The sequence below is a fragment of the Stenotrophomonas sp. CFBP8994 genome, assembly GCF_034044835.1.
Lineage (GTDB): Bacteria > Pseudomonadota > Gammaproteobacteria > Xanthomonadales > Xanthomonadaceae > Stenotrophomonas > Stenotrophomonas rhizophila_A.
The window spans coordinates 168,887-282,794 of record NZ_JAXCWT010000002.1 but is presented as its reverse complement, the minus strand read 5'-3'; the positions used below and the strand labels follow the sequence as shown (position 1 = coordinate 282,794).

Sequence of the window (113,908 nt, the reverse complement as noted above, 5' to 3'; positions counted from 1 at the left end):
GTACAGCACCAGCGCCCAGCGGATCCCGTAGAACGCGAAGCGCTCCCAGAACTCGGTCATGAACAGCATCCACAGCGGGCGCGGGTGGCCCAGCGTGGTCTTGAACTCCGGCAACGCCGGTTCGGGAACGGATTTCGCGGCGGCGTCTACGCTCATGCGGGATTCCTGGGTTCGGTGGAAGACACGCACGTCCGATGTGCGAAACAGCGCGGGAGAATCCCAGAACAACGGCGTTCACGTCAAATACACACCGATGTGTACAGCTGGCCACATGGTCGCTGAACTTGCATCTGCAACTACCGCCCCGCAGCCGCCAGCGCAGCAACGGCGGGGCTTCCCGCACCGTACGGTGGATGCCACGGGAATACATGAATAGGCCCGGGAACCGGCCCGCCGGCTCAGGCGTCCGGCGGCATCGGGTCGTCGTTGCGGATCGTGGTGCGCACCTGGAACAGTTCCGGGAAGAAGGTCAGCTCCAGCGCCTGGCGCAGGAACCCCACCCCGCTGGAACCACCGGTGCCGCGCTTGAACCCGATCACCCGCATCACGGTGCGCATGTGGCGGAAGCGCCAGAGCTGGAAGGCGGTTTCCAGGTCCACCAGGTCTTCGCACAGCGCGTACTCGCGCCAGTAGCGGTCGGTGTTCTGGTAGATCCGCTCGAACACCGGGTGCAGCGCATCGTCGGCCACGTGCGGCTGCCGCCAGTCGCGATCCAGGTAGCCGGCCGGAATGGCGTGGCCGAAGCGGGCCAGATAGCGCAGGAATTCCTCGTACAGGCTGGGCGCGTCCAGCACCTGCTGCAGCTGCGCCTGGCCTTCCGGGTCGTGCGAGAACACCTGCAGCATCTGCGCGTTCTTGTTTCCCAGAAGGAACTCGATGTAGCGGTACTGCAGCGACTGGAACCCCGACGAAGGCCCCAGCACATCGCGGAAGCCCATGTATTCCGACGGGGTCAGCGTTTCCAGCACCGACCACTGTTCGGTCAGCTGGCGCAGCACCAGCTTGCTGCGCGCCAGCACCTTCTGGCACTGCCAGACCTGGTCGCGCTGCAGGAAGCCGATCGCCGCACGCAGCTCATGCCCCAGCAGCTTCAGCCACAGCTCCGAGGTCTGGTGCTGGATGATGAAGAGCATCTCGTCGTGGTGGGGCGGATTGGACAGCGGCTGCTGCGCCGAGAGCAGCTGGTCCAGCCGCAGGTAGCCGCCGTAGGTCAGGCGCCCCTCCAGGTCGGTGTGGATACCGGCTTCAAGGTCGCGTTGGTTCTTGTCGACAGACATGGCGGGGGCCGCTGGAGGGGGCCAAAAGGGTAGCGCACCGCCTGCACCTGCGGGGGGTGTCCGCCATGCGCAGGCGTGTGGTGGGCGGGCGGGGACCCGATTCTGCGCGGCGGGCCGGTGAGGCCCTGCCCCCGACCACCCTCCGGCACGGTCCGCTCATGCCCCGTTGATACAACTGAATACGTTGAAGCCATTGGCCTTCCGGGCCCCTGATGGGGTATACCGGGCTGATGTCCCCCGGGACAGTTGCTGCGCCGCAGGACGGCTTTTTCGTACGCCTTCCTTAACATGGCAATTCATATCATTTGTAACTTCCTGTCGAAGGTGCAGTACGCAATGACGGTTGCCGCTGAGTTCAAGATCGAATACCTGCAGTACCTGGACACGGACGGCACGCTCGTCCGCGATGACCTGCCCGAAGCCCTGCGCGACCCGCGCGCGCTGCTGCCGATGTTCAAGCAGATGCTGTTCGTGCGCGTGTTCGACGGCAAGTCGATCGCGTTGCAGCGCACCGGCAAGCTGGGTACCTACGCCGCCTGCCTGGGCCACGAAGCCGCGCATGTCGGCATCGGCGCTTCCATGCAGAAGGACGACGTGTTTGCCCCGTCCTACCGCGAGTACGGCGCGATGTTCATGCGCGGCGTGCGCCCGCGCGACGTTCTGATGTACTGGGGCGGCGACGAGCGTGGCAACGACTACGGCGGCAACGCGGCCAAGGACTTCCCGTTCTGCGTGCCGATTTCCACCCAGTGCCTGCACGCCGCCGGCGCGGCGCTGAAGTTCAAGCTCAACCAGGAAAAGCAGATCGCCGTGGCGGTCTGCGGTGATGGTGGCAGCTCCAAGACCGACTTCTATGCCGCACTGAACTCGGCCGGTGCCTACAAGCTCCCGCTGATCCTGTGCATCGTCAACAACGGCTGGGCCATCTCGGTTCCGCGTTCGGCCCAGACCGGTGCCGAAACGCTGGCGCAGAAGGGCCTGGCCGGTGGCCTGCACTGCCTGCAGGTGGACGGCAACGACCTGATCGCGGTGATGGCCGCCATGCTGCAGGCGCGCGAGCGCGCGCTGGCCGGCGACGGCGGCACGGTGCTGGAACTGATGACCTACCGCCTGTCCGACCACACCACCGCCGATGACGCGCGCCGCTACCGCGACGATGCCGAGGTCAAGGATGCCTGGCAGCGCGAGCCGATGCTGCGCCTGCGCAAGTACCTGATCGGTGCCGGCGTGTGGAGCGAGGAAGAGGAACAGGCCTGGACCGTGGAGTGCGGCAAGCGCGTGGATGAAGAGGTGAACCTGTACCTCAACACCCCGGTGCAGCCGGTCGAGGCGATGTTCGACTTCCTGTATGCCGATCCGCCGCAGGACCTGCTGGCCCAGCGCGCACAGGCGATTGCTTTGGAGCAGCGCCATGGATGAGATCAAGAACGGCGCGCCCGGCGCGCAGACCAACGCCGCCGACAGCGCTGCCATCGCGCGCGGAGAAGAGAGCATGACCACCACGCCCATCACCCTCATCGAAGCCATCACCCAGGCGCTGGCGTGGGAGCTGGAACACGACAAATCGGTGCTGGTGCTGGGTGAGGATGTCGGCGTCAACGGCGGCGTGTTCCGCGCCACCGCCGGCCTGCAGCAGCGCTTCGGCGCCGACCGCATCCTGGACACCCCGCTGGACGAAACCACCATCGCCGGCCTGACCATCGGCCTGGCCGCGCAGGGCATGAAGCCGGTGGCCGAAGCCCAGTTCGATGGCTTCATGTACCCGATGGTGGACCACATCATCTGCCACGCCGCGCGCCTGCGTTACCGCACCCGTGGCCGCCTGCACTGCCCGATGGTGCTGCGCGTGCCGTGGGGCGGCGGCATCCGTGCGCCGGAACACCACAGCGAAGCCAACGAGGCGATCTTCACCAACGTGCCGGGCCTGCGCGTGGTGCTGCCGTCCTCGCCGCAGCGCGCCTATGGCCTGCTGCTGGCCGCGATCCGCGAACCGGATCCGGTGATCTACATGGAACCCAAGCGCATCTACCGCCAGTACAAGGAAGTGGTGGTCAACGATGGCGAAGCGCTGCCGCTGGACGTCTGCTTCGTGCTGCGCGACGGCACCGACGTGACCCTGGTGACCTGGGGCGCGCAGGTGAAGGAAGCGCTGGAAGCGGCCGACAAGCTGGCCGGCGAAGGCATCAGTGCCGAAGTGATCGACGTGGCCACGCTGCGCCCGCTCGACTTCGCCACCATCGCCGAATCGGTGGCCAAGACCGGCCGCTGCGTGATCGTGCAGGAGGCCCCCAAGACCGCGGGCTTCGGCGCTGAGATCGCCGCGCGCCTGGCCGAGGAATCGCTGTACGACCTGCTGGCACCGGTCGAACGTGTCACCGGCTACGACACCCACATTCCGCTGTTCCGCCTGGAAATGAAGTACCTGCCCAGCGTGGACCGGATCGTGAGCGCGGCCAAACGCGCGGTGGCGGCGGGCTGACATGCGGGCCAGACTTCTGGGCCCGTACCGCAGCCAGTACCCCAACCCGCTCCGGTTCCGCACCGGCCAGATCGTCGAACTGGGTGTTCGTGACGAGGAATGGCCGGCGTTTGCCTGGGTACGCACCGATGACGGGCGTGCCGGCTGGGCACCGGTGGCGTGGTTGCAGCTGCTGGACGATGGCCGCGCAGAGGCCCTGCGCGACTACGACGCCCGCGAACTGGACGTGGACAGCGGTGAAATGGTCAAGCTGCATCATGAACACGGCGGCTGGTGGTGGTCCGAACGCGCGAACGGCGCGACGGGCTGGCTGCCGGCCCGCGATCTCGAACTGCTGGAAGAGAACTGCACATGAGTGAGAACAAGAATTTCCACCTGCCCGACCTCGGCGAAGGCCTGCCCGACGCCACCATCGTCGAGTGGTTCGTCAAGGAAGGCGACGTGATCACGCTGGACGAGCCACTGGTTTCGATGGAGACCGCCAAGGCCGTGGTTGAAGTGCCCTCGCCGTTCTCCGGCAAGGTGCTGAAGCTGGCCGGCGGCGCCGGCGACATCATTCCCACCGGCAGCGTGCTGGCCCAGTTCGAACTGGACCCGAACCTGCCGCAGCGCGCCGATGGCCAGGACACCGGCCACAGCCATGGCCATGCTGCCCCGGCGGCCACGCCGAGCACCGGCCAGCCCGCCCCGGTCCAGCCGGACAAAGTGGTGGCGTCCGATGACGGTGGCGAGATCGCCAAGCCGGGCGCCGAGCGCGATGACGCCGGTACCGTGGTCGGCGCGATGCAGAGCTCCAATGCCGTGCACGCCGAACAGGCGGTGGCGGTCGGCGGGGTCAAGGCCGTGCCGGCCGTGCGTGCCACCGCGCGCAAGCTGGGCGTGGACCTGGGCCGCGTGCGCGCCACCGGTGCCGATGGAGCGGTGACCATGGCCGACGTCAAGCAGGCCGCCGCCGATGGCAGCGCCAAGGTCGGCGCCGCGCCGGCGGCACCGGCGGCTGCACCTGCCGCAGCCGCTGCCCCGGTGGCCGCTGCCGCACCGGTCTCCCGCGCTGCCGATGTCCGCGCCCCGTTGTCGGCTGCGGGCAAGCCGATGCGCACCCAGCCGCCGGGCGTGGTGGCCAAGGGCCAGCCGGAACCGCTGAAGGGCGTGCGCCGCAACATGGCGCGGGTGATGGCCGACGCGCACAGCAAGGTCGTGCCGACCACGCTGAACGACGATGCCGACATCCACGCCTGGGTGCCGGGTAACGACGTCACCGCCCGCCTGGTGCGCGCCATCGTGGTGGGCTGCCAGAAGGTGCCGGCGCTCAATGCCTGGTTCGATGGCGATGCGCTGACCCGCACCCTGCACGCGCACGTGGACGTGGGCATCGCGGTGGACACCGACGATGGCCTGTTCGTGCCCGCCCTGCGCAATGCCGACGTGCTGGATGCGCGCGGCATCCGCGAAGGCGTGAACCGCCTGCGCGAGCAGGTGGAAGCGCGTTCGATCGCGGCCTCCGAGCTGAGCGGTTACACCATCTCGCTGTCCAACTTCGGCATGTTCGCCGGCCGCTACGCGACCCCGGTCGTGGTGCCGCCGTGCGTGGCCATCGTCGGTGCCGGGCGCGCCCGCCACCAGATGACCCCGGTGATGGGCGGCGTGGAAGCGCACAAGGTAATCCCGCTGTCGGTCACGTTCGACCACCGCGCTGCCACCGGCGGCGAAGCGGCGCGCTTCCTGCGCGCGATGCTGGACGACCTGGCCCTGGCGAACTGATCCATCCGCCCGGATGTGTCTGATGCGATGACGGCCACCCCAGGGTGGCCGTCATCGTTTTCGCGCATGGCGGATCACGCCAATGGCGGATCACGCCAGTTGGGCGGATCCGATCACATGGACGCCAGGCCGTGGTTGCAGTGCCGCTTCGACCATCGCAGCGGCGATGCGCTCGGCGGGATTGATCCGCCATGCGCGGGGCAGCACCGGCCCCAGCGCGCCCAGTACCAGGCTGGCCAGGTGCTCGCCGCTGCGGCGTTCGCTGCGCTCGCCGCCGATCAGCCCCGGTCGCACCAGGGTCAGCGACGGGTAGCCGAGACCGCGCAGGTCCTGCTCCAGCCTTCCCTTCACCTGGTTGTAGAAGATCCGCGACCCAGCGTCGGCACCTTTCGCCGAGTTCAGCACGAACGCGTGCGCGCCACGTGCCCGCGCCTGCGTCGCCACCTGGAGCGGGTAGTCATGGTCGATCCGGGCAAACACCTCGCGGCTGCCGGCCTGCCGGATCGTGCTGCCCAGGGCGCAGATCACCGCGTCCACCGTCCACCAGTCCGCCTCCAGCGGCAGCTGCTCGAAGTCCACCACCGGGTTGAGCAGCGCGGGGTTGGACGTTCCCAGCGCACGCCGTGTCGGCGCCACCACCGCGTCGCAACGCGCGTCGTCCAGGAGGTGTTGCAGCACCTGCCCGCCGACCAGCCCGGTCGCGCCCACCAGCATCACCTTCATCGCATACTCCTGCCGTCCGATTCCCTACCATCGTGGCACAGCGCCGGGTTCAAGCCCGCGACACCGCCGCCGATACTGTTCCAACGTCTCCCCCCGTCCGGCGCCCGCAGCCGGTGACCCACCAGGACCCGTCGCATGAAGGACCCGCAGGACGCTCTTCCCAGCCCCAGCCCCGGCACCGCCGTGGGTCGGCTGCTGTTGCGCCGGCAGGCGAAAGACAGCGCGGCCGGCGCGGCAGCGGACGCCCCCGCGCTCAAGGGCGGCAGCAGCGCGATGCTGCAGCGCCTGTTCGCCGGGGCCGACCAGCCCGAACCGCTGCTGGCCGCGTTCGCCCACGGCATGTCCACTCTGCCCGGCGAGCTGGGCGACATGGGCCTGCGCCTGCAGTCGGCGCAGCGCAGTGCCGACTGGGTCAGCTATGGCCGCGCCATGCGCCAGCTGATCGACAAGTACATCCGCACCATCGAACAGGACAGCCCCGACGGCCAGCCCGACAGCCTGCGCCTGCGCGAGCTGCTGCGCCTGACCCTGGGCGTGACCGTAGCCAGCCTGCTGCAGAACATGCCCGAGCTGAAGGATGAGCCGGTGCAGCTGGCCGCCGACCTGCGCCAATGGCATCCCGGCCAGCCACTGCAGCCGCTGGAGCTGCGGCTGCGCGAACTGACCCACCAGATCGGCGTGCGCAGTGATGGCTGGCAGGAACAGCAGGAACTGCTGCTGAGCCTGTTCGACCTGCTGCTGGACAACATCGGCGAGCTGCTCGACGACAGCAGCTGGCTGCACGGCCAGGTGCATGCGGTGCGCGCGCTGATCAGCGGGCCACTGGACCGCGACTCGGTCGAACAGGCGCGCGCCAACCTGCGCGAGGTGATCTACAAGCAGGGCCTGCTCAAGCAGGGCATCGTCGAATCCAAGGCGGCCATGAAGAGCTTGATGGGCGGCTTCATCGAACGCCTGGACGGCATGGCGGTCAGCACCGGCGAGTACCACGACCGGATCAGCAGCTATGCGCTCGCGCTGAAGGAGGCGCGCAGCATCGCCGATCTCAACCAGCTGCTGCAGGACGTGCTGCAGGACACCGGGCGTGTGCAGGAGCAGGCCTTGCAGGCGCGCGACCATCTGGGCAACGCGCGCCGCGAGGTCGAGCAGGCCGAGGCACGCATTGCCGAACTCGAACAGGAACTGCGCGATGTGTCCGGGCTGGTGCGCACCGATCCGCTGACCGGCGCGCTCAACCGGCGCGGCTTTGACGAGCTGCTGGAACGTGAGCTGGCCCGCGCGGAGCGGCACTCACATCCGCTGGCGCTGGCGCTGCTGGACCTGGACGATTTCCACCATACCAACAGCAGCTACGGGCATCCCGGTGGCGACGCGATCCTGCGCCACCTGGTCTCGGTCTGCCAGCTGCTGCTGCGCAGTACCGACACCATTGCGCGTATCGGTGGTGACGAATTCGTGCTGCTGATGCCGGAAACCCCGGGCGCCGACAGCATGTCCACCGTGCTGCGCCTGCAGCGCTCGCTGGCGCAGCGGCCGGTGGAGCTGGACGGGCACCGGGTGCTGGTGCACTTCAGCGCGGGCCTGAGCCAGTGGCAGCCCGGCGAAACCGGCGAGGCCCTGTTCAAGCGCGCGGATGCGGCGCTGTATGCGGCCAAACGCGTAGGCAAGAACCGCGTCCAGGCTGGGTGAATACCACCACGCAACTCGATGGTGACCGGTGACCGTGGACCGATGGTACCGTTGGGTTGTCATTGTGTTGCGTGGTCAATGCGCCGGCGTCTTCCCACGCATCTTCTGGAACGCGGTCACCGCCGCCAGCACGATCGCACCGGCCACCACACCCACCACCAGGTTCGCGCCCGCTTCCACCAGCCAGCCCCACGGCGCGACCTTGCCGGCGATGCCCAGTACGAAGTGATGCACCGCCGGCACGTTGTGCACCAGGATGCCACCGCCGACCAGGAACATGGCCAGGGTGCCGGCCACCGACAGGAACTTCATCAGCCAGGGCGCCGACGCCACCAGGCCACGGCCGAATGCCGCCATCGCCCCACCCTTCTTCGACAGGTACAGGCCCGCGTCGTCCAGCTTCACGATGCCCGCCACCAGCCCGTAGACGAACACCGTCATGCCCAGCGCGATCACCACCAGCGCGGTGACCTGGTTGAGGAACGGAGCGGCCGATACCACGCCCAGCGACAACACGATGATTTCGGCCGACAGGATGAAGTCGGTGCGGATCGCGCCCTTCACCTTGTCCTTCTCCCACGCCACCATGTCGACCTTCTCGTCGGCCAGCGCCTTGAGCCGCGCCGCCTTCTGCTGCTCGTCTTCCTCCGGCGAATGCAGGAAACGGTGCGCCAGCTTTTCCACGCCTTCGTAGCAGAGGAACGCGCCGCCGATCATCATCAGCGGCACCACGATCGGGATCGGGAAGCCCTTGCCCTTGAGCCAGGCTTCCAGTGCGCTGATCGCCAGCGCCGCCGGCACCAGGATCGCCTTGTTCACCAGCGAGCCCTTGGCCACCGCCCACACCACCGGCAGTTCCCGGTTGGCATGGACCCCGGTCACCTGCTGCGCGTTCAGCGCCAGGTCGTCGCCCAGCACGCCGGCGGTCTTCTTGGCCGCCACCTTGGTCAATATCGAAACGTCGTCCAGCAGAGCGGCAATATCGTCGAGCAACGCAAACAGGCTGGCACCGGCCATGGCAATCCAGAAATCAGAGGGTGGCGCCGATTCTGACCGATCCGGGCACGTTCGTGGAATATCGGCCGGATTCACCGCCCCACCACCGCCCTGCGGCGACACTGCCAATCTGTCCTGCCCCGGAGCCCTGCTTGAATACCACGCCCGTTGTTCCCGGCTCGCCGTCGCTGGTCAAAGGCATGAACCGCCGCAGCCAGATCCTGCGCCTGCTGCTGCGCTACCGCCATTCCGGGGTGTTTTCCGGGATGAACCTGGATTCGCGCGCGGTCCACGACCTGCCGCCGGAGGGCAACCCCGAGCAGTTCGTCACCGACCTGGAATCGCTCGGCCCGACCTTCGTCAAGCTCGGCCAGATGCTCTCCACCCGCCCGGACATGGTGCCGGTGGAATTCGCCACCGCGCTGGAGCGGATGCAGGAGAAGGTCGCGCCGATCCCGGTCGAGCGCATCTACACCATCATTGAACAGGAGCTGGGCGCGCCGGTGTCCAAGCTGTTTTCCAGCTTCGATCCGGTGCCGCTGGGCTGCGCGTCCATCGCGCAGGTGCACCGCGCGCAGCTGCATGATGGCCGCGAAGTGGCGGTAAAGGTACAGAAGCCGGAAGTGGCAGCGCAGCTGCGCTCGGACCTGGAGGTACTGCGCAGCTTCGCATTGGCCGCCGATCACCTCACCCAGGTGGGACGCCGGGTACGCCTGCGCGACTGGCTGAACGAGTTCGCCAAGACGCTCATGCAGGAACTGGACTACCAGGCCGAAGCCGAGAACCTGCAGCGCTTCGGCCAGCACCTGCGCCCGTTCAAGCCGCTGTGGGTGCCGCAGCCGATCTGGGACTACTGCAGCCACCGCGTGCTGACCATGGAGCTGGCGCAGGGCGTGCGCGTGGACATGATTCCCGACGTGCGCCGCACCGAAGAGCCGATGGCACCGCTGGCGGCGGCGCTGATCCGTGGCTACATCGACCAGATCTTCGTGCATGGTGAGATCCATGCCGATCCCCATCCGGGCAACCTGCGGGTCACACCCGAAGGCCGGTTGGCAATCTTCGACCTGGGCATGGTGGCGCACATGCCGCCGCGCCTGCGCGAGCGGCTGTTGAAACTGCTGTTTGCCGCCGTGGACGGGCGCGGCGAAGAAGTGGCCGACGAGATCATCGGCATCAGCACGCGACTGGAAGCCTTCGACGAAGAGCGCTACCTGCGCGAAACCGGCCAGGTCATCGCGCGCTATGCCGCCAGCGGCACCTTCTCGGAAGGCCGCGTGGTGCTGGACCTGGTACGCATCGCCACTGCCAGCGGGCTGCGCACGCCGCCGGAGCTGAGCCTGCTGGGCAAGGCGCTGCTGAATCTGGAGACGGTGTGCCGGCTGCTGTCGCCGGACCTGGATACGCGCCGCATCGTCGAGCGTCAACTGCAGCACGTCATGCGTGCGCGCCTGAAGAAGTCGCTGTCGGCGGCCAACCTGGCCAGTGAAGCGATGGAAGTGCAGCAGCTGCTGCGCGAGGGTCCGCGCAAGATGTCGGACATCCTGGCATTGCTGGCCGAGAACCGCCTGCAGATGAAAGTCACCGGGCTGGAAGAATCCCGGCTGATGGAAAACCTGCAGAAGATCGCCAACCGCGTGTCGGCGGGCATTGTCACTGCAGCCTTGATTCTTGCTGCAGCGATGATGATGAAGGTCGATACCGGGTGGCACCTGTTCGGGTATCCGGCCATCGCATTCACGTTGATGCTGATCGGTGTATTCCTTGGCCTGGGCATCATCCTCAGTGCATTGCTGTTTGATCGGCGCGCACGTTCAAGGGAAGAACGCGGGCATCGGTAGACGCCAGCGCCCATGCCAGGTGATGAGGACGGCACGCGAAAGCGTGCCGTCTTCACGTGCGTTTTACCCTTTCCACTGCAATGCGGTGTAAGCGCTAACAGCGTGTTTCCAACAAACATTTCAGTCAGGTTCGTGCAGGCATGATCGGGTCATCGGCCTGTCATGTGGGTGTGTTGAGGCAGCCGATCGCACCTGTCTCCGCTGCCGATGATGCCCATGCTCTGGATCCTGCTGCTGTCGCTGTTGCTGCTCACCTGGTTGCTGCTCGCTTCAGGTCGCTGGGCATGGTGGAAGGCAAGCCTGATGTCGCTGCTGCTGTTGACGCTCAGTGCGGGGTGGTTGATCAACAAACTCTCCGGCGATGGCCTGAATGCGGCAACGCTGTACCACCTGGGCGCCGACATGGAAGGCGCCGGCGTCGCGGACTTCAAGGGCTACATCGCTGGCTTCATCGTCCTGGCCCTGCTCTCGCTGCTGCCGCTGCTGACCCCGCGCATCAAACGCTGGCACCGAAGCGCGCATGGTCGCGGCGTGTTCGCCGGCTTCCTCGCGGTGTGGGTGCTGGCGATCGGCGTGAGCCCGCTGTACCGCGACGGCCAGCGCCTGTACCAGCAGATGCGGCCGGTCGACTACAGCATGGTGGCGCCCGAATACCGCGTGCCGCAGCAGGCGCTGCGCAAGCCACGCAACATCGTGTGGATCTACGGCGAAAGCCTGGAACGCACCTATCTGGATGAAGCCACCTTCCCCGGCCTGATGCCGAACCTCAACCGCCTTGCCGGCCAGGCGCTGGATGTGCGCGGACTGGTCTCGGCCGAAGGCGGTGGCTGGACCATCGCCGGGCTGGTGTCGTCGATGTGCGGCGTACCGCTGACCACCGCGCAGGGCGATGAGAACAGCATGGACCGCATGGGCACCTTCCTCCCGGAAGCGGTGTGCCTGGGTGATTACCTCAAGCAGCAGGGCTACACCAACCACTACCTGGGCGGTGCCAATGGCCTGTTCGCCGGCAAGGGCCAGTTCCTGGCCACGCACGGTTTCGACGCAGTGGACGACCTGGCCTGGTTCAAGCAGCAGAAGATCGCCCGGTCGCACTTTTCCACCTGGGGCGTGCATGACGATGTGCTGCTGGACAAGGCATATGACCGCTTCATGCAGCTGTCCAAGGCTGGGCAGCCGTTCATGCTGACCACGCTGACGATGGATACCCACCACCCTGCCGGGCATCTGCCGGTGGCGTGCAAGCGGACCCGCTACACCAGCGACTACGGGGATATCGGCCTGCTCAATGCGCTCAAGTGCACCGATGGGCTGATTTCCAAGCTGGTCGACCGCATCCAGGCCAGCCCGTATGGCGACGACACCTTGATCGTGATCGCGTCCGACCACCTGGCCATGCCCAACGACCTGAGCCACATCCTGGCCAAGCAGAAACGCGAAAACATGCTGCTGTTCCTGGGCAAGGATATCGCCCCGCGCCAGCTGGACGCGCAGCACGGCTCCACGCTGGATTCGGGCGCCACGCTGCTCAGCCTGATCGAGCCGGAGATCGGCGAAATCGGGTTTGGCCGCTCGCTGCTGCAGCCCGAGCGTGCCGCCAGCGCCAGCGCGGCGGTGTTCCGCGATGACGGCAGGGACTTCCCGCGCTACCTGGCCTTCTCGCGCTCGCTGTGGCTGGGCGACAAGACCCGCCAGCTGCGTATCGACGAAGAGAACCAGGTGGTGATCGGCCTGCAGCATGTGCAGCCGCCGGTGCTGCTCGAATACGACAAGCAGTGGGACCTGAAATCGGTTTACCTGGAAAACACCTCCAAGCAGTTCGACCTGGCCGATCCGGACAATACGCTGGCCTATGTGGACCGCTGTACTGCGTTCGAAGACGGTTCGGCCGACGGTGACTGGTGCGCGATGCTGGTCAACCGCGACAAAGGCATCAAGCTCTACCGCGACGACCAGCTGCGCGAGGGCTTCGCCGTCGATGCGCCGCTGGACCCGTTCAACGGCCCGCGCCCGAGCATCCGCCAGGCACACATGATCACGCAGAAGGGCCGTCGTACCCGTGCCGGCCAGTACATGCTGCAGTTCGTCGCCAAACAGTCGCCTGATCGCGGCTTCTGGATCGAAGCGGTGTCGTCCAAGCGCAAGGTGGTGGTCGCCCAGCAGTGGGTGCAGCCCGATGCGGAAGGGCGTATCAGCGTTCCGTTCGGCCTGGACCATGAAGTGGATGATCTGGAGATCCGCGCGTGGTTGAACCACGCGGAGAAGCTGGCCGTGGACAACTTCGCGCTGATCCCGTCACGTCGCGGCAACCGCGGCTGATCGCGGCAGCGCGGACCTCGCGGCTGCCTGATTCTGCGATGCCACGCACACCCCGGGTCCAGTCAGGTCGGCACAATCGTGCGCCGGCCGATGTCGATCCGGGGAGGCTCTCATTCTGCTGCCATTGCAGGCCGCAGGTCGCCTGGCGACCGCGTCCTTCGCTGCCGCCGGCGCACCGGACGCAACGCAGCACCGCTGCGTTCCCGTCCAGCTGTACAACACGACATCGCACCCTGCGACGGATCGCTGCCGACCGGATGCCCCGCTGCCGCACACGTTGACGCGGCTCCTGCGCCGATGCCCACTGCTGCCGTCGGAGCTCGCCCTGCTGGAAGCCCGTCTGCTGGCCCTGCTGGTCGACGCAACACCGGATGAGCTTGCTGCGCACCTTGCGCAGGCCGTACGGGACACACCCGTGGCAGCGCGCCGGTCTGCGCTGTTGCAGGCCATGGCCGGTTGGCAAGCGGCACCCTCGCCTGCGCAGGATACGTGGCACCGGGAGTGCACGCAGGTGGTCGCTGCCATCGTCAGCGGCCTGGGCCGCCTGCAGTGCCGGCGTGCTGCGGGCATCGCCCTGCACGGCATCGCCAACCTGGCACTCGGGCCGCAGGGCGCCCAGCTGCTGGCCTGGACCCAGCAGGCCAGTGCGCTGCCCCGCCTCCTCCAGGAGGGCACCGCGCTGCCCTGGCTGTGCTGGCTCAGCCAGCTTCCGCTGCCGACGTTGCGCGGCGGTGCCTGGGTGGAGGCATTGATCGCGGCGTTTCCCACCTGGCTGGAGGCACTGCTGCAGCAGGCTGGTGCCGCGCACGCGTCCCTCCACGCTCGGCTGCAGTTGCCCGCCTCGCCCCTGCGCCTGGCGCTGCTCGCTACCGCGTGGGCACTGTGGTTCCAGCAGCGCCCGGGCGACCGGCCCGGCACGCGCACCGGGCAACGGATTGCCACGCTGCCAGCCGTGCTGGAACAGCTCGACCTGCTCGGCACCGGCGCACGTCGTCTCTGTACGCCCGTGGCGGACGCCACGGCGCTGGCGCCAGCGGCGGCGGCGATACAGCCCGAGCGCGCTGCCGCGTCGCGGGCGGACACCACGCGCCTGCTGGCACCGACCCTGCCGGTTGCGGTCGCTGCGGCGGCGGTGCTTCCTGCCCTCGCCGCTGCGCACCCGCAGCGACGCACGGTGGCCGTCTTCGGTACGCTGGCGGCGGCGGCCCTGGGGGGTGGCCTGGTGGCATGGTCGCGGAACCCGTCGCCTGCCGTAGCGACGGCGGACACGACGCCACGCGCGGTTGCGCACTCCCGCCCCGCGTCGAGCGGCTCGGACAACGGGCCACACGACGACGCAGGCCTGCAGGACCAGGCAATGCTGCTGGAGGCGTTATGGACGCTGCGCGATGCCGCCTCGGCGGCCGGGACCGCGAGCCTCCCGGAGCACGCGTTCGCACCCGTCGAGGGCTCGCCGTTTGCGTTGGCCGTGCGCGCGGTCCGCCAGCAGTTGATGTGGCTTTACCGGCAGGACGATTTCCTGCAGACCCTGTATGACGAACGCACGCCTCCTTCTTCGCTCGTGGTCGCCAATGGCAGCCTGAGCGGAACGCGTGCCACCTCCGGCATGCGGGTCGTGCTGCATGGGCAGCCGGATGCGCCAGAGCGCATCCTCTGGTCCCCTCCCACCAATACGATGTTGAACGACCTGCAGCGCACCGTGCGCGAGGCGGGCGGCTGCTTCGACAACGCCGTCAGCGCGCGCCTGGCCTGTGCACTGGGCTTCTATCTCGACCAGGACATGCACGAAGCCGAGTACGCGCCCGCCCTGCTCGACCCGCTCATCCAGCGCCTTGAGCACCGCCTGCAGCAGCAGCCGGACGGACACATCCGCGCGACCAACGAAACCAGCACGCTGTTGCGGTTGAAGCAGCAGGTCCACGCGCTGAAGGCGATCCCGATCCGCGGCATGGAACCCACATGGTCCAGCTGGCGACCGGATCCCCGCTCACACCTGGGCCACAACGCCGCGCTGGCACGCAGCGTGCTGCTGCAGCTGTCGCAGCGCCCGGAGGTGATCGCGTTGTGCTGGCATCACCATGTCGATCCCACCCAGCTGGAGTATCCCGCGCACGGCCCGGTGCGCGCCCGTGCCCTCCAGGGCACGCGCATGGCAACGTTGTTCGAGGCCGGCCAGCCACCGGCAGTGCTGGCCCCGCTCGACACGATGCTGCGCGGCATCGCTACGCTGCTGCACGCGCCGGTGCGCTCGGACGGTCGGCTTCGGGTGCCGGAAATGCTGGCCTACTACGCCGCGCCGCTGCCTGCGGTGCCGATGGACGATGCGCAGTTCGACGAGTGCCTGGCCGCGCTCGACCGGCAGCTCGCACCCATGCGTCCAGGCATCCCCGCAACCGCGCGGCTGGAGGTCGAATGGGACGACCGCAGCGACTCCCCGCCACAGCAGGATCACCAGCGCCTGCTGGATCGGTTGTGGGAGCGCTTTGACAGCGCACCGGCCACGTGGGACGACGCGCTCGCGCACCAGGGCCTGGTACCGGCCGACGGGTCGCCACTGCATGCCGCATGGCATGCCGGGCAGCAGCGGCTGCAGCAGGTGTTCGAGCAACCCGGGGTGTGGCTGGCGATGCGACAGGCCAATGCGACCTTCCATTCCCTGCGCGTTGGCGCCGACGGCATCACCGCACGCGTGCGCGGCTCGGGGCGCAGCGTGGTGATCGCCGACGGCCTGACCGACCCGCTACCCGGGCTGCTGCTGGACCAGCTCGACGCCTTGTACCGGATCACGGATCGCCTGGGGCGCTTCTCTCCCGGCACTGCCGTGCCCCTGATCAACGCGCTGCAGTTCCATGGCGCGCTTCCTGCCCCTGCCCAGCGGCCATGCCCAGCCCCGATAGCGTGCACCCAGGCGCAGCTGCTGGAGGCCATCGCCCGTGTCCACGCGAGCTGGCAGCGCCGCGCCGGCCCGCTGCCGCCGTGGCGGCAGGCCAGCAACGAACTCCAGGACCTGGGCCGCTTGCTTGCGCGGCGCGCCGATGCGGCCACGGTCGTCCATCGCCCCGCGCTGGGCACCGCCACGGCAACCACGCTGCAGGCGGCGCTGCCGGCATTCGCGCGCCTCATCGCGGACCCGGCGATGCTCGAACTGCTCCAGCGCGAGCACCTCCCTCCACGGTGGATGTCGGTGGATGCGGACGGATCGCTGCGGGTGCAGGACGCGGCAGGTACGCTGCACCTGTTCAACCAGACCCGGTTACTGGACGCGCTGCCCCTCGCACCCTGGGGCGCACTGCGCGAGGTGGCCGGCCAGCTGGGCGGCGTGGTCCGTTCCGATGGCCGGGCCAACGCCTCTGACATACTTGCCGTACATGGTGGCTGTGGGCCGCGCGAGGCCGGCCACCTTGATGGCCCTGCGCGATGCGTGGAACGCCTGCTCGGCGAACTGAGGCTGGGCATGCGCGCCGACCTGCTGCACGCGGCGGACACGTTGGACGCAGCCGACCTGGACCAGGTAAGGCAGACCACCACCGGGTTCCTCGCCCAGCGCGCGCCTGGCGAACAGACGCTGCTGGAGTACCTGGCCCGGCCCCTGCTGCAGCAGGGCGAGATGGCCCTGGACCAGGTGCACCGCGCCAGCCACTACGTGGCCGCCATGGCCCGCACCCCGCGTGCGCTCGCCCTCCAGGCGGCGTTGCTGCGGGACCTGGGCTGGTACACGGGAAGCGATGGGGCACCGACCTCGCCGACGCTGCTGGCCAGCCTGACGCGGGTGGCGATCGTGCTCGACCTGGGCCCGCCGTCGGATCGCGATGCGCGCGTGCTGCTGGGCTACCGCCTGCACAAGTATCCCAACTGGGGGCGCACCTTTGCCCAGATACGGCTCGATTTCCACGACTACCTGCGGAGCATGGGCCGCATTCCTGCCTCGCTTCTGGACATGGCATGCACGCTGGCCCTGCAGGACCACGCGCCGGAGCTGCTGGCCGACGACGTGCCCGCCAACCTGGTGTATGGAAACACCATCGCCTCGATCAACTTCGTCAGTGGCGTGCACCTGGCCGAGCGCCTGCGGCGCGGCCTCTCGCAGCAGATGCGGTTCAGTGAGCTGCTCACCCTCTCGGCCGAGCTTGCCGGGGACGGCGCGACACCCGACCTGGTCAGGCAGCTGACCCTCGACGCACGCCGCCTGCCCACGCTGGACTGGTATGTGTACCGGCAACTGGAAGAGAACGCCGCGCTTGCCTCGCCGCTGTCGCCGAGCGCACGCATCGAGGCCGCGCTGCGTGCGTTCGACCAGCGGGTGAGCGACATCGAACAGGCCATAGGTGATGTACTGGCGCCGCTGCCCTACCGCATGCCGCTGGTGGAAGCCGAAATCCGCCGGGTATTTCCACGCTTCCCTGGGGTGCTCGCCGACCAGCCGTGGAACTCCACGGAATTCCGCCTGTGCAATGACGACAACCATTTCGGACGCAGCTTCCCGTTCCATGAAATCGTCGCGGCCGGTGTACTGCGCGGCGGGGCCGCGGCGTGGCGGCCCTGTCGCACCTTCGTTCCCGACTCCCCGCTCAACCAGGCCCAGGGCAACCCCCGCTACGAAGCGGCGCTGCAGACCGCTTACGCGCGGATGAAACCGGGCCTGGCCCGGCTGGCTGATATCAACGCGCGTTACCAGAAGCGCTTCGATGCTTACTTCCGCAAGGCCCGACGCGGCTACGGGGTGCTGATCGAGGAGGCGTTGTACCAGCGCCCCGAGGAAGAACGCGCGGCCCTCCTGCGCGGAGATGTGCAGGTGTTCACCCTGCGCACGCACGAACCGGAGCTGGAGGCGGGGCAGGAAACCCGCAACGACACCGATCCCTACCGGGGCCGTTTCGGCGTGGTGTACACGCTGACGCTGGCGGGGCAGCCGCGCCACTACCAGCTGTTCCCGCTGCAGAGCCGGATCCTTCCCCTGCAGCTGGAAGGCGCGCTGCCGCTCGGCGGTGCGCTGCAGAACCGCAAGGTGCGGCTGCGCAGCGGCAACGTCGCCACGGTGCAGGTGCGCCGTGGCACGCCGTTGCCGGTGGACTGGGAGGCCTACGCCTCGGACAGGGCACCGGCAGCGGGGCGCTCCTCGGACGTGATCGTCGAGCCGCTGCTGGCGCCGCCGCTGGGCGGCGGCAGCGCGCCGCGCTCGCCGTTCCATGCCCTGGTCCACCCGGTGCAGGAGGGGTTTTTCTGGCTGGACGCTGCTGCCTTCCGTCGCGAAGGCTGGGCACCCACCAGTTTCGAGGACCACCTGGAAGACGCGCCGCTGTGGCTGAAGACAGTGGACTTCGTCGTGCCGTTCGTCGAAAACGTGCGCCGCATCTCCTCGAAGAACCGCAACGAATTCGCGATGGCCGCCTTCGGGTTGTACCTGGAATCGATCATCGTGGTCGGACCGGTGATCGGCGGCGTGGCCAAGGTACTGATGCGGCCCGGCCTGAAGATGACGATGCCGCGCTTCGCCGAGCTGTCGCGGGTGCTGGGCCGGGGCACGCTGGATGCGCTCAATCCTGCCGCAGGCAGCGTGGCACTGGTGCGGGTAGGCGTCAGCGTCGTGCAACGCACTGCGCGCGGCAACCTGCGCTTCCTGTGGTCGTTCCTGGACCCCAACCGCCCCGCGGCGCGCGCCGCGGGCGTGCGCTGGGCCATGCGCGAGGGCATGGCCATTGCCAAGGAAGGCAGCTCGCTGGCATCGCCGCTGTACGAGATCAAGGTACGCACGGTGGACGGCATTCCCGGCGCCATGGTGTCTCCGCCGCCGGTGGCCAGCGGCAGCCGCACCCTGCACCTGGTCGACCCGGCCACGCTCACCCTGTATGGCCCGGCGCTGCAGGAGCGGCTGGGCGAAGGCGGCGGTGCCGCCGGCATGCTGATCAAGGTCGGCGGCAGTCCGCGTACGCCGCATGTCTCACCCGGCAAGGCGCTCAAACCGATCAAACAGGGACCCAAAGCGTCCGACGAAGACAACGGGGACGAGCTGGCACCGCTGCAGCCTCCCGTGGTCCTGCTGCCCGATCAGGGCCCCCTGGGCGTGCCCGCGGCCCGTCCATGAGGCGGGCCGCGGCGTGGCATCACGGCGCCTGGGGCGGGGCCGGATCGCGCACCAGGTGGATGTCGGTCGGCGACGACAGCGCGATACCGGCGGCGGCAAACTTCTGCAGCATCGTGAAGTACAGGTCGCTGCGTACGCCATACACCGCGCGCGGGCCGGAGGTATAGGCGAAGCTGTTGATCGCCACCTGGCCGTTGGCGATGGAATCGATGAACACCGACGGCGCCGGGTCGGCCAGTACGCCCACATGGTCGGTGTATGCATCCAGCAGGGTCTGCCGCACCATCGCCACATCGGTACTGAGCGGCACGGTGAACTGGATCTGGATGCGCCCCTGCGCATTGCCCATCGTCATGTTGCGGATGGTCTTGGTGATCAGTTCGGAATTGGGCACGATCAGCGTGGATTTGTCGCCCACCTGGATCTCGGTGGAACGAACGTTGATGCGCTTGATGTCGCCTTCCTGGTCACCGAGCTTCACCCAGTCACCAATCTTCACCGGTCGCTCGGCCAGCAGGATCAGCCCGGAGACGAAGTTCTGGGTGATCGCCTGCAGGCCGAAACCAATGCCCACCGACAGGGCGCTCACGACCAGCGCCAGTTTTTCGAAGCCGATGCCGAGTGCGGTCAGGCTCCACAGCACCGCTGCGATGATGCCCAGGTAGCGGGTCACGGTGCTGATCGAATTGCGCGCGCCCGCATCCAGCTCGGTCTTGGGCAGGTAGGTGTCGGTGAGCCAGCGCTGGAACGCCTGCATCACCGCCCACACCAGCAGGAAGGCCAGCACTGCGTACAGCACGCTGCTGGGCTTGAGCACCAGGTTGTCGCCCAGGTTGATGCCCTTGGACACTGCGTCCAGGCCGCCATACAACGCGCTGAGATTGCCCAGCGGCGCCGTCAGTGCCATCACCGCAAGCAGGATCACGCAGATGCGCAGCCCGGCCGAGAGCAGCACACCGGCCTGCACCACCCGCGATTCGCTCAGCCCGGTGGTCAGCAGCACGGTGCGGCCGACGCTGCTGGTCGGGCACAGCAGCCACGTGGCCAGATCGTCGGCGAATTTCATCAGCAGCGACGCCGCCAGCAGCACGACCGCGCCCCAGACCAGCTGCTGGGCCACGAACAGCGCCAGGTTGAGGTAGCCCAGCAGCGTGGCGATCACCGCAGCGGCCACCACGATGTGCCCGGCCAGCCGTGCGACCACGATCCAGCCGCTGCGACGCGGCGGGCCCTTGGCCTTGCCGTCCGATTGCGCCTGTGCTTCGAGTTTTGCCTCCGCCTCGTCGGTCTGGCGCCGGTGCAGGCGCGCCAGCGAGACCAGGATGGCGATGATGAGCGCCATGTAGGTGATGGCGATCAGCCCGTCCACCGCCACCGTGGTGATTGCACTGGTGCGCGCGGCGCGGTTGAGCGCCATCAGCACGATGCTGATCCAGGTCAGCGCGGCGGCGCCCCACGCATACTTGCGCAGGCGCCACGCGGCGGCGTCATCCAGGTTGAGCAGGCGCCACGACGGGCGCTTGGGCACCAGCAGCGCCGCACTCAGCGCGGTGATGAAGGCCGCGATATAGGTGGCCACCTGGATGCTGAACACCACTTTTTCCAGCCGCGGTGGAATCGCTCCGATGGCATCCAGCGCGCCGAAGAACACCACGCAGGCCAGGCCGGGCAGCATCGTGCCCACCACCAGCAGCCACACCGCCAGGCCGGAGCGGCGCAGGCGACCGTCCGGGGCCCGTTCGGACTGCGCATAGCGGCGCCCGGCCGCACGCAGCCACAGGCGCAGCGGGAAGAACAGCAGCAGCGCCACTGCCAGGCCGGTCAGCGGCGCGGTCCAGCCATGCTGCGCGATCGCCTTGCGGGCCGTGGTTTCGGCCTGCCGGTAAATCTGCCCCAGCTCCTGCAGGTCGGCCGGCACGTCACGGGCGAATTTGCGCCACAGCGAGGGCGACAGCGGTGAGTTGACCTTGCGGGCCAGGTCCTCGCTGAGCTGGGTGACGCGCATTTTCTCGATATCCGCGCCCAGCTGCTTGGCATCCACCGCGAGCAGCTTGGCCCGCGCAACGGCAGCGGCAATATCGGCACGCTGCTGGGTCAGCGACCTGCGCTGCTGGGCCACTTCGCGCGCTTCCACGGTGCCTTCCGGCACCGTGCCCAACTGGGTCAGGCGGGTATCGAGCTGGTCCAGCTCCGGCTGCAGGGCGGCCTGCGCATCGTCGGCATCGCGCTGCACGGCCATGGCCCGTTCGAACAACGGCGTGAGCGTCTCGCGGGTCTCCGCATCCGGCAATGCGGTACGGATCGCCTTGAGTTCTTTGTCGGCCTGGTTGAGCTGGGTCTTGGCCTCGGCTGCCGGATCGTCAGGCGCCTGCGCCCAGGCCCCGGGGGCCATGCACAGCCAGGTGAACAACAACAGACCGGCCAGCGGCCGCAGCAGGGGGAAACGATGACGGAAGGACAAAACCAGCACCCAGGGTTCACGCGGACATGCCGGGGACTATAAACCGGGCCTCGTTCACACCGGGTATGCAACTCAGTACTTCAGGCGCAGCTCCTCGACCTGCGGCTGCAGGGCCGCGTACCAGTCCTGGAATTCCTCCTCGCTGATCTCCTCCGGCGCATACACCGCGATCTCGTCCCACGCATGATCGGTCGGCAGCGGTTGGCGCGGGCCGGCCCGCAGCGAGTACGTCACGCCCTCGTGGTCCACCACATCGTCCACCGTTTCCCACTGCGCGCGGGCGAAGCCGCTGTCGCTCTTGAGCAGGATCACCTGGTACATCCGCACCTCCATTGAACGGGTCCGGGCCAGCATAGCGCCGCGTCATCGCGCCCGGCATGACGCCGCCACAACGTACCGTTCCAGCGCGCGTCGCGGCTTCACTCCGCCATGGCGGCGGCCCGGGCATGTTGGCCACCACCTCTTCGACGATGCCCACATGACCAGCCACCCCGACCTGAAGACCGTTGCCGACCTCAAGCTGCCGCGCTACCTGGGCACCTGGTACGAAATCGCCCGCCTGCCCATGAGCCACGAGCCGGTCGACTGTACCGATGTAACGGCGAACTACACCCTCATCGACGATGGCCACGTCGCCGTGGTCAACAAATGCCGCGTGGACGGTGAGATCGAAGAAGCCCACGGCGAGGCCTGCCCGGTAGACAAGGATCCTGCCCGGCTGCAGGTCACCTTCCTGCCCAAGGGGCTGCGCTGGCTTCCGTTCACCAAGGGCGACTACTGGATCATCCAGGTCGCCCCGGACTACAGCGTGGCGCTGGTCGGCAGCCCGGACCGCAAGTACCTGTGGCTGCTGGCGCGCGAGCCGCACCTGGATGCCACCACCCAGGAGCACTACCTGGCGCAGGCGCGCCAGCAGGGCTTCGACCTGACCCCGCTGATCCACACCCCGCAGACCGGCCACCCGACTGCCTGATCCCCAATGGACCTCAAAAGCGGGTATCCCTTCTGGGCGGTCAGCAACGGGCTGATGCACGCCTTCCCACCGCTGCGCGAGGACCGGAGCTGCGACGTGCTGGTGGTGGGCGGCGGCATCAGCGGCGCGCTGATCGCCAACGAGCTGTGCGCGCACGGCCATGACGTGGTGCTGGTCGAGCAGCGCGACATCGGCTGGGGCAGTACCTCCGCCAGTACCGCACTGCTGCAGTACGAAATCGATACGCACATGGTCGACCTGGCCAGGCAGTACGGAGAGCGCGATGCGGTGCTGGCCTACCGCGCCTGCGCCGAGGCGATCCCGGCGCTGCGCGAGGTGGCCGCCGGTTTCCGCGGCGTGGATTGCCAGCCCATGCAGAGCCTGTACTACGCCAGCAAGCGCCGCCACCGTTCGCCCCTGCAGGACGAGTACGCGCTGCGGCACAAACATGGTTTCGACGTGCGCTGGCTGGATGCCGACGCCGTCCGTGCCGAATATGGCATCGCCGCGCCGGGAGCGATCCTCAGCGCGCTGGCGGCGCGCGTGGACCCGTACCAGCTCACCTACCGGCTGCTCATGCGGCTGGCCAAGGCCGGCTGCGCGGTGCACGACCGCACCGTATTGCACACGCTGCAGCCCACCGCGCGCGGGGTGACCGCCACCACACCCGAGGGCCTGCGCATCCGTGCGCGCCACGTGGTGCTGGCCACCGGCTACGCCGGCCAGCGCTGGCTGAAGCAGAAGGTGGCCCGCAACCGCAGCAGCTACGCCTTCATCACCGACCCGATCGATGCGGCGGCACTCGGCCCACTGGTGGACACCATGGTGTGGGAGTCCGCGCGGCCCTACCTGTACATGCGCAGCACCGGCGACCACCGGCTGCTGGTCGGCGGTGAGGACGACGCAGTGGATATCCCGGCGCGGCGCGACAGCCGGGTGGCCGGCAAGACCGGCACCCTGCTCAAGCAGGTGGCCAGGCTATTCCCGCACCTGCCGCTGCAGCCGGCGTTCTCCTGGGGCGGCACCTTTGCCGAAACCGAAGACGGACTTCCGTTCTTCGGCCCGCACCCGCAATGGGGGCCCCGGGTGCTGTTCGCGATGGCCTACGGCGGCAACGGCATCACCTACTCGATGATCGGCGCGGGCCTGCTGCGGGCCCGGATCGAGCGCCGAAAGCACCCGCTGGCGGGCCTGTTCGGGTTTGAACGGCTGGGTTGAGTGTGGCGACCCATCGTTCCCACGATGGTTCCCCTTGCATGCAGGGCCACGACAGGCATCATTCAAGCAACGGCTGCTAGCGTCAGCGCTGTCGGCCGCCTTGCCTGCCCCGGAGCTTCCCATGATCCGCCCGCTTTCCCTGCTGCTGTGCCTGTTGGCCCCTGGTGTCGCGCTGGCGCAGTCCGCTGCCGGTGCCACCGGCCCGCAGTCGGCGACCGATCTGGACCTGTCGGTGCCGCAGAAGCCAATGCAGTACCTCAACGATCCCACCCTGCGCGGTGACCCGCCCGGCACCTTCTATGGCGACAAGAGCGGCCGCCGCGCGCTCCCGCGCGATGGCGCGGGCAACGGCATCGCCGAGATCGCCGACGACAAGCTGCGGGTCAACGGCAGCATCACCACCGGCATCGGCTACGCCAAGGGCTTTGGCAACACGCACTACAACGCGGCCGAGTTGAACCTCAACAAGAATTACACCAACGACGACGGCAAGACCCGCAACATGAACCTCAACATCCAGATCAGCGAGGGCAAGGGCCCTGGCTTCTATGGACCGTATGGGGGCGGTTACGGGTACGGCCGCGGCTACTGGGACGCCGCCGGTCCCGGTCCGGTGGGCTGGTAACCGGCTGCATATTGCGTCCTGCAGGCGAGGCTCAGTCGAACCAGCCGTCGCGGCGGCTGCTCAGCACCCGGCCATCGTGACCGCTCATGCGCACGTCCACGCGCTGGTTGCGGGCGTTGCGTGCTTCCAGCGTCCAGGTGGCGCCGTCACGCTCCACCGATTCGATGTGGGTCAGCCCGGCCTTGCCGGCCAGGGTGAGGATCTTCCCGGCATCGAGCAGGGCACGGCCATCGCGCGGGTCGAAGATCTCGCCCGTAGCCGGGTCGATGATCACATCGTCGACACTGCCGTCGGCACGGGTGACATCGGCTTCCCACACGCCGTCGTCGCGCTCCAGTTCGTGCACCTGGGTGTAACCGGCAGTGCGCAGCTTGGCCTGCACGTCGGCAGCGGACAGATCGGCAGCGAAGGCCGGGGCGGTGGTGAAGGCGGTCGCCAGGGCGGCGGCAAGGATCAGCTTGTTCATGGGGGAGTTCCTGAAAGAGGCACCGGACCATCCCGGCGCCGCCAGTCTGGCAAGCGCGCTTAAGCGAAGCATGAGCCCACCTGTCAGGAAACGTTTAAGCGCCCCGCGTATACCGTAGGCAGCCTTTTTCCTGACCGGCTTGCCATGACCGCCCTGTCGTTGCTGCTTCCCCTGCTGTTGACCGCCACCACGCAGGACCCCATGCGGGTCCTCGATGGCGGCGCGCGCCAGCAGCAGGCCGTGCGCCAGGCGGTCGAGCAGGGTCGCTACGTGCCCCTGAAGTCCGTGGTCCAGGACGCCCTGCGCCGCTATCCCGGCCAGCTGCTGGAGGTGGAGCTGGATGACGGCAGGTACGAGATCGAGATCCTCGGTGCCAATGGCGTGGTGATGGAGCTGGACTATGATGCGACCAGCGGCCGCCTGATCAAGATGGAAGAGGACTGATGCGACTCCTGCTTGCCGAGGACGATGCCCTGCTCGCCAGCCAGCTGCAACTGCTGCTCGAGGATGCCGGCTACGTGGTGGTCCACAGCAGCGAGGGCATCGATGCGGAGTACCAGGGCCAGGTGGAGGACATCGCCGCGGCGATCGTCGACCTTGGCCTGCCCGGCCTGGACGGCCTGAGCGTGATCGAGCGCTGGCGCGAGGCTGGGCGCGATTTCCCGGTGCTGGTGTTGACCGCACGCACGCGCTGGCACGACAAGCTGGCCGGCTTCGACGCGGGCGCCGATGACTTCCTGACCAAACCGTTCCAGCCCGAAGAACTGCTGCTGCGGCTGCGCGCGTTGATCCGCCGCAGCGCCGGCCACGCCAGCCCGCGCCTGCAATGCGGACCGCTGCGCCTGGACGTCAACGCCGGCCGCTTCGAACTGGACGGCGTGCTGCTGCCGTTGAGCCCGCAGGAACATCGCATCCTGAGCTACTTCATGCACCACCCGGACGTGGTGATCAGCCGCTCGCGCCTGGGTGAGCACGTGTACGAGGCGGGGTTCGACCCGGATTCCAACACGCTGGATGTGTTGATCGGGCGCATCCGCCGCAAACTCGGCAGTACCCTCATCCATACCCATCGCGGCCAGGGCTTCCGGCTGTCGGCGCAGCCATGAACACCCGCTCGCTGCGCAGCCGCCTGCTGCTGGCCGGTGGCCTGGGCATGGTGCTGGTTTCGGCATTGGCCACGTGGTGGCTGGGCGCCATGTACGAGCGTTCAGCGCGTACTGCGATGGACCAGCAGCTGGGCAACGACCTGATCGCGGTGCTTGCGCTGGTGGAAACCGATGCGCACGGTGGCGTGCAGGTGCGCGGCGAGCTGGGCGACGAACACTATCGGCGGGTGTTCTCCGGCGCGTACTGGCAGTTGCAGGACGCGCAGGGCCACCCGCTTGGGCAATCGCGCTCGCTGTGGGATGAGACGCTCGCGGTGCCGGCCACGCTGCGCACCGGGCCGGCCCAGGCGTTCGACATCACCGGCCCGCTGCAGCAGCCGCTGCGTGCGCTGGCCCAGCAGGTCACCCTGCCCCGCGCAGGCACCCCGTTGCAGGTGGTGGTGGCCACCGACCGCAGCCAGCTCGACGCGCAGGTGACGGCGTTCCGCCAACGCACCGCGCTGGCGTTGATCGTGCTGATCGCGCTGTGGTTCGCGGTGCTGGTCACCCAGGTGCATTACGGGCTGCGTCCTCTCGCGGAACTGGGGCGCATCGCCGAGCAGGTGCGTAATGGCGAGAACGTGCGGTTTCCGCAGCAGGGACTGGTGAAGGAAGTCGCGCCGTTGGCCGGCGAGCTCAACGCGCTGCTGGACCACCATGGCCGCATGGTGCTGCGTGCACGGCGCAGTGCTGAAGACCTGGCGCATGCGTTGAAGACCCCCCTCACGGTGCTGACCACCGAGGCGGCGGGCGACGGCGCAGACTGGCGCAGCACGCTGCGCAGCGAAACCGCACGGATGCAGACCAGCATCGACCGCTATCTTGCCGTGGGTGTCGCCGCCGATCACCAGCAGCGCACCCTGGTGGCACCGGTCATCTCGGCACTGTGTTCGCTGATGCAGCGTGTGCATGCCGAGCGCGAAGTGGTGTTCGCCTGCGACGCGGAAGCGGTCGGCGTGTTCGCCGGTGCACGCGAGGATCTGGAAGAGATGCTGGGCAACCTGCTCGACAACGCAGGCAAGTGGGCCGCGAAGCGGGTGGAGGTTACGGTGGCCCACGCTGGAAACCGCCTGCGCATCGAGGTCAGCGACGATGGCAGTGGCCTGCCGGACGCCGATCTGGAGCGCGTGCTCGGCCGTGGCGTACGACTGGACCAGCGCGCGCCCGGCAGCGGCCTGGGCCTGGCGATCGTGGCGGACATTGCCGAGAGTTACGGCGGCAGCCTGGTGCTGCTAAATGGCGCGCCGGGGTTGCAGGCGATGTTGACGTTGCCAGCGGGTTGACGACCCGACGGGCGATGTTGATGTCGCAAGCGGGTTGGCGGCCCGACGGGTGATGTTGACGTCGCAAGCGGGTTGGCGGCCCGACGGGTAGTGCCGACTGTTAGTCGGCTGCCTTTGGCGACAGACAACCAACGCCCGGATCCCGCGCTTCGCGCGGCGGCCGACTAACAGTCGGCACTACCGGGCTGAGCGTTACCGGGCTGAGCGCTACCGGGCTGAGTGCATCCACCAGCAGTCGATGGCATCCAGCACGATGTGGATGATCAACCCGATTCCAAACAACCGCGTCTTCTTCGGTACACACAGTCCCGCATACACCGCGATGGCCGGGGCGGTATGCAACGGATGGAAACCGATGCTGCAGCGGTTCGGCGCATAGATCGGATCTGCCAGCAGATGGTCCAGGTCGATGATCCAGCCCAGCAGCAGCAGCGCCCAGGCCGACAGGAACCGCTTGCGCCAGAACATCCACGCCAGCAGGGCCGGCACGGCCGCGTGCAGGAACAGATGGAAAAGAGCGCGGCTGCTCATCGAACAGCCGCGCCATGCGCCTTGAAGCGGCGCTCGCCGATCAGAGCAGCGGCTCGTCGGACAGGTAGGTGTAACCGGTCAGGCCCGCTTCCAGCGCCTCGGACAGCTCCTGCGCGCGTTCCGGCGAAAGTCTGGCCGCCGCCACCCGCTCCGCATAGCTGGCGCGGAGGTCGGCCAGGCTGTAGCCCACGTAGTCCAGCATCACATCGGTGGTGTCGCCGCGCCGCTGCTGGGTGATCGCGTACCCATCGGCGTCGGCCCGCACTTCCACCGCGTCGGTATCGCCGAACAGGTTGTGGATGTCGCCCAGGATTTCCTGGTAGGCACCGACCATGAAGAAGCCGATACGGTAGCTTTCGCCCGGCCGTACCGCATGCAGCGGCAGCGAGGTATCCAGGCTCTCGTTCTCGACATAGGTCTTGACCATGCCGTCCGAATCGCAGGTCATGTCGGCGATGATGCCGCGGCGCTGCGGCTGCTCGTCCAGGCGCTCGATCGGTACGATCGGGAACACCTGGTCGATCGCCCACGCATCGGGAATCGACTCGAACACGCTGAAGTTGACGAAGTACTTGTCCACCAGCCGCTCGTTCAACTCATCCAGTGCCGGGCGGTGGCTCTTCTCGTCATAGCTCAGGCGTGCACGCACGGCATGGGCGATGGCGTAGAACAGGTCATCGATGCGTGCCCGCTGCGGCAGGTCGATCTGGCCCAGCGCATAGCTGGACAGGCCTTCGGCATGGAAGTGCTGCGCTTCCTGGAACAGTTCCACCGCCGGGCGCTGGTCCAGGTCGTCATGGATTTCGCGCAGGTGGCGGATCGCGGCCGGCTCGTCGTCGTGCTGGTCGGGCACGCGGCCTTCCTGCGCTTCTTCGACTTCGGACACGTTGGCGATCAGCACCGCGTGGTGCGCGGTCATCGCGCGGCCGCACTCGGTGACGATCCGCGGCGGGGTCAGGCCGTGCTCTTCGCAGGCATTGGCCAGCGGCTGCACGATGTTGCCGGCATACGAATCCAGCCCGTAGTTGATCGAGCAGAAGCTGCGCGAACGGGTGCCTTCGTAATCCACGCCCAGCCCGCCGCCCACGTCCACGTGGGTGATCTTCGCGCCCAGGCGCGACAGCTCCACGAAGTAGCGGGTGGCTTCGCGCATGCCGTTGGCGATGTCGCGCACGTTGGAGATCTGCGAGCCCATGTGGAAGTGCAGCAGGCTCAGGCAGTCGGCGTACTCGGTGTCGCGCAGCGACTTCCACAGGTCCAGCAGCTGGCGCGGGGAAAGGCCGAACTTGGCCTTGTCGCCGCCGCTGTTCTGCCACTTGCCCGCGCCCAGCGAGGCCAGGCGCATGCGCACGCCCAGGCCCGGCTTCACGTCCAGGGCCTTGGCCTCCTCCAGCACCAGCTTCAGCTCGGAGGGCTTTTCGATGACGATGAAGGTCTGCAGGCCCAGCTTGCGGCCGATCAGGGCCAGGCGGATGTACTCGCGGTCCTTGTAGCCGTTGCAGACGATCAGCCCGCCCGGACGCGACAGCGCCAGCACCGCCATCAGCTCCGGCTTGCTGCCCGCTTCCAGGCCAAAGCCTTCACCGTGGTGGCTGGCCAGGGTGCCGGCCACGCCACGGTGCTGGTTGACCTTGATCGGGTACACCGCCGTATAGCCGCCGGCGTAGTCCCAGTCGGCCTGGGCCTGCCCGAAGGCCGCCTGCAGCTTGCCCAGGCGCTGGCCCAGGATGTCGGGGAAGCGCACCAGCAGCGGCAGCTTGGCCCCGGCCGCGCGCGCGGCGTCCACCACCTTGGGCAGGGACACCACCGGGCCGTCCTGGCCAGTCGGTCTCACCACCATGTGTCCTGCCTGATCCACGTCGAAGTAGCCATCCGCCCAATGCGGAATCGAGTAGGTCTTGCGGGCTTGGTCGAGGGACCAATCGGTCATTGCAGTCGGCCTGGTTGGTAAAAAAGGGGGTGCATGATAACGCCTATATGGCGACAGCTCCGTTATCATGCGCGCCCGCGCCCGTGCCCAGGTTGAAACCTGAACGGGCCTGCCCGGCTCCATCCCCCTCCGAACAGGACCGTTATCCCATGACTGACAACAACAACTGGTACATCGAGCATTTCGAGCGCACCGGCTCGGCCATCGGCTACCGCCTGAAGGGCAAGCTGGATGAAGTGCAGTCGCCGTTCCAGAAGATCGAGATCTTCGCCACCACCGACTGGGGCAACCTGATGACCATCGATGGCGCCATCATGTTGACCAGCAAGGACAACTTCTTCTATCACGAGATGATCAGCCACCCGGTGCTGTTCACCCACGCCGCCCCCAAGCGCGTGGTGATCATCGGCGGCGGCGACTGCGGCACCCTGCGCGAGGTGCTCAAGCACCCGGGCGTGGAGAGCGTGACCCAGTGCGACATCGACGAGCAGGTCACCCGCATGGCCGAGAAGCACTTCCCGGAACTGTGCGATTCCAACGACGACCCGCGCGCCGAACTGATGTTCGACGACGGCGTGGCCTACATGGCCAACTGCCCGGCCGGCAGCGTGGACGTGGTGATCGTGGACTCGACCGACCCGGTCGGCCCGGGCGAAGGCCTGTTCAACAAGGCCTTCTACGAGAGCTGCTTCAAGGCGCTGAAGGAAGACGGCATCCTGGTGCAGCAGTCCGAATCGCCGCTGATGCAGCTGGACCTGATCAACGAAATGCGCACCGAGATGGGCAAGGCCGGCTTCCAGTCGTTCAAGACCCTGCCGTTCCCGCAGCCGTGCTACCCCACCGGCTGGTGGAGCGTGACCCTGGCGCGCAAGGGCCAGAGCAGCTTCGACTTCCGCCAGTCCGATTCGGCCTCGAAGAGCTTCGACACCCTGTACTACACCGCCGCGCTGCACACCGGCGTGCTGGTGACCCCGCCGTTCGTGCAGGCTGCTCTGAAGGGCTGATCGAACCGCAGGAAAAGAAAAAACCCGCGCTGTCGCCAGCGCGGGTTTTTCATTCCGGTAGGTATCGACCGTTGGTCGATACAGGCCTCAAAGCGCCCAGATTCCCGCAATCACCAGCAGCACCAACCCCCACTTGATCGCGTGGTAGGCGAACGCGCTCTTTGCGCGCAGCGCCTTGGCCTTCAGCCGCACCTTGTACAGGCCACCGAAGGCCTTGTTGACTCCGCCGGTCGGGTCGCCGGGGAAGTTCGGCGAGGCGCCGCCGGCCAGCAGCGTCGACGCCACCGCGCGGTTGAACAGGCCCGGCAGGCCGAAGCGCAGCGGGCGGGCGATGTCGCAGAACAGGATCACCCGGTCCGCATCGGTCTCGTTGTGCGCGTGGTGGATGTAGGTTTCGTCGAACATCATCCACTCGCCATCGCGCCAGCTCTTGCGGATGCCGTCCACCTCGATGTAGCAGCGGTCATCGTTCGGCGTGGCCAGGCCCAGGTGCAGGCGCAGCGAACCGGCGAACGGGTCGCGGTGCGGGCGCAGCTCGCTGCCCGGCGGCAGTTGGGCGAACATCGCCGCGCGCACGTCCGGGATCGACTCCAGCAACGCCGTGGTCTTCGGGCACAGCTGCTTCGCCGACGGGTGCGACGGGCCGTACCACTTCAGGTAGAAGCGCTTCCAGCCGCGGCGGAAGAACGAATTGAACCCCGCATCGTTGTAACTGCTCGACGCGGCGATCTTTTCCGCATCGCGCAGCGCCAGCGCCTCGTCGCGGATCATCTGCCAGTTGTCGCGCAGCGGCTGCAGCTGCGGGAACGACTGGCCCGGATCCAGGAACGGCGTGGTCGGCACCTTCGAGAAAAAGTACATGACCACGTTGATCGGGGCCATGAAGCTGGAATGGTCGAGCAGCTGGCGCGACCAGCGCGCGCGCACCTTGCCGCGGTAGTGCACGTACAGCACGCATGCCACGAACAGGGCCACCACAATAATCTTGATCATCAAGCATCCACCGGCCGCTGCCGGACGCCCATACGGGCCAAAAGAGGGGGAGAGCCGGGCGCGACGGAGACGTGCCGTCAGGTGCGGTGCTGCCGCGCAGGCCGTGTTCAACACCGCTATGGTCCGCACCCTTCCTGTCCCGGTCAAGCCGGTCGGACGGGACGTTCATGCCCACCCATCGAAGCGCCTCAGGACGGCCGTGGGAACGAGGCATCGTCTCAGGCAGCGGGCATCCATATGCAAGTCATTGATTTTGAATGTTTATCCATGGAACCAGGCGCTGCGCGCCGCGTGAACGCGACAAACTGTTCCACCCCCGGTTATGACATTTTTCCGACAAAGGGTGGTTTGGTGTACTCGCGAGTACTAAAATTAACGAAATCATCACCCACCGCCATTCAGCAGCACCGGTACGCCTGACGCTTTGCGCCGACCGCCGGGTCGCCCCAGAACGTCATGAATACAATCGTTGCTTCGTGTGTCGACGACACCGCCCCCGCCGAGCTGCTCAAGCGCGGCGAACGCCTGCTTGAACCCGATGTCTACCGCACCTGCCTCAACGGGCAGCCGGCCGTGGTCAAGGACTACACCCGCTATCGCGGCACCCCGCTGTCGCCCATTGCGCGCCTGCTGGTCCGTCGCGAAGCGCGCATCCTGCAGCGCCTGGCCGGCTGGAAACACGCCCCGGCCCTGCTCGGCACCATCGGTGGCCTCGCACTGGGCATGGAGTTCATTCCCGGGCAGACCCTGAGCGCGGCCCAGTCGGTGGGCATCGAAGTGTTCGAGCAGCTGCAGTTCGCGCTCGAGCGCCTGCACGCGGCCGGCATCACCCATAACGACCTGCACGGCACCAACGTGATGGTGAACGGCAACGTGCCGGTGCTGGTGGATTTCACCTCGGCCTGGCGCAGCCCGCGCTGGCTGCCGGTGCACCCGGTATCGCGGCAGCTGCGTCGCAGCGACCGCAAGAACCTGCTGAAGATGCGCCAGCGCCTGACCGGCACCCGCCCCAGCGCCGCCGAAGCGGCCCAGGTGGCCGACCCGCGCTGGGTGGCCAGCGTGCGGGTGGCCTGGAAGCGTTTCTACCGGTGGTTCAAGGGTTAAAGCGCGTCGGCGTCCAGTTCGCCGGTGCGGATCCGCACCACGCTGCCCAGGTCGTAGACGAACACCTTGCCGTCGCCGATCTTGCCGGTGCCGGCGGCCTTGACGATGGCTTCCACCACCTCGTCGACCTGGCCGTCGGTGACTGCCACCTCGATCTTCACCTTCGGCAGGAAATCCACCACGTACTCGGCGCCCCGGTACAGCTCGGTGTGCCCCTTCTGCCGCCCGAAACCCTTGACCTCGGTCACCGTGATCCCGGTGACACCCCGTTCGGCCAGCGCTTCGCGCACGTCATCCAGTTTGAACGGCTTGAGCACCGCCATGACCATCTTCATCTGTTGGCTCCTGTCTTCGCGGCAGAGGATAACGCCTGTCCCCCGGTGAACGCGATGCACCCGCTTCGCACCGCTCCCTGCAGTGCGGATTATCCTTACCCGTGAAGCCTGGCCCGCCTGATGGTGGTTGCGGCCTGCCACGCCGAGAATTTCCCCACACGCGGAGACCCCATGATTGACCTCAACCAACTCGATGATCTGGCGCGCCGCCTGAGCGACATGGTCCCACCGGGGCTGCGCCAGTCGCGCGAAGAACTGCAGGCCACCTTCAAGAGCGCGCTCCAGGCCGGCCTGGGCAAGCTGGACCTGGTGACCCGCGAAGAATTCGACGTACAGCGCGCCGTGCTGCTGCGCACCCGCGAGAAGCTGGAAGCGCTGGAGAAGACCGTGGCCGCGCTGGAAGCCGCCGCCCAACCGCCGGCCGAGCGCCCGGCCCCGTAAAAGGAAACCCGATGAGCCTGGCGCTGGTGCACAGCCGTGCCCGCGCCGGCGTCCACGCGCCCGCGGTCCGGATCGAAGTCCTCCTCTCCGGCGGTTTGCCGCATACCCAGATCGTCGGCCTGCCCGAAGCGGCGGTACGCGAGTCGCGCGACCGGGTGCGCGCCGCGCTGGTCTGTGCCCAGTTCGAATACCCGCAGCGGCGCATCCTGATCAACCTGGCCCCGGCCGACCTGCCCAAGGAAGGCGGCCGCTTCGACCTCGCCATCGCGCTGGGCATTCTTGCGGCCAGCGACCAGATCGACCGACAGCTGCTGGCCAACTACGAATTCCTGGGCGAGCTCGCCCTGACCGGCGAGCTGCGTGGCGTGGACGGTGCATTGCCCGCGGCCATCGCGGCAGCGGAGCTGGGCCGGACGCTGATTGTCGCCAGCGCCAACGGCGCCGAGGCGGCGCTCGCCCAGCATGCGGATGTCCGGGTAGCCCGGACCTTGTTGGAGGTGTGCGCCTCGCTGGAAAGCCGCTCGCTGCCACGGGCCGTGCCGGCGCCGGTGGTGCCGCTGGCGGTGCCCGACCTGCGCGACGTACGTGGGCAGCAGCAGGCGCGCCGCGCACTGGAGGTGGCCGCTGCTGGCGGGCACCACCTGTTGTTGCTCGGTACACCAGGCTGCGGAAAGACCCTGCTGGCCTCGCGCCTGCCCGGCATCCTGCCCGATGCCAGCGAAGCCGAAGCGCTGGAAACGGCCACCATCGCCTCGTGCAGTGGGGCTGGCATCGACACCGCCCGCTGGCGTCACCGCCCGTACCGCGCGCCCCACCACACCGCCAGCGCCGTGTCGCTGGTCGGCGGTGGCTCGTATCCCCGGCCCGGTGAAATCTCGCTGGCGCACAACGGCGTGCTGTTTCTGGATGAGCTTCCCGAGTGGAGCCGGCACACCCTCGAAGTACTACGCGAACCGCTGGAATCGGGAACGGTAATGGTCGCCCGCGCCGCACGCACCCACGCCTTCCCCTCACGCTTCCAACTGGTGGCGGCGATGAACCCCTGCCCGTGCGGCTGGGCCGGCGACCGCAGCGGTCGCTGCCGCTGCAGCGGCGATGCCATCCAGCGCTACCGCGGGCGAATCTCCGGGCCGTTGCTGGACCGCATCGACCTGCATGTGGTGGTGCCAAGGCTGGAGCCGGGTGAGCTGCGCAGCGATGCACCGTGCGGCGAAGACAGCGCCACGGTACGCAATCGCGTGGTCATGGCGCGCAACGTCCAGCTCGAGCGCAGCGGCAAGGCCAACGCACAACTCCTGCCTTCCGAGCTGGATGCGCACTGCCGCCTGGAGGACAACGACCAGCACCTGCTGGAAACAGCCGTGGAACAGCTGCAGCTCTCGGCCCGCTCGATGCACCGCATCCTGCGCGTGGCGCGCACGGTGGCGGACCTGGCCAGTTGCGACAAGATCACCACCGCCCATCTGGCCGAGGCCATCGGGTACCGCCAGGTCGACCGGGGCGGAGCGGGCTGATTCGCCATCAGCAGCATGACGGGGCCCACCGCGCGAACGCCGGGCTGTCCCGACCTCAATCCTTGATGACGAACCCTTCATTGAGACCCGGCACCTTGCGGAAGCGCCTGCGGAGCCGACGGTACAGTGCTGCCACGCACCACCTTGGCTGCCATGGCTGCTTCGCAGCCTTCGCGGTGCGTGCCTGCGCGGTCATCGCCCGTCTTTCCCGTTCCACTCCCGGTCCCATGCCTGGAACATCAGCACCGGCCAGAGGTGGGTGTGGTACTTCCGGTTGCCGCCTAGGAACGATTTCCAGAGTGCCGACACAACCCGCTCATCGAGGATGCCGCGGTTGCGCATGGCAACCGGGTCCAGCAGTTCCTCGGCCCAGTCCCGCAGTGGCCCGTTGAGCCACCGTGCCACCGGGGCACCAAAGCCTTTCTTCGGGCGCCGGGTGTGGTGCTCGGGAAGGAAGCGCTCAAGCGCGCGCTTCAGCACGGCCTTGGTCTCGCCACGGTGCAGCTTGTGCTCGAACGGAGTGCCCCATGCCGCGCACAGCACCCCATGGTCGAGGAAGGGGCTTCTCGCCTGTACACCGAATGCGCCGAACGCACGGTCCGACTTGGTCATCAGCCCCTCGCTCAGCTCGTTGGTCTGATCCAGGTAGAGCAGCAGCTCACCCGGGTGGCCGGCGGGATGCAGGGTAGTGTCCAGGAACGGATGCGGCGGTTCAGTCGCCGCCTTCAGCGCACGCGACGGATCGCGCCAGCGCGAGACACGCGCCAGATAGGTTTCGGCAAGCGATCCCGACGTGGCTTCCGCGATAAGCGCCGCAATGCCGCCCAGCCGTGCTCGTTCCGGCGCACGCGAGGCATAGGCCCTGCACACGCTGCGTAGTGGCCCCGGGAGATGCCGGACCAGCCCATGGTTGCGCATCGCCTTCACGTACGACCCGTGGCCAAAGAAGAGCTCATCGCCGCCATCGCCAGTGAGGATCGTGCTGCACGATGCGCCGGCCGCCTCCGCCGCAAGCAGTGTTGGAATGGCGGACGAGTCGGCATACGGCTCGCAGAAGACGCGGGGCATCGTCTCGACCAGACGGATCGCGTTCGCGTTGTCCATGAGCAGGCGTGTGTGTCGGGTGCCGAGCAACCTGGCGACGTCGGCGGCCCACTCCGATTCGTCATGGCCCGACACATCGAAGCCGACGGAAATCGTCTCCACGGCGTGTGCACTGCGCCGCTGCAGCAACGCTGCAATCAGGCTCGAATCGACGCCACCGGACAGCAAGGTTGCCGTAGCGCCGGCACGTGACGCGCAGACGGCACGTTCCAGGCTGGCGACCACCCTGTCCACCGAACCGCTCAGCGTTGGCCGCCCGCGCGAGGCGATCTGCGCTTCTGCTTCCTGACGGAGGGCCCAGTAAGGTTCGAATGAGCCTGCCGCATCGCAGGCTGCATCGTGTTCGGGCACGTCGGGGAGGTGGAACACCCGGAGGGCGCCGGCGGGCAGTTTGTAGATGCCACGATAGGCTGTCAGCGGTGCCGGGATGTATCCATGGCGGAACAGCTGGGAGATCGCGCACGGAGCAACCTCCAAGCACCCGTTGCTTTCCTGCCGGAGCGTCTTCAGCTCGGAGGAGAAGGCCAGGCCGGAGCGGCTGCGCATGAAGTACAGATCGGATTGGCCCATGCGATCCCGGGCCAGGGTCAGCGTTCGCGCGCGCTCGTCCCAGATGGCTACGCTCACCGGCTCCTGCATGCGGCGCAGGGCATCAACGATGCCCAGCGACGGGAGCAGGTTGGCAATGGACTGCGACGCAGAGGTGGGACCTGCTGCCACGCCGGATCCGCCGGTGGCCACGAGGTATCGGCCATCCGGGCTGGAGGCCAGGCAGCGTGCTTCATCGAGCGCCGATACGGCGGCCAGTGCAAGCCCCGCCCCGGGTCGCTCCACCACCTCCGAATGCCGGCCACGGTGCGCGAGTGAATGGGCCAGGCGCCGTGCCTTGGTACTCAACGCGTTGCCGCACACCTCTCTGTGGGCTGTCCAACTTCCTGCAATTGCCGACACGTACTGCTCCACCCGATCAACGCTGCTACTGCCGCATCAGAGCAGGGTGTAGGGCGCGTCCCGCCCGGGCCATGCAAGTACTTTCAAAGCAGCCTTTGGAATGGTGGTGGCGTTCAGGTGGTGGAGGCTTCTGCTCCGTTGCTGGTCATGCGTTACCGGGGGTTGCGCCGTTGTCGGCGGTTGTTTGGGAACCAACCCTACCGTCAGTAGCGCGCGGGGCGTGTGCCGTCGCGATGCCTTGGCGGCAGGGTTGGATCCGGTCCTGCTTACTGGAAGTCCAGCGACAGCTCGACGAACATCGAACGGCCGAAGGCGTTGTAGACGCCCTGGTCGTAATACGGCCAGTTGCCGTTGGTGCTGTCCACCGGCGGACGCTCGTTGGTGAGGTTGTTGGCGGTCAGCAGCACGCTGGCCAGCTTGTTGATGCGGTAGTTGAGCGTGGCGTTCCAGGTCGTCCACGGGCCGATGTTGCGTTCCTCGCCGGTGGCATTCCAGGTCCGGGCATTGCGCACGCCGTACACGTTGGTGCTGAAGGCACCGATGTTCCAGTTCACCCCCAGCGTTGCGCGGTACTGCAGCTCGTTGGAATAGCCACAGCAGAGCATGTCGTAGACCGGGTCGCCTTCCTGCTGCTGCAGTTCGTGCTTCAGCGGCCGGTAGTAGCCTGCGGTCACCCCGAAATCACCTGTCCGCCCGGCGCTCCAGCGGTAGTCGCCCGATGCCTGGATGCCGGTCTGGCGCTGCTTGGCCAGGTTGATCGGATAGGAGAAGACCTTGGATACGCCGTTGGGATTGAGCGGGTCGGTGGCCGGCAGGCGCTGCACCTGGGCCAGGACCTGGCGACAGGTTGGCGAGTTGATGTCGAATGCCACATCGCCATTCTCGGACGTCCCCAGGCGGCAGTTGGCCTCGGTGGCGAGGATGCTGTCGGTGCCCAGGATGGACACTTCGTTCTCGATCTTCACCGAGTTGTAGTCCAGCGACAGGTTCAGGGCATTGTCCAGCGCCGACCAGACCACGCCATAGGTGAAGGTTTCCGCCGTGATGTCCTTGAGGTCGCGGTTGCCGGTGCTGGAGGACAGCACCGACAGCGATGCCTGCGGGCACTCGTCGAAGTTTTCGGAGGTGTAGCCTGCGCTGCGGCACAGGAAGGTGTCCACGTTGGTGGTGTAGCCGCTGCTCTCGCGCGAATACAGGTAGAACATGTCCGGCGAGCGGAAGGCGGTGGCATAGCTGCCGCGCAGCAGCAGGGAATCGATCGGGCGATATTCCAGGCCGAGCTTCCAGGTCGCCTTGCCGTTGCCACCGCCGCCCTGCAGGGAGTACTTGTCGTAGCGTCCCGACAGGTTGGCGCTGAACGTGTCGAAGATCGGCACCTGCAGTTCGGCGCCCACCGCATACAGGTCACGCTGGCCTTCGGCCGAGGTTCCTGCAGTCTGGCCACGGAACAGCACGGCGGCATTGGGGTCGGCCGACTGGTTGAAGAACTTTTCGCGGGTGCCCTGCAGGATCATCGCGAAGCCGACATCGCCGGCCGGCAGGCCGAACAACGACGTATTGGTCACCAGCGCGGTCACGCCGGTCCGCGACGCCGAAGACGCGGCGCGGTTGGTGCCGCTGAACTGGTCGTACTGCGCGCGGGTGAGGGGCTGGTACAGCACGTCCAGGATCGGCGCGTAGGCTTCGTAGCCGTTGACCGTGCCCAGCTGCGGGCCAAGGTAGTAATCGTCAATACCGCCCCTGGCCAGGAAGTCGGTGGACTTGCGGGTGACGTCGGTGCTGGAGCGGTTCACGTATACGTCGTAGTCGAAGCCGGTGTCGCCCAGCCCGCCGCGTGCACCGGCGGTGATGTTCCACGAGCGGGTATAGACGCGCTGGTCCTTCGCGTCCATGCCGACTTCTTCGGGCGCGTAGATGCGCTGCCACTGCTCGTAGTTGCCGGTGGTCTGGTTGTAGAAGGTCTTGTTCCAGAACGGGCTGCCCCCGGAATAGGTGGGCCGGCCGAAGCTGAAGAGGATGTCCGAGTACAGCTCGGTGGTTTCGCTGAGGTGGTAGCGCAGGAAGGTGGTGGCGTTGACGTCCTCGCTCTTGTTGTAGAGCGTGGCGGTGCCGACGTTGTCGGGGCTGCCGCAGTAGTAGCCGGTGCCGGCCGCGTTGCGATGCGCGTAGGTGGTGCTGCCACCGAACAGGTAGGACAGGGGGGCGCAGGTGGCCTGGCCGGGGTCGATGTAGCCGTTGGGGGACATCTGCATGCGCAGGAAGGTGCGCGAGGGGTCCTGCGGCCCGGTCGGGCTGTCGTTGACGCTGTCGATGTAGCTGCGGTCGGAGGCGAAGATGGGCTTCTGCTTGGTGTATTCCAGCCCGTAGCTGAGGTCCAGGTTGCCGAAGGAATGGCCGCTGCTGAAGATGAAGCGCTGGCTGGAGCCGCCGCCATCGCTGTAGCCGCCAGCGCGGTAGCGGAAGTGGGTGCCCTCCACCTTGTCCTTCAGCACGATGTTGATCACGCCCGCCACGGCCGACGAGCCGTACACCGACGACTGCCCACCGGTGAGCACGTCGATGCGTTCCACCATGCCCAGCGGAATGTTGGCGATGTCCACGATGCTGGTGTTGCCGTTGTAGGCAAGCGGATAGCTGTTGAGCGGCCGCCCGTTGAGCAGGGTGAGCGTGTAGCTCGGGTCCAGTCCGAACAGGCTGACGGTCTTTGCGCCCGGGGTGTAGAAGCCGGTGCCCTGCGAGTCCTGCACCGAGCCGTTGGCCATCGGCAGCGAGCGCAGCGCATCGAACACCGTGGTGAAGCCCTGTGCCTCGATTTCCTCGGCCGTGATGGTGGTCACCGGCGAAGGCCCTTCGATCTGCGCGCGGGGAATCAGCGAGCCGGTCACGTTCACCGTATCCAGCTGACGGGTGGCCGGCGTGGCGCCTTCTTCGTCGGAGGGGGACGCCTGGGCCTGTGCGGCCAGGGGGTGGAGCAGTACGGATGACACCAGCAACGACAGCAACGTGCGCTTCATCTTGCAGATCTCCAGTACAAGGTCTCCCGGCACCGCATCGGCGCAGGAGAGTTGGGGGTGCAGGGCTTCCGTGGGGCGTGGGGTGCAGCTTTTCTAGATCGATCTAAATGAATTGTCAACAATTTGAAATGAAACCATTTCCAAGCGCTTAGATCGAACGAAATGGCACTTGCGGGCAGCCGTGGCCGTGTTGCAGGATCAGCGCGGTTGCCCATCACGTCCTGGAGTGCCGCGTATGCGTCTGCGCCGTTGCCTGATCGTCCCTGTCGTTGCTGCAACCCTCGCGTTTCCCGCCGCACACGCCGCGGAAATCCAACAGACGCGCGATGGCGTCACCCTGACCTACCAGGACCAGAGCGGATCAACGGTTGCTGCCGTGCGCGACCGCATCATCGCCACCTTCTTCGCCACGTATCCGCGCGAACGCCGCGATTACCATCCCGCTGCGCCGTCCAGCGTGCGTATCGTCATGGACCCGTCGTACGACGGGGTTGCGTATGTAGGGGAGAAGGAGAAGTCGGCCACCATCACCATCAACCCGCGCTGGTTGGAGAAACATCCCAACGACACCGACCTGGTCACCCATGAGGCCATGCACATCGTGCAGGGCTACCCGGGCTACGCCAGCGAGCAGGCGCCGTCATGGCTGGTAGAAGGCATTGCCGACTATGCCCGCGACCATTACGGCGTGGACAACGCTGCTGGCGGCTGGGCGCTGCCTTCGCAGGTCAAGCCGGAGCACAAGGTGGACACCGGCTACCGCGTTACCGGTGCGTTCCTGAAGTGGAGCGAAGCCGGGCACCCGGGGCTGGTGAAGGCGCTGGATGCGGCGCTGCGCAAGGGCACTTATACGCCGGCGTTGTGGAAGGCGCACACCGGCGAAGACCTGGCTGCGCTGTGGGAGGCTTATGTTGCGCAGCAGGGTAAGGGCGCGCGCGGCGCTTGATCCGGTAGCACGAAACGCTCGATGGCCAGGGCCACGCCGTCTTTGGAATCCAGCTCCGGGGCTGGCCTTGCGCGGTCAGCTCAGTGATGCCTCACAACATCGGGGGGAGTATGGCTTGCCATGTCAAGGACCAGCGCCCACCGCCATTGCGACTACTTTCTCTTCTCGAATATCGAAGCAGATGCTAGTGCCATCGAGGTAGCCGCAGATGCGCTCGACATCAAACCGGCCGAGTCTCTCTTTGGATCTGTGTGTCTGGCCGTAGCGACGAGCAGCGCTCTCTGCGGACGATGCAGGATCGCCTATTCCAACCCCTTTCAGCTTCAGTCCCTTCAAGCTCTCGGTAGTGCTGGGTGCCTGCTTTCCTGTAAGGACCGGTGACACCCGAATCTCATCAATAGTTCGGTATTTCGGCCCAATGTCAGGGTTGGATACGATCACTATCTCCCACTCGGTGGATGGATCCCAGTATCTGCGGCGCAGCAAGCCCGCATTGTCCGTGGTCAAGTCTCCTTCGCCGTAACGGCGAAGAATGTCAGATTCAAGATAGACATGGGGGGTGTACTCGCCATCACGGAACACCTTTGACACGAGGTCAACCTTGGCGTCCTTGGCCTCTACCTGTGCCGTTGCGGAAAGTAATGCGATCGCCACGATGACTGATCTCAATGTTCCTACATGCACAATTGATCCTCAGAATGAAGGGAATGATGTCGGCGGCCGTTAGGGCGCCCTGCGTACTTCGACCAATTCACCCAGAGCACGAGCCGACGGCAAGCTCGTGCCGACTTCGATCTTCATCGATTCGCGGTTTGATTCATCATTGACATTGAAGGACCGCCACTGTTCTAGTCACCCAGCACGAAACGCTCGATGGCCAAGGCCACACCGTCTTCGGAATTGGTGGTGGTCTGATGCAGCGCGGTCGACTTGACGATGTCCACCGCGTTGCCCATCGCCACGCTGGTGCCGGCGTACTGAAGCATGGTCAGGTCGTTTTCCTGGTCGCCGATGGCCATCACCTGCATGCGGTCGATGCCCAGGTGCTCGGCCAGCTTCTGCAGGCTTGGGCCCTTGCCAGCGCGGTGGTCGAACACTTCGAGGAAGAACGCCGCGCTCTTGAGCACGGCGAAGCGTTCGGTCAGCGCCGATGGCAGGCGCGGGATGACAGCGTCCAGGATCTGCGGTTCGTCGACCATCATCAGTTTGATGAAGGACATCGCCGGGTCCATTTCTTCCACGCTGCGATAGGACAACGGCACGCGTGACAGGTGCGAATCGGCCACGGTGTAGATGCTGATGTCGCGGTTGGGCGTGTACAGCCGTTCGCCATCCAGTGCCTGGAAGTGCACACCCAGCTCGCGCGCCACCTGCTCGCAGAACAGGAAATCATCGAAGCTGAGCGGGTATTCCACCACCACCTCGCCACTGGCAACGCGGGTGACCAGCCCGCCATTGCAGGCGATGCAGTAGTCGTCCGCGCCATCGATGTCCAGTTCCTCCAGGAACGGGGCAAGGCCGGACACCGGGCGCCCGCTGGTCAATACGATCCGCACGCCCTGCGCCCGTGCGCGGGCGATGGCCTGCTTCACGCGCGGGGTGAGCTTGTGCGCCGGGTCCAGCAGCGTGCCATCCATATCGATGGCCACCAGTTCAATGGCCGGCTGGCGGCGTCCCATCTCCATCTCGATCAACCTCGTTCACTGCCAGAAACGCTGCGATGCAGCCGCGGGGTAGTTTAAGCCAGGGGCGCACCGGCAAAGAAAAGGCCAGCCGGGTTGCCCCGGCTGGCCTCCATACCACACACGCTGTTGCGCAGATCGACGGCGGGCTCAGCGGCCCATCGCCACCTTCTGCTGCTCTTCCTGCACCTGTTGCTGCTGGCTGGCGTTGTTGCTCTGCAGCTGGGCGTTGGTGTGCTCCAGCGACGGCGCCTCGCTCAGGTCCACCGCGGTGCGGTAGCCCGGGGTGGTGCCCATCACGAACGCCTTGCCATCCTGCACGGTCACGCTCTGCAGCTTCTCCGGCGAATCAATGCCGGCCTGCTTGGCCTGCAGGGTGACGTTGGCCGCCGCTTCGTTGGAGATGGCGGCCGGCAGCTGGCAACGGATCGCGTTGTGCAGCGGCGTGTCCGCGTGGCCCTTCTCGCCCAGCTGCGGACCAGTGGCGGTGCGGGTTTCCGCGCCCTGCGCCTGGGTGGCGGCCAGCTTGCCGAAGGTCTCCCGGCCCACGATGCCGTCGTCCTTCAGGCCCTGCTGCTTCTGGAAGGCCTGCACCGCTTCGCGGGTGTTGTCGCCGAACTTGCCGTCTTCGGAAAGGCGGTTGCCGTTGGCATCGCGCACGCCCAGGCGGTTCAGCTCTTCCTGCAGCTTCGTCACCTCGTCGCTGCGGTCGCCCTTGCGCAGGGTGCCGGCCGGCGCGTGGTCATGGTCGTGCGCATGCCCGTGCTTGCCCGCTTCCTGCTGGATGCCCTTGTTCCAGTAGGTCTCCGGGTTGATCAGCTTCCCGGCCGGATCCTTCATCTGGTAGTGCACGTGCTGGGCGTACTGGTTGGCGCCCTGCGGGCCGCGGCCGCCCATGGTGCCGATCGGGTCGCCCGGCTCCACGTGCTGCCCGACCTTCACCTTGGTGTCCTGCATGTGCAGGATCTGGTGCGAGTTGCCCTGCGCGTCCTGGATCATCACCGTGCCGTACTTGCCGCCCACCGAGGTCACGGTGCCGGCGATCGGCGCGTGGATGGTCGGGTGCTGCAGGTTGCGGCCGGTCTGGCCACCGACGTAGTTGAAGTCGCTGCCGCCATGGCTCTTCTCGCCACGGTGCTCACCGAAGTGGCCGGTGATGTGCGGCTTGACGCCGTTCTGCGGCGGCAGCATCACCTGCATGGTGTGCTCGTAGGAGCGCGCCTGGGTGGCGGCGGCGCCAACAGCGGCAGCGCCGGCCACGGCAGCGGCGGCGCCCGCAACGGCATGCTGCTGGGCCGGTGCCTGCGCCTGGGTCTGGCTCAGGCGCTGGTTGACGAACTGTTCGTACTCATCCAGGTGCGGCGCGACCTTGCGCTGCGACAGGCCGAGGCCGCCGTAGTCCTTGGTCGGGCCATCGTGGTGGTACTTGTAGATGTAGTCTTCGCCCTGGCCACGGTCGCGTGCCAGGTTGCGGTTGTCGACGAAGTGCGCCACCAGCGCGTCGGACTGCGCGTCGACGTCGAAGCGGTTGGCATTGTTCAGGCCGTAGTGCTTGCCGGTGCGGTCGATGAACTGGCCCAGGCCGGAGGCCGAGGTGGTGCCAGCAGCGGCATCCGGGTTGAAGCCGGATTCGACGCGGGCGATCGCCAGCACATACGCGGTTTCGCGCGGGGTCAGGCCGGCTTCGCGCGAGGACTCGATCAGCGAGTCGATCACACGCGACTGTACTTCGGGGGAGGCATCGCCCCAGCGGCGCGATTGGCCGTGCAGCGCGCGGCTTTCGTCGATCGGTTCGCGGTAGTGGCTCCACGATTCGATCTGGTTGCTGCGGTATGCCGCGCCAGGCGGCTGCACCATGTTGGTGTAGATGTCATCAGGCATGTCTGTGCTATCCATTCTATGAGAAAGGGGCTTTCCTTAAAGGGGTGTATCGACCAACGGTCGATACCTACCGGACATCGTGTCCGGGCAACGCGCATCGACGTCTTGTCGATGTACTGCTCAGTCTTCGATGTAGTCCACCTCCGGGTGAGTGATGCCGAGCTTGGCGATCAGCTGCGAATACTCGTCGTTGTTGGGCGACTGCGCATCGGCTTCGCCGCGCAGGGGCGGGGTGTTGTGGGTCAGCTGCCTGCCATCGGCGTCGTACAGCGTGAACCATTCGCAGAACGCGCAGCCGAACGGCAGTTCGCCGTACTGCACCACGAAATACGAAGCGCCCTGCTTGTCTTCAGCGCAGGCCAGGCCAACAGCGGTGTAATCACCCAGCTCTGCCGGGGTCTCGATGGTACGGCGCTGGCCGTCCTTCTCGATCTCCAGGCGGGTGCGGGTGGTGTCGCCGTCCTTGGTCGGCAACGCGGTCAGGTGCAGCGTGGCACCTGGGCATTCCTTGTGCATGCCTTTCTCTTCCTGCGGTGTGGGTGAAGGGGTAGTCGCCGCTGCGACCGCAGGCGCGGCGGCGGTTTCCGGAGTGGCGGCGGTGCCGCCCTCCCCGGTGGGTGCATTGCACGCGGCCATCAACAGCACCAGTGCGGCAGTCGGAACGAAACGCAGTGTGGACATCACCCGCTCCCTGGATCAGATCGACTCATCGGCCATGCGCACCAGCTGCCAGCACGGGCGCTGGGCGAAGTAGTACGACTGCTGGTTGCTGGTATCGGGCGTGCGGATCAGCACCTTCATGCTGCCATCGGCCTCTTTGGTTACCTGCATCTCGCGGCCCACGGCCTTCAGGCCCGAGGGATTGGGCATGACCGGCCAGGTGACCTCGCTGAGCGGGACCTTCTCGGTGATCAGGGTGGGCTCGCCCTGCCCTTCGGTGTCGTAGCGTTCGCTCAACAGCGGGTCGGCTACCGACTTCTCCTGCAGGGCGATCTTCCTGCCGAACTCCGGCAGGAACGCATCGAAGTCGGCCAGTTCGCAGGTGGCGGAGGCATCGGCGGCAGTGGCCGCTGCGGTGGGCTCGGCAGTGGCGGGTGCTGCGGCCGGGGCGGCAGCAGGTGCTGCGGCGACGGGTGCCGCGGCATCCGCCGGAGCGGTCGGGGCGGCGTCGGGCTTGCACGCGGCCAGCAGGATGCTCAGCGACAGGGCGAGCAGCGTCATGGGACGATGATGGGACAACGGATCCTCCTGATTCGTGTCGTGGCGCGCATCACACTACGCCGGGGGGCGTAGGATAGCTGCGCGCCAATGCCATGGCGTTCACATCCCGCCCACGGACCCGGGCGGTGACGACATGCGTGATGAAACGCACGTAGTTAACGTGAAGCTCATCACATTGTAAGGGCCAAGGATCCATTCTCCCAACCGGCGATGTCAGCCTTTTGACATCACCTCCTCCTTTCGGTGCCTGGTTCCATGCGCATCCATACGCTCCAGCTTCCCGTTTCCGACGTTGCACAGGTGGGCGCCTACTTCGCAGAAGTGCTGCAGCTGCCGGTGCAGGACGACGTAGTGCGGATCGGCTGGACCGGGGTGCAACTGCGCCCGGCAGGCAGCGACCCGATCGGCGGCGTGCACCTGGCCTTCAACGTGCCGGCCGATCGTTTCGAGGCCGCCACCGCCTGGCTGCTGGCGCGCACGCCGCTGCAGCGCAATGCCAAGGGCGAGGCGCACTTCACCTTCGGCGGTCGCTGGGAGTCGGAATCCATCTACTTCGATGGCCCCGATGGGCTGATCCTGGAACTGATCGGGCGGCGCCGGCTGCCTGCGTCCGGGCGGGTCGGGGCGTTCCACGGCAGCGAGCTGACCTGCGTGAGCGAGGTCGGGCTGCCGACGGCCGACGTGGCCGCGCTAGGTGCACGCGCCGAAGCGGCATTCGGGCTGGGCTACCTCAGCCCACCCGTGCCGCACTTCGCTGCGCTGGGCGATGACGAGGGCCTGCTGATCGTGGTGGATGCCACCCGCCGCTGGTTTCCGGAGGAGAAGGTGCTGCCCAACGCACGGGGCATCGTGGTGACGCTGGGCGATGTGGCGGCGGGCGCGCTGGACGACCCCGCGCAGGGCTGGCGCCTGCGCGCGCATGCGCCAGCCTGATCGCCCCATTCACCTGCGCCCAGTACATTTGCTGCCTTCCGGCAGGTAGAAGCGCGGTTGCCGGGGCAGCCCACGGCCAACACAGTGGGAGCGTGCTCAAGCCAGGGTACCGCCGTGGAAAAGGTCACGTCCCCCTCCTGCCCCGACCCAACCCAGGCGGACCCTGCGCTTGCGCCTTTACTGGAAGTGGATGCGCGGCTGGCCAAGCTTGGCAACAGGATCCGCGTGCTGTCCGGGCTTGCGTGGCCGATCGAGATGGAGACCCGCTTCCTGGCCTCCTGGCGCGCCGGAGCGCCGGAGATGCCGGCCCCGCCGACCCAGCCGGTTGACCACACCGACACCATTGCGGCGCTGGACGACATCCTGCAGCACCTGGACCGGGGCCATCCCGTGGGCGACTGGCTGTACCGCACCGCGTGGAGCTACCGCGTGGCCGCCAGCATGCTGGCCAACATCGGCAACCCGCGCTTCACCACGTGCTCCACGCTGCTGTACGGCCAGCCCAGCACCCGGTACCGCTCGCAGACCACCACCACCGCGCAGTCGGCCGCGCAGATGCTGGCCATCACCGACCAGCTGATCGGCTCGCAGTACGTGCCGCGCATCCAGTACGACATTCCAGCGCCGGACTTCTCCGTGCTGCTGCGCCAGCGCATCGAGCCGTTCTTCACTGACGACGAAGTGAAAGTGGTGCTGGATACCGAGCTGGCCTCCAAGGCGGCCGCCGGCAGCAAGGTGATCCGCCTGCGCGCCGATGCGTTGTTCTCGCAGCTGGATCTGGACCAGCTGGTCGAGCATGAGGCCTTCATCCACTCGGCCACCCTGCTCAACGGCAAGCACCAGCCGTGGCTGCGCTGCCTCGGCGCGGGTGCGCCCCGCACCACGCGCACGCAGGAGGGGCTGGCCACGTTCTCGGAGATCATTACCGGGGCGATGGACATCAACCGCCTGCGCCGGCTGGCATTGCGGGTGGTGCGGTTGCAGGAAGCCCTGGAGGGCGCGGACTTCATCGAGGTGTTCCGCGCGTTCCTCGCTGCCGGGCAATCGGAGGTGGACAGCTACCGCAGTGCGGCCCGCATCTTCCGGGGCGGCGATCTACGCGGGCGGGTGTGCTTCACCAAGGATGGCGCCTACCTGGAAGGGCTGCTGCTGGTGACCGCCTTCATCAAGCGCGCCCTGCATGAAAACCGGGGCGATACGCTGCGGCTGCTGTTCTGCGGGCGGGTGGACCTGGGCGACCTGGTGACCTTGGCGCCCTACCGCGAGAGTGGGCTGATTGCAGCGCCACGTTATGTACCGCCGTGGGCACAGCACCCCGAGCGCGTGCTGGCGACGCTGGCGTTCTCCACGGCCGCGCAGGCGATGCGGCTGGATACGTTCGATCTGCAGCGGTTCTCAGCGGCGGAGGATGAGCTGATGGCCGGCGCTGCACTCGCTGACGCGCAATAGAAAGGCCCCGCCGAAGCGGGGCCCTCATGGTTCGGCAGTACAGCCAGCCGTCACTCTTCCTCGTCCTTCCAGCCCTGCTGCTGATTCTGGTTGCGCTGCTGCTGCTCCTGCTGCTGTTGCTGCTGCTGGTCGCGTCCGCGCTCCTGCTGCTCACCACGCTGGTTCTGGGAACTCTGATTGCGCTGCTGGGCCATGACGGGTCTCCGGATGCCGCGAGCGGTATGCCGCGGTCGAGGCAATCGTGTGCAGCGGCTCGTTAAAACCATGTGGCAATTTGCAGACAGAATTGTCAATCCGTGGGCGTCGACTTCGGCAATCCGCTTGTATTTCAGTGCTTTCTCCGGGCACGACATCGCTTATGCCAAGACGGAATCCTGATATTCCGGACGTGGATCAGAGCGCAGTCAGCACGATGAATGTGGGCCGTTGCGACGACCCCAGACGCGATGATTTGCGCAACCTGTTTTTCGCGATTGATCCGGCCTACCCATATGCGTGGAATCAAACGCTGTGCCTCTCGAAGTTTGCGGTGCAGGTATCACTTTCCGGGGGTCCCGCTGCACCATTCCGAATGGTGCAAAACGCACATTTGACGTGCGAATTCCTGCCGCGCATGGTTCGCCACATGAACAATCATCGTCGCAGTGCGAAGCTCTCGGACATCGCCAGCATCCGCCAGGGACATCCGTTCCGGGGTGCAATCACCGCCTTCCCGGATGGGCCGGTCCGCGTGATCCAGTTGAAGAACCTGAGCGCATCGGGCGTGCACGATCCGTGCGATCTGCTGCGTACGCGGCTGCACCCGCGCAAGGCGCCGGACTGGGTCCAGGAGGGCGACGTCCTGCTAGCCGCACGCGGCGCCCATCCACTCGCGGTGCTGCTGTGCAACCCACCCGTCGACACGGTCTGCAGCCCTCACCTGTATGTCATCCGGGTGGGCGACCACGAACGGATCATGCCCGCCTTCCTCGCGTGGCAGCTCAACCAGGAAGGCGCACAGGAGTACCTGCGCCGGCAATCCGCGGGATCACGTCAGCAGAGCCTCCGCAAGGCAGCCATCGAGGAGTTGCGCGTGCAGCTGCCGCCCCTGCTCCTCCAGCAACGCATCGTTTCCATCGCGCGGGCAGCGCAGCTCGAGAAGCTTCACTGCGAGCAGATGATCGCCGCAAGGCATCAGGAGGTTGCCCGCTATGCGGCGCACATTCTGGACGAGCGGCCACGATGACCGCGTGCGTAAGGGCTTCCGCTGATTATCTGAATTTTGGATATCCGAACCGTGGACATACTGTTGGTGTCCGCTCTCAATCTGTACGCGGCCATGACCCACACGATCCACAGTTCTGACCTTCCTGCTCCTCGAACCAATGTCACGGTCCGGCTGCGGCCAGATGTTCCCGCCACGCTCGCCGCCCTCGTCCACGCCCGCGACGCGCTCGATGGGGGAAAACGTCCCGACGCCGATACCTTCCTGGTCCTCTCGTTGCTGTTGCTGAAAGTGGCGAGCGACGCCACGTACTACGGCAACCCGGACATTCCGTACTCGCCGGGCGAGCCGCCGCGCTGCGTGCCTTACAGCGTTCCGCTCCAGGCCCGCTTCGACACGCTGTTCCGGCAGCGTCATGCGGAGGGCAATGGCCTGAGGGTGATGAACGCGCTGCGGGTGTTCACCCTGGCCAATCCGCGCAAGCTGGGTGGCCTGTTCCCGACGTTGAAGCTGGAAGATGCGCTGCCCGACGACCCGGTCGTGCGCGATGCCGTGCTGCTGCAGGTGCTGGAGAGGCTTGCACTGCCGGCATTGGACTTCCGCCAGCAGCGCGGGGTACCCCGTCCGGACGTTGGCGACGCGGTGGACGCCCTGCTTCCCGCGCAGGTGCCCGCAGGGGTGAGTTGGCTGATGGCTGCGCTCACCCACCCCTGCGCGGATGAGGCGGTCTACGATCCCAGCTGCCGGCAGGGGGCCGTCCTGCGGGCAGCGGCCAGCTGGATGCGCGATGCGGAAAGTGCGATTGGCCCGGCAGGCCCGGCCCGCTACCCACTGTATGGCCAGGAGCCGGATGCCATGCAGTGCGCGGTCGCTCGGCTGCGCCTGCTGCTGCAGGGCACGGACACCCCGCGCCTCTTTGTCCGCGACCCGCTGGAGGAACCGCTGCTGCAGGACGGCGAGCTGCAGCGCTTCCATGTGGCACTGGCGTGCCCGCCACTTTCGCTGAAGTGGGCGCCAGCGCAGGCCAGCCACGATCCCTACTTCCGCTTCCTGCAGGGCGTTCCGTCCCGGCAGTGGGCGCATACCGCGCTGATCCAGCACATGCTGGCTACCTTGGAGCCGGTGCGTGGGCGCATGGCGATCGTGGTGCCGCATGGCGTGCTGTTCCGCGATGGCGAGGAAGCGCGCATCCGGCAGTGCTGGTTGGACGCGAACCTGGTGGACATGGTGATCGGCCTGCCTGACCGGCTTTTCGCCGGTGCGTCGGTTGCGACCGCGTTGCTGGTGTTGCGCAAGGTGCGCCGGCATGACGCCGTGTTGTTTGTCGATGCGCGCGGCCTTGCGACGCGTGGGAAGCGCGGTCCGCGCCTCGGTGATCAGGCGGCGCGCACCCTGCACCGCCTCTGCAGCGAGCGCAGAACCGTACCCGGCGTGGCGTATCTGGCCAGTTCCGAGGAGCTGGCCCGCAATGGCGGCAACCTGAGTGTTGCTCGCTATGTGCAGCCGGTGGCCCGCTGCCCCGCTGCGGATCTTGCGACATTGCGCGCGCAGCGTGCGGAGCTGTCCGCGCGGTTCGTGGCCCTCCAGGCGGCGTTGAATGCCGAGCTGGATGCGCTGGAGCGGGAACTGTCGGATCTGACCTGAAGCCGCCGCTTTAACCTCTCATCAATTGACCGAAGCTATCTCGATTGGAATATGCATCGAGAATGCGTTACGCGCTGCGCTCGCCGAACGCATGAAACGGAATGATGCACACAGCAACGGCAGCATTCGTTCGTCCAGACTGGTGCCATGAACATCATTCGCCAGAAATTCGACGCTCTCTGCGTGCTTGTCTTCGGGTCACAACATGGAGGGCGCGCATGAACACCCCCCACAGCAGGTTCGGTGTGCGCGATTCCGTACTGGGTTGGCTGCGGCGGCTGGGCTGGAACCCTCTGGATGAGGGTGCGGTGGCGGCGTTACGCGGCGAACATCACAGCGCATTGCTGGAGAAGCGGCTGCTGCCGTGGCTGCGTCGCTATCGGTACGAGTGGGAAGGCGAGCGCGTGGCGCTTTCGCCCACTTCATTCGACCGGATCATTGCCGAGGCCGAAACGTGCTGCCACAGCCTGGATTGGGTAGCGTCGAGCAGCGCTGTGCACCGGCTGCTGGTCCACGGCGTTCATACCGAACTGGAATTGCCCAACGGGCGCCGGATCTCGGTCCCGGTTCCGTTGATCGATTGGGAGCATGTGCAGCGCAACCATTGGGATGTGGCTGACGCGATGCGTACCGACCTGCGCTTGGCAGCTCCCGGAGATCCGTCCGACGGCCACGTTCGCGAGCTGGTCGGTTACGTCAACGGCATTCCCCTGGTGGTGCTGGCCTGCGTGGAGCGCGATGCGTACAAGCGTTGGGGAACCGTGGAGGATGGCATCCGGCATCTGTTGCGCGGCCTGGGCAGCATGCCGGTCAACCCGCCGGTGCAGCACGCGCAGCTGCTGCTGAGCCTGGACCGTCGTGGCGGCCGCCATGCCGCTGTCGGCACCCCTTCACATGCGTGGGTGAAATGGCGGGAGCATGGCTGGAGCCCGGCCGCGCAGACGCAGCTGCGCGATACCGCGTTGCCCTTCTCCGATGTCCCGCTCGACCCACCATGGGCCACGCATGCCGAACTGCTGCATGGCGTGCTGTCGCCGCCCCGGTTCCTGCAGCTGATACGGCATTTCCTGCGAGAGGGCCGCAGCGGCCGACGCTGCCTGGTCCGGTCCCACCAGTTCTTTGCGGTGCAGTGTGCGCTGCAGGCACTGGGCACCCGCGACGCCAGCGGCCGTCGTACCGGAGGCCAGCTGTGCCTGGCAACCGGCAGCGGGCTGCAGCGGACGCGGCAGTGGCTGTTGCAGGCCATGCGGGCCGATGCGGCGTTCAGGCCGATTCGCGTGCTGCAGCCACTGACCCGGCTCACACCGCCCCCCGAGGACCGGCGCCAGCGGCCTGGTCCACTGCCTGCTGACCAGCTCACCGAGTTCCTGGCCGGCAGGGGTCCCTCGCTGCATGAGGTGCCGCTGCGCATCCTGCGTGGTTGGGCGCGCAGGACCAGGCTGCCCGGCGCCGATGATGAAATGGCCGCCACCGACGACGACATCGTGCTGCTGGTGGATGCCGATTTCTGGGACAGCGATCCCGTCCTTCTGCGTCGTCTGCGCCGTTGCCTGCCGCAGGCGACCTGGCTGACGCTGGTGGCCGCACCGGTTACCGCACCGGTGCCCGGTCTGGATCCTGGCCCGAGGCTGTACGAGTATCCGCCCGAGCATGCCGTCGCCGATGGCGTGGTGGTGCAGGCATGGCGCGACGTCGGCCCGAAGCCCGAGGGGGATTCGCCCTCCCGACGCGTGGCCCAGGTCGCCACCGCCATCAGCCAGCATTTCCACGATCTGGTCCGGCTGGCGGAACGCGGCCTGCGCGGCGCGCTTCTGGTGAGAACGGTCCACCAGGCGTTGGACTACCAGCGCGCGCTCGCGGTGGATGGGCGGTTGAAGACCCATGTGGCGGGCTTCGACAACCGCGGCCTGCCCATGGACCGCGGCTCGGAGCGCATCCCGCCGGAGGTGGAACTGGTGATCGTGCATGGCGAGCTGCCGGCAACCCAGGATGCGCGATGGGCCGTGCTGTATGTGGATCGCGCCCTCACTGCACCGGAGCGGCTGCGCGCGGTGGGCATGATCAACGCGCCGCATCCCGACAAGCGCACCGCCATGCTGGTGGATTTCCACACCGACGACCGCCCGGCGGCAGCGCCACCCGAGTGGCTGCCGTTGCCGGTGCAGGACAATCATCCGGCACTGGGCATACAGCGCCAACGCCTGCACAGCCTGCTGCCGGCCGATGCCGCCGAGGACTTCCACGCCTGTCGTGATTACCTCGTGCCGGACTGGGACATCGGCCCGCATGGTGATGACATCGACCTGCACCGGCACCGGCGCGACCTGCTGCATGGCCGGGTCACTGAGTTCGGGCAGCGGCTGCAGGTGGCCATCTCGGCCGAGACCGCGCTGACCGGCAAGCCATCGCTGCTGGGCGGACAGTACCGCGCCTTGCTGCACCGGTTCTCACTTCTGCGCGATGCGGTGAGCCGGCTGGCACTGGAGGACGACCGCTTCAACGCCGAAGACCGAAGGGTGCGCCACTGGGCGCGCGAGCAGGCGGCGCAGGTGTGTGAGCAGCCGATCGATTACCAGCTGCTGGGTCCGCTCGAGCCGGTCGAACCAACGGCGGCGCAGAGCGCCAACCAGCTGTACACCCGCCTGCGCCAGCGCTTGGAGGCAGGCGGGCTGGACGCTGATGCCGTGGAACGTGGCCGCACCACGTTGCGCCAGGTGCTGGTGGATTTCGACACCGCACAGGCGCGGTTTGCCGCGTTGCAGGCGCTGGAGCCTGCGCTGGAGGACCCACCGCAGGCCAGTGACACGAAGGCGCCGTCCTCGCGCGGCCTGTTGGTGCTGCGCAGCCTGTTCGACACCACGCTGAACACAGAAATGTACGAGCAGCTGGGTCGCCGCATCGACGCGTTGGTCGCCATCGGGCAGCAACAACCGCTGCACCAGTTCGATGCGTACGTTCGGGACCGGCTTGAGCAGATGCTGCGCGGCCACCTGCGGGACCCGCAGCTGGCGGCCGTGGTGCACGCGGTGGTGCTGTGCGGACCGCATTGGCCGTGTCACGGCATGACAGGGGGCACGTAGGTCAGGGTCATGCCAAGCAGCCACAGCAGGCCCAGCACCAGCGGGATGTGGACCAGTAACTGGATGAAGGTGAAGCCGACAATATCCCGCGCCTTCAGTCCCAGCACGCCCAACAGCGGCAGCATCCAGAACGGGTTGATCAGGTTGGGCAGGGCCTCGGCGGCGTTGTAGACCTGCACCGCCCATCCCAGGTGCGCATGCAGTTCATTGGCCGCCTGCATCACGTAGGGCGCTTCGATGATCCACTTGCCGCCACCGGAGGGCACGAAGAAGCCCAGCACCGCCGAATAGATGCCCATCACCAGCGCGAAGGTGTCGGTGGTGGCGATGTGCACGAACACGGTGGAGAGCCGATGCGCCAGCGTTTCTCCGCCACTGCCAACGGCATGGGTGAGGATCATCGCGATGCCGCCGTACAGCGGGAACTGGATCAGCACACCGGTGGTGCTGGGCACGGCCTTGGCTACCGCGTTGAGGAAGCTGCGCGGCCGCCAGTGCAGCAGCAGGCCCAGCGAAATGAACAGGAAGTTGTAGGTGTTGAGGTTGGCGATGGCGGTCACCACCGGCTTGCTGGCGAATTCACTGAGCAACCAGCCGAAGGCCAGCAGCGACAGCAGCACGGTCAACAGCGGGCTGTACTCCAGCCATTCGCCGGCGCGCGTGCGCGGCTGCAGCGGTTCCGGTTCGGCCTGCGCGGCCCCGGCGAAATCGCTGGCGGTGCGTGCGGTTGCTGGACCGGGGGCGGTCAGCCACGCGATCAGCAGCGAGACCAGGATCAACGCGGCGGTAAGCGCGATGGACTGCCACAGGAAGATGGTTTCGGTGAAAGGCAGCACGCCGGTGATTTCCACCAGGCCGGGCGGCATGCTGGCCGGGTTGGCCTGCAGCTGGGCGGCCGAGGAGCTCAGGCCCATCGCCCACACCGCGCCCAGGCCCAGGTAGGCCGAGGCGCCGGCGGCGCGGTAATCCATCTGCAGTTCCTGGCGGCGCGCCAGTGCACGTACCAGCAGCCCGCCGAACACCAGCGAAAAGCCCCAGCTCAGCAGCGAGGCCAGCATGCTGATCAAGCCGACGTACACCACCGCGCCCCGGCCGGTGCGCGGCACCCGCGCCAGCAGTTCGATGAAGCGCGCCACCACCGGGGCCGTGGCCACGGCATATCCGCCGATGACCACGAAGGCCATCTGCATGGTGAAGGGAATCAGGCTCCAGAAGCCGTCGCCGAACGCTTTGGCGGTGGCCTGCGGGGTGGCGCCGAAGCCCATGGCGGCCACTGCCACGATCACCACGCCGAGCACCGCGAACACATATGCGTCGGGAAACCATTTTTCCGCCCAGGCCGCCGACCGCAGCGCTGCGCGTGCCATCCAGCCGTCCCGTGCCGGCGCTGATGTGGTGCTGGCCATGCCCTACCCTCCCAGGTTCATTGGGGGGCAGTGTGCAGGAGGGGGACAAGGCTGTCAGTCACCTATTGGTAGCAACCCGATGTCACGAACGCGGCCGGACCGCGGCGTCACGACCAACGGTCGTGACCTACCGGCCAGGCGCCAGCGCGCACGGATCGGGTGGCGCCCGACCGTTGGTCGGGCGACCCGGCAGCTCAACCCAGCGCCAGTGCCGCCGCAATACCCGCAAACAACGCCGCGCCCACCCAGTTGTTGTGCAGGAACGCCTTGAAGCAGGGGTCGCGCTCACGCTTTCGCGCGATCCAGAATTCGTAAGCAATCAGCCCGGCAGCAACCGCCACGCCCAACCAGTAGTAAAGACCCAGCCCGCCGCGCACGCCCACCAGCGCCATCGTGCCGAGGAACAGCGTGTACAGGATTCCCTGGATCACCAGGTCCAGATCCCCGAACAGGATGGCGGTGGAATGCGAGCCCATCTTCAGGTCGTCGTCGCGATCGACCATGGCGTACCAGGTGTCGTACGCGGTGGACCAGAGGATGTTGGCGCCATACAGCAGCCAGCCGATCACCGGCACTTCGCCCTGGATGGCGGCGAACGCCATCGGAATGCCCCAGCCGAAGGCCATGCCCAGGTACACCTGCGGCAGGTGGGTGTAGCGCTTGAGGTAGGGGTAGCTGGCGGCCAGGAAGATGCCGATGAAGCTCATGCCGATGGTCAGCGCGTTCAGGGTCAGCACCAGCGCGAAGGCGACCAGCATCAGCCCGGCGAACAGCACCAGCGCCTCGCGGCCGGACACCCGGCCACTCGCCAGCGGGCGGTCCTTGGTGCGCTTCACGTGCGGGTCCAGCCAGCGGTCGGCGTAGTCGTTGATCACACAGCCGGCCGAACGCGTCAGCCATACCCCGGCGGTGAACACGAACAGGATCCACAGCGGCGGCAGCCCGCCGGCGGCCAGCCACAGCGCCCACCAGGTAGGCCACAGCAGCAGCAGGGTGCCGATCGGGCGATCAGCGCGCATCAGTTTCCAGTACTGGCCCCAGCGCGAGGGCGGTGCGCCCGCGGGGGCGTCAAAACGTTCGTAAGCCATGCGCAAAGGATACCGCCAAGGCCCCTTCCCCGGCGCCGGAGGCGCTGTTTCGCCCAAGGGGGCAGACCTGCGCCGCGTTTACGGATAGAATGCCCGTCCCGCACCGCCTCATGGCGCTGCGATGCCCGCCCCGGCCCGCCGGTGGTGCGGCGGTTCTAAAAGATGCGCCCGTAGCTCAGCCGGATAGAGTAGTGGCTTCCGAAGCCATTGGTCGGGGGTTCGAATCCCTCCGGGCGCACCATCTTCTTTGCTTTCCCGTCAGTAGGTCCCGTCGAACGCGAAGATCGGCTTGCGCTGCTTCCACAGGCCGGCGGTGAAGTCCGGGAACTCCAGGGTCTGGAAGCTGTTGGCGATGGACTGCTCCGACAGCGGGGTGATCGCGCTCCAGGTGATGGCGTCGTAGATGTCGATCGGCATCGGCGCCTTGGCCTTCAGGGCTTCGACGAAGGCGTGGATCACGAACCAGTCCATGCCGCCGTGGCCCGCGCTGGCGGCGGTGTCGGCGTGCTGCTTCCACAGCGGGTGTTCGTACTGGTCCTGGTAGGCCTTGAACGGTTCCCACTTGTGCGGCGGGCTGCGGCCTTCGATGTGGATGGACTGGTTCACGTCCATCCACAAGCCCTTGGTGCCCTGCACGCGGAAGCCCATCGAGTACGGGCGCGGCAGCGAGGTGTCGTGCTGCAGCAGGATGGTTTCGCCGTTCTCGCAGGCCAGCGTGGTGGTGACGATGTCGCCGAGCTTGAAGTTCACCTTGGTGCTGGGGTGGGTGGTGCCGCCACTCTTGGCCACGGTGTACTCATGCAGGCCGCGCGCCTTGCTGGCGAACGCGTTGATATGGGTGAAACGGTTGCCGCGGTTGATGCCGGTGTACATGGCGCACGGGCCGATGCCATGGCTGGGGTACAGCTCGCCGTTGCGGTCCACCGAATGCTGGGTGCGCCAGCGCGCTTCGGACCACGCATGCGGGCCGAATTCCACGCCGCTGTCGTACGGCTGGGCGGGATCGCCGGAGTTGAACTTCACCCCGCGCAGGTCGTGCTGGTAGCCGGCCTGCAGGTGCACCAGTTCACCGAACAGGCCGTTGCGCACCATCTGCAGGGTCGCCATCACGTCGCGGCGGTAGCAGACGTTCTCCAGCAGCATGTACGGGGTGCCCGTGGAAAGCTGGGTCTTGAGTACGTCCCAGTGGTCCTGCAGGGTGATGCCGGCGACCACTTCACAACCCACCGCGATTTTGGCCTGCATGGCGGCAATCGCCATCGGGGCGTGATACTCCCACGGCGTGGCGATGATCACGCCATCCAGGCCGCGCTGTTCGAGCAGGCGCTTCCACGCATTGCGGTCGCCGTCCTGGCCGTAGGCGGTAGGCGCCTTCCTGCCGGCCTTGGCCACCATGTCCATGCCGCGCTTGAGCATGATCGGTTCAATGTCGCACAGCGCGACCACTTCAACGTCGTCGCGGCGGACCAGCTCCTTCAGCAGCACCTGCCCGCGCATGCCGGTGCCGATCAGGCCCAGGCGCAGCGTGCGCCCGCGTGCCCAGGCCGGCGTTTCCGGCAGCAGGCTGGTGGCGGCCAGGGCCGCACCGGCGGCAATGAATTCCCTACGCTTCATGGAACGTTACTCCCTTTGGAAGCGCGCCGGCCGGGACCGGCGCGCTGGAACAATCAGAACTTGTAGCCGACCTGCAGACTGTAGCTGCGGCCGAAGATGCTGGCATAGTCACTGGAGTCACCCAGGAAACTGTTCGGGTCGTAGAACGGCAGGCGGTTGAACAGGTTCTTGACCGTGAAGCCCAGGCTCCAGTGGTCATCCGGGCGCCAGCCCACGCTCAGGTTGGCGGTCCACCACGACGGCACGCCATCGCACTGGGCCGGGTTCACCGGCAGCGAGCCGGCGGTGCAGGTGTCCGGGTTGTTTTCTTCGGCATCGACGCGGTCCCACGCCCACTTGGTGCCGCCCACATAGTTGACGAAGAAGCTGGTGGTGACCTGCTTGTAGGACCAGTCCGCGTTGAACGTGGCACGCATGCGCGGGTTGCCGTAGTAGCCGATGGTGTTGCCGTAGTACCAGCGATCGGTGTCGTCGATGTAGGCCTCCTTGCGGCGCGCGATGGTGGCGGCCACGCCGATGTTCAGCGCGCCCCACTCACCGAGCATGAAGCGACCGCGCGCGTCGATGTCGAAACCGTCCACCAGGGTGCGGCCTTGGTTCTTGTACTGGCCCACCACGGCGGCCACGTTGCCCACGCTGTAGCCGGGCAACGCGCCCGGGCAGCTCACGCCGCTTGCCGGGTCGGCGCACATCTGCGCAAGCGCAGCCTCGGCCGCCCGATCGGAGTCGCTGATCGGGTTGCGGGTCATCGACAGGATGTCCTGTTCCTTGCTGTAGTCCGGCGCGGCGATCTCGTTGCGGCGGTAGATGAACCAGTAGTCGGCCGAGATCGACATCCAGCTCGCCGGCTCATACACAAAACCGAGCGTGGATATCTTGGCCTTCTCCGGCTTCAGGTCCGGATTGGGCTGGGTCATGCGCGCCACGGTACGGCTGCAGTCGGCGTTGAGCAGCGAGTTGCCCAGGTCCACGTCGCCCGGCCGGTTGGACTGGCGCAGCAGGTTGGCGATGGCATTGGTCTCATCGCAGCGGATGTCGTCCTCGAAGCCACCGAGCTGGGCGAACACGCCGCCGGTGCCCGCTTCGGCCAGGCTCGGCGCACGGAAGCCTTCGGAATAGGTGCCGCGCAGCAACAGCTGCGGCAGCACCTGGTACTTCAGGCCGATCTTCGGGGCCAGGTTGGCGCTGAAGTTCGGGTACTTGTCCACGCGCAGCGCGGCATCCAGTTCCAGCTTGTCGGTGAGCGGGGCCACGGCTTCGGCGAACAGCGCGTAGGTGTTGCGCTTGCCATCGAACCACGAGCCGCCCTGCTGGGTGATCAGGCCATTGGCGGCGTCTTCGTTGCCCGGGGTGTAGAACGTTTCGCGGGTGGCATTGAAGCCGAACGCGGCGCGCACGTCGCCGGCCGGCATGCTGAAGAGCGGGCCTTCGATCTTGCCGTCCAACGTATGCAGGCGCGTCCACGACTGGATGTCGAAGGTGGGGTATGCCTCGCGGATCAGCTTGGCGTTGACGTCACTGATGACGCCGAACTGGTAGGCCGGATTGTCGGAGATGATCACCCGCCCGGTGCCCGGGTCGATGGTGTAGGGTCCAAACGCGCGCTCGAAGCCTTCCAGGTTCACGTTGACGGTCTGGTAGGTGACCGAATGGCTTCCGGCGGTGGCGAACGCGGTTTCCCAGTTCCAGTCGTCGCCCAGGGCACCGCGCAGGCCGGCCAGCACCCGGTAGCTCTGGTCGGTGTTGCGCTGGCCGAAGTGGCCATCGCCTACATCCTGCATCAGGTAGTTCAGGCCCACCACGCCGCCCATGAGCGCCTTCAGTTCCGGGCTGGCCAGGTTGTAGACGTTGTTCGGTCCCAGATACGGCGTGAGGAACTGATTGACCGTGTTGCCGGTGTTGCGCGAGTACCAGCTCGAGGGATTGCCGGTCGTGGTGTTGTAGGCGGAAGGGGTGCCGCCGTTCGCGGTCAGGTCGATGTCGGTGTAGGTGACTTCAGCGAAGGCTTCGGTGGTGTCGCCGATCAAGAAGTGCGAGCTGATGTAAGCGGTCGCGCGCTCGGTCTTGGCACCGGCGTCGATCTCGCGGTTCATCCACGTTTCCCAGATGCAGCGCGTGCCTGCAGCTTCGACCAGCACGTTGTTGCAACCCGGTGCGGCTTCACGTACCAGCGCGTTGGTGGTGGGATCGAACGCGAAGAAGCTGCCCGGATTGAACTCGCCCGGCTTGCTGCCGGTGCCCAGGCGCAGGCCAGGGATGTAGTTGGGGTTGTTGACGTAGTACTGGGGCGGCCGTTTGTCGTAGAAATCACTGAGCGGAATCGCATTGCGGCGATACAGGTTCACCGAGGCATAAACGTTGTAGCGGTCTTCGTCGAGGTCGCCGAAGCCGGCAGTGATGCTGCCCTGCTGCTCGCCGTAGGAATCGATGCGCGAGGACTTGTCGGCGGTGATGTTGATCTCCGCGCCCTGGTAGGAGCGTTTGGTGATCACGTTGATCACGCCGGCCACCGCGTCGGTGCCGTACACGGCCGAGGCGCCGTCGGTCAGCACTTCCATGCGTTCGATGGCAGCGGCCGGAATGGCGTCGATGTTGACGAACTGGGTCTGGAACCCGGCCGGCGCACCGTAGTACGACAGCCGCCGGCCGTTGAGCAGCACCAGCGTGCCCTGCGCGCCGAGGCCGCGCAGGTTCGCCTGCGAAGCGCCGTCGGAACCGGTGAACAGCGAGCGCGAATCCTGCTGGCCCGGGCGTGCGGCGGGCAGGTTGTCGAGCACCTGCAGCAGCGTGCGCGCGCCCATGTTCTCGATGTCCTGCTTGCTGATCACCTGCACCGGCGAGGAGGTTTCCACATCGCTGCGGCGGATGTTGGACCCGGTGACCTGCACGCGCGCCAGTTCGGTGGCGTTGGCTTTTGCCTTTGCATCAACGGCCGTGTCGTCGTCCTGGGCAAACGCCGGACCGGTTACGGCCAGGGCAAGCCCCAGCGCGACGGACAAGGGTGTAGCGGGGATGCGGCGATGGCGATGGCGTTCGTTCAACATCTTTGGCTCCTTGTGCATTCCGCAGCGTGGGGCTGCCTGGGTGGGTTTTTTCGGGCAACAGTCACCCGCACCACGGCCGGCGGGCCGTAGTCGGGAAACGGTGGGGAATTCTGTTTTTCGGTACGTCCCTGGGTTACGGCGACACGATGGTGGCGGTATCGCCCTCCTGTCCGATCAGTGCGGCGTTGGCCCAGTTGCCACACACCTGTGCGGGCTGCGTGCCTTGTGTGCCCAGCGTGCGCAGGCTCAGGCGCTGCAGGCCGCGGATATCCAGTTCGGGCTTGACCACGCCCGGTGCCTTCACCAGGCCGCTGTCGTAGAGCAGGCGGTCATCGCCCCAGACCTGGAACTGCATGCCGCCGGCGCTGCGGCACGCATCGTCGATGCCCAGGTCCGCGCGCAGCAGGCGCCACTGGCCCTGCAGCTGCAGGTCGATGCGGCTGGCTGGGCCCACGCCCAGGCCACGGCGGAACAGCAGGCCGTTCATGCGCATGGGTTGCCCGCCCTGGAAGGCGAGGTCGGCGCGCACCTGTGCGTTGGCCGCGGCCGGCAAGGTCAGTTCGGACAGGTGGCGCTGCTGCGCCGGGCGCTCTGCAACCTGGTGTTCCAGGATCTGGAACGTGGACAGGGTGATCGGGCCGACATCACGCGGTTGCAGTGCATCCACCGCACGGGCCACGTTGCCCTGCGCCGCAGTGACCATCGGGTCGCTGCCAGCGGCCCCATCACCGTCCGGGTTCTGCACGCTGAGCACGCGGAAGCGCAGCAGGCGGCCGGCGCGGGCGGGGAAGTCGATCTGCTGCAGGTCCTGCTTCAGCGCCAGGCGGCCGCGCTTGATCGGCTCGCCCCATTCGCCATTGGTGTCGGCCAGGTAGATCTCGTAGTCGCGGATCTGCCCGCTCTTCCAGTGCTGGTCATTGCGGGGTGCCAGTGCGATGCCGTCGATCAGGCGGCGCTCGCCAAAGCCGATCACCCATTCGTGGGCGCCGGTGCGCACGGCCTGGTTGCGCACGGTGCGGAACCAGGTGGCCGGGTCGTCATCGAATGCCTTTTCCAGTTCGTAGCCGCGCTCTTCGGCCGGGCGGTTGACCACCAGCAGGCTGTCGGCCGGCAATGCGCGGCCCAACACCGGTGCGGCGGGGAACACATCATCGGCAGCTGCCGGTGCCTGCGCGATATCGAGCTGGAAGGCGAGCGGCCGGCGGATATCGGTGGGTACGGTACGCACATGCACGGTGCCACGGCGTTCGCCTGCATCGAAGTACCAGCCTTCCGGCGCGGCCTGCCACGCGGCGGCATCTGTGAGCATCGGCAGCGCGCGGCCATCAAGACTGACCGCTGCCGGCTTCTGCCGGCTGAGTACGCGCAGCGCGTAGCGGCGCTGTGCCAGCTGCCCCTGGTACTGACCGCGCACGCCATCGATGTTCACCTGCACCCGGCCACTGCCCTGCGCCGGGGCCTGCATGGTGACCTGCTGCTGGCTGGATTCGCCCTTCTCGTAGCGGCGCGTGTTGCCGTCGTCTTCGTACAGCGTGTACTGCGAGCTGCCCTGCGGGTAGAGGTCGAAGGTGACCTCATCCAGCGGTTTCTGGCCGTCGTACAGCATCTCCGGATACATCGGCACGATGGCACCGGCCCGCACGAACACGGGGATTGTTGCCAGATCGACCGGGCGGTCCAGCTGACGGCCTTCCGCACCAGCCTGCAGCGCGCGGCCATCCCAGTAATCGATCCAGCGGCCCTGCGGCAGGTGGATGTCGCGGCGCCAGCCACGGCTGGCGGCCTGGCTGCGGTACACCGGCGCCACGAGCAGGTCGCGCCCGAGCAGGAACTGGTACTTCCAGGTTTCGTTCCAGGCGTTGGGGTCCTGCGGGTAATCCCACATCAGCGCGCGCAGGATCGGCGCGCCGGTCGTCGCCGCGTCGTGTGCCAGCCCGTACATGTACGGGGTCATGCGCATTTTCAGCTTGAGGTAATCGCGGTTGACGCTGCGGTAGGGCTCGTCGAACCACCACGGGTGCTTGCGCGCACTGCCCGACCAGCCCGACATGCCCATCAGCACCGGGGTGAAGCTCTTCCACTGCAGGTCGCGGGTGAACGTTTCGGCGCTGCCGCCGAAGATCGCATCCACATCGCCACTGGCGTAGGCCATGCCCGAAAGGCCCGATCCGACCAGGGTGGGAATGTGCCAGCGGATGTAATCCCAACTGCTGCTCTGGTCGCCGGTCCAGGCGACCGCATAGCGCTGGATGCCGGCCCAGCCCATCACCGTCCACAGGAACGGGCGCGAATCGGAGTTGTGCAGGATGCCGTTGAACGCGGACTGGTTGGCATCCATCGCGAACTGGTAGCCCTTGCCGGTCCAGGCCACGTCCAGCTTCTGCACGCGGCTGCCGGCGGTGCCCACTTCCCAGGCGATCTTGTCCACGCCGTTCTCGGTCCACAGCCCGGTCTTGAAGCCGTAGCCAGCCAGGCCCTTCACCGTTTCCGGCAAGGCCTTGTAGCCGCAGCCGTAGCCGTCGTTGGGCAGGATCCAGCCGCCGGGCATGTCGTGCGCGCGGTACTGTTTTGCCACGCTGTCGACCACGTCCGGGGTGGTGCCGGTGGGGCCATCGCTCCAGCCTTCGGGCACGCTGCCGGGCTTCTTGATGTTGTCGCCATCGTTGTAGCAGTCGGCGTCGCCGTACGAGAACGCCCAGCGCGGCAGCAATGCGGCGCGCCCGGTCAGTGCGGTGTAGCGGTCCAGCAGCGCAGGCAGGCCGGCGCCGACGAAGTAGTAGGCGTCGAAGCGGTCTTCGCGGTGCAGCAGCGTGGCCTGGTCGGCCTGGCGCAGATCGTAGCTGCCATCGCTCCAGGTGTTGCGCAGCATGCCCCAGCCGCGTGAGCTGAGCAGCATCGGCGCCGGGTTGGGGCGGTCGCCCTCTTCCCAGCCACCGGAGTAGGAAACTTCCAGCTCACGCCCCTTGAAAGCGAAGCGTCCGTTCTGCTGGCCACCGCCGACGAACTGTTCGTCGGCCTGGCTGCTCAGCACCTGCACGCTCTGTGCGGTATCCAGGTCCAGCGGCTGCAGTTCGCGCCACAGCGGCACGTCCTTGCCGGCCTCGCGCCGGTCCAGTGCCAGGCGCAGCGGCTGGCGCTGGATGTGCAGCACCAGCGCGTCGGTGCGGATGCGCACTTCGTTGCCGTCTTCCTCCAGCTGGAATGGCACGGCCGATGTGGCCTGCGGCAGCACGATGGGGGCGGCCTTGTCGCCGGCCGGCAGCAGTTTGCCGGTGCGGCTGGCCTGCACGCGCAGCAGGTCGGGGCGCAGCAGGTCCACGCGCACGGTCATGCCGTTATCGGTGGTCAGCGTCCAGGCAGTGGCCGACGCGGCCGGCTCGGCACGTAGTGCGCTCAGGTTGCCCAACGGCGCGGCCAGCGCCGGCATGGCGGCCAACAGCGACAGAAGAGAGATGGCCAGTACGGTGCGTCGACAACGGGTAACCACTTCGCCCCCAAAGCCCGCGTTCGGCGGGTGTCCGAAACCAGTGCGGCCGACTATGGGGCAGGCTATCGAAAGATGTCAAGAAATTGAAAAGAAAAAAGATTAGGAATTCTATCAAAACGAAAGATGATGCAAAGCACCACTTTCTTTCTGCCGGCTGAATGCGATGATTTTTCCGTTGCAGGACGCGCAGATAGACACGGGCAATCGCGCAAGAACCGACAGCAATAGTGAAGAATGTGATCCAGATATCTTATTTTAATCTTTCGATATTTGACATTTCGAAAGAAAACGCTGATCGTGCGGTCGCCCAACAGGAATAGCGAATGGACGTCACTCTGCTCCCCGATATGCCCGCCTGGCAGCGCCTGGGTGGCGCGCACACCGCAGAAGAGATCGCGCAGCAACCCGCCCTCTGGTCAGCGTTGGCCGACGCGCTGGAGGCCGCCCGCGAGCGCATCGACGCGTTCCTGGGTGACGCGCTGCGCCAGCCGGTCCAGCGGGTCATCTTCACCGGCGCCGGCAGTTCGGGCTTCATCGCCGAGATGGTCGCCGGCCAGATCAATGCGCAGTGGCCGGCAGAGGTCCGCGCCATCCACACCACCAGCCTGCTCACCCACCCGGCGCTGTACCTGCAGCGCGACCGCCCGACCCTGCTGGTGTCGTTCGGGCGCAGCGGCTCCAGCCCGGAAAGCGTGGCGGCGGTGGACCTGGTGCGGGCGCAGGTGGACGACGCGCGCTTCCTGGACATCACCTGCAATGCCGATGGCGCGCTGGCACAGCGCGGCCAGGGCCGCAGCGACACGCTGTCACTGCTGATGCCGCCCGCCAGCTGCGACCGCGCCTTTGCCATGACCAGCAGCCTGAGCTGCATGCTGCTGGCCGCGTTGAGCGTGTTCGATGTCGCTCCCTGGGCCGAGCGCATCGCTCGCCTGCGCAGCTTGGCCGAGCGCGGTACGCAGGCTGTGAGCGACTGGGACGCGCCGGTCGCAGCGCTCGCGCGTACCGATATCTCGCGGGTGATCTACCTGGGCAGTGGCCCGCTGGAAGCGACCGCGCGCGAAGCGGCGCTGAAAGTGCTGGAACTGACTGCCGGCCGGGTGCTGGCGCTGGCCAACACCCCGCTCGGGTTCCGCCACGGGCCGAAATCCACGCTCAACGGCACCACGCTGGTGGTGGTGCTGCGCAGCGCGCAGCCGCTGGCGCGACGCTACGAGCAGGACCTGCTGGAAGAGCTGCGCCGCGACGGCATCGCCGCCCGCGTGATCTCGGTCGGCCCGGCCGGCAGCGACAGTGCCGACGGCGATTTCCTGCTGCAGGTACCTGCCCTGCCCGATCCGTGGCTGGCCCCGCTGTGGCTGGTGATGGCGCAGTGCTTCGCGCTGCAGCGTTCGGCCGCGCTCGGCCTGACCCCCGACAACCCGTTCCCGGATGGCACGGTCAACCGCGTGGTGCAGGGCGTGACGATCCACGACCATGGCTGAGCAGCGCATGCAGACCTGGTACGGCATCGATATCGGCGGCACCAAGATCGAGCTGGTGGCCTGTGACGCGGCGCTGACGGTGCATTACCGCCAGCGCGTGGCGACGCCCACGAGTGACTACGCGGCCTTTGTGGCTGCCGTCGGCCAGTTGGTCGACGATGCGGATGCCGCGCTGGGCACGCGTTCCGTTGCGGTAGGCCTGGGCCTGCCCGGCGTGCGCGATCGCGACAGCGGCCGCCAGTTGAGCGCCAACGTGCCCGCGCTGAGCGGCCACACGGTGGGGCATGACCTGGAAGCACGGCTCCAGCGCCCACTGGCACTGGGTAACGACCTGCAGTGTTTCGCCCTGTCCGAAGCGCACGACGGCGCCGCCGCCGGATACCCCAGCATGTTCGGGGTGATCCTGGGTACCGGCGCGGGCGGTGGCTATTGCCTGGACGGAAAGCTGGTCGCGGGCAACAACGGCATTGCCGGTGAGTGGGGCCATTGGAGCCTGCCGGCCACGCTGCAGCTGCGCCATGACCTGCCGCTGCTGGACTGCGGCTGTGGCCTGCGCGGCTGCCTGGAGCGCTATGTCTCCGGCAGCGGCCTGGCGTTGATCCATGAACGCCACGGCGGCCTGGCCTGCGACGCCACCGCCGTGGTGGAGCAGGCGCAGGCCGGCGATCCGATCGCGCTGCAGGCGCTGGCCATCCACCGCGACCTTCTCGGCTACAGCTTCGCCAGCCTGATCCTGGCGCTGGACCCGCACGTGATCGTGCTGGGGGGCGGGCTGTCGAAACTGGAGCAGCTGTACCGCGACCTGCCTGCCGCCATTGCGCCCTACCTGTTCAACGGGGTGCGCGTACCGCCGATCCTGCCGCCAGCCTTCGGCGATGCCGGCGGTGCACGCGGCGCGGCGCTGCTGGCGCGCCAGCACCATCCCGCGCCCTGAACCCCTTCTTTCCGTTCCGCTGCACCTGGAGTGTTGCCATGTCTGCCGTCCAATCGTTGATCGCCGCCCATCGCCAGGGCCAGCCCGTTGGCCTGTACAGCGTGTGCTGCAGCAACGAGCAGGTGCTGCTGGCCGCCATGCAGGTCGCGCGCGAACACGACACCGTGCTGCTGATCGAAGCTACCTCCAACCAGGTGGACCAGTTCGGCGGCTACACCGGCATGACCCCGCCGCAGTACCGCGATTACGTGCTGCAGCTGGCGCGCAGCCAGGGCTTCCCGGCGGAGCGGCTGATCCTGGGCGGCGACCATCTCGGCCCGAACGCCTGGCAGAAGGGGCCGGCCGACGTCGCGATGGCCAACGCGCGCACCCTGGTTGCCGCCTACGTGGCCGCCGGCTTCCACAAGATCCACCTGGACTGCAGCATGTCCTGCGCCGATGACCCGACCCCGCTGCCGGATGCGGTCGTAGCCGCGCGCTCGGCCGAACTGGCGCGTATTGCCGAACGCACGGCCGCGGAGAACGGGCTGCCGCCACCGGTCTACGTGATCGGTACCGAAGTGCCTGTTCCCGGTGGCGAAGCCTCCCTGGAAGGTGGCTTGGCCGTGACCACGCCCACCGCTGCCGCCGTCACGCTGGCGATTCACCGCGAGGCATTTTCCGCACCGGACCTGTTGCCGGCCTGGGAGCGCGTGATCGCCATGGTGGTGCAGCCCGGCGTGGATTTCGACCACAGCAGCGTGCACCACTACGACCCGGCCGCCGCCCGCGAGCTCTCGGCGTTCGTGGAAACCCAGCCGCGCATCGTGTTCGAAGCCCATTCCACCGATTACCAGACCGAAGCCGGCCTGCATGCGCTGGTGCGCGACCACTTCGCCATCCTCAAGGTGGGCCCGGCGGCGACCTACGCGTTCCGCGAGGCGGTGTTCGCGCTGGCGATGATCGAACGCGAGCTCCTTCCCGGTGCGGAAGCGTCACGGATCATCGAGGTGCTGGACCGCTGCATGCTCGACAAGCCGGCCAGCTGGGCCAGCTACTACCAGGGCGATGCGCACGAACAGCGCCTGCTGCGCGCCTATTCCCTGAGCGACCGCAGCCGCTACTACTGGGGCGAACCGGCCGTGCAGGCCGCACTGGACACCCTGGTCGACAACCTCACCCGCCAGGCACCCCCGCTCATGCTGCTCAGCCAGTACCTGCCCGAGCAGCTGCGCGCGGTGCAGGCCGGTGAGCTGGCGGCCGAACCGCTGGCGCTGATCCGGCACAAGGTGGGGCTGCGCTTGGCGGAATACGCCCGGGCTTGCGCTCGCAACGCGTTCGGCGCGAATAACGAAGCTTTTCCTGCCACGGAGCTTTCGGAACGGTAAGCTTCGGCTTTCCTTCCGAACGGAATCGCCCCATGCGCAACACACGGCAGCGCCGCCAACAGATCCTGCAGTTGCTGGTCGAACACGGCAACGTGCAGGTCAGCGAACTGGTGGAGCGCTTCGGCGTCTCGGCAGTGACCATTCGCGCCGACCTGACCCATATCGAAGCGCAGGGCCTTGCCACGCGTACCCACGGCGGCGCCACCCTGGTGCGCAAGCCGCCGCTGGAGCAGGACATCCACGAAAAGGACACGCTGAACCTGCCGCTGAAAGACAGCATCGGCGCGCATGCCGCGCGGCTGGTGCGCGCCGGCGACAACATCATCATCGATTCGGGTTCCACCACCATGACGCTGGCGCGCCACCTGCGCGAACACCGCGACGTGACGGTGATGACCAACGGGCTGAACATCGCCTGGGAGCTGGCCAATGCACCGGGGGTGGAACTGCTGCTCACCGGGGGCCTGCTGCGCAAGCAGTCACTGTCGCTGCAGGGCAGCCAGGCCGAGGCCAGCCTCAATACCTACAGCTTCGACACCCTGTTCCTGGGCGTGGACGGGCTGGACCTGCAGTTCGGGCTCACCACCCACCATGAAGCCGAGGCCCGCCTCAACCACCGCATGGTGGAGCGCGCACGCCGCGTGGTGGTGCTTACCGACGCCTCCAAGTTCGGCCACGTCAGCCTGCACCGCATCGCCCGCCTGGACCAGGTCCACACCATCATCACCGATGCCAGCATCGATGCGGAGTACCTGGAAGGGCTGCAGAAGCTGGGCATCGAAGTGATCATTGCCGAGTCGCCGCCTTGAACCCCGATTCCACCCTGCATGGCCGCATCCTGACCCCGTTCGGGTTGGTGCGCGGCAACATCGCCTTTGGCCAGCGCATCGTGTCGATCAACAGTGACCACGCTGACCCGCGTGGCGATGACGAGGTGCCGCTGATCCTGCCCGGCTTCATCGACCTGCATGTGCATGGCGGTGCCGGGGTGGACATCATGCAGGGCGGAAATACCGCGCAGACGGTGGCACGCGCGCACGCGCGGCATGGCACCACCGCGCTGCTGGGCACCACCATGACTGCCGAGGCAGGCGACATCGTGCGTGCGCTGCAGGGCCTGTCCACCGCGATTGCGCAGCGTGATCCCGGCATGGCGCGCGTGCTGGGCGTGCATCTGGAAGGTCCGTTCATCAGCGCCGAGCGCCTGGGTGCGCAGCCGCCGCTGGTGGTGGAAGCCACGCTGGAGGATGTGCGCCGCCTGCACGCCATCGCACCGATCAAGGTGCTGACCCTGGCACCGGAAATCGGCCAGCACCTTGCATTGATCCCCGCATTGAACGCGCTCGGCATCCGCGTGCAGCTGGGACACAGCGCAGGCAGTTACGAGCAGGGCGTGGCCGCGCTGGAGGCAGGCGCCGCCGGCTTCACCCATCTGTTCAACGGCATGACCGGCGTGGACCACTACCACCCCGGCATCGCCACGGCGGCGCTGGCGCATGCCGAGTACGCCGAACTCATTCCCGACCTCCAGCACGTGCACCCCGGCGCAATCCGCACCGCGCTGCGCGCGATTCCGCGCCTGTACTGCGTGACCGACGCCACCGCTGCCACCGGCATGCCCGATGGCGAATACGCGCTGGGCGTGCAGCGCGTGCACAAGTGCCTGGGCTGCGTGCGCCTTGAAAGCGGCTCGCTGGCCGGCAGCGCGCTGACCATGGACCAGGCACTGCGCAACCTGGTTGCGCTGGGTCTGGCGTTGGATGACGCATCCAACCGCGTTTCACGCTACCCCGCCGACTATCTGGGCCTGGATGACCGCGGCCGCCTGCAACCGGGCGCGTGGGCGGACCTGGTCGTGCTCGACCATGACCTGCGCGTGCAGCAGGTAGTGGTGGAAGGCGAACGCATCACGCTTGACTGAGTGATTCCGCGCCCCGTGCGGCGCGTTCCAACGTAGACAGGACCGCACCATGAACGACGCTTCCGCCGTGATGCCCGTGCCCGCTTCCGCCAATGCGCCGCGTTGGCCGGTGCGCTATCTGCTCTTCATCGGCGGCATGGGCGGCCTGCTCTATGGCATCGACATCGGCATCATCGCCGGCGCCCTGCCCTACCTCGAGGCCACGGCCACCGCCAGCTGGCACCTGACCACCCAGCAGCTTGGCTTCGTGGTGGCTGCGGTGCTGCTGGGCAGCGTGCTGTCCTCGCTGTTTGCCGGCGCCGTGGCCGACCTGATCGGCCGGCGCGGCGCGATGGTGCTGGCCGGCGTGCTGTTCACCGCCAGCATTCCGGTGATGGCGCTGTCCGAAGGCTATGGACCGCTGTTGATGGGGCGCCTGCTGCAGGGCATCAGCGGTGGCCTGATCGGCGTGGTGGTGCCGCTGTACCTCGCCGAAGTGTTGAGCCCCGAACGGCGCGGGCGTGGCGCAGCGATGTTCCAGCTGCTGCTTACCATCGGACTGGTACTGGCGGCGGTGATCGGGCTGTATCACGCCCACAGCGTGGACGCCGCCACTGCCGCCGTGAGCCACCTGCCGGGCGAGGAGCAGCAGCGCATGCTGTTCGCGGTGAAGGATCACGCCTGGCGCACCATCTTCTGGAGTTGCCTGATGCCCGGGTTGGTGTTCACCGGCGGCGCGTTGCTGATCAGCGAATCGCCCCGTTGGCTGGTGCGGCGCGGCCGCATTGAGAAAGCACGCAACGCCCTGCAGCGCACGGTGGCGCCGGCGGAGGTGGAAGCCACGCTGGCGCGCATGCAGGCGCCCGATGCCCCAGCCAGCGGTGGCAGCCCGGCCAGGCGCGATCCGCTGCTGAGCCGCCGCTATGTGTGGCCCTTCGTGCTGGCCTGCCTGGTGCTGGCCTTCACCCAGGCGACCGGCATCAATTCGGTACTGGCCTATGCGGTGAACATCCTCCACCAGGCCGGGCTGCCCGGCGCGGTGGCCAACTGGGCCGATGTCTCCATCAAGCTGCTCAATGCGCTGATGACCATCGTCGCGCTGGTGCTGGTGGATCGCAAGGGCCGCAGGTTCCTGTTGATGCTGGGCACCGGCGGCATCACCATCGCGCTGCTGGGCGCCGCGCTGCTGTTCGTGCGCAGCGAACACGGGCGGTTGGATGTACAGCCCGCGCTGCAGCAGCAGGTGTACGGGCAGTCGCTGTCGCTGCCAATGGATGCCGCGCAGTGGCGGCGGCTGGATGGCAACGCCGACGGTCAACCGCTGCAGCTCACGGTGTCCTACGCCTACGGCGGCTTCAGCAACGTGCGTTCGCTGCGCAGCGACAACCCCATCGACGCCACGCTGCAGATCCGCCGCGAAGACGCGGTGTCGGCTGACAGCGTGATCGGCGCGTTCTTCCGCCGCCTCGACCTCAACCCGTTCCCGGATCCGGCCGCCGCCGTGCAGGCACCGCTGGTGATCGAGCGCGCGGTCATCGGCCCGGTGCCCTCGCCCACGCACGGCTGGCTGGTGGCCGGCTGCATCCTGCTGTTCGTGGCGTTCTTCGCGGTGGGCCCGGGCGTATGCGTGTGGCTGGCGCTGTCGGAGCTGATGCCTACCCGCATCCGCTCCAACGGCATGAGCATCGCGCTGCTGATCAACCAGTTCGTATCCACGGTGATCGCCGCGATCTTCCTGCCGACCGTGGGCCACCACGGCTACGCCAGCATGTTCTTCTTCTGGACCGGCTGCACGCTGCTGTACTTCCTGGTGGCCGCGTTCCTGCTGCCGGAAACCAAGGGCAAGACGCTGGAGGAGATCGAAGCGCGGTTCCGCTAGACAGCGCTACGGTCGCCCGGTGATCCGGGTAACCAGCGCGGTGGCTTCGTCCGCCTCAAGGCCCGAGGTCATCATGCTCTCGCCGAAGGGGCCGCTGAGGTTCGCCCGGGAGATCGGTTCGCCATCGACGGTGAGCACCATCGTCCGTCCGACCAGGCGCTCGGTGGCGCTGTGGATGCGGGGCGCGGCGGCCTCGGTGAACGCGTAGTACACGTTGGCCTTTCCGTCCTCGTTGACCACCTGGCGCACGCTGGCAATCGCGCCGGTCGTGAACACGGGCGGGTTGGCCAGCTTGACGGTCTCCCCGTGTGCGAAGCGGACCTCGACGCCCGGCTCGCCGACTTCCGCGACCGGGCGCATTTCGATGCGTACATCGGCGAGCGGCGGATTGCCCTGCGCTGCAGGGTTCAACGCCGCGTCGTTATGCTGGTTGCATGCCGTGACCAGCAGCAGGCTGGCTGCCGCCAAGCTCCATCGCCATCCGTTGCGCATTACAGTACTCCCGTTGTTTCGAGCATTGTGGCCCGAACCGGGGCGTTCAGCGCAACCTGCGCAGCCGGAATGCCACCACGACCTGCAGCACGCCGTAGATCAGGCTGCCGATGCCGATCCACAGCGTGGTCACCGCCACCCCGCCGAGCGGGTTGCCGAACATCATGACGCCCAGCACGATGGCCAGTACGCCGCTGACGATCAGCAGCCATTCGCCTTCGATCTGCCTGCGTACGCGGATGGCGAACACGATGCGGTAAACGCCCGCCAGGATCAGCCAGATCGCCAGCAGCAGCACCAGCACCTTGGCCGTCACCAGGGGGTTGATCACTGCCAGCGCGCCAAAACCGATCGAGGCCAGCGCGTAGACCAGTGCCCAGCCGCGCGGCGCACCGCTGTTGCCGCTGAAGACCGCGAACAGGCTGACCAGGCCTTCCACCAGCGCCATCACGCCGATGGCCCAGGCCAGCCCGGCGGCGGCGGACAGCGGCCGGACGATGGCGATCAGGCCGAAGCCGATGGCGATCAGCCCATACAGAAGCACCACCCACCAGCTGCGGCCCACCAGCGACAACAGCGACGTAGTGCGCAGTTCCGGAGCCTGGCTCATGACGGTGTTCCTGGGAGGAGGGTCAACCGCGATGCTAGGCCCACGCCCTGTGCAGGCCATGGCAAGGTGTCACGGTGCCCGGGCGCAGACCCACAGCGTGGCCTCCTGCAGGCCGGACCGGCGCAGCGCCCTCACGGCCGCGTCCAGGGTGGCGCCGGTGGTCATCACATCGTCCACGAGGGTCAGGCGGGCCGGCGGGGTGGCCCGCACGGCGAAGGCGCCTTTGAGGTTCTGGCGACGTGCGTCCGCGTCCAGCGTGGACTGGGCCAGGGTCGCCCGGCTGCGGCACAGCCCGGTCCAGAGCGGCAACTGGAGCTCCCGCGCCAACGGACGGGCCAGTTCCCGGGCCTGGTCGTAGCCCCGCTCGCGAAGCCGGCGCCCATGCAGCGGCATCGGCAGCAGCGGGTGCTGCGCGAAATCCGGCACGGCGTGCAGCATCAACTGGGAGAGCAGCCGCCCAGCGGCCAGGTCCTGGTGGAACTTGAAGCGCAGTACCAGCCGGTCGATCGGCGGCGCATACAGGAAGGTCGCCGCCGCCCCGGCCTGCCGCGGCGGCTCGGCCAGGCAGGCACCGCACACCTTGGCCGGTTCATCGGGCGGCAGCGGCAGCGCGCACAACGGGCAGGCATGGTCGTTCCACGGAAGCTCGGCGTAGCAGGCGGCACACAGATCCAGCCCGTCATTTCCCGGATTGGCGCAGACCAGGCAGCGTAGGGGAAGACATTGATGACTGAGCCATAGCAATACGTTGCAGAAGTTAGCCACCGCTAAGCCAACTGGATGAATCTTGCATGAGACCAGATTGCTACGCCCATGCTTCAACATCTATCAGGAGACGACTGGCGATTCTGTAATCACTGGGTGCGCCGTGGCCTTACGAAGTAGCTTATTTCTTTTTTGTTTGCAGTTTGCGTCCATCTACCTGGAGCGGCACGATGGGATCCGGCCTGCGAGTTGCGCGTAGCGCATATCGGTCGGGGGTCTGCTCGATGCTCCCGGTGCCGCCTTGATCCATTGGATTCCCTTCTTCGTTCGGCTGTCGATGAGTGGCCAAAGTTCTTTGCGACGGCCGCCGCAATCGCCTAACGGCGAGTTGCGCCCCAACGGTATCGGTAGCGGCAAGGCTATCTATATCTCCGCCCATTCCCAATGCGGACAAGACACGCAGAACCGTGGAAAGGCTGGTGCCGGGTTCACCGAACTCCAGCTTTCCAATCGTGGTGCGGTCCACCCCCACCCTTTCAGCCAGGTTCGCTTGTGTCATACCTCGAGCGACTCGAGCCACACGGAGGCGCTGACCCAGCGCTTCAATTTGCCGCGCATGATGCAGGTGAACGGGGGGAATTCTCTTCGCCATGTAGGTTTAAAACATCACTTGGCCGGCTACTGATGATTTTAAGTGACATCCAGCATTGATTTGTGGCGTGAGCGCACACTCCACACCGTAAACTTTGCCAACTCCAACATGGTTGACAGTCACTCGCAACCTCACCAGACTGCCGCTCCTTCGCTCCCAAATCTGTCAGGACACTCCCATGGCTTCTGTCATCCGCCACGACTGGCACCCCGAGGAGCTGCTGGCGCTGTTCGAGCTGCCCTTCCCGGAGCTGCTGCACCGGGCGGCGGGCGTGCACCGGGAGCACTTTGATCCTACCGAGGTGCAGGTCTCGACCCTGCTCTCGGTCAAGACCGGCGGCTGCCCGGAGGACTGCGCGTACTGCCCGCAGGCCCAGCGCTACGACACCGGGGTGAGCGCACAGAAGCTGATGGCCACCGACGACGTGGTCGCCAAGGCCCGCCAGGCCAAGGCGGCCGGGGCGTCGCGGTTCTGCATGGGCGCGGCGTGGCGGTCGCCCAAGGACCGCGACATCCCCAAGGTGGCGGCGATGATCCGCGAGGTGAAGGCACTGGGGCTGGAAACCTGCGCCACGCTGGGCATGCTCGACGGCGCTCAGGCCGTGGCCCTGCGCGAGGCCGGGCTGGACTACTACAACCACAACCTGGATACCGCGCCGGATTACTACGACTCGATCATCCACACCCGCCAGTACCAGGACCGGCTGGATACGCTGGAACACGTGCGCGAGGCCGGGCTGAAGACCTGCTGCGGCGGCATCGTCGGCATGGGCGAAACCCGCGCGCACCGCGCCGGGCTGCTGCTGGCGCTGGCCAACCTGCCGGCGCACCCCGATTCGGTGCCGATCAACCGGCTGGTGCAGGTGGCCGGCACGCCGCTGCATGGCAGTGCCGAACTGGACCCGTTCGAGTTCGTGCGGATGATCGCGGTTGCCCGCATCGTGATGCCCAGGGCAATGGTGCGGCTGTCGGCCGGGCGCGAAGCAATGAGCGATGAGCTGCAGGCGCTGTGCTTCCTGGCCGGGGCCAACTCGATCTTCTACGGCGAGAAACTGCTGACCACCGGCAACCCGGATACCGAGCGCGACCTGGCCCTGTTCAGCCGGCTGGGCCTGCGCCCGATGGCGGTGCAGGTGGAGGCGGCCGGGCATGACCACCCCGGCACCGTGCATGCCGACATCACCTGTGGAGGTGGTTGCGGACAAGCGGCCTGAGCCCTGCCCCGGGCGGTGCAGCGCAGCGCCCGGCAACCGGGTACGCTAGCTGCCCTGCCAGCCCATGACATTGACGACCATGGCCCGTACCGACCTGCACGACCGCATCCAGTCCCAGCGCAAGCTTCGCGAAGCGCAGGGTCGTATCCGCGTGCGCCGCACGGTAACCCGGCGCGATGGCGTGCGCCTGGAGGTCAATGGCCAGTGGCTCACCGGCTTCTGCAGCAATGACTATCTGGGCCTGTCCCAGCAGTTTGGCGTGGTCAGCGCGCTGCAGGATGCCGCCGCGCGCGAAGGTGCCGGGGCGGGCGCCTCACACCTGATCTGCGGCCACCATGCGCTGCATGAAGCGCTGGAACAGGAAGTGGCCGACTGGTTGGGCTACCCGCGTGCGCTGCTGTTTGGCAGCGGCTTTGCCGCCAACCTGGCGGTGCAGCAGGCACTGCTCAGCGAAGAAGACGATGTGTGCGTGCAGGACCGGCTCAACCACGCCAGCCTGCTCGATGCCACGCGCCTGGCCGGCTGCCGCCTGCGCCGCTACCCGCACCTGGATACCGAAGGTGCGCTGCGCCAGCTCAAGCACGCGCCCGACGGCGCGGCGATGCTGGTCACCGATGGTGTCTTCAGCATGGATGGCGACATCGCCCCGCTGCGCTCGCTCTCGCTGGTGGCGCGCATGCAGGAAGCGGTGTTGTACGTGGACGACGCACACGGCATTGGCGTGATCGGCGAGCACGGCCGCGGCTGCGTGGCCGACGCCGGGCTGGGCCTGGCCGACGTGCCGCTGCAGCTGGTCACGCTGGGCAAGGCCTTGGGTGGCAGTGGCGCGCTGGTGGTGGGCGACGAGGCGATGATCCAGCACCTGGCCGAAACCGCACGCCCCTACATCTACACCACGGCGGTGCCGCCGGCGCAGGCGGCTGCGGCATTGGCCGCCGTGAAGCTGGCACGCCGCGACGACTGGCGCCGCGAGAAGCTGGCCGAGCTGGTCGGCGTGTTCCGTGCCGGCGCGCGCCAGCATGGGCTGGAACTGATGCCCTCCGATACGCCGATCCAGCCGCTGCTGTGCGGGGCCGAATCGACGGTGATGGGCTTGTCGGCCGCGCTGGAAGCGGCTGGTTTCCTGGTCAGCGCGATCCGTCCGCCGACCGTGCCCGAGGGCAAGGCACGCCTGCGCGTGACCCTGTCGGCGCTGCACACGGTGCCGGAAATACGTGCGCTCACCGATGCCATCGCCCACGCACGCGACCAGGTGCTGCGCCAGCAGGCACTGGATGCGCTGAGCGCGTGATGCACGGCGGTTGGGTGTGAGCATGCATATCGAGGTGGTCGGCAGCGGGCCGGCGCTGGTACTGATCCACGGGTGGGCCCTGCATGGCGGTGTGTTCGCGCCGCTGGTCGAGCGGCTCTCAGCGCGGTTCGAGCTGCACCTGGTCGACCTGCCCGGGCACGGCAACAGCCGCGACGATGCCACCCCGCTGCGCCTGCCGTTCGTGGTCGGTGCGATTGCCGCCGCGACCCCGCCGGCCGTGTGGTGTGGCTGGTCGCTGGGTGGGCTGTTCGCGCTGCATGCGGCGGCCACGCTGCCCAAGGTGCGTGGGCTCGCGATGATCGCGGCCACACCGCGCTTCGTGCGTGGCGAGGACTGGCCATACGCCGTGGAAACCGCCGTCTTCGAACAGTTCGGCCAGGACCTGGCGCAGGACTATCGCGGCACGCTGGAGCGCTTCCTGGCCCTGGATGCGATGGGCTCCGAACACGCCCGGCAGGAACTGCGCAGCTTGCGCGCGGCGCTGGTAGCGCGCGGTGAGCCTGCCCCGCGTGCCCTGCAGGAAGGCCTTCGCCTGCTGGAAAGCGCTGACCTGCGTGGCGCCCTGCCCAGCCTGCCCGTGCCCAGCCTGTGGTTGGCCGGTCAGCGCGACCGGCTGGTGTCGGCGCGGGCCATGCAGGCCGCTGCCGCGCTCGCACCGCGTTCCAGCGTGCATGTAGTGGCCCATGGCGGACACGCGCCGTTCCTGGGCCACACCGACGAGGTGGCGGCGCAGCTGCAACACTTCGTCGCCTCGCTTTCCTGACCCACCCGCGCGCGCATCGCCGATCATGTACGCCTGTCCCCCACTACGGAACTGATGCATGGACCTTGGAATCGCCGGCCGCTGGGCCCTCGTCTGCGCTGCCAGCAAAGGCCTGGGACTGGGCTGCGCCCGCGCGCTGGCGCGCGAGGGCGTGAACGTGGTGATCGCCGCCCGGGGTGAGGAAGCCCTCGCCCACGCCGGTGACGAACTCCGGGCGCTGCCGGGCGCCGGCAAAGTAATCACGGTGGTCGCCGATGTCACCACCGAGGCCGGCCGCGCGGCGGCGCTGGCCGCCTGCCCGCAGGTGGACATCCTGGTCAACAACGCCGGTGGGCCGCCGGCGGGCGACTTCCGCCAGTTCGAGCGCGAGGACTGGATCGCTGCGCTGGACGCGAACATGCTGGCGCCGATCGCGCTGATCCGTGCCACCGTGGATGGCATGATCGAACGTGGCTTCGGGCGCGTGGTCAACATCACCTCCTCGTCGGTGAAGGCACCCATCGACATCCTGGGCCTGTCCAATGGCGCGCGCTCGGGCCTGACCGGCTTCGTCGCCGGGCTGGCGCGCCGCACCGTGGCCCACAACGTCACGCTCAACAACCTGCTGCCCGGCCAGTTCGACACCGACCGGCTGCGCGGCAACTTCGCCTACATGGCGCAGCAACAGGGCGTGGATGCGGGGCAGATCGCCGAGCGCAAGCGCACCCACATTCCTGCCGGGCGCTTCGGCACCGCCGATGAATTCGGCGCGGCGTGCGCGTTCCTGTGCAGTGCGCAGTCGGGTTACATCACCGGGCAGAACCTGTTGATTGATGGCGGGGCTTACCCCGGTACGTTCTGAGTTTCCGGCGCACGACCCACGGTCGTGCGCTACCGCATAGTGAGCCTTACATGACCGCCAGCTTTGATCCCCAGCACGTCCGCCGCGCGTTTTCGCGCGCCGCCAGCAGTTACGACGCCGCCGCTGCCCTGCAGCGCGAGGTGGAGAAGCGGCTGCTCGAATCGCTGGACTATCTCGAAAGCCGGCAGCCGGAGGTGGTGCTGGACGTGGGCAGCGGTACCGGCCACGCCAGTGCGGCGATGAAGAAGCGCTGGCCGAAGGCGCAGGTGATCGCGCTGGACATGGCCGAGCCGATGCTGCGCGAAGCGAAGAAGCAGGCCGGCTGGTGGAAGCCCTTCACCCGGGTGTGCGGTGATGCGCAGGCGTTGCCGCTGCGCGACCAGAGCGTGGATGTGATCTACAGCAACCTGTGCCTGCAGTGGGTGGAGGACCTGCCCGCGGTGTTCGCCGGGTTCCGTCGCGTGCTCAAGCCGGGCGGGCTGCTGGTGTGTTCCACGTTCGGCCCGGAAACGCTGATCGAGCTGCGCGACGCGTTCGCCAGCGCCGATGACACCTCGCACGTGAGCCGGTTCCCGCCGATTGCGCAGTTCGGCGACGCGCTGATGATGTCCGGCTTCCGCGACCCGGTGCTGGACCGCGACCTGTTCACGCTCACCTATTCCGACATGGATGCACTGATGCGCGAGCTGCGCGCCATTGGCGCAACCAATGCACGCCAGGATCGCCGGCATACGTTGACCGGGCGCGGCAGGTTCGCTGCAGCGCGCGCCGCCTATGAACCGCTGCGTCGCGAGGACGGCACGCTGCCGAGCAGCTGGGAAGTGATTTACGCGCACGCGTGGGCGCCGGATGCGGGCGCGCCGATCCGCGAGCGCGGGCAGGATGTGGCCAGCGTGCCGGTGTCGGCGATTCCGATCCGGCGCAAGACCACCTGACCAACCAGAAATATCGGTCAGGAACCGTTCGCGGACGGGAACATGTCCCGATGGAAGAAATAGATTTCCTGCGCCAGGAACTTCCAGCTGGTGTGGAAGCTGCGGAACCGCGTGCTCGGCGTTGACGAGGCAAGTGCATCGATGCCCAGCTCGCGGGCCAGGCGCAGCGCGCGCGCCATGTGCAGCGGGTCGCTGACGATGATCACCCGGTGCAGCTTGTGCTGGTCCATCAACAACCGCGCTTCGGCCAGGTTCTGGCGGGTGGTGCGCGAGGCGGTTTCAATCAGGATCGCGTCGTCCGGCACGCCCTGTTTCAAGGCGTAACGGCGCGCGACCTGCGATTCGGAAAAGCGCGCGCCGGTGCCGCCGTAGCCGCCGGTGAAGATCAGCAATGGCGCGTAGCCCTGGCGGTACAGATCCAGCCCATGCCGGATGCGCTCTTCGAACACCGGCGACGGCTTGGCGTCGTAGGCCGCCGCGCCCAGCACGATGATCGCATCGGCCTTGGCCGCCTGGTCGCGCTCACCGACCCAGACGATCCATGCGGTGACACAGAGCAGCCAAGCCGCCAACAGCATGCACAGCCGCCACAGCCAGCCCCCCAGCCCGACCCGTGCGCGCCGGGTCATGCCGCAGCCCAGGGCAGGGCGTCCAGGTCGACGTTGCCGCCGGACAGCACCACGCCCACCCGCTGCCCGGCAAACCGTGCGGGCTGGGACAGGATCGCGGCCAGCGCAATCGCAGAGGACGGTTCCACCACCTGCTTGAGCACCTGCCAGAGCAGGCGCATGGCCGCGACGGTGGCCGCATCGTCCACGGTGATCACCTCGGCCGCGCCCTGCAGCAGCGCGAAGTTCGGCGCGCCGAGCATGCCGCGCAGGCCATCGCAGATCGTGTCGGGGGTGAAGTCCAGCCGGCGCTCGCCGGCGGCCAGCGAACGGGCCGTATCGGCGGCGCCCTCCGGTTCGGCCAGTACCAGCCGCGTGACCGGACTCGCCGCCTGCAGCGCCAGCCGGGTTCCGGCCGCCAGGCCACCGCCGCCCACCGGGACCACCAGGGTATCGAACGGACCGTGGCTGCCCAGCAGCTCCAGCGCCGCCGTGCCCTGCCCGGCAATGACGTGGGAATCGGCATAGGGATGGACCAGGGTGGCGCCGGTCTCGGCCTCGACCTGGGCGCACATGGCCTCGCGCGCGGCGATGGTCGGGTCGCAGCGCCACAGGGTGGCGCCATGACGCACGATGTTGGCCAGCTTGGCCGCTACCGCGCCTTCCGGTACCACCACATGGCAGGCAATGCCCCGGGTGCGCGCGGCGAGCGCCAGCGCCGCACCGTGGTTGCCCGACGAATGGGTCACCACCCCGCGTGCGGCGACGGCCTCGGGCAGCGCCCAGACCGCGTTGCAGGCACCACGGAACTTGAAGGCACCGCCGCGCTGCAGATGCTCGGCCTTGAACGCCAGCCGCGCCCCGCTCAACGCGTCCAGCACCTGCGACTGCAGCACCGGGGTGACGCTGGCGTGCGGCGCGATGCGCGCGGCGGCGGCCAACAGGTCATCGACGCAGGGCAAGGATGAATCGGTCATGACACAAGATTAACGTGCCACGATGGCAACCGTTCATCCGGCCCGGGCAAAGTTAAGGGCCGATTCAATGCGGCGGCCTGAAGCTGGGCCATACCCCAGGGGGACCCTTCCATGAAAATGCGCCTCATGCTTGCCGGCAGCCTGTTGCTGACGCTGTCTGGCTGCGCGACTTACGACTACGTGGGCGGCGGTGGTGGTGGCAACGGCTACTACCATGGCGCCCCGTCGGTGGAGTACCGCTATCCGGCCGGCTATCCATACGGCTACGGCAGCGGCTACTACGGTGGTGGCGGCTATTACGGTTATGGCGGCTACGGTGGTTACAGCAACTACCCGATCTATCGGCCGTACCCGAACTACCGCCCGCCGCACAACCACCGCCCGCCGCCCCGCCCGGGCAACGGCAATGGTGGCCAGGTGCGCCCGCCGGACCGTCCGCGCCCGCCCTACAACGGCGGTTCGCCGTGGCGGAACATGGATTCGGTGGGGCGCCCACCGCGTCCGGACCGCCCGCCGCAGCAGCGCCCGCAGCCTCAGCAGCAGCAGCGCCCGGTGAGCGCGCCGCAGTCCCGGCCCAGCCCGCCGGCCCAGCGCAGCAATGGCTCTCCCTGGCGAAATATGAATAAGTTGAACCAGCGCACAAATGAGAATTGAGAACGCTTGATTTTCACCCGCCTGGCAGTTCAATCTAGCCGGGCAGTGACGGCCTCGGTCGAAAAGTGACAAAAACGACATACGGCGTCACATTGAGCTCTATGTCGATATCCGACAGGAACATCTGGATCCCCCCTGTTCCGGCCCTGTCGGATGTCGGCACCTACAACGCAGAAGGCCCCGCCAATGGCGGGGCCTTTTGTCTTCCGGGGGATAAAAACAGGGCCGACAGTCCCCCGACTGCCGGCCCTTCTGCTTCCCCGGGATGCGCATGGATCGGCCCCTGTTCCAATTCCGATCCGTAGCGCCTTTCGGCGCCTGCCATCCTGGGTGCTATTGGGTTATCTGCAGAGAACGTGCCAACTTTAGGGTTGATTGCGAATTTTTTTTGCAGGCCCCCGTTCACGGACCCGGCGCGAACGGCGCTAAAATGACCACCGCGCCCTGTCCCAGGGCGGTTCCGGGCCGTACCGGCCCTGCCCCAGAGCACCCCATGACCGATTCTTTCTACGGCTACGACGTCATCGTGATCGGCGGCGGCCATGCCGGCACCGAAGCCGCGCTGGCAGCTGCCCGCAGCGGCGTACGCACCCTGCTGCTGACCCACAACGTGGAAACCATCGGCGCGATGAGCTGCAACCCGGCCATCGGCGGGATCGGCAAGGGCCATCTGGTCAAGGAAATCGATGCCCTGGGCGGCGCCATGGCGCATGCCGCCGACCGCGCCGGCATCCAGTGGCGCACGCTCAATGCCTCCAAGGGCCCGGCCGTGCGCGCGACCCGCTGCCAGGCCGACCGCAACCTGTACCGGATGGCCATCCGGGCGATGGTCGAGGCGCAGCCCAACCTGACCGTGTTCCAGGCCGCCGTGGATGACCTGGTCATCGACGGTGACGTCGTGCGTGGCGTGATCACCCAGACCGGGCTGCAGTTCAACGCCCCGGCCGTGGTGCTTACCGCCGGCACCTTCCTGGCCGGCAAGATCCACGTCGGCCAGACCCAGTACGCCGCCGGCCGCATGGGCGACCCGCCGGCCACCACCCTGGCCGCGCGCCTGCGCGAGCGCCCGTTCGCGATCGACCGGCTCAAGACCGGCACCCCGCCGCGCATCGATGGCCGCTCGCTGGACTACAGCGTGATGGACGAGCAGCCCGGCGACGACCCGCGCCCGGTGATGTCCTTCCTGGGCAGCGTGGCCGAGCACCCGGCCCAGGTGAGCTGCTGGATCACCCACACCAGCGAGCACACCCACGAGATCATCCGCAGCGCGCTGCACCGCTCGCCGCTGTACAGCGGCCAGATCGAAGGCATCGGCCCGCGCTACTGCCCGTCCATCGAAGACAAGGTGGTGCGCTTTGCCGAGAAGGCCAGCCACCAGATCTTCGTCGAGCCCGAAGGGCTGGACGTGGTGGAGATCTACCCCAACGGCATTTCCACCTCGCTGCCGTTCGATGTGCAGCTGGCGCTGGTGCGCAGCATCCGTGGCTTCGAGAACGCCCACATCACGCGGCCGGGCTACGCCATCGAGTACGACTTCTTCGACCCGCGCGGGTTGAACAACACGCTGGAAACCAAGGCGGTGTCCGGGCTGTTCTTCGCCGGGCAGATCAACGGCACCACCGGCTATGAAGAGGCGGCCGCGCAGGGCCTGCTGGCCGGCCTCAACGCCGCCCGCCGCGTGCGCGACGAGGCGGGCTGGTGCCCGCGCCGCGACGAGGCCTACCTGGGCGTGCTGGTGGATGACCTGATCACCCATGGCACCACCGAGCCGTACCGCATGTTCACCAGCCGCGCCGAGTACCGGCTGCAGCTGCGCGAAGACAACGCCGACGTGCGCCTGACCGGCATCGGCCGTGAGCTGGGCGTGGTCGACGACCGGCGCTGGGCCGCCTTCCAGGCCAAGCAGGAGGCGGTGGCGCAGGAATCGGCGCGCCTGCGTGCACTGTGGGCGACCCCGGCCAACGCGCTGGGCCGCGAAGTGGACGCCACGCTGGGCGTGGCGGTCAGCCGCGAAACCAACGTGCTGGACCTGATCAAGCGCCCGGAACTGGATTACGCCAAGCTGATGCAGGTGCCCTCGCTGGGCCCGGGCGTGGCGGATGCGAAGGTGGCCGAGCAGGTCGAGATCGGGGTGAAGTACGCCGGCTACCTGGACCGCCAGCGCGAGGAGATCGAACGCCAGCAGCGCCATGAGAACACCGCCATCGATGCGGCGTTCGATTACGCCAGCGTGCGCGGGTTGTCGGCCGAAGTGCAGCAGAAGCTGGAGCGGGTACGCCCGCAGACCATCGGCCAGGCCCAGCGCATCCCGGGCATGACCCCGGCAGCGATCTCGCTGCTGCTGGTGCACCTGGAACGCGCCCGGCGCAGCCGGGTGGCGTAACCACGGCGGTATCATGGTGGCCTGCCTCGTGGAGCGTCACCATGTCCCCCCTTCGTCCCTTCCTCGATACCTTCCCCGTCGTTGGCGAGCGCGCCTGGATCGACCCGGCCTGCACGATCATCGGTGACGTCGTGCTCGGGGACGATGTGTCGGTGTGGCCGGGCACGGTGATCCGTGGCGACGTCAACCATGTGCGGATCGGCGCGCGCAGCAACATCCAGGATGGCACCATCATCCATGTCAGCCACCACAGCCCCTACAACAAGGGCGGCTACCCGACCCTGATCGGTGAGGGCGTCACCGTCGGCCACGGCACCATCATCCATGCCTGCACGATCGGCGAGTACAGCCTGATCGGGATGGGGGCGTGCATCCTCGATGGCGCCACCGTGAGCCGGCACAGCTTCGTCGGCGCCGGTGCGGTGATCGGGCCGGGCAAGGTGGTGGGCGAAGGGGAGTTGTGGGTGGGCAACCCGGCCCGACCGGTGCGCACGCTCAGCGATCAGGAGATCGAGTCGCTGCATTACTCGGCCGACCACTACGTGCGGTTGAAGGACAAGTACTTGGGGATGTGACCCCGCACACGGTAAAGTCGGTCTCCGACCCAGGAAGCAGTCGAGAACCGCATGCCGTTGGCAGCCGTCCGGAGGGACGCGTGCGCATGAGCGCACCCATGCTGGACACCTACCGTGAAGTGATCACGCCCGAAGGCGTGCCGCTGCACCTGCCGGCAGCCGGCCCGGTGCCGCGTGCGCTGGCCTGGGCCATCGACTTCATGATCCGCGTGGCGGCGCTGATGCTGCTGAGCATTCCGCTCGCCCTGCTGGGCGAATTCGGCCAGGGCCTCTACCTGGGCCTGATGTTCCTGCTGATGTGGGCGTACACCATCGTGCAGGAGGCCTGCTGGGGCCGCACCCTGGGCAAGCGGGTGATGAGCCTGCGCGTGGTGGCCCAGGACGGCGCGCCGATCGGCTGGATGGCCTCCATCACCCGCAACCTGCTGCGCACCGTGGACATGCTGCCGTTCGGCTATGCGCTGGGGCTGCTGTCGAGCCTGTTCGACCGCAATGGCCGGCGCTTGGGCGACCTGGTGGCCGGCACCGTCGTGGTGCATGACAGCGGCCGGCCGTGGTCGGCCAGCGTGGCCATCGATACCGTGCTGGCCCCGCCGCAGCCGCTTCAGCCGGCCGAACAGGCGGCGATCATTGCCTTCGCCGAACGTGCGCCGCGCCTGTCCGGCCCGCGCCAGCAGGAGCTGGCCGCAGTGGCCGCGCCGATCAGCGGTGGCCAGGGCCAGGTGGGCGTGCTGCGCCTGTATGCCATGGCCAATTGGCTGCTGGGGCGCCGATGAGGCAGGAACAGTTCGTTGCCCGCTACCAGGCCGAATGGCAGGCGCTGGAACGTTGGCTGGCGCTGCGCGGTGACCGGCCACGGCATGCGGGCCGTTCGCCCGATGCGTCCGCGCTCAACGATGAAGACATTCCGCAGCACTACCGCCGGCTGTGCCAGCAGCTCGCGCTTGCGCGCAAGCGCGGCTACAGCCCGCAGCTGGTGGCACGCCTGCAGCTGCTGATGCAGCAGGGCCATGGCCTGCTGTACCGCACGCCGCCGCCGCGCTGGCGCCGCGCGCTGGAGTTCCTGCTGGCCGATTTCCCGCAGCTGGTGCGCAGCCAGGCGCGCAGCATGTGGGTGGCCACCGCGCTGTTCGTGCTGCCGCTGGTAGGCAGCTTCGCGTTGATCCAGTGGCACCCGGACGTGATCCACATGCTGATGGACAACGGCGCGATCGCCTCGCTGGAGCGCATGTACAACCCGGCCTCGCCGAACCTGGGCCGCGACAGCGGCACGGACTGGATGATGTTCGGCTACTACATCATGAACAACATCAGCATCGGCCTGCGTACGTTCGCCAGCGGGCTGCTGGCCGGCCTGGGCACGGTGCTGGTGCTGCTGTTCAACGGGCTCACCATCGGTGCGGCGGCCGGCCACCTGCAGCACATCGGCCATGGCGACCCGTTCTGGCGTTTCGTCTGCGGCCATGGCGCGTTCGAGCTCACCGCCATCGTCATCGCCGGCGGTGCCGGCCTGCAGCTGGGCATGAAGCTGCTCGCGCCCGGCCGCCGCCGGCGCATCGATGCACTCGTCGAGGGCGGGGTGATTGGCGCAAAACTCTGCCTGGGCATCGCCGCGATGCTGCTGATCGCCGCCTTCATCGAAGCGTTCTGGTCGTCCATCGCCGCGATCCCGGCCTGGGGCAAGTACAGCGTGGCTGCGGTGCTGTGGACGCTGGTGTTCGTGTGGCTGTGGCGCGGTGGTCGGGGGGGCGGTCATGCGGATTGACCAGCTCAACGTCGCCCTGCGCGCGCGCTCCGAATGGGAAGCGATGGAGCTGGGCACCGCCCTGGTGCGCCGGCACGCGCGGGCGATATGGCTGCCGCTGATCGCGGTGTCGCTGCCGTTGTTCGCCGTGATCAATGCCGCTGCATGGTGGGCCGATGCGTTCGGCTGGGCCTGGCTGCTGATGTGGTGGCTCAAGCCGGTATCGGACCGGATCGCGCTGTATGTGATCTCACGCGGCGTGTTCGGCGACGAACCACGTCCGCTGCAGACCCTGCGCGCGCAGCGGCACTGGGGCTGGAGCGGGTTCTGGGGCTACCTGGGCTGGCGCCGCTTCAGCCCGTTCCGCTCGCTGCTGCTGCCGGTGAACCTGCTGGAAGGCAGCGATGCCTCGCAGCGCAGCGTGCGCCGCCGCGCCGTGCTCAGCGGCACGTTCGGGCATGCCGTGCTGCTCACCCTGATGTGCATGGTGTTCGAGCTGGTGATTGTCAGCGGCTGCATCGCGGCGGTCTTCCTGTTCGTGCCGCTGGAACTGCTGTCCGATTCCTGGCGCGCGGCGTGGGAAATGGTCAGCGAAACCATGCCGGCGTGGGCACAACTGGGGGTCAATGCCCTGTTCTGGCTCGCCGCCACGTTGATCGGGCCGTTTTACGCCGGCGCCGGCTTCGCGCTGTATCTCAACCGCCGCACGGAAATGGAAGCCTGGGACGTAGAAATCGCGTTCCGGCGCATGCGTGATCGGCTGCAGCAGGCCGCGCCGCTGCTGGTACTGGCGCTGGTGCTGTGCTGGCCGATGGGTGGGCTGCATGCGGAAGAACCTGCGCAGGCGCCGAGCTGCGCTGCACCCACCGGCACGGATGACGATGCTGGTGATGAGGAAGAAGAAGCGGCTGATGCAGTGCCCGCCGACGATCCGTCGAACACCCCGTCCGTGATCTTCGGTGGCACGCCCGACACCGCCGGCTTCCGCCAGGCCGTGCAGCGCGCGTACGAAGATCCCCTGGTGGCGCCTACCCGCGAAGTGAAACGCTGGGAGCGCACCCTGAGCGAGGCCGAGAAGAACAAGAAGAAGGACGATGCGGACAACAACCGCAATCCGCTCGGGCGCGGCCCGCGCCTGCCCGCGCAGATTGCCGAATGGATCCTGTGGGGCCTGGTCGGCCTGCTGGTGCTGGGGCTGATCGCCACCGCGCCGTGGTGGCTGCGCTGGCTGCGCGGCACCGGGGTGAGGCGGCGCAAGGCCACCGATCCGGTGGTCGAGGAAGCGGTGGAACTGCCCGAAGTGATTCCGCCGGATCCCGCCGCGCGCGCGCGCGAGCTGTGGCAGCAGGGCCGGCCGCGCCAGGCGCTGGCGCTGCTGTACCGGGCCAGCGTGGAATCGATGAGCGAACGCGCCGAGGTGGTGCTGCCACCGGGCGCGACCGAAGCACAGTGCCTGCGCGCCTCGCGGCGCATGCCGGTGGAGGCTGACCGCACCCTGTTCGCCCGCATCGTGCGGGTCTGGCAGTACGCCGCGTACGCCGGCCGCCTGCCCGAGCCGGACGCGTTCGACGATCTGGCCACCACCCTGCAGACCCAGTTCCGGTGGCGCGCATGAGTGCCCGTCTGCGCTGGTTGGTGGTGCTGGCCGTGCTGCTGGTGGTGGGCGTGCCATTGGCGATCCTGTTCCTGCGCAGCCATGAACGCGTGGTCCATACCGAGCACCTGCCGCCGCAGGGCGAGGCCAGCTACAACCCGCTGTACGTGCTGGGCCAGGCGCTGCGTGCCGACGGCATCACCGTGCATTCCAGCCCGCGCCTCGACCTGCCGCGCATGCAGCTCAAGCCGGCCGATACCGTGCTGTTGCTGCAGGACACCGCCGATGTGCCCGCCCCCACCGCGCAGGCGCTGCTGGCGTGGGTGGAACGCGGCGGCCACCTGCTGCTGCGCACGCCGCCGCCGTTCAAGGACGAAGACGCCGCGCAGGGGCCGCTGCTGGACGCGCTGGGCGTGGATACCGGGTACTACGAGAGCAACTGCAAGGCCTTCCACATTGCCGACGACCCGGGCCATTCCGAGTTCTGCAGTGGCCGCCGTTTCGGCGTGGACGTGCCCGACGGCGTGCGTGTCGAACGCGAATGGGGCGATGACGAGGGCCTGGTGTTCGCGCGGCTGCGCAAGGGCGAAGGAAGCGTGGACGTGCTGTCGGACATGGAGTTCCTCAAGGGCACGCCGAGGATCTTCAACGCCGAGGATCCCAAGGGCAGCCTGGCCGACGGCCTGCACGACCTCGCGCACCGCGACCTGACCCGCCATGTGCTCGACCCGAACTACGCCGAAGGCACGGTGTGGCTGATCTACGGCTCGCGCCCGCCCACGCTGTGGTCACGCATCTTCTACCAGGGCTGGCCGGTGTGGGTGCCCCTGCTGCTGGCCCTGCTGGCATGGCTGTGGCAGCGCGCGCAGCGGCTGGGCAGCCTGCTGCCGGCGCCGGCCACCGAACGCCGTTCGCTGCTGGAACATGTTCGTGCCAGCGGCGAGCACCTGCTGCGCTATGGCAAGGCACCGCTGTTGTACGACGCCACCCGCCGCGCCTTCCTGGCCCGGCTGCGGCGGCGCGCACCCACCGCTGCCGCGCTCAGCGGCGAGGCGCAGGTGCACGCCATCGCCAGCCTGCTGCAGTGGCCGCATTCCCGTGTCCAGACCGCTTTGCAGGTGCCGCCATCGAAGGATGTGGTGGCCCTGCGTGAGCGCATCCGCCTGCTGATCCAGATGAGAAACCTGCTATGACCGACCACTCCGCTCCGCCGCCGTTGTCCCCGCCCGCGCTGACCGGGCAGAGCCTGGTTGAACGCGTCGATGCCGTGCGCGACGCCGTCGGCCGCGCCTTCATCGGCCAGCCCGAGGTGCTCGACCAGATCCTGATCGCGCTGCTGGCCGGTGGCCATGTGCTGATCGAAGGCGTGCCCGGGCTGGGCAAGACCCTGCTGGTGCGCGCCCTGGCGCAGGCACTGGAGCTGGACTACGGCCGCGTGCAGTTCACCCCGGACCTGATGCCCAGCGACGTCAGCGGCCACGCGGTGTACGACCCGAAATCGGAGAGCTTCAAGATCCGCCGCGGCCCGGTGTTCACCAACCTGCTGCTGGCCGATGAAATCAACCGCGCCCCGGCCAAGACCCAGTCGGCCCTGCTGGAAGTGATGCAGGAAGGCCAGGTCACCATCGAAGGCAAGGCATTCGCACTGACCCCGCCGTTCCTGGCGCTGGCCACGCAGAACCCGGTCGAACAGGAAGGCACCTACCCGCTGCCCGAAGCCCAGCTGGACCGCTTCCTGCTCAAGGTCATCATCGATTACCCGGCGCTGGAGGACGAGAAGCGGATGGTGGATGCAATCACCACCGGGCGCAGCGCGGCCGACTTTGACCTGTCGCAGGTACCGCGCGTGCTCAACGCCGCCGAGGTGATCGCGTTGCAGCAGGCGACCGCGGCGATCACGGTGGATCCGGAAGTGGTGGACTACGCGGTGCGCATCGTGGCGGCCACCCGCCAGTTCCCTGGCATCGCGCTCGGCGCCGGCCCGCGCGGCAGCATCGCGCTGGTGCGTGCGGCGCGTGCGCAGGCGGTGCTGGCCGGCCGCGACTTCGTCACTCCCGATGACGTGCGCGAGATCGCCCGCCCGGCACTGCGCCACCGTATTGCGCTGGCCCCGGAGCTGCAGATCGAAGGCCAGTCGGCCGACGATGCGTTGACCGCGTTGCTGGCCAAGGTGGAAGCCCCGCGCAAATGAGGCCAGGCCCGCTGCTGCTGATACTGCTGGTCGGCTGGGCGCTGCTCGGGCTGCCGGTGGCGTTCGGGCTGCTGCCGGTGTCGGCGTGGTGGGCGTCCGCAGCGGCGATCGCGGTGCTGGCACTGGTGGATCTGCTGCGGCTGCGCGCACAGCCCTCGCCCACGGTGCAGCGCGAACTGCCGGAGGCGCTGGCGTTGAACGTCGAGCGGCGCACCACGCTGCGCTTCGAGTCCAGCCGCCGCCAACGCGTGGAGGTGTTCGACCTGGTGCCGGGAGCGTGGTCGCTGCAGGGCCTGCCGCGTGCATTGACGCTCAAGCCGTTGGTGGCCAGCAGCGTGGAGTACACGTTGACCCCGACCGCGCGCGGCCGCTTCGTGTTCGACGGCGTGCACCTTCGCCTGCACGCACCGTGGCGGTTGTGGCGCCAGCGCCGCCTGCTGCCGCCGGCGCTGACCGTGCGCGTGTACCCCAACTTCGCCCCGCTCACCCGCTTCGCGCTGTTCAGTGCCGAACAGGCCTCGCGCCTGGTCGGTGCGCACCTCAAGCGCCGCCGTGGCGAAGGCACCGATTTCCACCAGATGCGCGAGTACCGCATCGGCGACAGCCTGCGCCAGATCGACTGGAAAGCCACCTCGCGCGCACGCAAGCTGATCTCGCGTGAGTACCAGGATGAAAAGAACCAGCAGCTGGTGCTGATGATCGACACCGGCCGCCGCATGATGGCCAGCGAAGGCGGGCTGTCGCACTTCGACCATGTGCTCAACGCGGCGCTGGTGGTGTCCTACCTGGCGCTGCGCCAGGGCGATGGCGTGGGCCTGTTCGCCACCGGTGGCGAGAGCCGCTGGGTGGCACCCCAGCGCGGCATGGGCGCGATCGACGCGCTGCTGCGCGCCAGCTACGACCTGCAGGCGCAGCCGGTGGCAACTGATTACCTGGCTGCCGCCACCGAGCTGAGCCTGCGCCAGCGACGGCGCTCGCTGGTGATGCTGGTCACCAACGTGCGCGATGAGGACATCGAAGACCTGCTGGTGGCGGTGCGGCTGCTGCAGCGACAGCACCTGGTGTGCGTGGCCAGCCTGCGCGAGCGCGAGCTGGACGTGGCGCTGGAGCAGGAAGTGGAGACGCTGCAGGACGCGACCCAGGCCGGCGCCATCGCGCGCTACCTGCAGCAGCGCAACGACGCGCATGAAGCACTGCGCAGCCACCGGGTGATGGTGCTGGACGTGACGGCCGATGCGCTGCCCGGGGCGCTGGTGGAGCGCTACCTCGCCGTCAAACGCGACGGGTTGCTGTAGGCACGTATCGACCAACGGTCGATACCTACCGGCCACGTTACGCGACCGGGTTGAACGGTTGGTGTGCGCCGGTAGGTCACGACCGTTGGTCGTGACGCCGGTAACCCGTCAGACGTAAATGCGCGTCGGGGCTTCGTCAATGATCGCGTGCGGGACGAACCGGGCGCTGTCGCGGGTGATCCGGCTGTCATCTTCGCGGATGCCCATGCCGCAGGCCTGGTCGCCCACGATCCAGCTGCCGATCAACGGGTAACCGCCGTCGAACGACGTGAGCGGATGCGCGGCCTGGCGGATCGCCGGGCCGTTGTAGGGGCCTTCGCTCTCCTGCCAGCTGCCGTCGGCCAGATGCATGGCCACGTTGGCACCTTCGCGCGAGAACAGCGGCTTGCGCACCCAGCCGGCCGGCAGCGCGCTGCCGTCATCGAACTCGGCCGCCAGCAGGTTCGGGTGGCCACGGTGGCGCTGCCACAGCAGCGGCAGCACGCCCTTGTTGCTCAGGATCGCCTTCCACGCCGGTTCCAGCAGCTGCACGCCCGAGGTGGGCAGCGCCTGCCCGAACGATTCGGTCATCAGGTCTTCCAGCGGGTACAGCTTGAACAGGCTGCCAATCACCGTGTCATCGAGCGCGGTGAAGCGCCCGTCTTCGGACAGGCCGATGTCTTCGATCGCGATCGCTTCGCCACGCAGCCCGGCCTGGGCCGCGCAGTCGCGCAGGTAGGCCACGGTGCCCTGGTCTTCTTCGGAACTGCCCACGGCACTGAAGTACAGCGGCGGCGGCAACTGCGCCGACAGCTGCCCGAAGCGCTCCACCAGCGCCTCATGGATGGCGTTGAACTGGTCGGCCTGCGGCGGCAGGCGGTTCTGGTTGCGCTGGTCTTCCAGCCACTGCCATTGGAAGAACGAGGCCTCGAACAGCGAAGTCGGCGTGTCGTAATTGAGCTCGTAGAGCTTGGCCGGACCGGTGCCGTCATAGGCGAAGTCCAGCCGTCCGTACAGGTGCGGCTCGCCGCGGCGCCAGCTGTCGGCGATCCAGTCGCGGAACGCGGGCGGAATCGCCAGCTGGTCCATCAGCTGTTCGCTGCGCACCACCTCGTCCACCAGTTCCATCGCCATTGCATGCAGCTCGGCGCTGGGGTCTTCGATGTCCTGCTCGATCTGGCGCAGGGTGAAGGCGTAGTACGCGGTTTCATCCCAGTACGGCAGGCCGTCGATGGTGTGGAAGCGGAAACCGGACTCGGCGGCACGAGCGCGCCACTGGCTGCGCTCTTCGATTCGCACACGCTTCATTGCATCAACCGCCGTAGCTGCTGCGGCTGCTGCTGGTGTTGCCGAAGCCGCCACGGCTGGCGGTGACGGCGCGGTTCGGGGTACTGGTGACCGGTGCCAGGCCGGCCTTGCCGGCGCCGATGCCGCTGGCGGTGTTCAGCCCGCCGCTGCCGCCCGGGGCCGGGCGTGCCCAGCCCTTCGCTTTGTCCTGGTAGGCCGGGCTCGCGGCCGGGGCCTGCGCCAGGCCGGCGCCACGGTTGCTGAGCATCTGCGACATGAAGAAGCCCATCATCATCGGGCCGATGAACGAATGGCCGGTGGAGGTCTTCTGTTCCACGCACTGCTCGGCGTTGTACTCGGCTTCGCATTCGGCACGCGAGGCGTACTTGGGGGCGGCGTCGGCGGACTGCTTCTGCGCCTCGGCAAATGCCGTGCGGCAGGCGGACGGGTCACCGGTGGCGTCGGTACAGGCCTGCACCGAGGTGTACAGCCCCTCCTGCACCTGCACGGCCTGATCCTTCTGGCAGGCGGTGAACAGCAGCGGCGCAGCGCTCATCAGCAGCAGTGCGGTGGTCCTGGAACGTTTCATGGCGGTGTGCCCCCCTTTCGGTATCCCCTCAATCATGCCTGATCGCCGCCAACAACCAAAACCGGCAAAGTCGAAAAGATGAACGGCGTTTCAGGATCGGCCGCGCCGACGGTTGCAACAGCAACCGGAATTTTTGGGCAGAATCGAGTGGCAACGCGCCCCCACGGCCCGCCAGATCCTGCCAGCCCCCATGCCTGAATACCGCTCCCGTACCTCCACCGCCGGCCGCAACATGGCCGGCGCCCGCGCCCTGTGGCGCGCCACCGGCATGACCGATGCGGACTTCCACAAGCCGATCATCGCCATCGCCAATTCATTTACCCAGTTCGTGCCCGGCCACGTGCACCTCAAGGACCTGGGCCAATTGGTGGCGCGCGAGATCGAACAGGTCGGCGGCGTAGCCAAGGAGTTCAACACCATCGCGGTGGACGACGGCATCGCCATGGGCCACGACGGCATGCTGTATTCGCTGCCCAGCCGCGAGATCATCGCCGACTCGGTGGAGTACATGGTCAACGCGCACTGCGCCGATGCGCTGGTGTGCATTTCCAACTGCGACAAGATCACCCCCGGCATGCTGATGGCCGCGCTGCGGTTGAACATCCCGGTGGTGTTCGTTTCCGGTGGGCCGATGGAAGCGGGCAAGACCCGGCTGGCCGAGCACAAGCTGGACCTGGTGGATGCAATGGTGATCGCCGCCGATGCCAGCGCCTCCGATGAAGAGGTGGCCGAGTACGAACGCAGCGCCTGTCCTACCTGCGGGTCGTGTTCGGGCATGTTCACCGCGAACTCGATGAACTGCCTGACCGAAGCGCTGGGCCTGTCGCTGCCAGGCAACGGGTCGACCCTGGCCACCCACGCCGACCGCGAGCAGCTGTTCCGCCGTGCCGGTCGGCTGGTGGTGGAGCTGTGCCACCGCTGGTATGGCGGCGAAGACGCCAGCGCGCTGCCGCGCGGGATCGCCACGCGTGCGGCATTCGAGAATGCGATGACACTGGATATCGCCATGGGCGGTTCCACCAACACCATCCTGCATCTGCTGGCGGCCGCGCAGGAAGCGGAGGTGGACTTCGACCTGCATGCCATCGACGCGCTGTCGCGACGGGTGCCGCAGTTGTGCAAGGTGGCGCCGAATACGCCGAAGTACCACATGGAGGATGTGCACCGCGCCGGTGGCGTGTTCGCGATCCTCGGGTCACTGGCACGCGGCGGGCTGCTGCATGTCGATGTCCCCACCGTGCACAGCCGCACCCTGGCCGACGCCATTGCGCGCTGGGATGTGGCGGTGACAGACGATGCGGGCGTGCATGAATTCTTCAGTGCCGGCCCGGCCGGCATTCCCACCCAGGTGGCTTTCAGCCAGGCCACACGCTGGCCTTCGTTGGACCTGGACCGCGCCGAGGGGTGTATCCGCGATGTAGCGAACGCGTACTCGACCGAAGGGGGGCTGGCGGTGCTGCGCGGCAACCTGGCCGAGGATGGCTGCGTGGTGAAGACCGCCGGCGTGGATGAGTCCATCCACGTGTTCGAGGGCAATGCGAAGGTGTTCGAAAGCCAGGACGCGGCCGTGCAGGGCATCCTGGCCGACGAGGTGCAGGCCGGCGACGTGGTGGTGATCCGCTATGAGGGCCCGCGCGGCGGGCCGGGCATGCAGGAGATGCTGTACCCGACCAGCTACCTGAAATCGAAGGGACTGGGCAAACAGTGTGCGCTGCTGACCGATGGGCGGTTCTCGGGCGGTACGTCCGGGCTGTCGATCGGACACGCGTCACCGGAAGCGGCAGCGGGCGGCACGATCGGGCTGGTGCGCGATGGCGACCGGATCCGGATCGATATTCCGGCGCGACGGATTGATGTGCTGGTGGATGCCGCTACCTTGGCGACGCGGCGTGCGGAGCAGGATGCGTTGGGGTGGAAGCCACGGGAGGCGCGGCCGCGCAAGGTGACCGGGGCGCTCAAGGCCTACGCATTGTTGGCGACCAGCGCGGACAAGGGCGCGGTGCGGGATCTGGGCAAGCTGTAGCTGGACAGCCGGGCTGGGCCCGGCTCTACTGGGGGCCTGTTGATACGCAGCCACGCATGGCGTGGCTCTACGCCATGGGGCCACCCCGCCAATCGTTGATCGATGTGCCGCTGCGACCCCCGCGCCAACCGCTGATCGATGCGCTGCGCGGCTTCGCGCTGCTGGGCGTGTTCCTGGTCAACCTGCGGTTCTATTCGCTGGATGCCTTGCTGGATGAGGCCGCGCAGCAGGCGCTGCCGAGTGCCGCGCTGGATCATGCGGTGCGCACCGGGATGGGGTGGCTGGTGGATATGAAGGCGGTGACGATCTTCTCGCTGCTGTTCGGCATGGGCTTTGCCATGCAGATGGAAATGCGCCCTGGGCTGGTTCCGCATCTGCGCCGGATGGGCGCGTTGGCCCTGATCGGGCTGCTGCATGCCACGGTGCTGTGGTGGGGCGACATCCTGCTGACCTATGCCGTGGTGGGCTTGCTGCTGCCGCTGTTCCGTCACCTGGGCAACCGTGGGTTGCTGGTGGCCGGCCTGGTGGCGGCGCTGTTCCTGCCACCGCTGCTGTCGCCGTGGATGCGCGAGTGGGTGCTGACGCTGACGCCGCGCACGCAGATGTATGGGAATGCGCTGGATGCGCTGTCCAGCGGCACGCTCTGGCAGGCGTGGTGGCAGAACCTGGTGCTGGGCGGCTGGGTGCGGCTGACCAACTGGGCCCTGCTGCTGTTCGTGCTGGGCCGCTTCCTGCTGGGCTACTGGGCGGGGCGCCGGGGGCTGTTGCAGCGGCCCGAACAGCACCTGCCGCTGCTGTGGGGCCTGTGCGTTGGCGGCGCGATGGTTGGCGTGGTGTTCCTGTGCATCGAGGCCGCTGCGCCCGCGCTGAAGGCGCAATGGCCGCTGCTGCGCGATGGGGTACCGGGCTATCTGCTGCGGGTGGGCTACCGGGTGGCGCCGCTGGCGCTGGGCATCGCCATCGCCTGCGGGTTCGCGCTGCTGTACCTGCGGCCGTGGGCCGAGCGCGGGTTGCGCGTGCTGGTGCCGGCCGGGCGCATGACCTTGAGCAACTACCTGGTGCAGAGCCTGGTGTGCGTACCGCTGTTTGCCGGGTTCGGGCTCGGTATTGGGCCATCGCACGGCCTGTGGCCGGTGCTGCTGGTAGCGGCCATCGTGTTTCCGCTGCAGCTGTGGCTGAGTGCGTGGTGGCTGCGACGGTACTACTTCGGCCCGGCGGAGTGGCTGTGGCGCAGCCTGAGCGATGGGCAGCGCCTGCCGATGCGTCGCGCATAGCTGACACTGCGCTGGACACGCATGGCGTGTCCCTACGCGCCGTCGCGATCAGCATCCCCCACGCCCGGCGAAGGCGCCGTTGCGATCAACATCCCCCACGCCCGGCGAAGGTGCGCCGTTGCGATCAACATCCCTCACGCCCGGCGAAGATGCGTAGCGACACGCCATGCGTGTCCCACGGGGTACTCGTCAGCCGATGACGCGCTTGAAGGGCGGCAACGCATCGATGATGCGCTTGCCGTAACGGCGGCTGATCAGGCGCGAGTCGAGGATGATCACGCGGCCGGTGTCGGTGGAGGTACGGATCAGGCGGCCGGCGAACTGGGTCAGCGTGCGCAGCGCGTGCGGGATGGCGATCAGGTTGAAGGCGTTCAACCCGCGGCTCTCGAACCATTCGCTCAACGTGGAGGTCTGCGGATCGGTCGGCACCGCGAACGGTACCTGGGTGATCACCACCGTGGTGCAGGCTGCGCCGGGCAGGTCCAGGCCTTCGCCGAACGAGTTCAGCCCGAACAGCACCGAGCCCTCGCCCGCCGAGGTGCGGCGCAGGTGCTCGTCGATCATCTTCTGCTTGGCCGTTTCGCCCTGCACCAGCACCTGCTTGCGCTGCGCGGCCGGCATCAGCTCGGCCACCTTTTCCATCTTCCAGCGCGAGGTGAACAGCACGATGCTGCCCTTGCTCCAGTCCAGTTCCTTGACCAGGTACTTGGCTACTTCCTTCGGGTGCCGGTCGCGGTCGTCGGGTGTGACGGGGAAGTTGGGCACGATCAGCTCGGCCTGGTTGGGCAGGTCGAAGGGGGACGCCAGCGAGACCATCTCGGCTTCGTTGGGAATACCGTTGTCGATCGCCAGCGCCTGGAAATCGCCACCGCCGGTGAGCGTGGCCGAGGTCATCACCACCGAATCCACTTCGTCCCACAGCAGCTTGCGCAGCACGCTGGCGGCCGACACCGGCGAGCCGTGCAGGACCAGGTCGCCATCGCGCGACAGCGTCACCCAGCGCGCGAACGGCGGCTGGCCTTCCTTGTCTTCGCGGCGCCAGGCGGTCCACAGGTTGTGCTGCTGTTCGATCATTTCCAGCGCCATGCCCAGCGTGCGCTGCAGGCGCTCGCGCGCGGCATCTTCGGGCTTGCCCTTGGCCACCTGCGACTGCGCGGCGTGGGCCCAGTTGAACAGCGCGCGGGTGTCATCGGCCAGCGCCTCGATATCGGCCATCCAGATGTCCGGCAGCCGCCCGTTCGGCGCGCGCCACATCGGCTCCTGCGCGGTCGGGTCCGGTTGCCAGCTGCGGTCGATCACATCGCGGAACGCGCGCAGCTGCTTGCTGACCCGCGCGGCCACGTCGATGGCTTCGTTGGGCAGCAGGTTGCCCAGCTTGTCCTTGTCCACCGCGCGGTAGGCGGCGGCGATGAGGATCTGCAGGCGGCCGGTGCGCTTGGCCATCTCATCCAGGGCCAGGCTGGCCGCGCCCTGGTCGATGGCCACGTTGCCGATGTGGTGGCCTTCGTCGAGGACCAGCAGCATGTCCGACGGGGGGGCGATCAGTGGCTGGCCGTTGTCGCTTTCGCCAATGGACAAGGCCGACAGCAGCAACGCGTGATTGGTGACCACGATCTGGGCGTCGCGCACGGTGTTGCGCGCGCGCAGCACGGCGCACTGGGCGGAGTAGGCGCACTTGCGCCCGGCACAGCCGGAGGCCGGGGTGGTGATGCGCGAACGCAGCGAGGGGCTGATGGTGTCGGGAGCGTTGTCCAGGTCGCCGTTCCAGCGCCCTTCCACGAAATCCTTGCTCAGCTTCTGCGCCAGGTCCATTTCAATCGGCGCCAGCGGGCGGTCGAACAGCGGCTGTTCGTCCTCGAACATGCCTTCCTGTGCGCCATCGCCATGCGCTTCAGCGGCATTGCGCGTGCACAGGTAGCGGGTGCGGCCCTTGGCCAGCGCCACGGTGGCCTCCAGGCCGGTGGCCTTGAGGAAGTTCGGGATGTCGCGCTCGACCAGCTGCGACTGCAGCGCCACCGTGCCGGTGCTGATCACCAGCTTTTTCTTGGTGGCCAGCGCAATCGGCACGCCGGCGGTGAGGTAGCCCAGGCTCTTACCCACGCCGGTGGGCGCCTCGACCACCCCTACCCCGCCGCTCTGCGACAGCGCACGCGAGACCACGCCGATCATCTGGCTCTGCGAACGCCGCGTGCTGAAGCCGGGGGTATTGGCCTGCAGCTTGGCGTAGGCATCGCGGATGACGGTCTTGAGCTCGTCGTTCAGCGCACGCGGGGCTTCAACTTTTTCGGTCACGCCGGGGAGGTCCTGCCTGGATCAGGCGGGTATTTTCTCATGCTCCGGGGCCGGGACCGGCGCGGATTTTTCCGCGCCGGTTCAGATCCGTGACCGGGGTCGCCCGGTCAGGCCGCCGGGGCGGCGCGGTTGCGCAGCGCACGGGTCATCGCCCACACCAGCAGCACCGTGGCCAGGGCATCCACCAGGCCCAACGCGAAGTGGCCGCCGCGCAGCCAGTACGACAGCATCTGTACGTTGCCGTAGTCGCCGGTCTGGACCAGCCAGGTCGGGACGATGTTCAGCGCCAGCCCACCCAGGGTGCCGGCCAGCAGCAGGCCCAGCGCCCACAGGGCGACACTGCGGATGGCACCGCGCGGGGTATCCACCACCCACACCAGCGACACCGCCAGCGCGATCAGCACCGGCAGGCGCATCGCGACCATGCCCAGCAGGCTGAGCAGCAGATCCATGCTGCTGCTCACTCTTCACCCGCCAGGGCGTTGCGGGCGCGCAGTTCGGCGTAGACCGGATCGGTTTCCGGGCGCACTTCGTGCCATTGCTGGAAGCTGGTGGCGGCTTGTTCGACCAGCATGCCGAGGCCGTCGACGATGTTGCGGCACTGTGCCGCGCGGGCCCAGGCCAGGAACGCAAAGGAGGCCTCGCCATAGTTCAGGTCCACGGCGGTGGTCATGCTGTTGACCAGTGACAGCGGCAGCTTGAACTCTTCATTGCGGTCACGGCCCGCGGACGTGGCATTGACGATCAGCTCGAAGTCGCCGAGTTCGTCCATGCGGTCCCAGTACTGTGTCAGCACGCGGCCGGGCTCGCCGATTGCATCGCTCAGCTCGTCGGCACGCTCGGGCGTACGGTTGACCACCACCAGTTCGCGGATGCCGGCATCCAGCAGCGCCGGGGCTACGCTGCGCGCCGAACCACCGGCACCCAGCAGCAGCACGCGGCGGCCGCGCAGGTCCAGGCTGTGGCGGTCGGTGAGGTCGCGCACCAGGCCCACGCCATCGGTGGTGTCGCCGTGCCAGCCGTCACCCTTGCGCAGCAGCGTGTTGACCGACTGGGCCAGCATGGCGCGGGAGGTAAAGGTCTTGCACAGCCCGAAGGCGATTTCCTTCAGTGGCGCGGTGACATTGGCACCGACGCCACCGTCGGCGGCGAACGCCTCCAGCGCCGCCGGGAAATCGGCCGGTGCCGCTTCAATGGCGCGGTAATCCAGCGCGATGCCCTCCTGGCGGGCGAACGCGGCATGGATGTGCGGCGACTGCGAGTGGGCGATGGGCTGGCCGAATACGGCGTAACGGGCGGTCATGGGTGTCTTAAACTCCGGGCCTGGATTGAAACGCAAACCCCAATGGAAGCGACTATGCGCACTCCCTTGTCTCTGCTCGCGCTGAGCCTGAGTTTACTCTCCGCACCGGGCGCGATGGCGCTTTCCGAGTTCGGCATCGAAGGCATGGGGGTGGTGTCGACCAAGGCCAACGAGGCCCAGGCGACCATCGCGCCGGATGGCAAGCGCATCATCTGGGCCAGCGACCGGCCCGGCGGCGCCGGCGGCTGGGACCTGTGGCAGGCCACGCTGCGCGACGGGCGCTGGCAGGACCCGGCGCCGCTGGCGCTCAACACTGCCGGGGATGAGGTGGATCCGTTCTTCAGCCACGACGGGGCCTGGCTGTACTTCGCCTCCAACGGCGGCAGCGGGCGCGGTGGGTTCGACCTGTATGGGGTGATGATCCGCGAGGACGGCAGCTTCGGCACCGTGCTGGCGATGCCGGTGACGGTCAACACGGCAGCCGACGAGCGCCGCCCGGCGCTGCGGCCGGATTGGCAGGTGCTGCTGTTTGCCCGCAATGGCAAGGGCACCCAGGGTGGGTTCGACCTGTTCGTGGCGACCGCGCAGGGCCGCGGGTTCAACGCGGCGACGCCGTTGCCGGCGCCGCTCAACAGCGCGGATGATGAGCTGGGCGGAGACTGGCTGGGCAACGGCGGGGCGCTTGTGTTCACCCGCATGGCGGGTGGGCATTCGCAGGTGTGGCAGGTGGGTTGCGACTACGGCGCGGCGGCGGTGCCGCTGGGGTTGTCGTTCAATACCGCCGACGGGCAGACCGGCGCGCCGGCGGTGGATGCATCCAAGCCCAGCGAGATGGTGGTGGCCGGGCAGGCAAAGTCGCCGAAGGCCGGCGGGTTGGATCTCTACAGGTTGCGCACACCAGCGGTGGCTGGCTGCGGGTAAGGGTTCAATACGCGCGCAGCAAGGCGGCGCGCTGCTGCTCGTACTCGGTTTCGCTGATCTCGCCGTTGTCCTTGCGCTGGTTCAGCGCGGCCAGCTGGGCCTGCACGGCCGGCGGCAGGTTGGCTTCGCGGGCCAGGCGGGCGGCGGCCGAGGGTTGCTCGGGCGCGCGGCGGGCGGCACGCAGCACGCCACGGATGACCAGGCCGATCACCACCGCGAACACCAGCACGCCGGTGCCCCAGGTCAGCCACTGCACCCATCCCATCGTCTGCATCATCCTGCTCCTGTCTGCGTGTTGACGCGTATTGTCAGCGTTCGCGCAGCCAACGCGCCACCTGCGGTGCGAAATAGGTCAGCACGCCATCGGCACCGGCCCGCTTGAAGCCGATCAGCGACTCCAGCACGCAGGCGCGTTCGTCCAGCCAACCGTTGGCGAAGGCCGCTTTCATCATCGCGTACTCGCCGCTGACCTGGTACGCAAAGGTGGGCACGCCGAACTGCTGCTTCACCCGGCGCACCAGGTCCAGGTAGGGCATGCCCGGCTTGACCATCACCATGTCCGCGCCCTCTTCCAGGTCCAGCGCGATTTCGCGCATGGCCTCGTCGCCGTTGGCCGGGTCCATCTGGTAGGTCTTCTTGTCGGCCTTGCCCAGGCTGGCCGAGCTGCCCACCGCGTCGCGGAACGGGCCGTAGAACGCCGAGGCATACTTGGCCGAGTACGCCATGATGCGCACGTTGACGTGGTTCTGGGCGTCCAGCGCGCGGCGGATCGCGCCGATGCGGCCGTCCATCATGTCCGACGGCGAAATGATGTCCACGCCGGCTTCGGCGTGCGACAGCGACTGCTTGACCAGCGCGGCCACGGTGATGTCGTTGAGCACGTAGCCCTTGTCGTCGATGATCCCGTCCTGGCCGTGGGTGGTGTACGGGTCCAGCGCTACGTCGGTCATCACCCCCAGCTCGGGGAAGCGCGATTTCAGCGCGCGGATCGCCCGCTGCGCCAGGCCGTTCTCGTCCCACGCGGCGGCCGCATCCAGGCTCTTGCCGGCCGGGTCGATCACCGGGAACAGGTCGATCACCGGGATGCCCAGTTCCAGCGCTTCCTCGGCCACTTTCAGCAGCTCATCAATCGACAGCCGTTCCACGCCCGGCATTGACGCCACCGGCGCGCGCCCGGCCAGCTCGTGGACGAAGACGGGGTAGATCAGGTCGTCGGTGGTCAGCGTGTTTTCGCGCATCAGCCGGCGCGAGAACTCGTCGTGGCGCATGCGGCGGGGGCGATAGTCGGGGTGGGCCATGGGATGCTCCAGACGGTATTCGGTTACTGCAGCAGGTAGCGCTGCGGTTGCAGGGGTTCCGGCAGCGGGCGCACGCCCAGGCTGTCGAGCAGGTCGATTTCGATGGTGCGGACCATCGCATCCAGCGGCAGGTCGTTGGGTTCCAGCCCGAACGGTTCCTCCATTTCCTCGCCCAGCTGGTCCAGCCCGAAGAAGGCATAGGCCAGCACCGCCGACACCACCGGGGTCGCCCAGCCCAGCGAGCTGGCCAGGCCGAACGGCAGCAGCACGCAGAACATCCACGCGCAGCGGTGCAGCAGCAGGGTGTAGGCAAACGGCAGCGGGGTCAGCAGAATGCGTTCGCAGCCGGCCTGGATGCTGGACAGCGCATGCAGGCGGGTTTCGAACTGGGCATACAGGATGCTGTCGATCTCGCCGGCGCGCAGCGCGGCGGTGGTTTCCACCGCGATCATCGCCAGCAGCTGGTCCGGCACGTTCTGGCGCTGCGCGTAGCGCTCGCGGTCGGCCTCGGGCACCCAGGGCAGCCCGGCCAGCGCGGCATCCTGCCCGCGCAGGCGCGCGGCCAGTGCATGCGCGAAGGCGATGGCCAGGCGGCAGATGCGGTCGGCGCGCGCCGGCTGTCCGGCCAGCAGCGTGCTGCACAGCCGCGCCAGGCTGCGCGATTCATAGATGAGCTGGCCCCACAGCTTGCGCCCTTCCCACCAGCGGTCGAAGCAGGCGTTGTTGCGGAAGCTCAGGAAGATGGACAGCACCAGGCCCAGCAGCGTGAACGGCGCCACCGACACGCGCTCGATGCCCGGCGGGTGGGCCAGTTCGGCGAAGGTGGCGACCGCGACGGCCAGCACGAAGATGGCGGCCACCTTCGGCGCGATGGCAGGCACGATGGAGCCGCGCAGGATGTACAGCAGCTGCCAGCCGTGAGGGCGGGGACGAATGATCATGGGGCGGTCATTCTACGCCCTCGGGTGCGGCAACCCGGCAGGTGCGACGGGGTGTCGCAGTCAGAGGATCCCGCCGCCGATGGACAGGCGCACGATGCCCACCACCACCACGACCGCGTTGAGCAGCAGGCCGGTCCACGCGCGGCCGCGTTTGGTCGGGTGGGTGAACAGGATGCCGAGCGCGCCGATGACCGCACCGACTGCGGCGAACGGGATCAGGAACCAGTTGCCCCAGCCCAGCAGCGGGATCAGGGCCAGGATCATCCACAACAGGGCCACGACGCCCCACAACAAACTGATCAATCCCATGCCCCGCTCCCCTTACCTGAAAATGCTGGCGGCAGCGTAGCGACCCCCGTGCCAGTGGCGCGTGATGGCGGCGGCAAGACCGGGATGCGGCAGGCTCACCCCGGCGGTGTTAACGTTCGCCAGAACGGGGTTGGCGCCGATTCAGTGGCCGGCCCGGATGATCCAGGCGCAGGCCGACCAGGCCGAACAAGGGTGAACCCATGAACATTCGACTCCTTCCGCTGCTCGGCGTGCTGCTGGCCGTGACCGGCTGCGCCAGCACCTCCAAGGTGATGCTGGGCCAGACCCGTGCACCCACCGATCCGGCGCTGGTGCAGATCTATTCCACGCCACCGCCGGGTTCGATTGAGATCGCCCAGCTGGAGTCCACCAGTGCGGCAGGCTTCGGCACCCAGGGCCAGACCGATGCGGCGGTGATGCGGCTGAAGAAGGAAGCGGCCGCGCTCGGCGCCAACGGGGTGATCCTGATGGGCGTGGAGTCCAGCAGCTCGGGCGGCGGGCTGTCCGTAGGCGGCGGCAGCTACGGTTCGCACAGTGGCGGCGGCGTGGGCATCGGCATTCCGACCACGCAGAAGCGCGCGGCCGGGGTGGCCATCTGGGTTCCCAATCCGCCACCGGCGGAGCGGTTGCCGGTGCAGACGATCACGCCGACCCGGTGAAAGCGGGTCACGACCAACGGTCGTGACCTACCCGATAGCCGATCGAATGGTCGGTTCGAATGGTCGGTTCGAATGGTCGGTTCGAATGGTCGGTTCGAATGGTCGGTTCGAATGGTCGGTTCGAATGGTCGGTTCGAATGGTCGGTAGGCCACGACCGTTGGTCGTGGCCCACGCGGAGGTGATTACTTTGCCTTGTACCGCGGGATGAAGACCTCGTTGACCGCCTTGGCCAGCTGGTCCGGCGGCAGCAGGCCCTGGTCGAGCAGGAAGTTGTTGAACGCCAGGCGGTCGAACTTCGCGCCCAGTGCCAGTTCGGTCTGCATGCGCAGTTCCAGGATCCGGGTGTAGCCGTAGAAGTAGCTGCCCGCCTGGCCCGGCGACCGCACCATGTAACGGTCCAGTTCCTGGGTGGCCATCGCCTGCGACAGGCCCACTTCGTCGATCAGCACGCGCTCGGCCTTGGCACGGTCGATCAGGCCCAGGTTGAGCATCGGGTCCAGCATCGCGCGCGCGGCGCGCAGCAGGCGGAACTGCAGGGCGATCAACTGCCCGTCCAGCGGCTCGTACGGCACCATTTCGGCTTCGGCATACAGCGCCCAGCCTTCCACGTTGACCGAATTGAACGCGAACATGGTGCGCGCCAGCGACACGCCGCGCTCCACCATCGCGGTGAACTGCAGCTCATGGCCCGGGCGCCCTTCGTGCGCGCTCAGCGTCCACGCGGCCGAGCCGAAGTTGAAGTCGTCGTACTGCGCGGCCTTGTCGCCGGCGGCCGGGTTGCCCAGCGGCAGCACGAAGGTGCCCTGCTGGCCGGTGTTGCCCACCAGCGGCGCCGGCAGGAAGTGCGGGGCCGGCGAGGCAGCGCTTTCGGCGGCCGAGCCCAGCCGCATCTGCATCGGGCGCTGCGGCACGTCCACGATCTTCTGGGCGCGGATGATCGGGTCGATCGCATCGATCACGCCGCGGTAGTGGTGCTCCAGCTGGTCGTTGGCGATCTTGTCACCCTTCAGCGCGCGGATCACTGCCACCGGGTCGGTCGGGTCGGCCACCTTCAGGCCCTTGGCCTTCACCACCAGCGGCGCCAGCTGGCGCATCGCCGAACGGGTTTCCATGAATTCCAGCTGCGCCCGCTGCATCAGCAGCTTGGGGTCGATGTCGATGCCCACGCGCTTGAGCTGGAAGGCGTACAGCGGCTCGGGCAGGCGCGCATCGGCACGTGCCTTGGGCAGCACCTCCGCCTTGGTCCAGTCGCGGTACTCGCGCAGCTGGGTGGCGATGGTCTTCAGCGCTTCGTCGGCGCCGGCGACCTTGTACTTGTCGAACAGCTTTTCGATGCCGGTGATGTAGGTATCGACGTTGGCCAGCGACTGCTCGACCTCGATCTTCGTCGGCTGCAGCAGGGTCTTGTCGGCCAGGCGCTCTTCATAGCGCTGGCGCGACAGCGTGGTGATGGCGGTGGTGCCCGGCGCCAGGCCGGCATACGCCTTCAGGCGGTCCAGCGCCTTGGCGCGGCGCTCGGCCGGCACCTGGTCGGACAGCAGCAGGTTGATGCCGCTGAACACCGTCTGCGGGGTGTCGCTCCACGGCAGCAGGTACTTTTCGTTGAGTTCGCTGCCTTCGATGTTCTCGTCGGCGGCGGCGATCATGATCGCCAGGTCCTGGCGCACGTTCGGGTCGCGCTCGGTGGCCAGCTTGGCCTTGAGCTGGTCGCGCGCCTTGGCCATCGCGGCGCGGTAGCGCTTGGCGTTGTCCGGCCCGAAATCGGCCACCTTGTCGTCGTAGCCGGGCACGCCGAAGAAGCCGGTCTCTTCCGGCTGGAACGGGCCCTGCGCGTCGAGCAGGATCTGCGCCAGTTCGTTGCTGCGGGTCACCCAGGCCGCACTGGCCGGGGCCTTGGTGGCGGCAGGAGTGGCAGCGAAGGCCGGCGGCGCACTGAGCGCGGCGGGGACGGAAAGGGCCAACGCGACGGCAAGGGCAAGCGGCTTCATGCAGGACTCCAGTGAGCGGGTGCCTGCGACCCTACGCACTCGGGGAGGCAGCGGCAATCGGCCGGAGGTCATGGCCGCCGCCCGGCGGCCCCCGCCCGCGCCCCACCGGCACGGACGGCGCCAGGTGGGGCTCCCGGAAGCGTGCGTTACGGCTTGAGGCAGCGGGCCAGGAAATCCTCGGCCAGGCGGTAGCGGTGCAGTGCGTTGCTGCCCGACAGGCCATGCTTGGCGCCCGGGTAGGTCATCAGCTCGAACTGCTGGCCGCGCTTCTGCAGCGCGCTCATCAATTCGGTGGAGTTGGTGAACAGCACGTTGTCGTCGGCCATGCCGTGGATCAGCAGCAGGCGCGAGCGCAGGCCGTCGATGTGGGCCAGCACCCGCGCTTCTTCATAGCCCTTGGCGTTGCGCGCCGGCAGGTCCATGTAGCGTTCGGTGTAATGGGTGTCGTACAGGCCCCAGTCGGTAACCGGCGCGCCGGCCACGCCGCAGGCGTACTGGTCCGACGCCTTGGCCAGCAGCATCAGGGTCATGTAGCCGCCGTTGGACCAGCCCTGCACGCCGATGCGCGCCGGGTCCACCCACGGCTGCTGCTTGAGCCAGTCCACGCCCTTGAGCTGGTCGGCCACTTCCACCGTGCCCTGCACGCCGTACAGTGCACCGCCGAAATCGCGGCCACGGCGCGGGGTGCCGCGGTTGTCCAGCGAGAACACCACATAGCCCTGCTGGGCCAGGTATTGGTTGAACAGGTGGTCGCCACGGCCGGGCCAGCTGTCGGTGACGGTCTGGCTGGCCGGGCCGCCATATACGTACACCACCACCGGGTAACGCTTGGCCGGGTCGAAGCCAGCGGGCTTGATCAGGCTGTAGTTCAGCGCGGTGCGGCCGTCGGCCGCGGTGAGGGTGCCGAACTCCACCGGGCGCTGCGCATCCAGGTAGCGTGCGTACGGGTGGCTGGGATCTTCCAGGTTGTTCTCCACCAGCGTGGCGATCTTTTCGCCATTGGCACGGTGCAGCGCGATCTGCGGCGGCGTGGTGGTATTGGACCAGCTGTCCACGTACACGCTGGCGTTCTTCGCGAAGCTGGCGCTGTGCATGCCCGTTTCATTGGACAGGCGCTGCAGCGCCCCGCCCTGCAGCGGCACGGCGTACAGCTGGCTTTCGCGCGAGGAATCCACCCCGGCGCGGAAGTAGACCTTGCCGGCGTCTTCGTCCACGGCCAGCAGTTCGTCCACCGGCCAGTTGCCGCTGGTCAGTGCGGTCACGCTCTTGCCGTCATCGGACACGCGGTACAGGTGCTGGAAACCGCTGCGCTCGGACGACCACAGGAAGCCGCCCTGCTTGAGGAAATGCAGGCTGTTGTGCAGCGGCACCCACGTCGGCGACGTTTCAGTGACCAGGGTGCGCTGCTTGCCGCTTTCCAGGTCGGCCTGGATCAGTTCCAGGGTCTTCTGGTCGCGCGACTGGCGCTGGAAGGTGAGGTGCTGCGGGTCGCGCCAATCGACGCGGGCCAGGTAGATGTCCGCGTTGCGGCCCAGATCGACCCAGCGCGCGGCGGCATCGGCGCGCGGGGCGATCACACCCAGCTTGACGGTGACGTTGTGGTCGCCGGCGGCCGGGTAGCGCTGTTCGATCATTTCGGTGCGGTCGGCGTACATCTCATAGCGCTTCTGCACCGGCACCGGCGATTCGTCGATGCGCGCAAAGGCGATGGCCGAGTCGTCCGGCGCCCACCAGTAACCGGTGTGGCGGTCCATTTCCTCGTCGGCGACGAATTCGGCCACGCCATTGCCGATGGTCTCGCTGCCATCGCGGGTGAGCTGGATCTGGCGACCGCTGGCCAGGTCGATCACCCACAGGTTGCGGTCGCGCACGAAGCTGACGAAGCCGCCCTTGGGCGACAGCTTGGCATCGGTGGCGAAGCCCTCACCGTGGGTGAGCTGGCGCACGGCGGCCTTGCCCTGCTTGTCCAGGTCGTACAGATACAGTTCGCCGCCCAGCGGGAACAGCAGGGTGCGCGCGTCGGGCGACCACTGGTAATCCACGATGCCGGTCATGGCGGCAATGCGCTGGCGCTCGCGGCGGGCCTTTTCGGCATCGCTCAGGGTTTCATCGCCGGGCAGCACCACCTTGGAATCGACCAGCAGGCGGGTCTGGCCACTGGCGATGTCATACGCCCACAGGTCCAGCTGGTTGCGGTCGGCCTCTTTGCCGCGCAGGAAGCTCACGCGCGAGCCATCCGGCGCCACCTTGGGCTTCATCAGGGTCGGGCCGGACAGCGGCAGCGGCCCGGTGATGGCATCCAGGGTGAGCTTTTCGGCGTGGGCGATGGTGGTCGAGGCGAGAATGAGGGCGAGCGAGGCAACAAAGTGGCGCATGGAAGGGTCCGGCGACGGCAGGCGGACATCCTAACGCAGGCGGCTGGGGGCGGCCTCGGAATCGGTCTCGCTGTCTGACGGGTCCCTTGGTTGGGGGAAAACGTCGGGACGGCGGCAGCGAGCCGCGTTGGATCGGTTTCGGATGACTTCGTCCGGCCAACGGCCGGGGCTACGAATTTTTACGGACGAATTGGGATTGGGATCAATCGACCATGGGCCCATCAGAATCGGGGACCATCCGCCGTGACCATTGGGATCAGGGCGCATGCGCCGGTCGCGCCGGCCGTTGGCCGGCCCAGGTGGTGCCGGCCATTGCGATGTCACCCGACCCGCCTCAGCGCTGGCCGAACAGGTGCTTGCGCTCTTCGTCGGACAGCGGCTTGCCGGCATCCGGGTTGACCTGATGCTTCAGCGCGTAGGCCCGCTGGGTCGCCGGGCGCGCGGCAATGGCGTCGTGCCAGCGCTTCAGGTTCGGGAACGCGGCGAAATCGGCCGGCAGCTTGTCGTACGCACCGATCCAGGGGTAGCTGGCCATGTCGGCGATGCTGTAGTCGTCGCCGCCCAGGTAGGCGCTGCTGGCCAGGCGCTTGTCCATCACCCCGTGCAGGCGGCGCACTTCATTGCCGTAGCGCTCGATGGCATACGGAATCTGCTCCGGCGCATACACGTTGAAATGGCCCATCTGGCCGCTCATCGGGCCCAGCCCGGCCATCTGCCAGAACAGCCATTCCAGCACCGCCACCCGGCCGCGGGTGTCGGCCGGCAGGAATTTCCCTGTCTTCTCGGCCAGGTACAGCAGGATCGCCCCGGACTCGAACACGCTCTGCGGCGCGCCCCCGTCGGTGGGCTGGTGGTCGACCAGCGCCGGCATCTTGTTGTTGGGGGAAATGGCGAGAAATTCGGGCTTGAACTGGTCGCCGCTGCCGATGTTCACCGGCTTGATGGTGTACGGCAGGCCCAGCTCTTCCAGCAGCAGGGTGACTTTGTGGCCGTTCGGGGTAGGCCAGTAATACAGATCGATCATGACAGGACCCAGCGGTTCAGGAATCCCGAGTCTAGTGCGTCAGCTGGCTTGGCAGGGTCATGCCGGCCCGCTACTCTGCGGCGTCCCCCGCAACGCAGCATCCCAGCATGAGCTCGACCGAAAAGCCCATCAGCCCCCTGTCGTCCCTGATCTTCGCCTCGCGCTGGCTGCAGCTGCCGCTGTACCTGGGCCTGATCCTGGCGCAGTGCGTCTACGTGTTCCTGTTCGGCAAGGAGCTGTGGCACCTGGTCCACAAGGCCAACACCATGGGCGAGCAGGAAATCATGCTGCTGGTGCTGGGCCTGATCGACGTGGTGATGATCTCCAACCTGCTGGTGATGGTGATCGTGGGCGGCTACGAGACCTTCGTTTCGCGCCTGCGCCTGGAAAACCACCCTGACCAGCCGGAGTGGCTGAGCCACGTCAATGCCAGCGTGCTGAAGGTGAAGCTGGCGCTGTCGATCATCGGCATCTCCTCGATCCACCTGCTCAAGACCTTCATCGGCGCCGGCAACCTGGACGGCCTGCCGGCGTGCAACAGCCCGGAGTACGTCACCGCGGTGCTGGATGCCGTGGCCAAGTACGGCCCGGCCGTGGAAGCCTCGTTCAAGTGCTCCACCATGACCGGCAGCGGGGTGATGTGGCAGACCATCATCCACGCCGCATTCATCCTGTCGGCGATCGGCATTGCCTACACCGACAAGCTGATGGCCCACACCCCGAGCAAGTCGCTGGCGCACTAAGCGCCCGCCCTGCCCGCCCCGGCCCTGCAAAGCAGGGCGCGGGGATGCTAGATTGGGCACCTGCTGCACCGCGCCGGACGCTGGGAAACGTACCGGGGCTTCGGTCGGCCTGACCGCATCAGGCCTTACGTATCGTCGTTCTTCAAAGGGGAGTTGGATGTCGCACGTCAACACGAACGCCAAGGCGCGCCTGCTGGTGCCGCTGACCCTGGTGGTGGCTCTGGCCGCCTGCTCGGGCAAGGACGAAACGGCTCCGGCCGCGCCGACCGCACCGGCTGCCACGGCCGCCGCACCTGCCGCCGCGCCGCCGGCACCGGCGGTTTCGGCCAAGGTCCAGTCAATGGGGACCGAGGAACTGCGTGACCTCGCCAGCAAGGCCCTGCGCGAAAACCGCATGTACGGCCCGGCCGGCGACAACGCCATGGAGTACTACCTGGCGCTGCGCGAGAAGACCCCGGACGATGCCTCGATCAAGAGCGCGTTGTCGGACCTGCTGCCGTACACGCTGATTGCCGCCGAGCAGAGCCTGACCCGCGAGGACTTCACCGAAGGCCAGCGCCTGGTGGCGCTGATCGAGAAGGTGGACCCCACCGCACCGGCGCTGCCGCGCCTGAAGTCGGGCATCACCAACGGCATGCAGACCGCCCTCAAGCGCACCCAGGAAGAGACCGACAAGGTCAAGAAGGACGCTGAGAACAAGGTCAAGCTGCTGGCCGACCAGCAGCGCCAGCAGCAGGCCACCGAAGCGGAAGCGGCCAAGCAGATCGCTGCGCAGCAGGATGCCGCCCGCCGCGAAAGCGAGCGCCAGGACACCGAGCGCCAGGCAGCGGCCCGCCGCGAAGCCGAACAGCGCCAGCAGGCTGCCGCTGCCGCCCAGGCCGCTGCCGCCCGCCAGCCCACCGCCGCACCGGCCGCGGCCGCCGCCCTGCGTCCGATCAGCACCCCGGCGCCGCGCTACCCGACCGACGCACTGCGCGCCGGTACCTCGGGCGAAGTGCTGGTGGAGATCACCGTGGGCACCGACGGTTCGGTCACCAGCTCGCGCGTGCTGCGCGCCACCCCGGCCCGCGTCTTCGACCGCGAGGCGCTCAACGCGGTCAAGCGCTGGAAGTTCGAACCGGTCAGCGCCCCGGTCACCACCCGCCGCACGCTGTCGTTCGCGCCGGGCGGTTGATCCACTGCTGATGGATACAACAAAAAACCCCGGAGCGATCCGGGGTTTTTTGTTGCCGCCGTATCGACCAACGGTCGATACCTACCGGCTGCCGTGGCGGTAGGTACCGACCGTTGGTCGGTACACAGCCGCCCGGAAATCAACCGGAGATCGCGAGGCGCTCCTGGTGGTAACGGCGTACGGCCGCGAACCACAGCAGACCGGCCAGGCCGAAGCCTGCCACCAGGTACACCGCCCACATCTGCGGGCTGATCGGTTCGTGGCGGATGATCTTCAGCAGCATCTGGTTCTGCGCCAGGAACGGCACCGCCAGCTGCCACAGCTCGGACTTCACCGGGTACACCATCAGCGCGTAACCGGGCAGCATCGGCAGCAGCATCAGCCAGGTCATGTGGCTCTGCGCCTCCTTCATGCTCTTGGCCGCTGCCGAGAGGAAGGTCAGCAGCGAGGTGCCGATGAACAGGATCGGCATCATCACGAACAGCATCTGCAGCATCGACAGCAGGCCCATGTTGAGCTGCCGCGCCGCCGCACCGGTGGACAGCTGCGCGCTGAGCTTGAACGCCGCCAGCGTGAGCAGCAGCGACACCACGCCCACCACGCAGGCCGCGGCGATCTTGCCGCTGACGATGGCGCTGCGCCGGGCCGGGGTGGCCAGCAACGGTTCCAGCGACTGCCGCTCACGTTCGCCCGCGGTGGTGTCCATCACCAGGTAGGCACCGCCCAGGAACGAGGTGATGGTGAGCAGGATCGGCAACAGCAGCGACAGCATCACACCGCGCTTGGCCTCGGCCGTGGCCAGGTCCTGGGTGGCCACGTCCAGCGGGCGTGCCACCTGCGCGTCGATACCGCGCGCCAGCAAGCGCAGCGCGCCCACCTGCTGGCTGTAACCGCTGAGGGCCGCCTTCAGGCGTGCGGTGGGAATGTCGGCATCGCGGCGGGTGCTGTCCTGCACGATCTCCACCAGTGCCGGGCGACCCTCGGCCCAGTCCTTGCCGAACTCCGGGCTGATGCGAAGGGCGATGTCGATCTTCTGGTCACGGATCTCCGCGGTCAGGTCCTTCGGCGGGTCCACCGCGTTCAGTCCCTGCGAGGCCAGGAAGCGCACCAGGTTGGGGGCGTGCTCGCGGCCGATGGTCGGAATGTCCAGCGGGGTGTCGATCTGGGTCTTGAACCGGGTCTCGGCCAGCTTGCCCATGCCCAGGATCAGCACCGGGTAGAGCAACGGCCCGAGCAGCAGGGTGAGCGCCAGGGTACGGCGGTCACGCGAGAGGTCGCGCAGTTCCTTGCGCATGACGGTCAACAACGTGGCAAACGCGCTCATGCGTGCAGTCCTTCTTCATTGCCGATCGCCTTCACGAAGGCATCTTCCAGGTTCGCTTCGCCGGTCAGCGCGCGCAGCTCATCGGCCGTGCCGGCAGCCATCACCGTGCCCTTGGCAATGATCACGATCGTGTCGCACAGCGCGGCCACCTCCTGCATGATGTGGCTGGAGAAGATCACGCAGCGGCCTTCGTCGCGCAGCTCGCGCAGGAATCCCCGCAGCGCGCGGGTGGTCATCACGTCCAGGCCGTTGGTGGGTTCGTCCAGGATCACGTTGCGTGGGTCGTGCACCAGCGCGCGCGCAATGGCGGTCTTGGTGCGCTGCCCCTGGGAGAAGCCGTCGGTCTGGCGGTCCAGGATGT

The 113,908-nt window shown here is 67.6% G+C and carries 94 protein-coding genes and 1 tRNA gene (2 of these 95 cut by a window edge); 51 read left to right on the top strand and 44 right to left on the bottom strand.

Features of this window, described 5'->3' with window-relative positions; all coding sequences use genetic code 11:
* Both SOM39_RS06025 and SOM39_RS06020 read right to left on the bottom strand, forming a co-directional pair.
* On the bottom strand, positions 1-156 hold the start of the coding sequence (locus SOM39_RS06025; protein ID WP_320457806.1) for an oligopeptide:H+ symporter. 1,347 nt of this gene lie to the left of the window's left edge; 156 of the gene's 1,503 nt are visible here — the first part of the coding sequence; the start codon lies at positions 154-156; the stop codon falls past the left edge of the window.
* Positions 157-398: 242 nt separating this feature from the next.
* Positions 399-1,277 (bottom strand): tryptophan 2,3-dioxygenase, encoded by an 879-nt coding sequence (locus tag SOM39_RS06020; RefSeq protein ID WP_217538317.1) that lies wholly within the window; start codon positions 1,275-1,277, stop codon positions 399-401.
* A 336-nt stretch (positions 1,278-1,613) separates the two neighbouring features.
* Here SOM39_RS06020 and pdhA point away from each other — a divergent pair, with 336 nt between their 5' ends.
* From pdhA to SOM39_RS06000, 4 genes are read left to right on the top strand one after another with little or no spacing between them, the layout of a single operon-like run.
* Positions 1,614-2,696, top strand: coding sequence for a pyruvate dehydrogenase (acetyl-transferring) E1 component subunit alpha (gene pdhA, locus SOM39_RS06015; protein ID WP_068854311.1), 1,083 nt, complete (start codon positions 1,614-1,616; stop codon positions 2,694-2,696).
* Positions 2,689-3,756, top strand: coding sequence for an alpha-ketoacid dehydrogenase subunit beta (locus tag SOM39_RS06010; protein WP_068854312.1), 1,068 nt, complete (start codon positions 2,689-2,691; stop codon positions 3,754-3,756). Before pdhA ends, SOM39_RS06010 begins: the two co-directional genes overlap by 8 nt.
* Before the next feature lies 1 nt (position 3,757).
* Positions 3,758-4,111 carry an SH3 domain-containing protein gene (locus tag SOM39_RS06005; protein ID WP_068854313.1) on the top strand — a complete coding sequence of 118 codons (354 nt, stop codon included), beginning with the start codon at positions 3,758-3,760 and terminating at the stop codon, positions 4,109-4,111.
* Positions 4,108-5,517: a dihydrolipoamide acetyltransferase family protein gene (locus tag SOM39_RS06000; RefSeq protein ID WP_320457805.1), complete on the top strand. Its 1,410-nt coding sequence runs from the start codon at positions 4,108-4,110 to the stop codon at positions 5,515-5,517. Before SOM39_RS06005 ends, SOM39_RS06000 begins: the two co-directional genes overlap by 4 nt.
* Before the next feature lie 90 nt (positions 5,518-5,607).
* Here SOM39_RS06000 and SOM39_RS05995 read toward each other — a convergent pair whose 3' ends face one another.
* Positions 5,608-6,240, bottom strand: a complete 633-nt coding sequence (locus SOM39_RS05995) for an NAD-dependent dehydratase (protein ID WP_320457804.1) — start codon at positions 6,238-6,240, stop codon at positions 5,608-5,610.
* A 135-nt stretch (positions 6,241-6,375) separates the two neighbouring features.
* Here SOM39_RS05995 and SOM39_RS05990 point away from each other — a divergent pair, with 135 nt between their 5' ends.
* Positions 6,376-7,929: a GGDEF domain-containing protein gene (locus SOM39_RS05990; RefSeq protein WP_320457803.1), complete on the top strand. Its 1,554-nt coding sequence runs from the start codon at positions 6,376-6,378 to the stop codon at positions 7,927-7,929.
* A 75-nt stretch (positions 7,930-8,004) separates the two neighbouring features.
* Here SOM39_RS05990 and SOM39_RS05985 read toward each other — a convergent pair whose 3' ends face one another.
* The gene (locus tag SOM39_RS05985) at positions 8,005-8,946 is read right to left on the bottom strand and encodes a DUF808 domain-containing protein (protein ID WP_320457802.1); all 942 of its coding nucleotides are present in this window, start codon (positions 8,944-8,946) and stop codon (positions 8,005-8,007) included.
* Positions 8,947-9,125: 179 nt separating this feature from the next.
* Between SOM39_RS05985 and SOM39_RS05980 the strand changes: the two genes are divergently transcribed.
* From SOM39_RS05980 to SOM39_RS05970, 3 genes are all read left to right on the top strand, one after another.
* Positions 9,126-10,766 (top strand): ABC1 kinase family protein, encoded by a 1,641-nt coding sequence (locus SOM39_RS05980; RefSeq protein WP_176472621.1) that lies wholly within the window; start codon positions 9,126-9,128, stop codon positions 10,764-10,766.
* 216 nt (positions 10,767-10,982) lie between these two features.
* A complete protein-coding gene (locus tag SOM39_RS05975) occupies positions 10,983-13,085 on the top strand; it encodes a phosphoglycerol transferase I (protein ID WP_320457801.1) in 2,103 nt (700 codons plus the stop codon).
* A 511-nt stretch (positions 13,086-13,596) separates the two neighbouring features.
* Positions 13,597-19,167, top strand: a complete 5,571-nt coding sequence (locus SOM39_RS05970) for a hypothetical protein (protein ID WP_320457800.1) — start codon at positions 13,597-13,599, stop codon at positions 19,165-19,167.
* A gap of 19 nt (positions 19,168-19,186) precedes the next feature.
* Here SOM39_RS05970 and SOM39_RS05965 read toward each other — a convergent pair whose 3' ends face one another.
* Both SOM39_RS05965 and SOM39_RS05960 read right to left on the bottom strand, forming a co-directional pair.
* A complete protein-coding gene (locus SOM39_RS05965; protein WP_320458064.1) occupies positions 19,187-21,559 on the bottom strand; it encodes a DUF3772 domain-containing protein in 2,373 nt (790 codons plus the stop codon).
* Between the two features lie 141 nt (positions 21,560-21,700).
* On the bottom strand, positions 21,701-21,949 hold the full coding sequence (locus SOM39_RS05960; protein WP_068854856.1) for a hypothetical protein: 249 nt from the start codon (positions 21,947-21,949) through the stop codon (positions 21,701-21,703).
* Between the two features lie 157 nt (positions 21,950-22,106).
* Between SOM39_RS05960 and SOM39_RS05955 the strand changes: the two genes are divergently transcribed.
* From SOM39_RS05955 to SOM39_RS05945, 3 genes are all read left to right on the top strand, one after another.
* Complete coding sequence (locus tag SOM39_RS05955; RefSeq protein WP_184125929.1) at positions 22,107-22,601, top strand: lipocalin family protein; 495 nt, start codon at positions 22,107-22,109, stop codon at positions 22,599-22,601.
* A gap of 6 nt (positions 22,602-22,607) precedes the next feature.
* Positions 22,608-23,819: an FAD-dependent oxidoreductase gene (locus SOM39_RS05950; protein WP_320457799.1), complete on the top strand. Its 1,212-nt coding sequence runs from the start codon at positions 22,608-22,610 to the stop codon at positions 23,817-23,819.
* A gap of 121 nt (positions 23,820-23,940) precedes the next feature.
* On the top strand, positions 23,941-24,444 hold the full coding sequence (locus SOM39_RS05945; protein WP_068854323.1) for a hypothetical protein: 504 nt from the start codon (positions 23,941-23,943) through the stop codon (positions 24,442-24,444).
* A 31-nt stretch (positions 24,445-24,475) separates the two neighbouring features.
* Here SOM39_RS05945 and SOM39_RS05940 read toward each other — a convergent pair whose 3' ends face one another.
* The gene (locus tag SOM39_RS05940) at positions 24,476-24,910 is read right to left on the bottom strand and encodes a PepSY domain-containing protein (RefSeq protein WP_210131239.1); all 435 of its coding nucleotides are present in this window, start codon (positions 24,908-24,910) and stop codon (positions 24,476-24,478) included.
* Positions 24,911-25,054: 144 nt separating this feature from the next.
* Here SOM39_RS05940 and SOM39_RS05935 point away from each other — a divergent pair, with 144 nt between their 5' ends.
* The 3 genes from SOM39_RS05935 to SOM39_RS05925 are packed head-to-tail and all read left to right on the top strand — an operon-like array spanning position 25,055 to position 27,338.
* The gene (locus tag SOM39_RS05935; RefSeq protein ID WP_414715857.1) at positions 25,055-25,354 is read left to right on the top strand and encodes a PepSY domain-containing protein; all 300 of its coding nucleotides are present in this window, start codon (positions 25,055-25,057) and stop codon (positions 25,352-25,354) included.
* Positions 25,354-26,016, top strand: coding sequence for a response regulator transcription factor (locus SOM39_RS05930; RefSeq protein WP_068854324.1), 663 nt, complete (start codon positions 25,354-25,356; stop codon positions 26,014-26,016). Before SOM39_RS05935 ends, SOM39_RS05930 begins: the two co-directional genes overlap by 1 nt.
* On the top strand, positions 26,013-27,338 hold the full coding sequence (locus SOM39_RS05925; RefSeq protein ID WP_320457798.1) for an ATP-binding protein: 1,326 nt from the start codon (positions 26,013-26,015) through the stop codon (positions 27,336-27,338). The genes SOM39_RS05930 and SOM39_RS05925 overlap by 4 nt, the downstream gene beginning before the upstream one ends.
* Positions 27,339-27,545: 207 nt before the next feature.
* Here SOM39_RS05925 and SOM39_RS05920 read toward each other — a convergent pair whose 3' ends face one another.
* Together SOM39_RS05920 and speA are read right to left on the bottom strand one after the other, a co-directional pair.
* Positions 27,546-27,869, bottom strand: a complete 324-nt coding sequence (locus SOM39_RS05920) for a DUF6122 family protein (protein WP_093532734.1) — start codon at positions 27,867-27,869, stop codon at positions 27,546-27,548.
* A gap of 40 nt (positions 27,870-27,909) precedes the next feature.
* Positions 27,910-29,799 (bottom strand): arginine decarboxylase, encoded by a 1,890-nt coding sequence (gene speA, locus SOM39_RS05915; protein ID WP_068854327.1) that lies wholly within the window; start codon positions 29,797-29,799, stop codon positions 27,910-27,912.
* 149 nt (positions 29,800-29,948) lie between these two features.
* Here speA and speE point away from each other — a divergent pair, with 149 nt between their 5' ends.
* A complete protein-coding gene (speE, locus tag SOM39_RS05910) occupies positions 29,949-30,803 on the top strand; it encodes a polyamine aminopropyltransferase (protein WP_068854328.1) in 855 nt (284 codons plus the stop codon).
* An 87-nt stretch (positions 30,804-30,890) separates the two neighbouring features.
* On the opposite strand, the gene SOM39_RS05905 is transcribed toward speE, so the two are convergent.
* On the bottom strand, positions 30,891-31,796 hold the full coding sequence (locus SOM39_RS05905; RefSeq protein ID WP_176472607.1) for an aspartyl/asparaginyl beta-hydroxylase domain-containing protein: 906 nt from the start codon (positions 31,794-31,796) through the stop codon (positions 30,891-30,893).
* Between the two features lie 456 nt (positions 31,797-32,252).
* Between SOM39_RS05905 and SOM39_RS05900 the strand changes: the two genes are divergently transcribed.
* Positions 32,253-32,900: an RIO1 family regulatory kinase/ATPase gene (locus tag SOM39_RS05900; protein WP_184125935.1), complete on the top strand. Its 648-nt coding sequence runs from the start codon at positions 32,253-32,255 to the stop codon at positions 32,898-32,900.
* On the opposite strand, the gene SOM39_RS05895 is transcribed toward SOM39_RS05900, so the two are convergent.
* Positions 32,897-33,235 (bottom strand): P-II family nitrogen regulator, encoded by a 339-nt coding sequence (locus tag SOM39_RS05895; protein WP_068854331.1) that lies wholly within the window; start codon positions 33,233-33,235, stop codon positions 32,897-32,899. The two genes, SOM39_RS05900 and SOM39_RS05895, sit on opposite strands and share 4 nt — an antisense overlap.
* Before the next feature lie 171 nt (positions 33,236-33,406).
* On the opposite strand from SOM39_RS05895, the gene ubiK reads away from it, so the two are divergent.
* Positions 33,407-33,676: a ubiquinone biosynthesis accessory factor UbiK gene (gene ubiK, locus SOM39_RS05890; RefSeq protein ID WP_068854332.1), complete on the top strand. Its 270-nt coding sequence runs from the start codon at positions 33,407-33,409 to the stop codon at positions 33,674-33,676.
* 11 nt (positions 33,677-33,687) lie between these two features.
* Positions 33,688-35,190: a YifB family Mg chelatase-like AAA ATPase gene (locus SOM39_RS05885; protein WP_320457797.1), complete on the top strand. Its 1,503-nt coding sequence runs from the start codon at positions 33,688-33,690 to the stop codon at positions 35,188-35,190.
* Between the two features lie 192 nt (positions 35,191-35,382).
* Here SOM39_RS05885 and SOM39_RS05880 read toward each other — a convergent pair whose 3' ends face one another.
* Positions 35,383-37,245, bottom strand: a complete 1,863-nt coding sequence (locus SOM39_RS05880; RefSeq protein WP_320457796.1) for an asparagine synthetase B family protein — start codon at positions 37,243-37,245, stop codon at positions 35,383-35,385.
* Between the two features lie 266 nt (positions 37,246-37,511).
* A complete protein-coding gene (locus tag SOM39_RS05875; protein WP_320457795.1) occupies positions 37,512-40,259 on the bottom strand; it encodes a TonB-dependent receptor plug domain-containing protein in 2,748 nt (915 codons plus the stop codon).
* Positions 40,260-40,494: 235 nt separating this feature from the next.
* On the opposite strand from SOM39_RS05875, the gene SOM39_RS05870 reads away from it, so the two are divergent.
* Positions 40,495-41,205 (top strand): basic secretory protein-like protein, encoded by a 711-nt coding sequence (locus SOM39_RS05870; protein WP_093532722.1) that lies wholly within the window; start codon positions 40,495-40,497, stop codon positions 41,203-41,205.
* Between the two features lie 123 nt (positions 41,206-41,328).
* On the opposite strand, the gene SOM39_RS05865 is transcribed toward SOM39_RS05870, so the two are convergent.
* The 5 genes from SOM39_RS05865 to SOM39_RS05845 all read right to left on the bottom strand — a co-directional run bounded on the left by SOM39_RS05865 (position 41,329) and on the right by SOM39_RS05845 (position 45,989).
* A complete protein-coding gene (locus SOM39_RS05865) occupies positions 41,329-41,859 on the bottom strand; it encodes a hypothetical protein (RefSeq protein ID WP_320457794.1) in 531 nt (176 codons plus the stop codon).
* Between the two features lie 194 nt (positions 41,860-42,053).
* Positions 42,054-42,890 carry a sugar-phosphatase gene (yidA, locus tag SOM39_RS05860; protein WP_320457793.1) on the bottom strand — a complete coding sequence of 279 codons (837 nt, stop codon included), beginning with the start codon at positions 42,888-42,890 and terminating at the stop codon, positions 42,054-42,056.
* A gap of 147 nt (positions 42,891-43,037) precedes the next feature.
* On the bottom strand, positions 43,038-44,768 hold the full coding sequence (locus SOM39_RS05855) for a peptidoglycan-binding protein (protein WP_320457792.1): 1,731 nt from the start codon (positions 44,766-44,768) through the stop codon (positions 43,038-43,040).
* A gap of 120 nt (positions 44,769-44,888) precedes the next feature.
* Positions 44,889-45,449 carry a hypothetical protein gene (locus SOM39_RS05850; protein ID WP_249833271.1) on the bottom strand — a complete coding sequence of 187 codons (561 nt, stop codon included), beginning with the start codon at positions 45,447-45,449 and terminating at the stop codon, positions 44,889-44,891.
* Positions 45,450-45,464: 15 nt separating this feature from the next.
* Positions 45,465-45,989, bottom strand: a complete 525-nt coding sequence (locus SOM39_RS05845; RefSeq protein ID WP_320457791.1) for a hypothetical protein — start codon at positions 45,987-45,989, stop codon at positions 45,465-45,467.
* A 255-nt stretch (positions 45,990-46,244) separates the two neighbouring features.
* On the opposite strand from SOM39_RS05845, the gene SOM39_RS05840 reads away from it, so the two are divergent.
* Together SOM39_RS05840 and SOM39_RS05835 are read left to right on the top strand one after the other, a co-directional pair.
* Positions 46,245-46,922 carry a VOC family protein gene (locus SOM39_RS05840; RefSeq protein ID WP_320457790.1) on the top strand — a complete coding sequence of 226 codons (678 nt, stop codon included), beginning with the start codon at positions 46,245-46,247 and terminating at the stop codon, positions 46,920-46,922.
* A gap of 114 nt (positions 46,923-47,036) precedes the next feature.
* Positions 47,037-48,371, top strand: a complete 1,335-nt coding sequence (locus tag SOM39_RS05835; RefSeq protein ID WP_320457789.1) for a flavohemoglobin expression-modulating QEGLA motif protein — start codon at positions 47,037-47,039, stop codon at positions 48,369-48,371.
* Positions 48,372-48,421: 50 nt separating this feature from the next.
* Here the strand turns inward: SOM39_RS05835 and SOM39_RS05830 are convergent, their stop codons facing one another.
* Positions 48,422-48,565, bottom strand: a complete 144-nt coding sequence (locus tag SOM39_RS05830; RefSeq protein ID WP_167693310.1) for a hypothetical protein — start codon at positions 48,563-48,565, stop codon at positions 48,422-48,424.
* Between the two features lie 431 nt (positions 48,566-48,996).
* On the opposite strand from SOM39_RS05830, the gene SOM39_RS05825 reads away from it, so the two are divergent.
* From SOM39_RS05825 to SOM39_RS05815, 3 genes are all read left to right on the top strand, one after another.
* Positions 48,997-49,596 (top strand): restriction endonuclease subunit S, encoded by a 600-nt coding sequence (locus tag SOM39_RS05825; RefSeq protein WP_320457788.1) that lies wholly within the window; start codon positions 48,997-48,999, stop codon positions 49,594-49,596.
* Positions 49,597-49,632: 36 nt separating this feature from the next.
* Positions 49,633-51,219 carry an N-6 DNA methylase gene (locus tag SOM39_RS05820; protein WP_320457787.1) on the top strand — a complete coding sequence of 529 codons (1,587 nt, stop codon included), beginning with the start codon at positions 49,633-49,635 and terminating at the stop codon, positions 51,217-51,219.
* Between the two features lie 218 nt (positions 51,220-51,437).
* Entirely contained in the window at positions 51,438-54,299 is a 2,862-nt protein-coding gene (locus tag SOM39_RS05815; protein WP_320457786.1) for a type I restriction endonuclease, read from the top strand.
* Here the strand turns inward: SOM39_RS05815 and SOM39_RS05810 are convergent.
* Both SOM39_RS05810 and ubiA read right to left on the bottom strand, forming a co-directional pair.
* A complete protein-coding gene (locus tag SOM39_RS05810; RefSeq protein ID WP_320457785.1) occupies positions 54,275-55,705 on the bottom strand; it encodes a short-chain fatty acid transporter in 1,431 nt (476 codons plus the stop codon). The two genes, SOM39_RS05815 and SOM39_RS05810, sit on opposite strands and share 25 nt — an antisense overlap.
* Before the next feature lie 194 nt (positions 55,706-55,899).
* On the bottom strand, positions 55,900-56,793 hold the full coding sequence (gene ubiA / locus SOM39_RS05805; RefSeq protein WP_307105700.1) for a 4-hydroxybenzoate octaprenyltransferase: 894 nt from the start codon (positions 56,791-56,793) through the stop codon (positions 55,900-55,902).
* A gap of 164 nt (positions 56,794-56,957) precedes the next feature.
* Between ubiA and SOM39_RS05800 the strand changes: the two genes are divergently transcribed.
* A tRNA-Arg gene (locus tag SOM39_RS05800) sits at positions 56,958-57,034 on the top strand.
* A gap of 17 nt (positions 57,035-57,051) precedes the next feature.
* Here the strand turns inward: SOM39_RS05800 and SOM39_RS05795 are convergent.
* The 3 genes from SOM39_RS05795 to SOM39_RS05785 form a co-directional block, all read right to left on the bottom strand.
* A complete protein-coding gene (locus SOM39_RS05795; protein WP_068854343.1) occupies positions 57,052-58,407 on the bottom strand; it encodes a Gfo/Idh/MocA family protein in 1,356 nt (451 codons plus the stop codon).
* 53 nt (positions 58,408-58,460) lie between these two features.
* On the bottom strand, positions 58,461-61,451 hold the full coding sequence (locus SOM39_RS05790; protein ID WP_320457784.1) for a TonB-dependent receptor domain-containing protein: 2,991 nt from the start codon (positions 61,449-61,451) through the stop codon (positions 58,461-58,463).
* A gap of 133 nt (positions 61,452-61,584) precedes the next feature.
* Positions 61,585-64,878 (bottom strand): TIM-barrel domain-containing protein, encoded by a 3,294-nt coding sequence (locus tag SOM39_RS05785; protein ID WP_320458062.1) that lies wholly within the window; start codon positions 64,876-64,878, stop codon positions 61,585-61,587.
* 383 nt (positions 64,879-65,261) lie between these two features.
* Here SOM39_RS05785 and SOM39_RS05780 point away from each other — a divergent pair, with 383 nt between their 5' ends.
* The 6 genes from SOM39_RS05780 to SOM39_RS05755 are packed head-to-tail and all read left to right on the top strand — an operon-like array spanning position 65,262 to position 72,499.
* Positions 65,262-66,419, top strand: a complete 1,158-nt coding sequence (locus SOM39_RS05780) for an SIS domain-containing protein (protein ID WP_320457783.1) — start codon at positions 65,262-65,264, stop codon at positions 66,417-66,419.
* Complete coding sequence (locus SOM39_RS05775; protein ID WP_320457782.1) at positions 66,412-67,353, top strand: ROK family protein; 942 nt, start codon at positions 66,412-66,414, stop codon at positions 67,351-67,353. The genes SOM39_RS05780 and SOM39_RS05775 overlap by 8 nt, the downstream gene beginning before the upstream one ends.
* 38 nt (positions 67,354-67,391) lie before the next feature.
* Complete coding sequence (locus tag SOM39_RS05770; RefSeq protein ID WP_320457781.1) at positions 67,392-68,720, top strand: D-tagatose-bisphosphate aldolase, class II, non-catalytic subunit; 1,329 nt, start codon at positions 67,392-67,394, stop codon at positions 68,718-68,720.
* A gap of 32 nt (positions 68,721-68,752) precedes the next feature.
* Complete coding sequence (locus SOM39_RS05765) at positions 68,753-69,529, top strand: DeoR family transcriptional regulator (protein WP_068854349.1); 777 nt, start codon at positions 68,753-68,755, stop codon at positions 69,527-69,529.
* Complete coding sequence (nagA, locus tag SOM39_RS05760; protein ID WP_320457780.1) at positions 69,526-70,641, top strand: N-acetylglucosamine-6-phosphate deacetylase; 1,116 nt, start codon at positions 69,526-69,528, stop codon at positions 70,639-70,641. The genes SOM39_RS05765 and nagA overlap by 4 nt, the downstream gene beginning before the upstream one ends.
* Before the next feature lie 49 nt (positions 70,642-70,690).
* Positions 70,691-72,499, top strand: coding sequence for an MFS transporter (locus SOM39_RS05755; RefSeq protein WP_320457779.1), 1,809 nt, complete (start codon positions 70,691-70,693; stop codon positions 72,497-72,499).
* Between the two features lie 6 nt (positions 72,500-72,505).
* Here SOM39_RS05755 and SOM39_RS05750 read toward each other — a convergent pair whose 3' ends face one another.
* From SOM39_RS05750 to SOM39_RS05735, 4 genes are all read right to left on the bottom strand, one after another.
* Positions 72,506-72,991 (bottom strand): SecDF P1 head subdomain-containing protein, encoded by a 486-nt coding sequence (locus SOM39_RS05750; protein WP_320457778.1) that lies wholly within the window; start codon positions 72,989-72,991, stop codon positions 72,506-72,508.
* A gap of 46 nt (positions 72,992-73,037) precedes the next feature.
* Positions 73,038-73,601, bottom strand: coding sequence for an HdeD family acid-resistance protein (locus SOM39_RS05745; protein WP_320457777.1), 564 nt, complete (start codon positions 73,599-73,601; stop codon positions 73,038-73,040).
* A gap of 69 nt (positions 73,602-73,670) precedes the next feature.
* The gene (locus SOM39_RS05740; RefSeq protein ID WP_320457776.1) at positions 73,671-74,366 is read right to left on the bottom strand and encodes a ComF family protein; all 696 of its coding nucleotides are present in this window, start codon (positions 74,364-74,366) and stop codon (positions 73,671-73,673) included.
* Between the two features lie 121 nt (positions 74,367-74,487).
* Entirely contained in the window at positions 74,488-74,958 is a 471-nt protein-coding gene (locus SOM39_RS05735) for a helix-turn-helix domain-containing protein (RefSeq protein ID WP_320457775.1), read from the bottom strand.
* 178 nt (positions 74,959-75,136) lie between these two features.
* Between SOM39_RS05735 and bioB the strand changes: the two genes are divergently transcribed.
* From bioB to bioC, 5 genes are all read left to right on the top strand, one after another.
* On the top strand, positions 75,137-76,171 hold the full coding sequence (bioB, locus tag SOM39_RS05730) for a biotin synthase BioB (protein ID WP_320457774.1): 1,035 nt from the start codon (positions 75,137-75,139) through the stop codon (positions 76,169-76,171).
* A 79-nt stretch (positions 76,172-76,250) separates the two neighbouring features.
* Positions 76,251-77,462, top strand: coding sequence for an 8-amino-7-oxononanoate synthase (gene bioF / locus SOM39_RS05725; RefSeq protein WP_320457773.1), 1,212 nt, complete (start codon positions 76,251-76,253; stop codon positions 77,460-77,462).
* 22 nt (positions 77,463-77,484) lie between these two features.
* Positions 77,485-78,246, top strand: coding sequence for a pimeloyl-ACP methyl ester esterase BioH (bioH, locus tag SOM39_RS05720; protein ID WP_320458061.1), 762 nt, complete (start codon positions 77,485-77,487; stop codon positions 78,244-78,246).
* Positions 78,247-78,304: 58 nt separating this feature from the next.
* Positions 78,305-79,087, top strand: a complete 783-nt coding sequence (locus SOM39_RS05715; RefSeq protein WP_320457772.1) for an SDR family oxidoreductase — start codon at positions 78,305-78,307, stop codon at positions 79,085-79,087.
* Between the two features lie 50 nt (positions 79,088-79,137).
* Positions 79,138-80,022, top strand: coding sequence for a malonyl-ACP O-methyltransferase BioC (bioC, locus tag SOM39_RS05710; protein WP_068854359.1), 885 nt, complete (start codon positions 79,138-79,140; stop codon positions 80,020-80,022).
* Between the two features lie 17 nt (positions 80,023-80,039).
* Here bioC and SOM39_RS05705 read toward each other — a convergent pair whose 3' ends face one another.
* On the bottom strand, positions 80,040-80,663 hold the full coding sequence (locus tag SOM39_RS05705) for a YdcF family protein (RefSeq protein ID WP_320458060.1): 624 nt from the start codon (positions 80,661-80,663) through the stop codon (positions 80,040-80,042).
* Positions 80,648-81,607 (bottom strand): pyridoxal-phosphate dependent enzyme, encoded by a 960-nt coding sequence (locus tag SOM39_RS05700; protein WP_320457771.1) that lies wholly within the window; start codon positions 81,605-81,607, stop codon positions 80,648-80,650. The genes SOM39_RS05705 and SOM39_RS05700 overlap by 16 nt, the downstream gene beginning before the upstream one ends.
* Positions 81,608-81,718: 111 nt before the next feature.
* Here SOM39_RS05700 and SOM39_RS05695 point away from each other — a divergent pair, with 111 nt between their 5' ends.
* From SOM39_RS05695 to SOM39_RS05655, 9 genes are all read left to right on the top strand, one after another.
* Positions 81,719-82,261 (top strand): hypothetical protein, encoded by a 543-nt coding sequence (locus SOM39_RS05695; protein WP_217538188.1) that lies wholly within the window; start codon positions 81,719-81,721, stop codon positions 82,259-82,261.
* A 493-nt stretch (positions 82,262-82,754) separates the two neighbouring features.
* Complete coding sequence (gene mnmG / locus SOM39_RS05690) at positions 82,755-84,644, top strand: tRNA uridine-5-carboxymethylaminomethyl(34) synthesis enzyme MnmG (RefSeq protein ID WP_320457770.1); 1,890 nt, start codon at positions 82,755-82,757, stop codon at positions 84,642-84,644.
* Between the two features lie 41 nt (positions 84,645-84,685).
* Positions 84,686-85,219 carry a gamma carbonic anhydrase family protein gene (locus tag SOM39_RS05685; RefSeq protein ID WP_068854363.1) on the top strand — a complete coding sequence of 178 codons (534 nt, stop codon included), beginning with the start codon at positions 84,686-84,688 and terminating at the stop codon, positions 85,217-85,219.
* An 86-nt stretch (positions 85,220-85,305) separates the two neighbouring features.
* Positions 85,306-85,995: an RDD family protein gene (locus SOM39_RS05680; RefSeq protein WP_093532698.1), complete on the top strand. Its 690-nt coding sequence runs from the start codon at positions 85,306-85,308 to the stop codon at positions 85,993-85,995.
* Positions 85,992-86,984 carry a stage II sporulation protein M gene (locus SOM39_RS05675; protein ID WP_320457769.1) on the top strand — a complete coding sequence of 331 codons (993 nt, stop codon included), beginning with the start codon at positions 85,992-85,994 and terminating at the stop codon, positions 86,982-86,984. Before SOM39_RS05680 ends, SOM39_RS05675 begins: the two co-directional genes overlap by 4 nt.
* Positions 86,974-88,578 carry a DUF4129 domain-containing protein gene (locus SOM39_RS05670; protein ID WP_320457768.1) on the top strand — a complete coding sequence of 535 codons (1,605 nt, stop codon included), beginning with the start codon at positions 86,974-86,976 and terminating at the stop codon, positions 88,576-88,578. Before SOM39_RS05675 ends, SOM39_RS05670 begins: the two co-directional genes overlap by 11 nt.
* Positions 88,575-89,750 (top strand): DUF4350 domain-containing protein, encoded by a 1,176-nt coding sequence (locus SOM39_RS05665; protein ID WP_320457767.1) that lies wholly within the window; start codon positions 88,575-88,577, stop codon positions 89,748-89,750. The genes SOM39_RS05670 and SOM39_RS05665 overlap by 4 nt, the downstream gene beginning before the upstream one ends.
* Complete coding sequence (locus tag SOM39_RS05660) at positions 89,747-90,748, top strand: AAA family ATPase (RefSeq protein WP_068854367.1); 1,002 nt, start codon at positions 89,747-89,749, stop codon at positions 90,746-90,748. The genes SOM39_RS05665 and SOM39_RS05660 overlap by 4 nt, the downstream gene beginning before the upstream one ends.
* Positions 90,745-92,043 (top strand): DUF58 domain-containing protein, encoded by a 1,299-nt coding sequence (locus tag SOM39_RS05655; protein ID WP_320457766.1) that lies wholly within the window; start codon positions 90,745-90,747, stop codon positions 92,041-92,043. Before SOM39_RS05660 ends, SOM39_RS05655 begins: the two co-directional genes overlap by 4 nt.
* Positions 92,044-92,151: 108 nt before the next feature.
* On the opposite strand, the gene SOM39_RS05650 is transcribed toward SOM39_RS05655, so the two are convergent.
* Positions 92,152-93,330 (bottom strand): glutathionylspermidine synthase family protein, encoded by a 1,179-nt coding sequence (locus tag SOM39_RS05650; protein WP_320457765.1) that lies wholly within the window; start codon positions 93,328-93,330, stop codon positions 92,152-92,154.
* 4 nt (positions 93,331-93,334) lie between these two features.
* Entirely contained in the window at positions 93,335-93,898 is a 564-nt protein-coding gene (locus tag SOM39_RS05645) for a DUF1190 domain-containing protein (protein ID WP_093532693.1), read from the bottom strand.
* 190 nt (positions 93,899-94,088) lie between these two features.
* Between SOM39_RS05645 and ilvD the strand changes: the two genes are divergently transcribed.
* Complete coding sequence (gene ilvD / locus SOM39_RS05640) at positions 94,089-95,921, top strand: dihydroxy-acid dehydratase (RefSeq protein ID WP_320457764.1); 1,833 nt, start codon at positions 94,089-94,091, stop codon at positions 95,919-95,921.
* Positions 95,922-95,977: 56 nt separating this feature from the next.
* Positions 95,978-97,195, top strand: coding sequence for a DUF418 domain-containing protein (locus SOM39_RS05635; protein WP_320457763.1), 1,218 nt, complete (start codon positions 95,978-95,980; stop codon positions 97,193-97,195).
* Between the two features lie 189 nt (positions 97,196-97,384).
* Here SOM39_RS05635 and dinG read toward each other — a convergent pair whose 3' ends face one another.
* The 3 genes from dinG to aroE form a co-directional block, all read right to left on the bottom strand.
* The gene (dinG, locus tag SOM39_RS05630) at positions 97,385-99,487 is read right to left on the bottom strand and encodes an ATP-dependent DNA helicase DinG (RefSeq protein WP_320457762.1); all 2,103 of its coding nucleotides are present in this window, start codon (positions 99,485-99,487) and stop codon (positions 97,385-97,387) included.
* A 107-nt stretch (positions 99,488-99,594) separates the two neighbouring features.
* A complete protein-coding gene (locus tag SOM39_RS05625) occupies positions 99,595-99,939 on the bottom strand; it encodes a hypothetical protein (RefSeq protein ID WP_093532689.1) in 345 nt (114 codons plus the stop codon).
* Positions 99,940-99,947: 8 nt separating this feature from the next.
* On the bottom strand, positions 99,948-100,790 hold the full coding sequence (gene aroE / locus SOM39_RS05620) for a shikimate dehydrogenase (protein WP_217538196.1): 843 nt from the start codon (positions 100,788-100,790) through the stop codon (positions 99,948-99,950).
* Between the two features lie 54 nt (positions 100,791-100,844).
* On the opposite strand from aroE, the gene SOM39_RS05615 reads away from it, so the two are divergent.
* Positions 100,845-101,711: a TolB-like protein gene (locus SOM39_RS05615; protein ID WP_320457761.1), complete on the top strand. Its 867-nt coding sequence runs from the start codon at positions 100,845-100,847 to the stop codon at positions 101,709-101,711.
* A 4-nt stretch (positions 101,712-101,715) separates the two neighbouring features.
* Here the strand turns inward: SOM39_RS05615 and SOM39_RS05610 are convergent, their stop codons facing one another.
* From SOM39_RS05610 to SOM39_RS05595, 4 genes are read right to left on the bottom strand one after another with little or no spacing between them, the layout of a single operon-like run.
* Entirely contained in the window at positions 101,716-101,988 is a 273-nt protein-coding gene (locus tag SOM39_RS05610) for a gas vesicle protein GvpG (protein WP_184125973.1), read from the bottom strand.
* A 31-nt stretch (positions 101,989-102,019) separates the two neighbouring features.
* On the bottom strand, positions 102,020-103,009 hold the full coding sequence (hemB, locus tag SOM39_RS05605; protein ID WP_068854378.1) for a porphobilinogen synthase: 990 nt from the start codon (positions 103,007-103,009) through the stop codon (positions 102,020-102,022).
* A gap of 23 nt (positions 103,010-103,032) precedes the next feature.
* Entirely contained in the window at positions 103,033-103,950 is a 918-nt protein-coding gene (locus tag SOM39_RS05600; protein WP_217538198.1) for a bestrophin family protein, read from the bottom strand.
* A gap of 60 nt (positions 103,951-104,010) precedes the next feature.
* On the bottom strand, positions 104,011-104,259 hold the full coding sequence (locus SOM39_RS05595; RefSeq protein ID WP_184125975.1) for a hypothetical protein: 249 nt from the start codon (positions 104,257-104,259) through the stop codon (positions 104,011-104,013).
* 200 nt (positions 104,260-104,459) lie between these two features.
* Here SOM39_RS05595 and SOM39_RS05590 point away from each other — a divergent pair, with 200 nt between their 5' ends.
* On the top strand, positions 104,460-104,918 hold the full coding sequence (locus SOM39_RS05590) for a hypothetical protein (RefSeq protein ID WP_068854381.1): 459 nt from the start codon (positions 104,460-104,462) through the stop codon (positions 104,916-104,918).
* A gap of 183 nt (positions 104,919-105,101) precedes the next feature.
* Here SOM39_RS05590 and SOM39_RS05585 read toward each other — a convergent pair whose 3' ends face one another.
* From SOM39_RS05585 to SOM39_RS05575, 3 genes are all read right to left on the bottom strand, one after another.
* Positions 105,102-106,907, bottom strand: a complete 1,806-nt coding sequence (locus tag SOM39_RS05585; protein ID WP_320457760.1) for a DUF885 domain-containing protein — start codon at positions 106,905-106,907, stop codon at positions 105,102-105,104.
* 146 nt (positions 106,908-107,053) lie between these two features.
* A complete protein-coding gene (locus SOM39_RS05580; RefSeq protein WP_320457759.1) occupies positions 107,054-109,282 on the bottom strand; it encodes a S9 family peptidase in 2,229 nt (742 codons plus the stop codon).
* A 334-nt stretch (positions 109,283-109,616) separates the two neighbouring features.
* Complete coding sequence (locus SOM39_RS05575) at positions 109,617-110,306, bottom strand: glutathione S-transferase N-terminal domain-containing protein (protein WP_093532681.1); 690 nt, start codon at positions 110,304-110,306, stop codon at positions 109,617-109,619.
* Between the two features lie 107 nt (positions 110,307-110,413).
* On the opposite strand from SOM39_RS05575, the gene SOM39_RS05570 reads away from it, so the two are divergent.
* Both SOM39_RS05570 and SOM39_RS05565 read left to right on the top strand, forming a co-directional pair.
* Positions 110,414-111,049 (top strand): TIGR00645 family protein, encoded by a 636-nt coding sequence (locus SOM39_RS05570; RefSeq protein WP_068854385.1) that lies wholly within the window; start codon positions 110,414-110,416, stop codon positions 111,047-111,049.
* 157 nt (positions 111,050-111,206) lie between these two features.
* On the top strand, positions 111,207-112,223 hold the full coding sequence (locus SOM39_RS05565) for an energy transducer TonB (RefSeq protein ID WP_320457758.1): 1,017 nt from the start codon (positions 111,207-111,209) through the stop codon (positions 112,221-112,223).
* Positions 112,224-112,362: 139 nt separating this feature from the next.
* Here SOM39_RS05565 and SOM39_RS05560 read toward each other — a convergent pair whose 3' ends face one another.
* Positions 112,363-113,547: an ABC transporter permease gene (locus SOM39_RS05560; protein WP_320457757.1), complete on the bottom strand. Its 1,185-nt coding sequence runs from the start codon at positions 113,545-113,547 to the stop codon at positions 112,363-112,365.
* On the bottom strand, positions 113,544-113,908 hold the 3' portion of the coding sequence (locus SOM39_RS05555; RefSeq protein WP_068854388.1) for an ATP-binding cassette domain-containing protein. 382 nt of this gene lie beyond the right edge of the window; only the last 365 of its 747 coding nucleotides appear in the window; its start codon lies beyond the right edge, outside the window — the gene reads right to left on this strand; it ends in the stop codon at positions 113,544-113,546. The genes SOM39_RS05560 and SOM39_RS05555 overlap by 4 nt, the downstream gene beginning before the upstream one ends.

What these genes read in the sequence shown, in the direction of transcription:
- SOM39_RS05670 (WP_320457768.1), top strand. Translation starts at nt 86,974, where the DNA reads ATGCGGATTGACCAGCTCAACGTCGCCCTGCGCGCGCGCTCCGAATGG.
- SOM39_RS05840 (WP_320457790.1), top strand. Translation starts at nt 46,245, where the DNA reads ATGCGCATCCATACGCTCCAGCTTCCCGTTTCCGACGTTGCACAGGTG.
- SOM39_RS05560 (WP_320457757.1), bottom strand. Translation starts at nt 113,547, where the DNA reads ATGAGCGCGTTTGCCACGTTGTTGACCGTCATGCGCAAGGAACTGCGC.
- SOM39_RS05900 (WP_184125935.1), top strand. Translation starts at nt 32,253, where the DNA reads ATGAATACAATCGTTGCTTCGTGTGTCGACGACACCGCCCCCGCCGAG.
- SOM39_RS05885 (WP_320457797.1), top strand. Translation starts at nt 33,688, where the DNA reads ATGAGCCTGGCGCTGGTGCACAGCCGTGCCCGCGCCGGCGTCCACGCG.
- pdhA (WP_068854311.1), top strand. Translation starts at nt 1,614, where the DNA reads ATGACGGTTGCCGCTGAGTTCAAGATCGAATACCTGCAGTACCTGGAC.
- SOM39_RS05745 (WP_320457777.1), bottom strand. Translation starts at nt 73,601, where the DNA reads ATGAGCCAGGCTCCGGAACTGCGCACTACGTCGCTGTTGTCGCTGGTG.
- SOM39_RS05750 (WP_320457778.1), bottom strand. Translation starts at nt 72,991, where the DNA reads ATGCGCAACGGATGGCGATGGAGCTTGGCGGCAGCCAGCCTGCTGCTG.
- SOM39_RS05825 (WP_320457788.1), top strand. Translation starts at nt 48,997, where the DNA reads ATGAACAATCATCGTCGCAGTGCGAAGCTCTCGGACATCGCCAGCATC.
- aroE (WP_217538196.1), bottom strand. Translation starts at nt 100,790, where the DNA reads ATGACCGCCCGTTACGCCGTATTCGGCCAGCCCATCGCCCACTCGCAG.
- SOM39_RS05565 (WP_320457758.1), top strand. Translation starts at nt 111,207, where the DNA reads ATGTCGCACGTCAACACGAACGCCAAGGCGCGCCTGCTGGTGCCGCTG.
- SOM39_RS05775 (WP_320457782.1), top strand. Translation starts at nt 66,412, where the DNA reads ATGGCTGAGCAGCGCATGCAGACCTGGTACGGCATCGATATCGGCGGC.
- SOM39_RS06005 (WP_068854313.1), top strand. Translation starts at nt 3,758, where the DNA reads ATGCGGGCCAGACTTCTGGGCCCGTACCGCAGCCAGTACCCCAACCCG.
- SOM39_RS05870 (WP_093532722.1), top strand. Translation starts at nt 40,495, where the DNA reads ATGCGTCTGCGCCGTTGCCTGATCGTCCCTGTCGTTGCTGCAACCCTC.
- SOM39_RS05645 (WP_093532693.1), bottom strand. Translation starts at nt 93,898, where the DNA reads ATGAAACGTTCCAGGACCACCGCACTGCTGCTGATGAGCGCTGCGCCG.
- bioC (WP_068854359.1), top strand. Translation starts at nt 79,138, where the DNA reads ATGACCGCCAGCTTTGATCCCCAGCACGTCCGCCGCGCGTTTTCGCGC.
- SOM39_RS05790 (WP_320457784.1), bottom strand. Translation starts at nt 61,451, where the DNA reads ATGTTGAACGAACGCCATCGCCATCGCCGCATCCCCGCTACACCCTTG.
- SOM39_RS05850 (WP_249833271.1), bottom strand. Translation starts at nt 45,449, where the DNA reads ATGTCCACACTGCGTTTCGTTCCGACTGCCGCACTGGTGCTGTTGATG.
- SOM39_RS05650 (WP_320457765.1), bottom strand. Translation starts at nt 93,330, where the DNA reads ATGAAGCGTGTGCGAATCGAAGAGCGCAGCCAGTGGCGCGCTCGTGCC.
- SOM39_RS05985 (WP_320457802.1), bottom strand. Translation starts at nt 8,946, where the DNA reads ATGGCCGGTGCCAGCCTGTTTGCGTTGCTCGACGATATTGCCGCTCTG.
- SOM39_RS05995 (WP_320457804.1), bottom strand. Translation starts at nt 6,240, where the DNA reads ATGAAGGTGATGCTGGTGGGCGCGACCGGGCTGGTCGGCGGGCAGGTG.
- SOM39_RS05780 (WP_320457783.1), top strand. Translation starts at nt 65,262, where the DNA reads ATGGACGTCACTCTGCTCCCCGATATGCCCGCCTGGCAGCGCCTGGGT.
- SOM39_RS05950 (WP_320457799.1), top strand. Translation starts at nt 22,608, where the DNA reads ATGGACCTCAAAAGCGGGTATCCCTTCTGGGCGGTCAGCAACGGGCTG.
- bioB (WP_320457774.1), top strand. Translation starts at nt 75,137, where the DNA reads ATGGCTTCTGTCATCCGCCACGACTGGCACCCCGAGGAGCTGCTGGCG.
- SOM39_RS05680 (WP_093532698.1), top strand. Translation starts at nt 85,306, where the DNA reads ATGAGCGCACCCATGCTGGACACCTACCGTGAAGTGATCACGCCCGAA.
- speA (WP_068854327.1), bottom strand. Translation starts at nt 29,799, where the DNA reads ATGACCGATTGGTCCCTCGACCAAGCCCGCAAGACCTACTCGATTCCG.
- SOM39_RS05795 (WP_068854343.1), bottom strand. Translation starts at nt 58,407, where the DNA reads ATGAAGCGTAGGGAATTCATTGCCGCCGGTGCGGCCCTGGCCGCCACC.
- SOM39_RS05600 (WP_217538198.1), bottom strand. Translation starts at nt 103,950, where the DNA reads ATGATCATTCGTCCCCGCCCTCACGGCTGGCAGCTGCTGTACATCCTG.
- SOM39_RS05810 (WP_320457785.1), bottom strand. Translation starts at nt 55,705, where the DNA reads ATGGCCAGCACCACATCAGCGCCGGCACGGGACGGCTGGATGGCACGC.
- SOM39_RS05685 (WP_068854363.1), top strand. Translation starts at nt 84,686, where the DNA reads ATGTCCCCCCTTCGTCCCTTCCTCGATACCTTCCCCGTCGTTGGCGAG.
- SOM39_RS05940 (WP_210131239.1), bottom strand. Translation starts at nt 24,910, where the DNA reads ATGAACAAGCTGATCCTTGCCGCCGCCCTGGCGACCGCCTTCACCACC.
- bioF (WP_320457773.1), top strand. Translation starts at nt 76,251, where the DNA reads ATGGCCCGTACCGACCTGCACGACCGCATCCAGTCCCAGCGCAAGCTT.
- SOM39_RS05980 (WP_176472621.1), top strand. Translation starts at nt 9,126, where the DNA reads ATGAACCGCCGCAGCCAGATCCTGCGCCTGCTGCTGCGCTACCGCCAT.
- SOM39_RS05905 (WP_176472607.1), bottom strand. Translation starts at nt 31,796, where the DNA reads ATGATCAAGATTATTGTGGTGGCCCTGTTCGTGGCATGCGTGCTGTAC.
- SOM39_RS05580 (WP_320457759.1), bottom strand. Translation starts at nt 109,282, where the DNA reads ATGCGCCACTTTGTTGCCTCGCTCGCCCTCATTCTCGCCTCGACCACC.
- SOM39_RS05875 (WP_320457795.1), bottom strand. Translation starts at nt 40,259, where the DNA reads ATGAAGCGCACGTTGCTGTCGTTGCTGGTGTCATCCGTACTGCTCCAC.
- SOM39_RS05735 (WP_320457775.1), bottom strand. Translation starts at nt 74,958, where the DNA reads ATGGCGAAGAGAATTCCCCCCGTTCACCTGCATCATGCGCGGCAAATT.
- ubiA (WP_307105700.1), bottom strand. Translation starts at nt 56,793, where the DNA reads ATGGCTTACGAACGTTTTGACGCCCCCGCGGGCGCACCGCCCTCGCGC.
- SOM39_RS05920 (WP_093532734.1), bottom strand. Translation starts at nt 27,869, where the DNA reads ATGAGCAGCCGCGCTCTTTTCCATCTGTTCCTGCACGCGGCCGTGCCG.
- SOM39_RS05855 (WP_320457792.1), bottom strand. Translation starts at nt 44,768, where the DNA reads ATGCCTGATGACATCTACACCAACATGGTGCAGCCGCCTGGCGCGGCA.
- ubiK (WP_068854332.1), top strand. Translation starts at nt 33,407, where the DNA reads ATGATTGACCTCAACCAACTCGATGATCTGGCGCGCCGCCTGAGCGAC.
- SOM39_RS05615 (WP_320457761.1), top strand. Translation starts at nt 100,845, where the DNA reads ATGCGCACTCCCTTGTCTCTGCTCGCGCTGAGCCTGAGTTTACTCTCC.
- SOM39_RS05715 (WP_320457772.1), top strand. Translation starts at nt 78,305, where the DNA reads ATGGACCTTGGAATCGCCGGCCGCTGGGCCCTCGTCTGCGCTGCCAGC.
- SOM39_RS05830 (WP_167693310.1), bottom strand. Translation starts at nt 48,565, where the DNA reads ATGGCCCAGCAGCGCAATCAGAGTTCCCAGAACCAGCGTGGTGAGCAG.
- SOM39_RS05785 (WP_320458062.1), bottom strand. Translation starts at nt 64,878, where the DNA reads ATGCCGGCGCTGGCCGCGCCGTTGGGCAACCTGAGCGCACTACGTGCC.
- SOM39_RS05595 (WP_184125975.1), bottom strand. Translation starts at nt 104,259, where the DNA reads ATGGGATTGATCAGTTTGTTGTGGGGCGTCGTGGCCCTGTTGTGGATG.
- SOM39_RS05945 (WP_068854323.1), top strand. Translation starts at nt 23,941, where the DNA reads ATGATCCGCCCGCTTTCCCTGCTGCTGTGCCTGTTGGCCCCTGGTGTC.
- SOM39_RS05625 (WP_093532689.1), bottom strand. Translation starts at nt 99,939, where the DNA reads ATGGATCTGCTGCTCAGCCTGCTGGGCATGGTCGCGATGCGCCTGCCG.
- bioH (WP_320458061.1), top strand. Translation starts at nt 77,485, where the DNA reads ATGCATATCGAGGTGGTCGGCAGCGGGCCGGCGCTGGTACTGATCCAC.
- SOM39_RS05755 (WP_320457779.1), top strand. Translation starts at nt 70,691, where the DNA reads ATGAACGACGCTTCCGCCGTGATGCCCGTGCCCGCTTCCGCCAATGCG.
- SOM39_RS05925 (WP_320457798.1), top strand. Translation starts at nt 26,013, where the DNA reads ATGAACACCCGCTCGCTGCGCAGCCGCCTGCTGCTGGCCGGTGGCCTG.
- SOM39_RS05845 (WP_320457791.1), bottom strand. Translation starts at nt 45,989, where the DNA reads ATGACGCTGCTCGCCCTGTCGCTGAGCATCCTGCTGGCCGCGTGCAAG.
- SOM39_RS05610 (WP_184125973.1), bottom strand. Translation starts at nt 101,988, where the DNA reads ATGATGCAGACGATGGGATGGGTGCAGTGGCTGACCTGGGGCACCGGC.
- SOM39_RS05895 (WP_068854331.1), bottom strand. Translation starts at nt 33,235, where the DNA reads ATGAAGATGGTCATGGCGGTGCTCAAGCCGTTCAAACTGGATGACGTG.
- SOM39_RS05815 (WP_320457786.1), top strand. Translation starts at nt 51,438, where the DNA reads ATGAACACCCCCCACAGCAGGTTCGGTGTGCGCGATTCCGTACTGGGT.
- SOM39_RS05575 (WP_093532681.1), bottom strand. Translation starts at nt 110,306, where the DNA reads ATGATCGATCTGTATTACTGGCCTACCCCGAACGGCCACAAAGTCACC.
- SOM39_RS05660 (WP_068854367.1), top strand. Translation starts at nt 89,747, where the DNA reads ATGACCGACCACTCCGCTCCGCCGCCGTTGTCCCCGCCCGCGCTGACC.
- SOM39_RS05590 (WP_068854381.1), top strand. Translation starts at nt 104,460, where the DNA reads ATGAACATTCGACTCCTTCCGCTGCTCGGCGTGCTGCTGGCCGTGACC.
- SOM39_RS05700 (WP_320457771.1), bottom strand. Translation starts at nt 81,607, where the DNA reads ATGACCGATTCATCCTTGCCCTGCGTCGATGACCTGTTGGCCGCCGCC.
- ilvD (WP_320457764.1), top strand. Translation starts at nt 94,089, where the DNA reads ATGCCTGAATACCGCTCCCGTACCTCCACCGCCGGCCGCAACATGGCC.
- SOM39_RS05665 (WP_320457767.1), top strand. Translation starts at nt 88,575, where the DNA reads ATGAGTGCCCGTCTGCGCTGGTTGGTGGTGCTGGCCGTGCTGCTGGTG.
- SOM39_RS05960 (WP_068854856.1), bottom strand. Translation starts at nt 21,949, where the DNA reads ATGTACCAGGTGATCCTGCTCAAGAGCGACAGCGGCTTCGCCCGCGCG.
- SOM39_RS05955 (WP_184125929.1), top strand. Translation starts at nt 22,107, where the DNA reads ATGACCAGCCACCCCGACCTGAAGACCGTTGCCGACCTCAAGCTGCCG.
- yidA (WP_320457793.1), bottom strand. Translation starts at nt 42,890, where the DNA reads ATGGAGATGGGACGCCGCCAGCCGGCCATTGAACTGGTGGCCATCGAT.
- SOM39_RS05975 (WP_320457801.1), top strand. Translation starts at nt 10,983, where the DNA reads ATGCTCTGGATCCTGCTGCTGTCGCTGTTGCTGCTCACCTGGTTGCTG.
- SOM39_RS05990 (WP_320457803.1), top strand. Translation starts at nt 6,376, where the DNA reads ATGAAGGACCCGCAGGACGCTCTTCCCAGCCCCAGCCCCGGCACCGCC.
- mnmG (WP_320457770.1), top strand. Translation starts at nt 82,755, where the DNA reads ATGACCGATTCTTTCTACGGCTACGACGTCATCGTGATCGGCGGCGGC.
- SOM39_RS06000 (WP_320457805.1), top strand. Translation starts at nt 4,108, where the DNA reads ATGAGTGAGAACAAGAATTTCCACCTGCCCGACCTCGGCGAAGGCCTG.
- SOM39_RS05930 (WP_068854324.1), top strand. Translation starts at nt 25,354, where the DNA reads ATGCGACTCCTGCTTGCCGAGGACGATGCCCTGCTCGCCAGCCAGCTG.
- SOM39_RS05585 (WP_320457760.1), bottom strand. Translation starts at nt 106,907, where the DNA reads ATGAAGCCGCTTGCCCTTGCCGTCGCGTTGGCCCTTTCCGTCCCCGCC.
- SOM39_RS05655 (WP_320457766.1), top strand. Translation starts at nt 90,745, where the DNA reads ATGAGGCCAGGCCCGCTGCTGCTGATACTGCTGGTCGGCTGGGCGCTG.
- SOM39_RS05695 (WP_217538188.1), top strand. Translation starts at nt 81,719, where the DNA reads ATGAAAATGCGCCTCATGCTTGCCGGCAGCCTGTTGCTGACGCTGTCT.
- SOM39_RS06010 (WP_068854312.1), top strand. Translation starts at nt 2,689, where the DNA reads ATGGATGAGATCAAGAACGGCGCGCCCGGCGCGCAGACCAACGCCGCC.
- speE (WP_068854328.1), top strand. Translation starts at nt 29,949, where the DNA reads ATGACTGACAACAACAACTGGTACATCGAGCATTTCGAGCGCACCGGC.
- SOM39_RS06020 (WP_217538317.1), bottom strand. Translation starts at nt 1,277, where the DNA reads ATGTCTGTCGACAAGAACCAACGCGACCTTGAAGCCGGTATCCACACC.
- SOM39_RS05935 (WP_414715857.1), top strand. Translation starts at nt 25,055, where the DNA reads ATGACCGCCCTGTCGTTGCTGCTTCCCCTGCTGTTGACCGCCACCACG.
- SOM39_RS05770 (WP_320457781.1), top strand. Translation starts at nt 67,392, where the DNA reads ATGTCTGCCGTCCAATCGTTGATCGCCGCCCATCGCCAGGGCCAGCCC.
- SOM39_RS05965 (WP_320458064.1), bottom strand. Translation starts at nt 21,559, where the DNA reads ATGGCCCCCGGGGCCTGGGCGCAGGCGCCTGACGATCCGGCAGCCGAG.
- hemB (WP_068854378.1), bottom strand. Translation starts at nt 103,009, where the DNA reads ATGGCCCACCCCGACTATCGCCCCCGCCGCATGCGCCACGACGAGTTC.
- SOM39_RS05570 (WP_068854385.1), top strand. Translation starts at nt 110,414, where the DNA reads ATGAGCTCGACCGAAAAGCCCATCAGCCCCCTGTCGTCCCTGATCTTC.
- SOM39_RS05765 (WP_068854349.1), top strand. Translation starts at nt 68,753, where the DNA reads ATGCGCAACACACGGCAGCGCCGCCAACAGATCCTGCAGTTGCTGGTC.
- SOM39_RS05675 (WP_320457769.1), top strand. Translation starts at nt 85,992, where the DNA reads ATGAGGCAGGAACAGTTCGTTGCCCGCTACCAGGCCGAATGGCAGGCG.
- SOM39_RS05635 (WP_320457763.1), top strand. Translation starts at nt 95,978, where the DNA reads ATGGCGTGGCTCTACGCCATGGGGCCACCCCGCCAATCGTTGATCGAT.